Source organism: Caproicibacter fermentans (assembly GCF_014303955.1).
Classification (GTDB): Bacteria; Bacillota; Clostridia; order Oscillospirales; family Acutalibacteraceae; genus Caproicibacter; species Caproicibacter fermentans.
Window position 1 is genome coordinate 3,496,426 of the sequence record NZ_CP060286.1, and the last position, 114,974, is coordinate 3,611,399.

General features: G+C 51.4%; 114 protein-coding genes, 5 tRNA genes and 4 pseudogenes (1 of these 123 running past the window's edge). 84 read left to right on the forward strand and 39 right to left on the reverse strand.

Going from position 1 to position 114,974, the window contains the following annotated elements:
* Positions 1-192, forward strand: the 3' portion of a protein-coding gene (gene wecB / locus HCR03_RS17330; protein ID WP_066645295.1) for a non-hydrolyzing UDP-N-acetylglucosamine 2-epimerase. It extends 900 nt beyond the left edge of the window; the window shows 192 of its 1,092 coding nt (coding positions 901-1,092); the start codon falls outside the window, past its left edge; it ends in the stop codon at positions 190-192.
* Entirely contained in the window at positions 189-1,433 is a 1,245-nt protein-coding gene (locus HCR03_RS17335) for a glycosyltransferase family 4 protein (protein ID WP_066645296.1), read from the forward strand. Before wecB ends, HCR03_RS17335 begins: the two co-directional genes overlap by 4 nt.
* Before the next feature lie 43 nt (positions 1,434-1,476).
* Here the strand turns inward: HCR03_RS17335 and HCR03_RS17340 are convergent, their stop codons facing one another.
* The 3 genes from HCR03_RS17340 to HCR03_RS17350 all read right to left on the reverse strand — a co-directional run bounded on the left by HCR03_RS17340 (position 1,477) and on the right by HCR03_RS17350 (position 4,298).
* The gene (locus tag HCR03_RS17340) at positions 1,477-2,757 is read right to left on the reverse strand and encodes a LysM peptidoglycan-binding domain-containing protein (RefSeq protein WP_066645297.1); all 1,281 of its coding nucleotides are present in this window, start codon (positions 2,755-2,757) and stop codon (positions 1,477-1,479) included.
* A gap of 144 nt (positions 2,758-2,901) precedes the next feature.
* Positions 2,902-3,345 carry an adenine nucleotide alpha hydrolase family protein gene (locus HCR03_RS17345; RefSeq protein ID WP_066645298.1) on the reverse strand — a complete coding sequence of 148 codons (444 nt, stop codon included), beginning with the start codon at positions 3,343-3,345 and terminating at the stop codon, positions 2,902-2,904.
* Positions 3,346-3,563: 218 nt separating this feature from the next.
* Entirely contained in the window at positions 3,564-4,298 is a 735-nt protein-coding gene (locus tag HCR03_RS17350) for a M23 family metallopeptidase (protein WP_066646475.1), read from the reverse strand.
* Between the two features lie 389 nt (positions 4,299-4,687).
* On the opposite strand from HCR03_RS17350, the gene HCR03_RS17355 reads away from it, so the two are divergent.
* From HCR03_RS17355 to lexA, 3 genes are all read left to right on the forward strand, one after another.
* Positions 4,688-5,029 carry a cupin domain-containing protein gene (locus tag HCR03_RS17355; protein ID WP_156990020.1) on the forward strand — a complete coding sequence of 114 codons (342 nt, stop codon included), beginning with the start codon at positions 4,688-4,690 and terminating at the stop codon, positions 5,027-5,029.
* Between the two features lie 37 nt (positions 5,030-5,066).
* Entirely contained in the window at positions 5,067-5,255 is a 189-nt protein-coding gene (locus HCR03_RS17360; protein ID WP_066646463.1) for a ferredoxin, read from the forward strand.
* Between the two features lie 196 nt (positions 5,256-5,451).
* Positions 5,452-5,991: a transcriptional repressor LexA gene (lexA, locus tag HCR03_RS17365; protein WP_066646488.1), complete on the forward strand. Its 540-nt coding sequence runs from the start codon at positions 5,452-5,454 to the stop codon at positions 5,989-5,991.
* A 3-nt stretch (positions 5,992-5,994) separates the two neighbouring features.
* Here lexA and HCR03_RS17370 read toward each other — a convergent pair whose 3' ends face one another.
* Genes HCR03_RS17370 through pap form a run of 3 tightly spaced genes read right to left on the reverse strand, consistent with a single transcriptional unit; the run spans position 5,995 to position 8,845 of the window.
* Positions 5,995-6,573 carry a cyclase family protein gene (locus HCR03_RS17370; protein ID WP_156990019.1) on the reverse strand — a complete coding sequence of 193 codons (579 nt, stop codon included), beginning with the start codon at positions 6,571-6,573 and terminating at the stop codon, positions 5,995-5,997.
* A 12-nt stretch (positions 6,574-6,585) separates the two neighbouring features.
* Positions 6,586-7,278, reverse strand: a complete 693-nt coding sequence (locus tag HCR03_RS17375) for a 5'-methylthioadenosine/adenosylhomocysteine nucleosidase (protein ID WP_066646458.1) — start codon at positions 7,276-7,278, stop codon at positions 6,586-6,588.
* 52 nt (positions 7,279-7,330) lie between these two features.
* A complete protein-coding gene (gene pap / locus HCR03_RS17380) occupies positions 7,331-8,845 on the reverse strand; it encodes a polyphosphate:AMP phosphotransferase (protein WP_066646456.1) in 1,515 nt (504 codons plus the stop codon).
* Positions 8,846-8,996: 151 nt separating this feature from the next.
* Between pap and ruvC the strand changes: the two genes are divergently transcribed.
* The 20 genes from ruvC to HCR03_RS20685 all read left to right on the forward strand — a co-directional run bounded on the left by ruvC (position 8,997) and on the right by HCR03_RS20685 (position 23,732).
* Positions 8,997-9,524, forward strand: coding sequence for a crossover junction endodeoxyribonuclease RuvC (gene ruvC, locus HCR03_RS17385; RefSeq protein WP_066646452.1), 528 nt, complete (start codon positions 8,997-8,999; stop codon positions 9,522-9,524).
* A gap of 13 nt (positions 9,525-9,537) precedes the next feature.
* Positions 9,538-10,149 carry a Holliday junction branch migration protein RuvA gene (gene ruvA, locus HCR03_RS17390; protein ID WP_066646448.1) on the forward strand — a complete coding sequence of 204 codons (612 nt, stop codon included), beginning with the start codon at positions 9,538-9,540 and terminating at the stop codon, positions 10,147-10,149.
* A 28-nt stretch (positions 10,150-10,177) separates the two neighbouring features.
* Positions 10,178-11,251 (forward strand): Holliday junction branch migration DNA helicase RuvB, encoded by a 1,074-nt coding sequence (gene ruvB, locus HCR03_RS17395; protein ID WP_228725009.1) that lies wholly within the window; start codon positions 10,178-10,180, stop codon positions 11,249-11,251.
* 204 nt (positions 11,252-11,455) lie between these two features.
* The gene (gene glmM, locus HCR03_RS17400) at positions 11,456-12,805 is read left to right on the forward strand and encodes a phosphoglucosamine mutase (protein WP_066646442.1); all 1,350 of its coding nucleotides are present in this window, start codon (positions 11,456-11,458) and stop codon (positions 12,803-12,805) included.
* 36 nt (positions 12,806-12,841) lie between these two features.
* On the forward strand, positions 12,842-13,705 hold the full coding sequence (locus tag HCR03_RS17405; protein ID WP_066646439.1) for a class I SAM-dependent methyltransferase: 864 nt from the start codon (positions 12,842-12,844) through the stop codon (positions 13,703-13,705).
* A gap of 21 nt (positions 13,706-13,726) precedes the next feature.
* Complete coding sequence (locus tag HCR03_RS17410) at positions 13,727-14,134, forward strand: hypothetical protein (protein WP_187035628.1); 408 nt, start codon at positions 13,727-13,729, stop codon at positions 14,132-14,134.
* Complete coding sequence (locus tag HCR03_RS17415; RefSeq protein ID WP_228725010.1) at positions 14,134-15,024, forward strand: energy-coupling factor transporter ATPase; 891 nt, start codon at positions 14,134-14,136, stop codon at positions 15,022-15,024. Before HCR03_RS17410 ends, HCR03_RS17415 begins: the two co-directional genes overlap by 1 nt.
* A gap of 9 nt (positions 15,025-15,033) precedes the next feature.
* Positions 15,034-15,900, forward strand: coding sequence for an energy-coupling factor transporter ATPase (locus tag HCR03_RS17420; RefSeq protein ID WP_187035630.1), 867 nt, complete (start codon positions 15,034-15,036; stop codon positions 15,898-15,900).
* Positions 15,893-16,720: an energy-coupling factor transporter transmembrane component T family protein gene (locus HCR03_RS17425; protein ID WP_187035633.1), complete on the forward strand. Its 828-nt coding sequence runs from the start codon at positions 15,893-15,895 to the stop codon at positions 16,718-16,720. Before HCR03_RS17420 ends, HCR03_RS17425 begins: the two co-directional genes overlap by 8 nt.
* 11 nt (positions 16,721-16,731) lie before the next feature.
* On the forward strand, positions 16,732-17,481 hold the full coding sequence (truA, locus tag HCR03_RS17430; RefSeq protein ID WP_066646434.1) for a tRNA pseudouridine(38-40) synthase TruA: 750 nt from the start codon (positions 16,732-16,734) through the stop codon (positions 17,479-17,481).
* A gap of 82 nt (positions 17,482-17,563) precedes the next feature.
* Positions 17,564-18,796 carry a DUF5711 family protein gene (locus tag HCR03_RS17435; RefSeq protein WP_187035635.1) on the forward strand — a complete coding sequence of 411 codons (1,233 nt, stop codon included), beginning with the start codon at positions 17,564-17,566 and terminating at the stop codon, positions 18,794-18,796.
* A 76-nt stretch (positions 18,797-18,872) separates the two neighbouring features.
* Positions 18,873-19,427 carry a CvpA family protein gene (locus HCR03_RS17440; protein WP_187035637.1) on the forward strand — a complete coding sequence of 185 codons (555 nt, stop codon included), beginning with the start codon at positions 18,873-18,875 and terminating at the stop codon, positions 19,425-19,427.
* Complete coding sequence (locus HCR03_RS17445) at positions 19,402-20,013, forward strand: CDP-alcohol phosphatidyltransferase family protein (RefSeq protein WP_066646428.1); 612 nt, start codon at positions 19,402-19,404, stop codon at positions 20,011-20,013. Before HCR03_RS17440 ends, HCR03_RS17445 begins: the two co-directional genes overlap by 26 nt.
* Positions 20,014-20,076: 63 nt before the next feature.
* Positions 20,077-22,374, forward strand: coding sequence for an ATP-dependent Clp protease ATP-binding subunit (locus tag HCR03_RS17450; protein ID WP_156990047.1), 2,298 nt, complete (start codon positions 20,077-20,079; stop codon positions 22,372-22,374).
* 89 nt (positions 22,375-22,463) lie between these two features.
* Positions 22,464-22,537 (forward strand) — tRNA-Gly (locus tag HCR03_RS17455).
* A gap of 10 nt (positions 22,538-22,547) precedes the next feature.
* A tRNA-Arg gene (locus HCR03_RS17460) sits at positions 22,548-22,624 on the forward strand.
* Positions 22,625-22,636: 12 nt separating this feature from the next.
* Positions 22,637-22,713 (forward strand) — tRNA-His (locus HCR03_RS17465).
* A 46-nt stretch (positions 22,714-22,759) separates the two neighbouring features.
* A tRNA-Gln gene (locus tag HCR03_RS17470) sits at positions 22,760-22,835 on the forward strand.
* A 45-nt stretch (positions 22,836-22,880) separates the two neighbouring features.
* A tRNA-Lys gene (locus HCR03_RS17475) sits at positions 22,881-22,956 on the forward strand.
* Positions 22,957-23,645: 689 nt separating this feature from the next.
* On the forward strand, positions 23,646-23,732 hold the full coding sequence (locus tag HCR03_RS20685) for a hypothetical protein (RefSeq protein WP_407926880.1): 87 nt from the start codon (positions 23,646-23,648) through the stop codon (positions 23,730-23,732).
* A gap of 671 nt (positions 23,733-24,403) precedes the next feature.
* Here HCR03_RS20685 and HCR03_RS17485 read toward each other — a convergent pair.
* From HCR03_RS17485 to HCR03_RS17535, 11 genes are all read right to left on the reverse strand, one after another.
* Positions 24,404-25,084, reverse strand: coding sequence for a hypothetical protein (locus tag HCR03_RS17485; RefSeq protein ID WP_187035639.1), 681 nt, complete (start codon positions 25,082-25,084; stop codon positions 24,404-24,406).
* 267 nt (positions 25,085-25,351) lie between these two features.
* A complete protein-coding gene (locus HCR03_RS17490; RefSeq protein WP_187035641.1) occupies positions 25,352-25,654 on the reverse strand; it encodes an ATP-binding protein in 303 nt (100 codons plus the stop codon).
* Complete coding sequence (locus HCR03_RS20690; RefSeq protein WP_407926819.1) at positions 25,644-26,264, reverse strand: Mu transposase domain-containing protein; 621 nt, start codon at positions 26,262-26,264, stop codon at positions 25,644-25,646. The genes HCR03_RS17490 and HCR03_RS20690 overlap by 11 nt, the downstream gene beginning before the upstream one ends.
* On the reverse strand, positions 26,264-26,998 hold the full coding sequence (locus tag HCR03_RS17500; protein ID WP_187035645.1) for a Fic/DOC family protein: 735 nt from the start codon (positions 26,996-26,998) through the stop codon (positions 26,264-26,266). The genes HCR03_RS20690 and HCR03_RS17500 overlap by 1 nt, the downstream gene beginning before the upstream one ends.
* Before the next feature lie 4 nt (positions 26,999-27,002).
* Positions 27,003-27,176 (reverse strand): antitoxin VbhA family protein, encoded by a 174-nt coding sequence (locus HCR03_RS17505; RefSeq protein ID WP_175391647.1) that lies wholly within the window; start codon positions 27,174-27,176, stop codon positions 27,003-27,005.
* Between the two features lie 125 nt (positions 27,177-27,301).
* Complete coding sequence (locus HCR03_RS17510; protein ID WP_187038161.1) at positions 27,302-27,694, reverse strand: M23 family metallopeptidase; 393 nt, start codon at positions 27,692-27,694, stop codon at positions 27,302-27,304.
* A gap of 132 nt (positions 27,695-27,826) precedes the next feature.
* A complete protein-coding gene (locus tag HCR03_RS17515; protein WP_187035648.1) occupies positions 27,827-28,117 on the reverse strand; it encodes a nucleotidyltransferase family protein in 291 nt (96 codons plus the stop codon).
* 54 nt (positions 28,118-28,171) lie between these two features.
* Complete coding sequence (locus tag HCR03_RS17520; protein WP_187035650.1) at positions 28,172-28,738, reverse strand: hypothetical protein; 567 nt, start codon at positions 28,736-28,738, stop codon at positions 28,172-28,174.
* 137 nt (positions 28,739-28,875) lie between these two features.
* Positions 28,876-29,052 (reverse strand): hypothetical protein, encoded by a 177-nt coding sequence (locus HCR03_RS17525; protein ID WP_175391645.1) that lies wholly within the window; start codon positions 29,050-29,052, stop codon positions 28,876-28,878.
* Positions 29,053-29,337: 285 nt separating this feature from the next.
* Positions 29,338-29,553 (reverse strand): hypothetical protein, encoded by a 216-nt coding sequence (locus HCR03_RS17530; RefSeq protein ID WP_066643800.1) that lies wholly within the window; start codon positions 29,551-29,553, stop codon positions 29,338-29,340.
* A 1-nt stretch (position 29,554) separates the two neighbouring features.
* On the reverse strand, positions 29,555-29,908 hold the full coding sequence (locus HCR03_RS17535) for a hypothetical protein (protein WP_066643799.1): 354 nt from the start codon (positions 29,906-29,908) through the stop codon (positions 29,555-29,557).
* Between HCR03_RS17535 and HCR03_RS17540 the strand changes: the two are divergent.
* From HCR03_RS17540 to HCR03_RS20695, 3 genes and pseudogenes are all read left to right on the forward strand, one after another.
* Positions 29,861-30,190 (forward strand): annotated as a pseudogene (locus HCR03_RS17540) (DNA polymerase Y family protein); the annotation flags it as partial. The gene HCR03_RS17535 and the pseudogene HCR03_RS17540 overlap by 48 nt on opposite strands.
* A 95-nt stretch (positions 30,191-30,285) precedes the next feature.
* Positions 30,286-30,732 carry a hypothetical protein gene (locus HCR03_RS20365; RefSeq protein ID WP_330601045.1) on the forward strand — a complete coding sequence of 149 codons (447 nt, stop codon included), beginning with the start codon at positions 30,286-30,288 and terminating at the stop codon, positions 30,730-30,732.
* A pseudogene (locus HCR03_RS20695) lies at positions 30,726-30,785 on the forward strand (hypothetical protein); the annotation flags it as partial. The gene HCR03_RS20365 and the pseudogene HCR03_RS20695, both read left to right, overlap by 7 nt.
* A 244-nt stretch (positions 30,786-31,029) precedes the next feature.
* On the opposite strand, the gene HCR03_RS17555 reads toward HCR03_RS20695, so the two are convergent.
* Positions 31,030-32,097, reverse strand: coding sequence for a LacI family DNA-binding transcriptional regulator (locus tag HCR03_RS17555; protein ID WP_066643795.1), 1,068 nt, complete (start codon positions 32,095-32,097; stop codon positions 31,030-31,032).
* A gap of 193 nt (positions 32,098-32,290) precedes the next feature.
* Here HCR03_RS17555 and HCR03_RS17560 point away from each other — a divergent pair, with 193 nt between their 5' ends.
* The 13 genes from HCR03_RS17560 to HCR03_RS17615 all read left to right on the forward strand — a co-directional run bounded on the left by HCR03_RS17560 (position 32,291) and on the right by HCR03_RS17615 (position 48,223).
* Positions 32,291-32,497: a hypothetical protein gene (locus HCR03_RS17560; protein ID WP_187035652.1), complete on the forward strand. Its 207-nt coding sequence runs from the start codon at positions 32,291-32,293 to the stop codon at positions 32,495-32,497.
* A gap of 2 nt (positions 32,498-32,499) precedes the next feature.
* Complete coding sequence (locus HCR03_RS17565) at positions 32,500-33,120, forward strand: sugar phosphate isomerase/epimerase family protein (protein WP_267459252.1); 621 nt, start codon at positions 32,500-32,502, stop codon at positions 33,118-33,120.
* An 85-nt stretch (positions 33,121-33,205) separates the two neighbouring features.
* On the forward strand, positions 33,206-34,540 hold the full coding sequence (locus HCR03_RS17570; protein ID WP_066643793.1) for an ABC transporter substrate-binding protein: 1,335 nt from the start codon (positions 33,206-33,208) through the stop codon (positions 34,538-34,540).
* A gap of 88 nt (positions 34,541-34,628) precedes the next feature.
* The gene (locus tag HCR03_RS17575) at positions 34,629-35,615 is read left to right on the forward strand and encodes a carbohydrate ABC transporter permease (RefSeq protein ID WP_187035654.1); all 987 of its coding nucleotides are present in this window, start codon (positions 34,629-34,631) and stop codon (positions 35,613-35,615) included.
* Between the two features lie 11 nt (positions 35,616-35,626).
* The gene (locus tag HCR03_RS17580; protein ID WP_207727256.1) at positions 35,627-36,448 is read left to right on the forward strand and encodes a carbohydrate ABC transporter permease; all 822 of its coding nucleotides are present in this window, start codon (positions 35,627-35,629) and stop codon (positions 36,446-36,448) included.
* Between the two features lie 108 nt (positions 36,449-36,556).
* Entirely contained in the window at positions 36,557-37,315 is a 759-nt protein-coding gene (locus tag HCR03_RS17585; protein WP_066643791.1) for a hypothetical protein, read from the forward strand.
* 904 nt (positions 37,316-38,219) lie between these two features.
* Complete coding sequence (locus HCR03_RS17590) at positions 38,220-38,447, forward strand: hypothetical protein (protein ID WP_187035656.1); 228 nt, start codon at positions 38,220-38,222, stop codon at positions 38,445-38,447.
* A 197-nt stretch (positions 38,448-38,644) separates the two neighbouring features.
* Positions 38,645-38,830, forward strand: coding sequence for a helix-turn-helix domain-containing protein (locus tag HCR03_RS19905; RefSeq protein ID WP_228725011.1), 186 nt, complete (start codon positions 38,645-38,647; stop codon positions 38,828-38,830).
* Complete coding sequence (vanR, locus tag HCR03_RS17595) at positions 38,823-39,515, forward strand: VanR-ABDEGLN family response regulator transcription factor (protein ID WP_187035658.1); 693 nt, start codon at positions 38,823-38,825, stop codon at positions 39,513-39,515. The genes HCR03_RS19905 and vanR overlap by 8 nt, the downstream gene beginning before the upstream one ends.
* On the forward strand, positions 39,451-40,614 hold the full coding sequence (locus HCR03_RS17600; RefSeq protein WP_187035660.1) for a sensor histidine kinase: 1,164 nt from the start codon (positions 39,451-39,453) through the stop codon (positions 40,612-40,614). Before vanR ends, HCR03_RS17600 begins: the two co-directional genes overlap by 65 nt.
* A 117-nt stretch (positions 40,615-40,731) precedes the next feature.
* Positions 40,732-41,664: a VanZ family protein gene (locus HCR03_RS17605; protein ID WP_187035663.1), complete on the forward strand. Its 933-nt coding sequence runs from the start codon at positions 40,732-40,734 to the stop codon at positions 41,662-41,664.
* Between the two features lie 481 nt (positions 41,665-42,145).
* Positions 42,146-42,370, forward strand: a complete 225-nt coding sequence (locus HCR03_RS17610; RefSeq protein WP_066643785.1) for a hypothetical protein — start codon at positions 42,146-42,148, stop codon at positions 42,368-42,370.
* A 1,074-nt stretch (positions 42,371-43,444) separates the two neighbouring features.
* Complete coding sequence (locus HCR03_RS17615; protein WP_187035665.1) at positions 43,445-48,223, forward strand: alpha-amylase family glycosyl hydrolase; 4,779 nt, start codon at positions 43,445-43,447, stop codon at positions 48,221-48,223.
* Between the two features lie 375 nt (positions 48,224-48,598).
* Here the strand turns inward: HCR03_RS17615 and HCR03_RS17620 are convergent, their stop codons facing one another.
* The 10 genes and pseudogenes from HCR03_RS17620 to pseB form a co-directional block, all read right to left on the reverse strand.
* Positions 48,599-48,958 (reverse strand): DUF4183 domain-containing protein, encoded by a 360-nt coding sequence (locus HCR03_RS17620; protein ID WP_066643783.1) that lies wholly within the window; start codon positions 48,956-48,958, stop codon positions 48,599-48,601.
* Between the two features lie 187 nt (positions 48,959-49,145).
* The gene (locus HCR03_RS17625) at positions 49,146-50,117 is read right to left on the reverse strand and encodes a glycosyltransferase (protein WP_066643782.1); all 972 of its coding nucleotides are present in this window, start codon (positions 50,115-50,117) and stop codon (positions 49,146-49,148) included.
* A gap of 3 nt (positions 50,118-50,120) precedes the next feature.
* Complete coding sequence (locus HCR03_RS17630) at positions 50,121-52,046, reverse strand: motility associated factor glycosyltransferase family protein (protein WP_187035667.1); 1,926 nt, start codon at positions 52,044-52,046, stop codon at positions 50,121-50,123.
* On the reverse strand, positions 52,043-52,378 hold the full coding sequence (locus tag HCR03_RS17635) for a hypothetical protein (RefSeq protein ID WP_139104012.1): 336 nt from the start codon (positions 52,376-52,378) through the stop codon (positions 52,043-52,045). The genes HCR03_RS17630 and HCR03_RS17635 overlap by 4 nt, the downstream gene beginning before the upstream one ends.
* Entirely contained in the window at positions 52,332-52,598 is a 267-nt protein-coding gene (locus tag HCR03_RS17640; RefSeq protein WP_066643779.1) for a hypothetical protein, read from the reverse strand. The genes HCR03_RS17635 and HCR03_RS17640 overlap by 47 nt, the downstream gene beginning before the upstream one ends.
* A gap of 240 nt (positions 52,599-52,838) precedes the next feature.
* Complete coding sequence (locus HCR03_RS17645) at positions 52,839-53,366, reverse strand: GNAT family N-acetyltransferase (RefSeq protein ID WP_187035669.1); 528 nt, start codon at positions 53,364-53,366, stop codon at positions 52,839-52,841.
* Positions 53,338-53,610: an SAF domain-containing protein gene (locus HCR03_RS20700; RefSeq protein WP_407926881.1), complete on the reverse strand. Its 273-nt coding sequence runs from the start codon at positions 53,608-53,610 to the stop codon at positions 53,338-53,340. The genes HCR03_RS17645 and HCR03_RS20700 overlap by 29 nt, the downstream gene beginning before the upstream one ends.
* A gap of 15 nt (positions 53,611-53,625) precedes the next feature.
* A pseudogene (gene pseI / locus HCR03_RS20705) lies at positions 53,626-54,470 on the reverse strand (pseudaminic acid synthase); the annotation flags it as partial.
* Positions 54,425-55,639: a UDP-4-amino-4,6-dideoxy-N-acetyl-beta-L-altrosamine transaminase gene (gene pseC / locus HCR03_RS17655; protein ID WP_187035671.1), complete on the reverse strand. Its 1,215-nt coding sequence runs from the start codon at positions 55,637-55,639 to the stop codon at positions 54,425-54,427. The pseudogene pseI and the gene pseC, both read right to left, overlap by 46 nt.
* A 42-nt stretch (positions 55,640-55,681) precedes the next feature.
* Positions 55,682-56,696 (reverse strand): annotated as a pseudogene (gene pseB / locus HCR03_RS17660) (UDP-N-acetylglucosamine 4,6-dehydratase (inverting)).
* Positions 56,697-56,911: 215 nt separating this feature from the next.
* On the opposite strand from pseB, the gene HCR03_RS17665 reads away from it, so the two are divergent.
* The 9 genes from HCR03_RS17665 to HCR03_RS17700 all read left to right on the forward strand — a co-directional run bounded on the left by HCR03_RS17665 (position 56,912) and on the right by HCR03_RS17700 (position 71,608).
* A complete protein-coding gene (locus HCR03_RS17665) occupies positions 56,912-57,802 on the forward strand; it encodes an aldo/keto reductase (RefSeq protein ID WP_187035673.1) in 891 nt (296 codons plus the stop codon).
* A gap of 4 nt (positions 57,803-57,806) precedes the next feature.
* A complete protein-coding gene (locus HCR03_RS17670; RefSeq protein WP_066643773.1) occupies positions 57,807-58,484 on the forward strand; it encodes a cytidylyltransferase domain-containing protein in 678 nt (225 codons plus the stop codon).
* 47 nt (positions 58,485-58,531) lie between these two features.
* Complete coding sequence (locus tag HCR03_RS17675) at positions 58,532-59,320, forward strand: SDR family oxidoreductase (protein WP_156989647.1); 789 nt, start codon at positions 58,532-58,534, stop codon at positions 59,318-59,320.
* Positions 59,321-59,416: 96 nt separating this feature from the next.
* Positions 59,417-60,835 (forward strand): DUF4183 domain-containing protein, encoded by a 1,419-nt coding sequence (locus HCR03_RS17680; RefSeq protein ID WP_187035675.1) that lies wholly within the window; start codon positions 59,417-59,419, stop codon positions 60,833-60,835.
* A 240-nt stretch (positions 60,836-61,075) separates the two neighbouring features.
* A complete protein-coding gene (locus HCR03_RS17685; protein ID WP_066643770.1) occupies positions 61,076-61,324 on the forward strand; it encodes a DUF2442 domain-containing protein in 249 nt (82 codons plus the stop codon).
* Positions 61,325-61,667: 343 nt separating this feature from the next.
* Positions 61,668-65,954, forward strand: coding sequence for a beta strand repeat-containing protein (locus HCR03_RS17690; RefSeq protein WP_187035677.1), 4,287 nt, complete (start codon positions 61,668-61,670; stop codon positions 65,952-65,954).
* Between the two features lie 139 nt (positions 65,955-66,093).
* Positions 66,094-68,868, forward strand: a complete 2,775-nt coding sequence (locus HCR03_RS17695) for a cadherin-like beta sandwich domain-containing protein (protein ID WP_187035679.1) — start codon at positions 66,094-66,096, stop codon at positions 68,866-68,868.
* A gap of 427 nt (positions 68,869-69,295) precedes the next feature.
* The gene (locus HCR03_RS20375) at positions 69,296-69,571 is read left to right on the forward strand and encodes a hypothetical protein (protein ID WP_330601193.1); all 276 of its coding nucleotides are present in this window, start codon (positions 69,296-69,298) and stop codon (positions 69,569-69,571) included.
* Positions 69,572-69,634: 63 nt separating this feature from the next.
* On the forward strand, positions 69,635-71,608 hold the full coding sequence (locus HCR03_RS17700) for a hypothetical protein (protein WP_187035681.1): 1,974 nt from the start codon (positions 69,635-69,637) through the stop codon (positions 71,606-71,608).
* A 37-nt stretch (positions 71,609-71,645) separates the two neighbouring features.
* Here HCR03_RS17700 and HCR03_RS17705 read toward each other — a convergent pair whose 3' ends face one another.
* The gene (locus tag HCR03_RS17705) at positions 71,646-73,616 is read right to left on the reverse strand and encodes an ATP-binding protein (protein WP_187035684.1); all 1,971 of its coding nucleotides are present in this window, start codon (positions 73,614-73,616) and stop codon (positions 71,646-71,648) included.
* Positions 73,617-73,739: 123 nt separating this feature from the next.
* Here HCR03_RS17705 and HCR03_RS17710 point away from each other — a divergent pair, with 123 nt between their 5' ends.
* The 5 genes from HCR03_RS17710 (at position 73,740) to HCR03_RS17730 (ending at position 78,074) form a co-directional block, all read left to right on the forward strand.
* The gene (locus HCR03_RS17710) at positions 73,740-74,960 is read left to right on the forward strand and encodes a hypothetical protein (protein WP_187035687.1); all 1,221 of its coding nucleotides are present in this window, start codon (positions 73,740-73,742) and stop codon (positions 74,958-74,960) included.
* Positions 74,957-76,489 carry an MORN repeat-containing protein gene (locus HCR03_RS17715; RefSeq protein ID WP_187035689.1) on the forward strand — a complete coding sequence of 511 codons (1,533 nt, stop codon included), beginning with the start codon at positions 74,957-74,959 and terminating at the stop codon, positions 76,487-76,489. The genes HCR03_RS17710 and HCR03_RS17715 overlap by 4 nt, the downstream gene beginning before the upstream one ends.
* A 12-nt stretch (positions 76,490-76,501) precedes the next feature.
* The gene (locus tag HCR03_RS17720; RefSeq protein ID WP_066643764.1) at positions 76,502-77,074 is read left to right on the forward strand and encodes a Pvc16 family protein; all 573 of its coding nucleotides are present in this window, start codon (positions 76,502-76,504) and stop codon (positions 77,072-77,074) included.
* Between the two features lie 123 nt (positions 77,075-77,197).
* The gene (locus HCR03_RS17725; RefSeq protein WP_187035691.1) at positions 77,198-77,686 is read left to right on the forward strand and encodes a hypothetical protein; all 489 of its coding nucleotides are present in this window, start codon (positions 77,198-77,200) and stop codon (positions 77,684-77,686) included.
* A 1-nt stretch (position 77,687) separates the two neighbouring features.
* Entirely contained in the window at positions 77,688-78,074 is a 387-nt protein-coding gene (locus HCR03_RS17730; protein WP_187035692.1) for a DUF4280 domain-containing protein, read from the forward strand.
* Between the two features lie 146 nt (positions 78,075-78,220).
* Here the strand turns inward: HCR03_RS17730 and HCR03_RS17735 are convergent, their stop codons facing one another.
* Positions 78,221-79,207 carry an IS5 family transposase gene (locus HCR03_RS17735; protein WP_187035694.1) on the reverse strand — a complete coding sequence of 329 codons (987 nt, stop codon included), beginning with the start codon at positions 79,205-79,207 and terminating at the stop codon, positions 78,221-78,223.
* A gap of 149 nt (positions 79,208-79,356) precedes the next feature.
* On the opposite strand from HCR03_RS17735, the gene HCR03_RS17740 reads away from it, so the two are divergent.
* From HCR03_RS17740 to HCR03_RS17825, 19 genes are all read left to right on the forward strand, one after another.
* Positions 79,357-80,886 (forward strand): phage tail sheath family protein, encoded by a 1,530-nt coding sequence (locus tag HCR03_RS17740; protein WP_156989431.1) that lies wholly within the window; start codon positions 79,357-79,359, stop codon positions 80,884-80,886.
* Positions 80,887-80,900: 14 nt separating this feature from the next.
* Complete coding sequence (locus tag HCR03_RS17745) at positions 80,901-81,329, forward strand: phage tail protein (RefSeq protein WP_066643760.1); 429 nt, start codon at positions 80,901-80,903, stop codon at positions 81,327-81,329.
* 13 nt (positions 81,330-81,342) lie between these two features.
* A complete protein-coding gene (locus HCR03_RS17750) occupies positions 81,343-81,711 on the forward strand; it encodes a phage tail assembly protein (protein WP_187035696.1) in 369 nt (122 codons plus the stop codon).
* Between the two features lie 41 nt (positions 81,712-81,752).
* A complete protein-coding gene (locus tag HCR03_RS20710; RefSeq protein WP_407926882.1) occupies positions 81,753-81,890 on the forward strand; it encodes a DUF6760 family protein in 138 nt (45 codons plus the stop codon).
* A 17-nt stretch (positions 81,891-81,907) separates the two neighbouring features.
* A complete protein-coding gene (locus HCR03_RS17755) occupies positions 81,908-82,348 on the forward strand; it encodes a phage tail protein (RefSeq protein ID WP_156989433.1) in 441 nt (146 codons plus the stop codon).
* A complete protein-coding gene (locus tag HCR03_RS17760) occupies positions 82,345-83,037 on the forward strand; it encodes a hypothetical protein (RefSeq protein WP_156989434.1) in 693 nt (230 codons plus the stop codon). The genes HCR03_RS17755 and HCR03_RS17760 overlap by 4 nt, the downstream gene beginning before the upstream one ends.
* Before the next feature lie 38 nt (positions 83,038-83,075).
* Positions 83,076-83,735 carry a CIS tube protein gene (locus tag HCR03_RS17765; protein ID WP_187035698.1) on the forward strand — a complete coding sequence of 220 codons (660 nt, stop codon included), beginning with the start codon at positions 83,076-83,078 and terminating at the stop codon, positions 83,733-83,735.
* 4 nt (positions 83,736-83,739) lie between these two features.
* Positions 83,740-84,837, forward strand: coding sequence for a phage late control D family protein (locus HCR03_RS17770; RefSeq protein WP_156989436.1), 1,098 nt, complete (start codon positions 83,740-83,742; stop codon positions 84,835-84,837).
* 2 nt (positions 84,838-84,839) lie between these two features.
* Positions 84,840-85,577, forward strand: a complete 738-nt coding sequence (locus tag HCR03_RS17775) for a phage baseplate assembly protein V (protein WP_156989437.1) — start codon at positions 84,840-84,842, stop codon at positions 85,575-85,577.
* 18 nt (positions 85,578-85,595) lie between these two features.
* A complete protein-coding gene (locus HCR03_RS17780; RefSeq protein WP_066643752.1) occupies positions 85,596-85,994 on the forward strand; it encodes a GPW/gp25 family protein in 399 nt (132 codons plus the stop codon).
* Positions 85,991-88,489, forward strand: coding sequence for a baseplate J/gp47 family protein (locus HCR03_RS17785; protein WP_187035701.1), 2,499 nt, complete (start codon positions 85,991-85,993; stop codon positions 88,487-88,489). The genes HCR03_RS17780 and HCR03_RS17785 overlap by 4 nt, the downstream gene beginning before the upstream one ends.
* Entirely contained in the window at positions 88,474-88,785 is a 312-nt protein-coding gene (locus HCR03_RS17790; RefSeq protein WP_187035703.1) for a hypothetical protein, read from the forward strand. Before HCR03_RS17785 ends, HCR03_RS17790 begins: the two co-directional genes overlap by 16 nt.
* Positions 88,782-89,564, forward strand: a complete 783-nt coding sequence (locus HCR03_RS17795; protein WP_187035705.1) for a hypothetical protein — start codon at positions 88,782-88,784, stop codon at positions 89,562-89,564. Before HCR03_RS17790 ends, HCR03_RS17795 begins: the two co-directional genes overlap by 4 nt.
* A gap of 15 nt (positions 89,565-89,579) precedes the next feature.
* On the forward strand, positions 89,580-90,188 hold the full coding sequence (locus tag HCR03_RS17800; protein ID WP_066643749.1) for a phage tail protein: 609 nt from the start codon (positions 89,580-89,582) through the stop codon (positions 90,186-90,188).
* Between the two features lie 344 nt (positions 90,189-90,532).
* Positions 90,533-91,669: an ROK family transcriptional regulator gene (locus tag HCR03_RS17805; protein ID WP_066643748.1), complete on the forward strand. Its 1,137-nt coding sequence runs from the start codon at positions 90,533-90,535 to the stop codon at positions 91,667-91,669.
* A gap of 373 nt (positions 91,670-92,042) precedes the next feature.
* The gene (locus HCR03_RS17810) at positions 92,043-93,245 is read left to right on the forward strand and encodes a substrate-binding domain-containing protein (RefSeq protein WP_066643747.1); all 1,203 of its coding nucleotides are present in this window, start codon (positions 92,043-92,045) and stop codon (positions 93,243-93,245) included.
* A gap of 63 nt (positions 93,246-93,308) precedes the next feature.
* On the forward strand, positions 93,309-94,904 hold the full coding sequence (locus HCR03_RS17815) for an ATP-binding cassette domain-containing protein (RefSeq protein ID WP_407926820.1): 1,596 nt from the start codon (positions 93,309-93,311) through the stop codon (positions 94,902-94,904).
* Between the two features lie 11 nt (positions 94,905-94,915).
* On the forward strand, positions 94,916-96,079 hold the full coding sequence (locus HCR03_RS17820) for an ABC transporter permease subunit (protein WP_187035707.1): 1,164 nt from the start codon (positions 94,916-94,918) through the stop codon (positions 96,077-96,079).
* 212 nt (positions 96,080-96,291) lie between these two features.
* Positions 96,292-96,606 carry a hypothetical protein gene (locus HCR03_RS17825; RefSeq protein ID WP_066643744.1) on the forward strand — a complete coding sequence of 105 codons (315 nt, stop codon included), beginning with the start codon at positions 96,292-96,294 and terminating at the stop codon, positions 96,604-96,606.
* A gap of 57 nt (positions 96,607-96,663) precedes the next feature.
* On the opposite strand, the gene HCR03_RS17830 is transcribed toward HCR03_RS17825, so the two are convergent.
* Positions 96,664-97,773, reverse strand: coding sequence for an ROK family transcriptional regulator (locus tag HCR03_RS17830; protein WP_066643743.1), 1,110 nt, complete (start codon positions 97,771-97,773; stop codon positions 96,664-96,666).
* A 273-nt stretch (positions 97,774-98,046) separates the two neighbouring features.
* Here HCR03_RS17830 and HCR03_RS17835 point away from each other — a divergent pair, with 273 nt between their 5' ends.
* From HCR03_RS17835 to HCR03_RS17850, 4 genes are read left to right on the forward strand one after another with little or no spacing between them, the layout of a single operon-like run.
* Positions 98,047-98,670 carry a DUF4867 family protein gene (locus HCR03_RS17835; protein ID WP_066643811.1) on the forward strand — a complete coding sequence of 208 codons (624 nt, stop codon included), beginning with the start codon at positions 98,047-98,049 and terminating at the stop codon, positions 98,668-98,670.
* Between the two features lie 13 nt (positions 98,671-98,683).
* Complete coding sequence (locus tag HCR03_RS17840; protein ID WP_187035709.1) at positions 98,684-99,550, forward strand: FGGY family carbohydrate kinase; 867 nt, start codon at positions 98,684-98,686, stop codon at positions 99,548-99,550.
* Entirely contained in the window at positions 99,459-100,190 is a 732-nt protein-coding gene (locus tag HCR03_RS17845) for an FGGY-family carbohydrate kinase (RefSeq protein ID WP_187035711.1), read from the forward strand. Before HCR03_RS17840 ends, HCR03_RS17845 begins: the two co-directional genes overlap by 92 nt.
* Before the next feature lie 18 nt (positions 100,191-100,208).
* On the forward strand, positions 100,209-101,696 hold the full coding sequence (locus tag HCR03_RS17850; protein ID WP_187035713.1) for an L-fucose/L-arabinose isomerase family protein: 1,488 nt from the start codon (positions 100,209-100,211) through the stop codon (positions 101,694-101,696).
* A gap of 394 nt (positions 101,697-102,090) precedes the next feature.
* On the opposite strand, the gene HCR03_RS17855 is transcribed toward HCR03_RS17850, so the two are convergent.
* Positions 102,091-102,993: a LysR family transcriptional regulator gene (locus tag HCR03_RS17855; RefSeq protein ID WP_187035716.1), complete on the reverse strand. Its 903-nt coding sequence runs from the start codon at positions 102,991-102,993 to the stop codon at positions 102,091-102,093.
* Between the two features lie 136 nt (positions 102,994-103,129).
* On the opposite strand from HCR03_RS17855, the gene HCR03_RS17860 reads away from it, so the two are divergent.
* From HCR03_RS17860 to HCR03_RS17870, 3 genes are all read left to right on the forward strand, one after another.
* Complete coding sequence (locus tag HCR03_RS17860; RefSeq protein ID WP_187035718.1) at positions 103,130-103,468, forward strand: hypothetical protein; 339 nt, start codon at positions 103,130-103,132, stop codon at positions 103,466-103,468.
* 56 nt (positions 103,469-103,524) lie between these two features.
* Positions 103,525-104,151: a cytidylate kinase-like family protein gene (locus HCR03_RS17865; RefSeq protein ID WP_066643738.1), complete on the forward strand. Its 627-nt coding sequence runs from the start codon at positions 103,525-103,527 to the stop codon at positions 104,149-104,151.
* Between the two features lie 563 nt (positions 104,152-104,714).
* A complete protein-coding gene (locus tag HCR03_RS17870) occupies positions 104,715-105,152 on the forward strand; it encodes a Fur family transcriptional regulator (protein ID WP_066643736.1) in 438 nt (145 codons plus the stop codon).
* A 48-nt stretch (positions 105,153-105,200) separates the two neighbouring features.
* Here HCR03_RS17870 and HCR03_RS17875 read toward each other — a convergent pair whose 3' ends face one another.
* On the reverse strand, positions 105,201-106,013 hold the full coding sequence (locus HCR03_RS17875) for a metal ABC transporter permease (protein WP_066643734.1): 813 nt from the start codon (positions 106,011-106,013) through the stop codon (positions 105,201-105,203).
* Positions 106,014-106,028: 15 nt separating this feature from the next.
* Positions 106,029-106,697 (reverse strand): metal ABC transporter ATP-binding protein, encoded by a 669-nt coding sequence (locus HCR03_RS17880; RefSeq protein WP_228725012.1) that lies wholly within the window; start codon positions 106,695-106,697, stop codon positions 106,029-106,031.
* A gap of 108 nt (positions 106,698-106,805) precedes the next feature.
* Between HCR03_RS17880 and HCR03_RS17885 the strand changes: the two genes are divergently transcribed.
* On the forward strand, positions 106,806-107,762 hold the full coding sequence (locus HCR03_RS17885; protein WP_066643732.1) for a metal ABC transporter substrate-binding protein: 957 nt from the start codon (positions 106,806-106,808) through the stop codon (positions 107,760-107,762).
* 154 nt (positions 107,763-107,916) lie between these two features.
* The gene (locus tag HCR03_RS17890; RefSeq protein WP_187035721.1) at positions 107,917-109,152 is read left to right on the forward strand and encodes a YibE/F family protein; all 1,236 of its coding nucleotides are present in this window, start codon (positions 107,917-107,919) and stop codon (positions 109,150-109,152) included.
* Here the strand turns inward: HCR03_RS17890 and HCR03_RS17895 are convergent.
* From HCR03_RS17895 to HCR03_RS17905, 3 genes are read right to left on the reverse strand one after another with little or no spacing between them, the layout of a single operon-like run.
* The gene (locus HCR03_RS17895; protein ID WP_066643730.1) at positions 109,149-109,955 is read right to left on the reverse strand and encodes a TIGR03943 family putative permease subunit; all 807 of its coding nucleotides are present in this window, start codon (positions 109,953-109,955) and stop codon (positions 109,149-109,151) included. The genes HCR03_RS17890 and HCR03_RS17895 overlap by 4 nt on opposite strands.
* On the reverse strand, positions 109,952-111,535 hold the full coding sequence (locus HCR03_RS17900; RefSeq protein ID WP_187035723.1) for a permease: 1,584 nt from the start codon (positions 111,533-111,535) through the stop codon (positions 109,952-109,954). Before HCR03_RS17900 ends, HCR03_RS17895 begins: the two co-directional genes overlap by 4 nt.
* Positions 111,536-111,538: 3 nt before the next feature.
* On the reverse strand, positions 111,539-112,453 hold the full coding sequence (locus HCR03_RS17905; protein ID WP_187035726.1) for a CobW family GTP-binding protein: 915 nt from the start codon (positions 112,451-112,453) through the stop codon (positions 111,539-111,541).
* 384 nt (positions 112,454-112,837) lie between these two features.
* Between HCR03_RS17905 and HCR03_RS17910 the strand changes: the two genes are divergently transcribed.
* Positions 112,838-113,230 (forward strand): TRAG family protein, encoded by a 393-nt coding sequence (locus tag HCR03_RS17910; protein WP_228725013.1) that lies wholly within the window; start codon positions 112,838-112,840, stop codon positions 113,228-113,230.
* On the opposite strand, the gene HCR03_RS17915 is transcribed toward HCR03_RS17910, so the two are convergent.
* Positions 113,227-113,508, reverse strand: coding sequence for a GIY-YIG nuclease family protein (locus HCR03_RS17915; RefSeq protein WP_187035729.1), 282 nt, complete (start codon positions 113,506-113,508; stop codon positions 113,227-113,229). The two genes, HCR03_RS17910 and HCR03_RS17915, sit on opposite strands and share 4 nt — an antisense overlap.
* A 452-nt stretch (positions 113,509-113,960) precedes the next feature.
* Positions 113,961-114,899: a hypothetical protein gene (locus HCR03_RS17920; protein ID WP_187035730.1), complete on the reverse strand. Its 939-nt coding sequence runs from the start codon at positions 114,897-114,899 to the stop codon at positions 113,961-113,963.
* Positions 114,900-114,974: the final 75 nt, after the last annotated feature.

The window sequence follows — 114,974 nt, forward strand, 5'->3', positions numbered from 1 at the left end:
GAAACCGAGTGGGTGGAGACGCTTGCCGGCAACTGGAATGTACTGTCCGCCCTGGAAACCGACGAAATTTACGACAAGGCGGTCAACACGAAAGTCGACCCCGCCGCGCGTTCCCAAATGCCGTTCGGCGACGGAAACGCCTCCGGCAAGATTGCGGCTGCACTGTTGCAAATGGGGGAGAACGTGAAGTGAATATCCTTTACATCAATCACTATGCCGGTTCCCGCCTGCACGGAATGGAGTTCCGCCCGTGGTTTATGGCAAAACGCTGGGTACAGGCGGGGCATACCGTTACCATTGCTGCCAGCTCCTATTCTCATCTGCGCACGAAGAATCCGGATCTGATGGCGAAAAAGTTTGAGGAGCAGACGCTCGATGGAATTCGCTATTTTTGGATTTCCGGCCCGGAATATCACGGAAACGGGATGGGCCGAATTAAAAATATGCTTTCGTTTCTCAGTGGACTATACCGCTACGGCTCAGAAATTGCCAAAACGGGCGCGCCGGATGCGGTGATCGCCTCTTCCACTTATCCACTTGATATATACCCTGCGTATCATATTGCTAAAAAATACGGAGCGTCATTAATTTATGAGGTGCACGATCTCTGGCCGCTCAGCCCGATCGAACTCGGCGGCATCAGCCCGAAGCATCCCTATATCCGGGTGATGCAGGCGGCGGAGAACTTTTGCTACCGGCACAGCGATCGTGTTGTCTCGTTGCTTCCGAACGCGAAGGAACACATGGTGGAGCATGGGATGGCTCCTGAAAAGTTTGTCTATGTTCCGAACGGCATTGAGAAAGCGGACTGGGAAAAGCCGTTTGGGAATCCGCCGGTTTACAGCGAACAGCTTTCCAAATTCCATGAACAGGGAGAATTTTTGATCGGTTACGCCGGCGCTCACGGAATCGCGAACGCGCTTGACAGTTTTGTGGAAGCGGGGGAACGTCTGCACGGCAAAAAAATCAGGCTTCTCCCGGTGGGGCCAGGCCCGGAGCGGGAACGCTTGATTCAGAAAGCGAAGGATAAAAATCTGGAGGACGTGGTTACGTTCCTGCCGCCGGTCGGGCGCGGCCAGATTCCGGAGCTTTTAAGCCAGATGGACGCGCTTTATATCGGACTGCAGCGCCAGCCGCTGTTCCGGTTCGGCGTAAGCCCGAATAAGCTGATGGATTATATGATGGCGGGGAAGCCGGTCATCTTTGCAATCGACGCGCCGAACGACATGGTCGCCGAAGCCGGATGCGGTATTTCAATCCCGCCGGAAGACAGCGCGGCCATTGCAGAGGCCGCGGAGAAGTTGGCCTCCTGTTCCAAAGAGGATCTTGAAAAGATGGGGGAGCGCGGCCGGGAGTATATTCTGCGAAATAATGAATACGACGTTTTGTCTAAAAAATTTTTAGACGCGCTGCGGTGCGGCAAGAAAAAGTGAAAACAGTTCGATCCGCCCGGCATCGGCCGGGCGGATCGAACTGTTACAGAACCTTTTTGACGTCAAACAGAGAAGACAGTACCAGCCAGTTTTGGGAAAAATAGCTGTTGGCGGTCCAATAGCTGACACCAGCCAAACCGTACCGGTGCGCAAGCTCCAGTTTCGCGCGGATGCTTCTCGCGTCCTCGAACCAAACGGTGTGTTTTTTGCCGTCCGAAGAAAAATAGTCGAAATGAGGCGACTGGGCCTCCTCGTCAAAGAGGATACGCGCGCCGACCTGCGCGGCGAGCTCTACCGCGCCGGGATTTGTCAGCGAACGGGCTGACGAGCCGCGGACAAAGGGCAAAGTCCAGTCGTAACCGTAATTTGGGATGCCCATCAGGATTTTATTCGGAGGAATGACGGTCACGGCGTAGCGGATGACTTCCTCCACAAGATTCAGAGGCGCGACCGGCCTGGCCGGTCCATACGTATATCCCCATTCGTAAGTCATCAGGATGACATAATCCACCGCTTCCCCGTGGGCGGGGTAGTCGTGCGCCTCATAAAGAAGCCCCTGTTGGCCGGCGCTGGTTTTCGGGGCGAGAGAGGTCGTGACAATGTAGCCGAGCGAATGCATTCTAGCCACTACTTTGCGGAGGAAATTGTTGTAGTTTTCTCGGTCCCGCGGATAGATATACTCAAAGTCGATATTTAATCCATAATAGTTTTTCTGTTTCATCGTCGCGGTGATGTTTTCCAGAAGAGTATCCTGAACCTGCTGGCCGGACAGGACCGCATTGGCAACTTCGCTGCTGAACCCCCCTTCGGGGCGCATGTTGGTGACGACCATCAGCGGGGCGGTGTTCTGCGCACGGGCCGCCGTGATCACCGCTTCGTCCTCAATCGGAGCAAGAGCGCCGTCGGCCCCCGCCATATAGCTGAAGATGCTGACAAAGCTGAGATAGGGCAGCGTGCGGTTGAGCGTGTTCCGGTTCACAGACGGATAAACGTAACCGTTGACCAATATGGACCCGAGCTTTTGCGAGGTGACCGGAATGGTCAGAACCTGACCGGCCTGAATACGCGAGGGGTCTGTGATCTGCGGATTGGCTTCCAGCAGCTGATCGACCGAAATTCCGTACAACGCGGCGATGGAATAGAGTGACTGGCCGGATCCGACCGTGTGCTTTACACTGTCCGTCATCAGAACCAGAGCCTGACCGACCACAAGCTGCTGCGGGTCGCGGATCTGATTGTCTTCCATAATCTGCTGCTCGGGTATGCCGTAGAGCCGGGATAATCGATAGATGTTATCCCCCGGCCTTACCCTGTAAATTACCATTCCGATTCCACCTTTTTGAGCATTTTGGCTTTTCTTTATCTATATGAACGGGCCGATGGAAGAAACACTGTTTTTGCAAAAAAATGCGAAAAAAACCGCCGCGCTCTTGTCCTGGGCGCGGCGATTCCATTTATTAATACTCCGTTAATTCTGAAGAATCAGTTTTTTTGCTTTGCGGTCATTTTTCGCGACGGGGCAAATGTTATAAACCGTTCCATCCTTTGCAACCATGGAAATCGGGATCTTCGGCAACAGTTTATGTATGATTTCCACAAATCCGTTTACAGGTGCTTCCGCCATCCCGGTAACGATGTGTGTCGCATGAACACTTTTCGCATATCCGACAGCCATCAGCGGCGCATCGTCATGAAAATAGACGGACATTTCGGCATCCGCATTCTTTGCGGTTTGGCGAAGGTACTCCAGCTCTTCACAGTCCGCGTCAAACCCGGAAGAAGTCGGCTGAACACACAGCACCTGCAGAGGGATGAACCGACTGTCGGAGATTTTTTTTCCCGCGCGGATCAAACGGTCGCAGTCGCGCTGGCCGGTTACGCAAACAAGGACGGTTGCCTTGCCTTTTTTCAAATTTCTGCCTCCTTATTTAGCAGCATTCACAATACCATTATATCAGAATTGTTACTGTTTATGAGAACAGATTCTGCATAAAATTTGAACATATTGTGAACAAATTTTATGGTGATTTTTGTTTGAATTCACTTACACGCACATTATAGCATAAATTGACTTTCGATTCAAATCATTTGCAAAAAAATGCCGGCATCCGTGTGGATGCCGGTTTGCCATTACTTCAGCAGAGTGAGGGGATCGACATATTCTCCGTTTACCTTGGTGACAAAGTGCAGATGGGATTCTTCCTCCTGCTCAATCGGAACCTTGCCGACCGTTCCGATTTCCTGCCCGGATTCAACGGTGTCTCCGGCTTTCACTTTCATCTGGTCCAGACCGCAGTACCAGGCTTCAACGTTGCCGTGCGTAATAATGACCGTGTTTCCGTATTTGTCATCCTGATAGGCTTTGGTAACCGTCCCGTTCGCAATCGCCTTGACAGTTTCACCCTGTTTGGCGCTCAGGTCGATTCCGGTATGCGCGCGCCAGTCAAGAGTGGTTTTGCAGTAGACCGGGTCCGTGCTGAATTTTTGAACGACCGTTTTTCCAACGGGATAGGAGTAGCGCGTCACCTCGGCTGCAGCTGCCTTCACCGGCTTTGAAACAGACGCTTCCGGTTTAGACTCGGGTTTGGACGCAACGGTCTCGGAACTGGATGAAGCCTTGGAAGACGACGCTTCGGTCCGGGAAGAGGATTCCGGTTCCGCGTACACCCCGCTGACCGTATTGTTGGCGGGCGCCGTGCTTTGAACGGTTTCGCTCTGCGATTTGTCATCAGGCGCCGCGTAGTTCACCACGCTGTCATAAGTCGTCCAGGCTGCCACTCCAACGGCAATCAGGCAGACCCCAAGCGCAATATAAAAACCTTTTGAAGATCCTTTTCCGCCATTTTTTTGTATGTGTAAATTCATTCTGCCACCTCCGCAAGTATTTTGACCACATAAACGGTTCGCTATACGGAAAAGGCAGGCGGAGGCAATATTTTTTTTGAGGATTATTTTCAAAAGGAAAGGGACCCGGTCGTTTCCGACCGGGTCCGATTTCATTAGCTTGAGGGGTATATTGAGGAGGGTAGAACATGAATCAAAGAGCGGTGCGGCTCCAACTCCCTGATTACGCTTTTATTATATCGTCCATGCACAAAAAAGTTGTGAATGAGTTGTGAATACCTTATGAATTTTTTCCAAAAGAATTCACGGGGGCTGTACGAGGGAGAAGGGAGCGGCTGTATCGCTCTAGGAAAGGAACGAATTGATTCCGGCGAACTGGGGATAATGGTGTTGTAACGGAGGAAGAAATCATGAACAGTCACTATTTAAAGAATATAGATTTTGAAAAAGAACTGGATCTGACCAAACTTGTTGAGTATCAGGACGGTCAGGTCGTCAGCCGGACCCTCGCGCAGAATCAGGCGGTGAGCATTACGCTGTTCGCGTTTGACCAAAATGAAGAGATCAGCTCACACAGCTCCGGCGGGGATGCAATGGTCATGATTCTGGAGGGGACGGCGCTGATTACGATCGGAGAGAAGAAAATACATCTCGATTCGGGGAAAACCATAATAATGCCCGCGGGGATTCCGCATGCCGTTGCCTCGGAGAGCCGTTTTAAGATGCTTCTTGTCGTCGTATTCCCGCGGTAGCTTAATATCACAAAAATAAATTGAAAAGGAGTATGTTATGAAAGCCAGTCTTGACAGAAGCGGTTGTATCTCCTGCGGGCTTTGCCCGCAGACCTGTCCTGAAGTTTTCCGCATGGGGGACGACGGGGTAGCCGAGGTTTATCAGGAAGACGTTCCGAAAGATGCGCAGGAGAAAGCGGTCGAAGCGCAGGAAGGCTGTCCCGTATCAGTCATCACCGTGGAATAAATGCTCAGAGGGCAGCCGAAACCGGCTGCCCTCTGATTTTTGCCTCTTTTTGGGATGAGTTTTTCACCTGGAATTATTGCAAACATTTGTTTTCATTTTCCGACTGTTATGGTATAATAATGCTATCAATCAGGGAAGGTGATTCGGGGTGCTGACAAAAAGCCAACAAAAAGTCTACGATTACTTAAAAGGCAGAATGGAAAACGGACTGCCGCCGACCGTTCGGGAAATCTGCCGCGCCACAGGGCTGAAATCCACTTCCAGTGTTCACGCGCATTTAAGGGCGCTGGAGGAAAAGGGGCTGATCACACGCGACCGCGGTCTGAACCGCGCCATTCACCTGGCCGGGGAGCAGACCACGGTCCAGGTTCCGATTCTGGGGCAGGTGGCTGCGGGCAATCCGATTCTCGCAGTGGAGGAAATCGAGGGATATCTTCCGTTTTCGCCCGCAAGACGCGTCGGAGACGAGGAATACTTCGCGCTGAACGTCAAGGGGGAAAGCATGAAGAACGCCGGAATTTTAAGCGGCGACATCGTTGTCGCGCAGAAAACCGGCTCGGCGCTCGACGGGGAAATCGTCGTTGCGCTGATCGGGGACGAAGCGACGGTCAAGCGCCTGTTCCGCGAAAAGGACCGCGTCAGGCTGCAGCCGGAAAACCCGGCGTTTGAACCGATCTATTCCCGGGACGCGCAGATTCTGGGAAAGGTCGTCGCGGTCTACCGGTTTTACCGGTAGACCTCAGTCCCGGATCAAAACGGCGCGCACGGGGGAAGCCTCCGCTCCCGACATCAGAAGCGGGAACGCGATGAGCCGGTAGCCGCCCGGTTCCGCAAGGGTAAGATTCAGCCCTTCCAGAATCGGAATACCGGCGCCCAACAGCTCTTTGTGGGGGGCTTCTTCATCGTTCGGCGCGCCGATGCTCTGCGCGTCCGTTCCGATCAGAACAATGCCGGACTGCGCGAGCGCGAACGCCGCGCTTTGCGTTAAATACGCCTCTCCGCCGCCTTTCAGCAGCAGTCTGCCGCCCTGCGGCGGCGCGAGACGGTCAATGTCCGCGCCGGTCAGAATTCCCTCGGCGGCAATGACCGTGCAGGGACCGATGCAGAGGGAAAGATCTATTTGATCAACGGAATCCCCGTCCGGGATGAAATGAAGCGGCGCGTCCAGATGGGTTGCGCTGTGGCAGCAGGCGTAAAATCCGGAAAGGTTGCAGGCGTCGCCGAGGTCCATGCGGCGGACGATATCCCGGCGCGGCACCGGGTCGCCCGGATAGGGCTGCGAGGAAAACAGCTCTCTGGTAACGTCGATCAATTCCATTGCAATCCCCCCTTAAATCCGGGGAAGAAGGTTTTTGACCAGCTCGGTCAGTTCACGCGCGGAGCGGCCGGCGAATTCCGTGAAATCGACCGCGGCCTGTTCGTTCGCGTTATCCGAAATCGCCCTGATGACAACAAATTCGGTTCCGTTCAGGTAACAGACCTGCGCGATGCTTCCGCCCTCCATCTCACACGCGGAGGCGCCGAATTCATCCGCGATTCGGCCGAGCCGTTCGGAATCGCCGATGAACTGATCGCCCGTGGCGATGACGCCCGTATGTATTTTTTCCGGTTGATACACGGATTTCGAAGCGGCGACAGCCTGATCCGCCAGACGGCGGGAAGCGGGGATATGAATGATATTCGGTCCGCTTAAAAATCCTTTTTCATCCCCGAGAGCGCTCGTATCCATATCGTGCTGGACCAGTGAGCTGGAAATGACAATGTCGCCGATTTTTACCCCCGCGCCGGTTCCGCCGGCTACCCCGACGTTCAGCAGCGCCGCCGGATGGTAACGCAGAATCATGGTTTGGGCACAGACTGCGGCGGCGACTTTTCCAATCCCGCAGCGGGCGACCACGCATTCGATTCCCTCAACGGCCCCCCTGTGGTAAATGATTCCGCTGACGGTTTCCGAAACCCGTTCCGGCATCAGGCCGATCAGATCCTGTACCTCAACGTCCATTGCGCCGATGATTCCAATCATTTCGAAACACCTCCTGATATTTCTTTGATCATACGTTTTTTCCGCGGGAAAATCAATCCTCTTTTTTCCCGTGGGGATGCTTTTCTCCGCATTTGTCAAGAATCGCGTCGGTAATCAGCTCAAGGGTTTGAATCCGCCCGAATTTTTTGTCCTGTGATTCGATGATATGCCAAGGCGCGTACCGGGTGGAAGTGTATTTCAGCATGTCGTTCACACAGGCTTCGTATTGATCCCATTTGCTTCGGTTGCGCCAGTCCTCATCGGTGATTTTCCAGCTTTTTTCCGGGTTGTTCTGCCGGGACTGAAAGCGGCGAAGCTGCTCTTCCTGATCAATTTGAAGCCAGAATTTCAGAATCACGGCGCCCCAGTCCGCAAGCTCCCGCTCAAATTCGTTGATTTCGCGGTAGGCACGGCTCCACTCTGCTTCCGTGCAGAAGTTTTCCACGCGCTCCACCAGAACGCGGCCGTACCATGTTCGGTCAAAGATGGCGATATGCCCGTCGCGGGGAAGGTTTTTCCAAAAACGCCACAGGTACTGCCGGGCTTTTTCGTCCGGGGTCGGCGAGGCGATTGGAACCACCTGATAGCCGCGCGGGTCCAGCGCTTTGGCAACGCGGCGGATGGTGCCGCCCTTGCCGGCGGCATCCCAGCCCTCAAACGCGAGAATGACGGGGATCTTTTTCAGGTACAGCTCGCTGTGCAGCTCCCGCAGCTGTTTCTGTTCCTCTTCCAGCTTTTTCTGGTATTCGTCCCGGTCCATGGTCCGGTTAAGCGGAACTTCGGAAAGCTTGGGCATCGGCAGAAAGGGGTAGGCTCCGGGCTGAATGAGCTCCTGTGCCGGCAGCCGGGCCTGATGCTCTTGGTTTAAAGCTTCCGTGACCCGTGCGATGACCGCGCTGATTACGTCCAGAGCGGCGGCCCTGCGGTCGGTTCCGGAAATCAGATGCCAAGGCGCCGCGGTGGTGTTTGTGTAGCCGATTGCTTCCTCAAACGATTCGCAGTATTTTTCGTACTGCCGGTTCCGCTTCCAGTCCTGCTCTGTCACGCGCCACTGTGTATTGCGGTCTTTCGCCAGCTTTTCAAAGCGCTCTTTCTGCTCTTTTTTGCTGATGTGAACGAAGAATTTTATGATGAGGTAGCCCGCGTCGGTCAGCTCGCGCTCAAACGTGTTGATGCTGTTCAGGCGGCGGGTCAGTTCCTTGGCGCTCACGTCTTCTTCCAGCCGCGCGGTGGTAACGTCCAGATACCAGCTGCGGTCCAAAACGGAAAAATTTCCGGCTTTCGGTACGAAATTCCAGTACCGCCACAGCACGGGCTTGCGCCGTTCCAATTCCGTCGGGCGCGTGACGGAGTGAACCTTGCACCAGCGCGGATCAAGGTTGAGGATCAGGTCGGAGATCAGTTCGCCTTTCCCGGAAGCGCCCCATCCTTCGAAGAGAATGATGACGGGCAGTTTTTGTTTCAGCACTTGCTGCTGAAGAGAGGAGAGCTGCTCCCGCAGCTTTTTGGAGGCGGACTTGAACTCTTCTTTTGTAATATTTTTTTTCAAATCGATTTTTTCAAGCATGGCGCGCACCGTCCTTTTTCATCTATTATACGCGCAAAAGGACGTTTTTAAAAGGAAAGAAGTACATCGGTTCAAATTCAACCCGCGGTATTCCCTAGGCACCGCATTTGTGATATAATAAAACGAATATTTTCCGGGAAGGAGCGGCGCGATGATTATTCTGGGGATCGACCCCGGCTATGCGATTGTGGGGTACGGCCTGATTCGGTCGCAGGGCGGAAAATTTATTCCGCTGGAGCACGGCTCCATCGAAACCCGTGCCGGCGAAGATTTCTGTCTGCGGCTGGAAGCGATTTATAACGGTCTGCGCGCCGTGATGGCAAAATGGAAGCCGGAGGCGGTGTCGATCGAAAAGCTGTATTTTCAGAACAACCAGAAAACGGCGATCGGTGTTGCGGAAGCGAGGGGAGTAATTCTCCTGGCGGCACAGCAGTCCGGCGCGCGCGTCTTTGAATATACCCCGCTTCAGGTCAAACTGTCGGTCACCGGGTACGGGCAGGCGAAAAAACCGCAGGTGATGGAAATGACCCGCCGCCTTCTGTGCCTGAAAGAGGTGCCGAAACCGGACGATACCGCGGACGCGCTCGCAATGGCGGTCTGCCACGGCCAGGCAGCCGGATCGGTGACGAAACGGGCGATGCTTTCGGAAAGGCTCCAGCTTCGGAGCGGGAACCGATGATAACGGAGGAACCATGATTTACAGTGTGAAAGGAACCCTGTGCCATATGGAGCCGGGACTTGCCGTGATTGAATGCGGAGGTGTGGGGTTTAAATGCTTTACTTCGATGAATACACAGCGGACTCTGCCGCAGATCGGCGAACAGGCGAAGCTGTTCACCGTGCTGAATGTACGGGAGGACGCGCTTGATCTGTTTGGCTTTTCAACCCAGACGGAGCTGAGCTGTTATAAAATGCTGACGGGCGTCTCCGGAGTGGGGCCGAAGGTCGGCCTTGCCATTCTGTCGGAGCTGACGCCGGAGCAGGTCGCGGCGGCTGTTGCCACAGGCGACAGCAAAACGCTGACCCGCGCGAGCGGCGTCGGGCCAAAGCTGGCGCAGCGCATCTGCCTGGAGCTCAGGGACCGTGTCCGCGATCTCGGCGCGCCCGCAAGCGCGGCGGTACCGGCAGCGGGCGTTATATCGGCTTCCTCCCATGCCGCCGCGGCGGTCGAGGCGCTTTCCGTGCTGGGGTACTCGCCGTCGGACGCGGCCGCTCTGGTCGCGCAGTTTGACAGCGCCCTGCCGGTGGAGGAGCTGATCCGTCGCTCGCTGCGCACGATCGACACCGGAAAGCTGGGCGGCTGACGGGGAGGCCGATGGAAGGGGCTGAAGAATGGAACAGATGGATAACGAGCAGAATAACGGAAACGAATACGATTTTGAAAACCGGGTCGTCGCACCGGACTACGCGCCGGAGGACGCGGAGGTCGAAAATCCCCTGCGCCCCAGAACGCTGGGGGAATATATCGGTCAGGAAAAGGTCAAGGAAAATCTCTCTGTGTTTATTGAAGCCGCGAAACAGAGAAAGGAGAGCCTTGACCATGTTCTCCTTTACGGCCCGCCCGGCCTTGGAAAAACGACGCTGGCCGGAATTGTGGCCAATGAACTCGGCGTCAATCTGCGCATTACGTCCGGCCCGGCGATTGAAAAACCGGGGGATCTCGCGGCGATCCTGACGAACCTGAATCCGGGCGACGTTCTGTTCATCGACGAAGTCCACCGGCTTTCCCGCAGCGTGGAGGAGATTCTTTATCCGGCGATGGAGGATTTCGCGCTGGATATTATTACGGGAAAAGGACAGATGGCGGCGTCCTACCACCTTCCGCTGCCGAAATTCACGCTGGTCGGCGCGACGACCCGCGCCGGGCAGCTCAGCGCCCCGCTGCGCGACCGGTTCGGCGTTGTTCTTCGGCTGGAACTGTACACGGCGCAGGAGCTTGCGCGGATTGTCACCCGGAGCGCCAGAATTCTGGAAATCCCGATCGAGGCGGACGGCGCGCTGGAAATCGCCTCGCGGTCGCGCGGGACGCCCCGCATCGCGAACCGGCTGTTAAAGCGGGTGCGCGATTTCGCTCAGGTGATTACGGGGGGAACCATTACGCGGGAATCCGCCCGGATCGGGCTGGACCGGCTGGAAATCGATTCGATCGGCCTGGACGCGAACGACAGGCGGATGCTCCGGGCGCTGATTCAGTTTTACAAGGGCGGCCCGGTGGGGCTGGAAACCCTCGCGGCGGCCATCGGGGAGGAAGCCGTGACGATTGAAGATATCTATGAGCCGTATCTGATGCAGATCGGTTTTTTGAATCGCACGCCGCGCGGACGCTGCGCGACCGCGGCGGCCTATGAGCATTTGGGGCTGGAATTTTCCGGAATCGGTGATTCCGGCCAGCAGAAGCTGTTTTAGATTCCTGCTTGAAAAACGGCTGGCGGATGTCGCCTTACGGAACGGGGTGGGGCCCAAAACCATGAAGAAATGGAAAGAATATTTTAAGAGGAAAGATCTGTTTGAAGCCCGAATACATAAAGTGATTTATGAGGTGCTTCCGGGCGTTTTGGAAAATACATTTGGCATATCCCAAAATAATTAGGTAGGAGTGTAGTGGTACTTATGGGAAGATTATTTGGAACGGATGGCGTGCGCGGGGTCGCGAACAGCGAGCTGACCTGCGAGCTTGCCATGAACATAGGAAGAGCCGCCGCCACGGTGCTGACGGACAGCTCCCACCGCCACCCGAAAATATTGATCGGAAAAGATACGCGGCTGTCGTCCGATATGCTGGAGGCGGCCATCACGGCGGGCCTGTGCAGCGTGGGCGCAAACGTTGTGCGGCTGGGCGTTGTTCCAACCCCGGCGGTGGCGTTTCTGGTCGGTAAATACAAGGCGGACGCCGGCGTAATGCTGACGGCCTCCCATAACCCCTGCGAATTCAACGGAATCAAGATTTTCAGCGGGGATGGCTACAAGCTGCCCGACGCGCTGGAGGAACAGATCGAGGCGATCGTTCTGGATCACGCGCAGGAACCCGCGTGCCCGGTCGGCGGCGCGGTGGGCAGCGTGTCGGAAGCCCCGAATACCGTGCGCGACTATGTGGACCATATTAAAAGCACCGTTCCGTTCGCGCTGACCGGCATGAAAATTGCCGTCGACTGTGCAAACGGTTCCGCCAGCCGCACGGCGGAGCTGCTGTTTTCCGAGCTTGGGGCCGAATGCCACATGCTTTCGGACCATCCGAACGGGATCAATGTCAACGACGCGTGCGGCTCCACGCATATGGAAAACCTGATGCGCTTTGTCGGTGAAAATGACATGGACGCGGGCGTGGCGTTTGATGGGGACGCGGACCGCTGCCTTGCCGTGGATGAAAACGGCCGCCTGGTGGACGGGGATTTCCTCATGGCGATCTGCGCGGCCGATTTAAAGTCGCGCGGAAAACTGGAGAAGAACACCGTCGTAGGCACCATTATGACGAACATGGGCTTTAACCGGTTCTGCGAGGACGACGGCATCAAGTTTGAATCGACAAAGGTCGGCGACCGCTATGTGCTCGAGGAAATGCTGCTGGAGGGCTACAATTTCGGCGGCGAACAGAGCGGGCATATCATCTTTCACGATTTTGCAACCACGGGAGACGGCCAGCTGACGGCCGCTCAGCTGCTCAGCATTTTGAAACGAAGGGAAGCGAAGCTTTCCAGCCTTGCGACGCTGATGACGCGGTATCCGCAGGTGCTGGTCAACGTGGATGTCAAACCGGACGGAAAGCTGCGTTTTTACACCGATCCGCAGGTCAAAGAAGCGGTTGATGGCGCGAAGAAACAACTGGGGAACCGGGGCCGCGTCGTGGTTCGCCCGTCCGGTACGGAACCTTTGCTGCGCGTGATGGTCGAGGGGGAAGACGAAACGGAAATCGCAGAGGCCGCGAATGTTGTTGCGGGCGTAATCAGAGATCGGCTCGCCTGAGGGAAGCAGGACAGCAAGGAAGGCAAGGAAGACGAATTGAGAATTTCAAACTGGAAGGACTACGAGCTGATCGACACTTCCGCCGGGGAACGGCTGGAGCGTTGGGGAAAAGTGATTCTGATCCGGCCCGACCCGCAGATTCTGTGGGATACGCCGAAGAAGAATCCCCTGTGGGAAAAGGCCGACGCCCGTTACCGGCGCTCTTCCACCGGCGGCGGCAGCTGGCAGGAGCTGGGCAGCGTGCCGCCCGTCTGGAGCGTGCGGTATGGGAACCTGAAGTTTCGCTTGAAAACGATGGGCTTTAAGCACACCGGGATTTTTCCGGAACAGGCGGTCAACTGGGATCTTGTCATGGGGCTGATTCAAAAAGCGAACCGCCCCGTGCGGGTGCTGAACCTGTTCGGCTACACGGGCGCGGCGACACTGGCCTGCCTGAAGGCCGGCGCGGAGGTTTGCCATGTCGACGCGTCGAAAGGCATGGTTGCCTGGGCCAGAGAGAACGCGGCCGAATCCGGCCTTTCGGACCGGCCCGTGAGGTGGCTCGTGGACGACTGCAGGAAATTTGTCCTCCGGGAGCAGCGGCGGGGAAACAATTACGACGGCATTATTATGGACCCGCCTTCCTACGGCCGCGGGCCGGGTGGGGAGGTCTGGAAGCTGGAAGAACAGATTTACACGCTCATCAGTGAGTGCGTTCCTCTGCTTTCCCGGAATCCGCTGTTTTTTCTGGTCAATTCTTATACGGCGGGACTGTCCCCGGCGGTGATGGAATATCTGCTTGGGGTCCTGGTTGCAAAGAGATTCGGAGGAAAGCTTTCCTCCGGCGAAATCGGCCTTCCCGTCACGCAGAGCGGACTGGTTCTGCCATGCGGCGGAACGGCGGTCTGGCAGGCGGAATAAAGCGGAGAAGGGGTGACTCAGGTGGAAAAAAAGAAAGGAAAAAGCGGCGCCGGCGCGGCTTTAGTCCTGCTGGCCGCAGTGGTCAAGCTGGTTCAGGATTCGGGGCGTTCCGACTTCTCGATCAGTCTGCTTTACCTGCTTGCAATTGCCGTAATCGCTTATGGAGCCTATTGGTTGTTTAAAAGATTTGGAAATCGGCCGGGTGACAAACTCGCCGGGCCGGCGGGGCGGTTCCCGGAACAGAGAAGCGTTTCCGGTTCTTCCCGCCCCCGGCGGACGGCGGAACCGGAAAGGACCCGGCCCGCAGCCTCCCCTCCGCCGGACGGCGCAGCGCGCAGCGCGGAGCAGTGGAAAAGTCTGTACGACGGGGGGTTGATTACGAAAGAGGAATACAGGGAAAAACTGGGCCGGATTTCCAGGCGCGGGTGATGATGGGATCATTAAAGGACGGAACAGGATACATGAAGGATTACATGAATGCGGAAAACGTTACGTTTTCCTATGAGGCTCAGGAAGAAGAAGAAACGGTCGAAGTACTTCACGGCGTGTCGCTTGGAATCCGAAAGGGTGAGTTTGTCGCCTTGCTGGGGCACAACGGCTCCGGGAAATCCACCATGGCGAAGCAGTTCAACGCCATGCTGCTGCCAAGCGGAGGAAAAGTCTATGTGGACGGTCTCGATACGCTCGATGAAGACCTGAAGATAGAAATTCGCCGGCGGGTCGGGCTGGTTCTGCAGAATCCGGACAACCAGCTTGTCGCCAGCATTGTGGAGGAAGACGTGGCTTTCGGCCCGGAAAACCTGGGTGTTGCGCCGCCGGAAATCCGCAAACGGGTGGACGAAGCGCTCAAAGCGGTCGAAATGTACGATTACCGGCTACATGCGCCGTACAAGCTTTCCGGCGGACAGAAGCAGCGCATCGCCATCGCGGGGATTATCGCCATGCAGCCGGATTGTATTGTGCTGGACGAGCCGACGGCCATGCTGGACCCGCGCGGCCGGGACGAGGTGCTGGAAACCATTCACCGGCTGAACCGCGAAAAGGGAATCACCGTCGTGCTGATTACCCACTATATGGATGAAGCGGTCGGCGCGGACCGCGTGATCGTGATGGATGACGGCAGAATCCTGACGCAGGGAACTCCAAGGGAGGTTTTTTCCCAGGTGGAACTGCTCAAAGCGCATCAGCTTGATGTTCCCCAGGCCACAGAGCTGATTTACCGCCTGAAGGCCGCGGGAATTCCGCTGCCGGACGGCGTGCTGACCATAGAGGAATGCGTCGCGGCCCTGGAACCTCAGATGAACCGGACAGAGAGATAGGAGAAGCAAATGCCTGTCATAGAAACGAACGAACTTACTTTTCTTTACGGCGAGGGGACCCCGTTTTGTAAAACCGCCGTCGATCACGTCAGCATCTCGATTGAACAGGGGGAGTTTCTCGGTCTGATCGGACATACCGGTTCCGGCAAATCCACACTGATTCAGCAGTTCAACGGGCTTTTACGGCCGACCTCCGGCCGGGTGCTTCTTAACGGAAAAGACATCTGGGCCGAACCGAAAAAGATCCGTTCCGTCCGCTTTCAGGTCGGAATGGTTTTTCAGTATCCCGAGCATCAGCTTTTTGAGGAAACCGTCCTGAAAGACATTTGCTTCGGTCCGCAGAACATGGGCCTGCCGCAGGCCGAGGCGGCGGAGCGCGCCAGAGAAGCGGCGCGGTTTGTCGGCCTGCCGGACGAGCTGCTGGGGAAAAGCCCGTTTGAGCTTTCCGGCGGAGAGAAGCGGCGCGCGGCGATTGCGGGGGTAATCGCGATGGATCCCGATGTACTGATCCTTGACGAGCCTACGGCCGGGCTGGATCCGCGCGGAAGGGACATGCTGCTGACACAGATCAGCGCGTACCACCGCGATCGGAACAACACGGTGATTCTGGTGTCTCACAGCATGGAGGATATTGCCCGCGTGGCGGACCGCGTGCTGGTGATGAACGGCGGGAAGGCCGTCATGCTGGACCGGACCGAAAAGATCTTTGCACGGGGCAGGGAACTGGAGTCGCTGGGCCTGCGCGTGCCGGAAGTCACCAAGATTCTACTGACTTTGCGGGAGCACGGCTATCCGGTCGAAGCCTCCCTGACCGTCGATCAGGCGGTCGAGCAGCTGCTGCCGCTGCTGGAGAAAGGGGGCGCCTTCCGTGGTTAGGGATATTACTCTGGGACAGTATTTTCCCGGAAACTCGCTGATTCACCGGCTGGATCCGCGGATGAAAATTCTGCTGACCCTTGCTTTTATTGTGTTTATCTTTGTCGCAACGAATTTTCAGGGTCTTGCCCTGATGCTGGCGATGATGCTTTTGGTCCTCCTGCTATCGGGGGTCCCGCTGAGCCAGTACTTGAAAAGCCTGAAGGCCGTCATCTTTATTGTGGCGTTCACCTTTGTGCTGAACCTTTTCTACGGGGGCGGAGACACCGTTTGGAGCCAGCATTTTCCGGGGTTTACCATGCGGATCACAAACGGGGGGATCAGCAACGCCGTTTTCGTCGCCGTGCGGATATTCAGCCTGATTTTATTCAGCTCGGTGCTGACGTTCACAACCTCCCCGACCCAGCTGACCGATGCGCTGGAGCGGCTGATGAAACCGCTTAAGGTTTTGCATGTCAAGGTGCACGAGATCGCCATGATGATGACCATTGCGCTGCGGTTTGTGCCGACGCTGCTGGAGGAGACCGACAAGATTATGAACGCGCAGAAAGCCAGGGGAGCGGACCTGGAAAGAGGCGGATTCATGCAGCGAATCAAATCGCTGATTCCGATTCTGATTCCGCTGTTCGTTTCTTCCTTTCGCAGGGCCTACGACCTCGCGATGGCGATGGAGTGCCGCTGCTACCACGGCGGGGAGGGGCGCACAAAGATGAAGCAGCTTCACATGTCCGGGCTGGACGCCGCCGCGGCCGTATGCTCCGCCCTGTTCTGCGCGGCGGTTCTGTACTGTGCCCTGCGGTTCCCTGCCGCGCTGCGATAGGAAGGAAGCTTATGAGAAATCTTCTGCTTACCATTTGCTTTGACGGAGCAAACTACCACGGCTGGCAGATCCAGCAGAACGCCGTTTCGGTTCAGCAGGTTTTCCAGCGGGCGTTGGAACGAATCCTGGGCGGGCAGCCGGACATCAAGGCCTGCAGCCGGACCGATTCGTTTGTGCATGCGCGCGAGTTCTGCATCAGCTTCCATACGGAACATTCGATTCCCTGCGAACGTCTGGCCGGCGCAATGAATCACTTCCTGCCCAAAGACATTGCGGTGCTTTCCTGCCGGGAGGTGCCGGATGAATTTCACGCGCGTTATTCCTGCCTTGGAAAGGAATACGAATATTGCATCTGGAACAAGCGGGTCAGAAATCCATTTTTGTCCGGCAGGGCGCTTCATTACTGGGCTCCGCTGGACCTTGACCGCCTGAACCGGGCGGCGGCGTGTCTGGTCGGCTCCCATGATTTTACCTCTTTCTGCGCGGTTGACGCGCGGGAAAGAGACAATATGACGCGCACGGTGACCGAAGCACGGTGGGAACGGCAAGGCGGCGCCGTCAGTTTTTTTGTCTCAGCGGATGGATATCTTTACCATATGGTGCGCATCATGGTCGGAACAATGCTCCGCGTCGCGGAAGGCAAACTGGAACCGGAAGCGATGGAGAGGATTCTGACGGCCTGCGACCGCAGAGCCGCGGGTCCGACGGCTCCGCCGCAGGGGTTATATCTGAACAGGGTTTTCTATCCTGTCAATCCTTAAAAAGCAGGAGGAATCCCTTATGAAGTCCGTCGCGATTTCAAACGATATAATGGGATTGGCAGAGGAAGGGACGTGAGGCTCGATGGCTGAAAACGGGCGTCGTTTCGATACGGCTGAATTTGATCCGGCCGGGCAAGTTCCCCGCCGGCAGAGAAAGGAACCGCGTGTTTTCGGGGAGCATGCGGTCCCGCGCTGGGTTTACAGGATTGTTCTGATCCTGATTCTATGTGTTGCGGGAACTCTTGGATGGATGAACCGGGATAATCTTACTCCGGCGAATGCCTTGGAATGGATTCAGGCACGCGTTGTCGGGATGGGCGTGGGAGACGGTTATCCCCACTCTATCGCGGGCACGTCCGTTCTGCCGAAAAATTTTGTTTCCGCCGACAAAAACGTCTATTTTGCAAGCGACACTTCTTTGACGGTGATGAATTCAACCGCGAAGGAGCTTGTTTCCCGTCAGCACAGCTTCAGCGACCCCGTCCTCCGGCTGGGCGGGAACAGAATGCTTCTTTACAATCTCGGCGGCAGAGGCTGCCAGCTGGAAAGCATGAATCGTACGGTTAAAAAGATCAGTGTGGATCAAAATATTATAGCCGGGGCGCTTGCCCGGCAGGGCGAATATGCGCTGCTGACGGAAGCGGACGGCTACTGCGGGGAACTGACCGTCTATACGGCGGACGGACGCGAGCAGTTCCATTATTGGTTTTCCGATTATTATCCGACCGCGGTTGCCCTGGATCCGGATGGAACCAGGGCGGCGGTAACAGGCGTCAACGTGGCGAACGGGGTGATGAAATCAGCCGTTTACCTGCTGGACCTGAGCAGCGCGAAGGCGCAGCCGCCGCTCGCGGTTTATGACGGCAATATGATTTTTGACGTTTCGTGGAACGGTGACAGCGCGGTCACCGCGTTTGGAGACCAGGCTGCAGTGATCGTCAATGCGGACAGCAAGGCGAAAACAGAATACGGTTATGGAGCGATGCAGCTGACGGCTTACTGTTCCTGCGAAAGCATGACGGCGCTGGGATTTTCTTCCTATTCCGGCTCTTCGGATTCCGCTTTTGTAGTTCTGGACCGCTCCGGGAAAAAAGTACTGTCCCAGCAGCTTCAAGGGGCAATCCGTTCCGTATCGATGTATGGTTCCGCCGCCGCCGCGCTGTGCGGCTCTAAAGTTTCGTTTTACACGACGTCGCCCGTCGGAGCCGCCGGAACCTGCGACGCGGGGAACGACGCGAAAGCGGTTGCGATGAAGGACGAGACGTCCGCCTATGTGCTTGGAGTATCGGAGATCCGTTTGGTATCGGTCCGGTAAACGGCTTGTGCAAATGGCTGTTTTGTGATATATTGCTTGTGTATGCGGATTTATTTTTCTATTATGGAGGCATAAAGTGGGAACATTTTATGATCTTGCGCTGCTTGGCGTTCTTCTGATTTTTGTCATTTCAGGCCTGCACCGGGGAATTGTCAGGACTGTCATAGAGCTGGCGGGCTTTATCGCGTCCCTCGTTCTTTCCGCGCGTCTGTCGGCTCGTTTTGCCGCTGCCGCCGGTCCGTATCTTGCGAAGGCGGCGCCTTCTCTTCAGCTCAGCCAGACGCTGAGCCGGATCCTCGCCGCGGCGGTTTTATTTATCGGCCTTGAAATTTTGGTACATCTGATTGCTTCCTCCGCCGACCATTTGTTTCGGCTGCCGGTTTTGCGTCAGGTCAACGCGCTTTTGGGCGGGGTTTTTGGCCTGGTAAAAGGCGTGGCCGTGCTTCTTGTCATCTGCGCCTTAACGCAGCTTGCGGTTCCGTCGGGGCAGGGTGCGAAATCCGTATGGAAGGAAATTGGAGATTCGCAAATTCTCCAGTTTACGAAGAAGAAAAATCCGGTTGATACGTTATTACAGGCAGATCTTTGGAATGGAGTAAACTGGGATGCAAAACAGAAACAAAAACTTTAATATCCCCAATACGCTGACGATTCTCAGAATTCTGCTGATTATCCCGTTTGTCATCTACTATGCGGGAGACCAGATTCTGAAAGCCGCAGCCGTTTTGATTTTATCCGGTCTGACCGATATGTTTGACGGAATGATCGCCCGCAAGTATCATCAGACGACGGAGCTGGGGCAGATGCTGGACCCTCTTTCCGACAAGCTGACACAGGGCGCGGTAGCAATCTGCCTCGCGGTGAAGCAGCCGATTCTGATTCCGTTTCTCGCCGTTTTTGTAATCAAAGAGGCTTTAATGGTTTCCGCGGGAATCTTTCTGATCGGAAAAAAGAAAAAGCGCCCGGGCGGTTCCATGTGGTTTGGAAAAATTGCCACCGTCCTTTTTTATATCTCTTTCGGAACCATTGTTATTCTGAAAGGATTTTGGGGAATTGAGAATCTTTATGTCTCGGTCACACTGCTGTCTATTACGGCGGCTTTCATGATTTACGCGTTTATTCGGTATGCACAGATCTATTTTGACATCGTACATTCCGACGATCCAAAGTACAAGATTGACATTCAGGAAGTTATGGATAAAAAGAGACGCGGATAAAAACTTGTAAATCCGTTTTTTTATGGTATCATATAATGAATAGAAAAGAAGTGAGCTGAAATGATGATGTGTTCCAAATGCCACAAAAGACCTGCGGTCGTTTTTCTTACTCCGTCGGCCGATGCCGGGGAGAGCCGCGGGCTTTGCCTGATTTGTGCGAAGGAACTTGGAATAAAGCCGGTGAACGATCTGCTTGAACAGATGGGGATCACCGATGAACAGATGGAAGCGATGGAGTCGGAGTTGAGCGATATGCTGGAAGAGAATCAGGTGGACTCCGGTGAAAACGAGAACAGCTCCGAAAGCGCTCTGAGCGGCTTTGTGCCCGGGGGTGCTGCGACGTTTCCGTTTATTCAGAATATTTTTCCCGGCGGCAACAGTCAGGAGCATGTGCAGAACGGGGAGTCCGCAAAGAAGGCTCCCAAAGAAAAACATAAAACAAAGCGCAAGCACCTGGACGCGTACTGCACGAATCTGACCGCTCGGGCCAGATCGCAGCAGATCGACGCCGTCATCGGCCGCGAAAAGGAAATAGCCCGGGTGATCCAGATTTTAAGCCGCAGAACGAAGAACAATCCCTGTCTGATCGGCGAACCCGGCGTCGGCAAGACGGCGGTGGCGGAGGGTCTGGCGCTGCGCATTGCCGGCGGAAACGTGCCCGCCGCACTGCGCAAAAAAGAGATTCATTTACTGGACCTGACGGCGCTGGTCGCGGGAACACAGTTTCGCGGGCAGTTCGAAAGCAGAATCAAGGGCCTTTTGGAAGAAGTTAAAACAGAAGGGAATATCATTCTGTTTATCGATGAGGTTCACAACCTGGTGGGTACGGGCGACGCGGAAGGCTCCATGAACGCCGCAAACATTCTGAAACCGGCCCTTTCCCGCGGCGAAATTCAGGTGATCGGCGCGACAACCTTCAGCGAATACCGCCGGTATATTGAAAAGGATGCCGCCCTGGAGCGGCGCTTCCAGCCGGTCACGATTGCGGAACCGTCCATTCAGGATACGGTTGACGTCCTTAACGGCATTAAATCCTATTATGAGAATTTTCACCGCGTGCGCGTTCCGGAACAGATTGTCAGGAAAATCGTCACGCTGTCGGAGCGGTATATCAACGACCGTTTCCTGCCGGATAAAGCGATTGATCTTCTGGACGAAGCGTGCTCGTGCGCCGCTCTCAGAAACGCGTCCATGGAGCAGTACGACAAGAACGCGGAACAGCTGGAGGCTTTGCATGCGCAGGAAGAAGAGCTGACGGCGGACAGCGCGGAGCCGGATTATCAAAAGCTGGCTGAGATCCGAATGAATATTTCGCGGCTGGAGCTGAGGGAAAAAGAGCTTGCGCCGGCGGCGCTGGGTTCCGAAGTCGAGGAGAGAGACGTCGCCCGGGTAATCGAATTGTGGACGGGGATCCCCGCCAGCCGAATTCAGGAAAATGAACTTAAAAAGCTTGCCGGACTGGAACCGCTTCTTAACAGCAGAATCGTCGGTCAGCAGGAAGCGGTAGCCGCCGTTTCGGCGGCGATTCGTCGCAGCAGGGTCCAGATCAGCCCGCGGCGCAGACCTGCCTCGTTTATCTTTGTGGGCCCTACGGGCGTCGGCAAGACGGAACTGGTCAAGGTCCTTTCGAGGGAATTGTTCGACACTCCGGAAACGCTGATCCGGCTTGATATGTCGGAGTTTATGGAGAAGCACTCGGTTTCCCGCATCATCGGGTCGCCTCCGGGATATGTGGGCTACGACGAGGCAGGGCAGGTAACGGAAAAGGTACGCCGCCGCCCGTATTCCGTCATCCTTTTCGATGAAATCGAAAAGGCGCATCCGGATGTGATGAATATTCTTCTGCAGATTCTTGACGAGGGGCGTATTACGGATGCGCACGGCAGAAATGTCAATTTTGAGAACACGGTGCTTGTAATGACCTCAAACGCGGGCAGCGAGAAAAAAGAAGGAACCCTTGGGTTCGCCCGCAGCGACGCGGACGTGAGCCGTGAGAGGGCCCTGAAGGCGCTTTCCGACTTTCTGAGGCCGGAGTTTATCAGCCGCGTGGACGAGATCATCGTATTCCGGCAGCTGAAGGAAGACGATTTTGAAAAAATCGCGCACTTGATGCTGGAAGAATATGTTGCCACGCTTAAGGATCGCGGGATTCGTTTTGCTTATGACGAGAAGGCGACCGGATGGCTTGCGCAGCATGCGATCGGCGGAAAAAGCGGCGCAAGGGATCTGAGAAATTTGATCCGCCGCAAAGTGGAGGATCAAATTGCTTCTCTCTTGGTGGAAAACAGCGACGGGTCTATTGCGGGGATTGCGGTGACCGCGGACGACGCGGAGGGAATTCAGCTGCAGGTTCTGCAATAAGACGACGAAAAATAAAGGCCGGAGAAAAATCAAAATTGTTATTGACAACTGCTGCTGAACGGTGCTATAATAAGAGCCGTCGCTGAAACGCGAGTGTAGTTCAGTGGCAGAACTCCAGCCTTCCAAGCTGGTCGCGTGGGTTCGATTCCCATCACTCGCTCCATATTTTTTTTGCGCCAATAGCTCAGTTGGATAGAGCAACTGCCTTCTAAGCAGTAGGCCAGGGGTTCGAATCCCTTTTGGCGCGCCACTTTTTGACATGGTGGATGTAGCTTAGCTGGTTAAAGCGCCAGTTTGTGGCACTGGAGACCGTGGGTTCGAATCCCATCTTCCACCCCATTTTTTAGATCATACGGTTGTGGGCAAGGCGCCGTACTTGATAGATTGGGCTGTAGCCAAGGGGTAAGGCAACGGACTTTGACTCCGTCATTTCGTAGGTTCAAATCCTGCCAGCCCAGCCACGGGTCCGCCCCGGCGGGCTTTGCGCGTAGGGCGGCCCAAAATATGAATCATTAGCTCAGTTGGTAGAGCACTTGACTTTTAATCAAGGTGTCCGGGGTTCGAATCCCCGATGGTTCACCAAAATGTTATTGATAATAAAGGGCAAAGCGGACATGCTTTTGCCCTTGTTATCATAAAATCAAGTGTTTAAGTTTTAAGCATTTGATTTTATGATAAGTCCCCCGAAGGAATTTGTCGCAACGGGGGTTACCAAAAAGTATATATTACAAAGTTACATTGGAGATTGCTTTTCTCCAGCCTTTCATTCGTCGAGGCCTGCCCAATGCGGTGAGGCGTTCAAGGCAGAAGTATCATTATCACTTGCCGGGATCATCGCGCGACATGCAGTTGATCGCAACAGCGACTGTGTCGGCTTTGCGTTTTCTGGTGTTTCCGCCCCCAGCAAGAAACGTTTTTGTAATTTCCCCAATCGGTGTGAACGATTGGTAGAAATATTTTCAAAGTGCGCCAACCTCGCGCATCGGTTGCGGAGCAGTCGAAAGAAGAGTTACACAGTGCCTATCACTGTGGATGGTTTGTTGTGGAAAAGAAGAGTCTGCACCCTCGTTGCCACATAAGGGTACAGACTCTTGACATGTATCCGAAATGCGTGTTACAATGAACAGCGCATAAACGGCGTTCACAAGTCATATGGGGCCTCGTAACCCTTATGGCGCATGGGTTCCAATCGTTTTCCGGACGGTTGGTTCCCTGTGGAGGCTTTTTTGTTATCCACGAGGAACATTATAAACTAACGTGAAAAGAATATTATTGATGATAGAGTTGCATTTATTGGTTCCTTAAATTTTACAGAAAATGGATGCTATAATAATCTTGAAATGAGTTTAAGAAATTGATAATCCTGAGGTTATTAAGAACCTAATCCAATATTTTGATACGCTTTTGAGTGATGAATCAATTCCATATTATAGTCCACAAGAAATTAAGCATATCTATTTTCAAGAACCTTAACTTTCACTTGATCAGAGACGGGGAACGAATGTAATGGGATATTGATTACTCAAGAGAGGTTTAAGTGTTCCGACTATATAGTCATTCAAATTCTGTCCCAACTGGGACAAATAAAACGGGGTGTTGCAAAATGAAAATTTTGCAACACCCCCGTTTATGTTGAAAAGTGATCTAAATACGAAGCTTTTGTTGAAAACTTTGCGAGACAAATCGTCGAAATAGGAATAGCAATGCTAAGCTCCGCGCCAATGGAGTTCCATGCGCAGTACGCAAAAGCTGCTGCCCGTCGATTCCGGCGGGCAGCAGTCCAAAAAATTTTTTTATTTTTTCATTGTCCGCTTGACGGGGTGCACACCAAACGGCCCCCCGGCATTATTTTTTACGAACTGTATGAGCTGTTTTATAAATGCCTAAAACAGCCAAAAAACAACCAAATGATCCAATTATGATTCTCCATGCTACTCCAGAAATTGCTAACATCGTCGGCAGTGGTAAGATTATAACAAATACAAGTAAAAGCAGCCCTACGATTACCAAAACAACATTCTTTATCATATCAATCAATATTCATAGTAATTGTAGGAGAGTTCAACGTTTCATCAAAAGAAGTACCAACGGGGATACCAAATACATCAAGACCAATGAACCACGTTCCTGTTACAGAATACTTTGCGTCCATTCCTCCCAATGCTGTAGCACTACCACGTCTGTGTGTCCATGTAGCACCAACAATTCCCGTCATATAAGAATCATTAACGGTAATATTCGACATTGTACCGGAGCCATTGTAATAGAAGTTAATCTCAGCATTTGTTTCAGACAGCAAGCTGGTGTTTCCACCACCCCACCACCATACAACACCATCGTACCATCCAGCACCACTATTTGCGAGAGCGTTTGTATCCCTCTGTTGTATAATACTGTTTTGCATAGAAGACTCGGAAGGCATTGCAAGTTTGCTTGACTCCGCTATGAATTTTTTCAGATACGCTTCCGCATCCTCAACAGAGTCAAATTTCAACATCTTTTGGTCACTTAATGTTGACTGAGGTAACGCTGTAAATGTAACATCTTTGCCAAAATCAATAGAATTCAGCTGATCTATCAATTCATCCTCTGTGATTGTTTCTTTGCCTTCCTTCTCAGAAACTACCGACGTATCAGCAGCAAAAGCCGTCGTTCCCATTCCCAAAATCATACTCACTGAAAGTAACATTGCCAATAACTTTTTGAACATAATTTCGACCTCTCCATTTCTGTGTTCACGTGTTTGATTTTGTACGTCTTTATTGTATTCCTACGTGGACAAATGCGCAATAGGAAATGGAAATATTTGTAAATCACTTTGGCTTACCCCAAAATGTTTTTGAAAACCAACTTCGTGCTAAAAACTTACCGGTTATCGCGTATAATGTAAGCTGTGATCCTGATTTACCTAAAGAAATTAGATGGCCATATGGGTTTTGCCGCGGCCGGGATTGCCGATCATGACCACATTCTTTTTCTAAGAGATGAACTTGCAGCTGGCAAGCTCGTTTAAAAACAGTTCGGAAAGATTTCCGTCATAGCGGGACAGGTCCAGCTCGTCCAAGGTTTTTGTGTAGGGAAAGCCCGCGGTTCTCAGCCGTTTCCGGTTCTGGTTTTCCTGACGCTGCGCGGTTTCCGCTTTCATGAGTTCCAACAGCAATTCCTCAAAGCGGGCATCCGGGCGTGCTTTCCGCAGAATATCCGGGTACCTGACAAAAGTAGGAAGCCTCAACTGTTTCGCATACAGCCGGATCTGCTCCTGTACCGGATCAACGGACATGAGCAATCACCGCCTTCCCGCCGGTAAGCGCGTCATATCTTTTGAGGTCCACCGGACGTACCAAGACCACGTCCGTGATGGCAGGCGCCTTCGGCTCCGGATTTCCGCAATACTGCCTCAAAATACGGATCCGTTCTTTGGGGTCGCATGTTCTGATCTGTTCCAGAATTTCTTCCGGCAGATTCTGCCGCACGGGAGCTGCGTTAAGAATTGCCCGTCCGCGCTGTTCAAGCAGCGGCAGGTAATGCTCCAGCCTGTATACGGACTGATGTTTTCCAAAGCAGCGTGCGTGTAAGGCGATCCGTTTCCCTTCTGCGTATACTTCCACCTTTTCCGCAAAACCCTTTACGCCGACAGTACGTCCCGCATATTCGACAGGAACGGAATAATTATTTGTCTCAAAACAGACGGTAGAAAATGCGTTTACCCGGACGCTCCTGCATTTGGCCGTCTCAAAGGGATACAACGGAAGAGGCCGGAGGGCGGCTTGTTCCTTCCGGAATCGTAGAAGGGTGTGCCTAAAGCAGAGAAAAAACAATGCTGTCTTTCTTTGTCCGGGCAGCAAAAAACCACCGGATTTTTTGTATCCGGTGGCACTGATCGAAATCATTAAAATGTCATATTGATTGTTTCATCTTCATTCTGGGCTTCTTCCGGCCCGGTCATCCGCTGAACCGCACTTAGAACCGGGCTGCTTCTTTCTGAAATTTGCTTTATGAACTGCTCCTGCTCCTGAACTGGGATCGGCGTCGTGATTTTATGAAACAGCTCTGTCATTTTACGGTAATCGCAGTCAAACGCCATTGCACTCGCTTCGATCATCTCCGGCCCGGTGACGTTTGTAAAGTCCACGTGATACCCGGCAACATGAGCAAGATATTGAATGAAGACACGCTGCGCCCGTCCGTTGCCCTCTCGGAATGGATGAATTACATTGATCTCTCCGAGGTAATACGTCAGTTTTTCCGGTATCAGATCTGTAGGAGTACCAATCAGGAAATGATCCTCCTGCCGGAGCTTGTCAAACGTCGGTTTGGATCCGGATTCGAGATACATGCAGTTGCAGAACTGATTCCCCTTTGCGATATTCACGGTTCGCAGTTTCCCGGCCCAGGAGTAGACGTCCTGAAAAATAAACCTGTGAATTGCCTGAAGGTGCTTCAAATCGAAGATCCCTTTACAGGGGTTTTCAAGAATTTGTGAGACGCGAATCGTTGTAATTTCACGTTCAGCAATCTCCAGAGCATTGCTGTCCTTGATACCCAGTTTGTTCATAAGGGTAAAAGAATTGGGATAACAGTAGTTGCTATCCCATTCGTAGTTGTATTCGTAATCCTGTTTCATTTTATTACCTGTCCGGCCGGACTGTGTGCTTCTTCACAAGCCGTTTCACCATCTCGTCGTAAGAGGTCTTTCCGGTAATGCACTCGCGCAGCCTTGCCTTGTCCTGCTCCGTCAGGGGCATTCCTTCTATCGCCATTGTGCCGTTGATTTCGCCGATCAGTTTCTCCACACGGTCCATCGGATTCCCCTCCCTTATTAATATTATTATAGCATTATCAGAAGAAAATATCAAAGAAAATTGGGGCTGAAAGCGCCTAAAGCAGAGAAAAAACAACACTTTTTCTTTTTCCCTTGCGTTGCTTCTTACAGGTAGGACAGGGGGTTCACGCTGGAGCCGTTGAGCCGGATCTCAAAGTGGCAATGGTTCCCTGTGGAACTGCCCGTGCTGCCGACCTTTGCGATGACATCCCCCTGTTGGACCGTCTGGCCGACGGAGACAAGCAGCTCCGAACAATGTCCGTACATGCTTACCAGCGATGATGAATTCCGGATAATCACGAGGTTGCCGTATCCGGAATAGGGATGGGAAGCAAACTGAGCATAGATGACCGTTCCGGCTGCGCTGGCATGGATCGGCGTACCCTTTGGGGCCGCAAGATCGATTCCTTTGTGAAACTCCGTCCCGCCGGTGATCGGGTCCGTCCGTTGCCCGAAGCCCGAGGAAATCGTAAACTTTCCCTTCTGAACGGGGTAGATGAAAGTGCCGTCGCCGGTGGTTGTATCATATCACCTTCAAAGGTTGGGTAGTCCTTACCGAAACGTTGCACGGTTAATTCTATCTGATCGCAATAGTTTACTATATGCTTCAAAACATCCGCGTTGCGGTTGTTATTCTGCATAGAGAAGGACCTCCTCGTTTTTTATTCTGTTTAGAAAATCCTCATCCAGACTTCCCGTTGTCAACAGATCAACTTTCATGCGCAGAGCGTCTTCCAACTCCGTGTATAATCCGCATAAAGCGAACATGCCGCGCAAAGAGCCCTTGTCAACGCGCAGGTCAACATCGCTGTGTTCGGTCGTGTCGCCGCGGGCATAAGAGCCAAACAGATAAACGCGTTTCACGCCGTATTTTTTGGCGATCGGCTGAACGGTTTTTTTAATTTCTTCCACGGTCATCATGCAGCGGCCTCCTTGCGGTTTCTTCATTTTATTCATCTGCTTTTTTGCTGGGTTTTATTCCATTGAAAGCTCGGGTGACTGATCTTGATCATGTCCTTGATCCAAGGCCTGAAGATGTTCTCTTAAAAACTTGTTTTCTGTTGACAGTTCCAAATTCCTCTGTCTCAATTGAGTGCATTCGGTTTGAAGTTTTATCATTTGTTCATTCAGCAGCGTGACAGCGTGAATTTGTCGAGTAATATCCAACTGCTCTTTTGTCAGGTTTTTTTCCATGTTTTCGCGCCGCACAGCTTCGACTGCCAGATGTTTATCAATAGATGTAACGGATTCCTGCAGTTTGACCGCTTTTGATTCTATTCCGGAGGCTTTCTCAAGAATGGTGTTGTGTTCGTCTCGCAGGACTTCCTTAATGCTTTCATGTTCACCTTGCAGGACATCTTTTATACTTTTATGTTCGCCTTGCAGGACTTCCTTGATGCTTTTATGCTCACCCTGCAAAACGTCCTTGTTGCCTTTAGAAGCGTATATGTCTTTGATCACAGCGGCCAGGATTGCCAATACGCCAAGAATTAAAGTGATGATTTGTGCCAAATCCATAAGATAGCCCCAATCTGTTTCCATCCTTTTCCTCCATTCTATCACAGGTTTTGATAAAAGAAAATAAGAAAAGCGCCCAAACGGAGCGCTCAGTTTCAGTAAAATCTAAAAGTACTGTCTCAAGTGAAAAGGAGCGCCGCGGCGCTCCTTAACAGATTCAACTAGTCGGAAAATTCTTTTCTCCGTTCCTCCGCTTCTTCCCGGTCAACCTCAGCTTCGCGTTCTTCCTGTGTCATGCCGCCGAACACTTCCCAGTCGGATTCCAAACCGGTTGGCTCATATTCCGGAACAATTGCACCGATCTGGTCGACCCCATACGGGCCAGGTTCTTTTTTCACAATAAGCACCTTCTTTCTATTCATTATATCACGAAATATCACAAAATTCAGACATGCCGGATTAAGAAATGGATAAATTTTCTTGCAAGTCATACCGGATGCAGCGATTGAAAGGGCGGTATGGAAACCAGCAGCCGCCCACTTGCTCATAAACCGTCCATCCCCGAATGTTTGAATGCTGTTTTGAGAATCGCCGGGCCTTTTGCATCATCTGGCTGATTTCTGAATTCTGGAAAGGCCCGATTTGATCCGTGTATTTATTTTGCAGATTATAGAATCGAATCATCAGCAAGATAATCCACCAGCCTTGTTTGGGAAAATGATCTTGCCGTCCAGTGATTCAAAAATCCGATAGTCATCTGAATTACAAATGACAACACGATGTTGTAGTGGAACCTGCATGGCAAGATAGGACTTTACCGCGAAAATGCCTTTCAAATGAACAGGGGAGGAATAAGTTTCATCCTCCATAAAGCAATATCCTAAGAATTCTTCTTCCATTTTATTGCCCTCCTGACAGTTTCCAGTTTTTCAGAAGTTTCAGTATTACATCTTCCATTTGAGCGGGTGTGTAATCGACAGGAAAGTATTGCTTCAGCTTTTTTCCCGGCAGCGTAACTTTTATCGGATCGGCCTTACCCTCTGTCATAACGACGTTTATGGCGCTCAGGTCAAGACTGCCGGATTGGCTCAACTCCTTTAGACGCTTAGCCTGGTTGATGGACGGCGCACAGCTATTTTTCTGCATAAACTCAAGTAATTGACTCTGTTGCTCGCGTTCAAGATATGAAATCTCAACGGCGGGATTAGGCACGGCATTATCCTGACGAAAAATCAGATCGCGAAACGGTATCATATCAAGACCGGAGAAGCCCTCTGGCAGGCAAGGCTGAAATGCCCTGATCTTGTCATCGTTCCGCCGAATTATGAGTTATACATGCGCTTTTCACAAATGACCCGCCGGATTTACCGGGAATATACCAACCTCGTCGAGCCGTTCGGTTTGGACGAGGCCTGGCTGGATGTGACCGCTGATTCCCGGGGCCGCGACGGGATGACGATTGCGGAAGAAATCCGCGGCCGGATGAAATATGAGCTGGGGATCACCGTGAGCATCGGGGTATCGTATAACAAAATCTCGCGGTTCTGCTGACGGACCGGCAGCTCTCCGGCTTTGATCCGAAGAAGGACCACACGATTCATCCGGTCGGTTACTTTTAAGGGGGGATCTGAATGTCCTGTAAACGATATGTCGATGTGATCGCGCGCTTTTATGAGGACGGACGGCTGCTCCCCCTCGCGATCTGGTGGGCGGACGGAGTGATGTATGAAATCGACCGGGTGCTGGATGTGCGGCCCGCCGCGTCGCTCAAGGCCGGGGGCGCGGGAATCCGCTACACCTGCCGGATTCAGGGCCGGGGAAAGTACCTCTGGCGGGAGCAGGACCGGTGGTTTGTCGAATCAAAACAAAACGCGGGGGTGAAAAAACATGTGCAATTATACCGCCAGGTTATTGAGCAACTTCAAGTGAACAACACCATAATCTTCAACGATCAAAAGCCAAAATACGCAGAATCCGTGACTATGCACAGGCTGGGGCAGGGTACTTTTAGAGTAATAGTTACAAGGCATATCAGCGCAGATGTGCGTTTACTGGTGAAAGAACGCTTCCTGTTCTAGAAGCGGCTCATATTAAGCCATATTCTGAAAACGGTATTAACAAATGCGGCTAAAACCCGTCTCAATTTAGACAAAGTCCCTCTGCAGGATATAACGCTTGGCAAATTACTCAAAAATATGGAACTTGCTACGTTGCTCAAGTCATAAAAGGGCTTCGGGAGTAAAACGAAAGCACTACGGCCAAACGCGCTCACAGCTTGTAAGTGCGTTTTGCTATAGCGCCCACGTTTTTACTTCCTCGTATTATAACCTAACCCTCCAAACAAGCACACAACAGTTTTCCCTCCCAATGATTTTTCAGGTAGCCCTCGGCTTTGCAGTCGATTTCCGCACGATCAGACGTGGCTGGTACTCGATTCTGGTAATGCTTTCCGTTTGAACCTTACAGGAGCGGATCCGCCCCTCGAGAATATTCATGGCGTTGCACCCCTTTTCCCGAATGAAATGTTCAACGGAGGTCAGCATGATCTGCGGGAACTGAGACGAAAAGATGTTGTCAAACCCACAGACACTGTAATCCTTGGGAATCGAAAAACCCGCTTCCAAAACTGCGGCCATCGCACCGTAGGCCACCATATCGTTCACCGCCACAATGGCGGTGATTTTTTTATGCTCTAAAATTTTGCCGGCAAGCTGAAATCCTACGTTCTGCTCAATGAGCGGGTCCCGCAGGTCCTCTTCAGACGTAACGTTTCTGGAAGAAACTGTCACGCTGCCCTGCGGGCATAATTTTCGGTAAATTTGACGGATTCCCTCCAGACGGTTCAGGCGCACGGCATTTTGCTCGTTGAGCGTAGTGGAAAGAAAGGCAATATCGGTATGCCCCAGCTTCAGTAAATGTTCCCCCACCAGTGTTCCGGAGCGGATGCTGTCGATTTCAACCGTATCAACGTTAATTGAGGTGTTTCGGTCGCCGATGACCACCACTGGAACAGTTTGATTCATTTCCTCAACCAGCGCGCACGACTGCGGTACAAACGTAAAGATGATTCCGCACAGGCCGCTTTCCGAAAACTGCGCCAGGATTCTTTGTTCTCTGCGGATGTCCCGGTACGTATTGCAGACCACCGTCGAATACCCCTTTGCGCTCGCTTCCTGCTCAATAGACTGAGCCAGAGCGGAGTAGTATGGATTTGAAATGACCGGGCATAAAATCAAAATCGTCTCCTTTTGAAGGGAAAACGATGATTGATTCACACGTGCACGCTTTTTATAGCCTAATTCTTCCGCGGTAGCCAGAACTCTTTGAATCGTATCGGGTAAAAAATGTGCCTGGTCCGGATGATTCAAAATCATGGAAACCGCGGACTGAGAAACACCAGCCAGACGGGCAATGTCAAATGTCGTAGGATGCCGTTCACTCATAGGAATTCTCCATTTACTAGGTATTAATAATTATTAGTATACAATATTTGTGTTAAATTTCAAGATGTAGTTCAATTTTTAACAAAAACATAATGTTGCTTTTACGCCAATTTACTTTATTCTTTTTAATTTGTATTTTATAATTCTAATTAAATTAGATATTATTACTAATTATTAGTTTGGGAGTTGTTCCATGAACATTTATTATTCAAGCTTGAATCAAATCGGTATCCCTGTTCAAGAGAGCCTTAAAAACATAATTCAATCCGGCGGCACAGCCGTTGAACTGCTACTAGACGGCGCCGAGTGGAATGAATTCAATCTGCGCACGCGGGAGTTTGGCGCCTGCTTTCCGGCCTGCCGCTTCAGTATTCCGTTCATACCCCAGTCTGGGACATAAACCTGACCAGCGAAAACGCGCAGGCCAGGCAGGCCGCGATAGACGCTTACCGGTCTTCCATTGTTTTCGCGGCCGCCGTTCATGCAGAGCATGTGGTCATTCACCCGGGTTTCTGTTATGCCTCGGTTTTCAGAAAAGAAACAGCGCGCAAACGAGCGGCTCAGGCCATCGAGGAACTGTGCAGGTTCAATGCCCCCTACCGCGTTCCTTTGCTCGTGGAAAACGTCGGAACCGCGAAAACCTCGATTTTCACACAGGAAGAATACATTGGTTTCATCGAGGGGTTCGGCGGCAGAATCGGAAGCCTGCTCGACGTGGGGCACGCGCATTTGTGCGGGTGGGATCTCCCACAGACCATTGGCCGCCTAAACCCGTATTTATTTGCTGTCCATTTCCATGACAACAACGGTGACGAAGATTTCCACCTGCCCATTGGAGAGGGCAGTATCCCATGGCCGTCCGTGTACCGTTCCCTGCGGGAATGCCGGCCGGAACTTCGTCTGGTTTTGGAATATGAGATCGGCACTCCCATGAAGAAACTGATAGAGGGCTCGGCGCTCTTGGCGCGGGCCTTTCCAAACGAGTTTGGTCTGCCCCGTCCCGCTTCGGGGTTTGGTTCCTGACTAACGCGTTCCTGCCGCAAGGCAGTAAATGATAGATTAAAAAAACAAATGGTAAGGTCTGCAATTGAAAGGAGTTTCGAATGGAATGAAACTAAAAAAATTATTCACCGCCGCAATCGCACTCGGCGTGGCCTGCACTTCGCTGACGGCATGTTCCTCTCCGGTGGGCGTCCCGGCACAAAACGGTAAAAGCGCCTCTACCGGCGCTTCCTCAAACGTGAGCCTGAACTTCTATTACCCCGTTTCCGTCGGCGGGCCCCTCACCAAGATTATCGACCAGCTTTGCGTTGATTTTACAAAAGAGCATCCCGACGTTAAGGTGAATCCCGTTTACACCGGCAGTTACGCCGATACCCGCACAAAGGTGCAAACTGGACTAAAAAGCGGAAACGGCCCCGATGTTGCCATCATGTTTTCCACCGATTTGTTTTCACTTTTGGACATGAACGCGATTGTAGATGTTGACACCGTCGCGAAAAACGACAGCAAAGAAGACACCAAAAAACTCATCGACGATTTTTACCCCGGTTTTATGCTGAATACGCAGACGCAGGGAAAAACCTGGGGAATCCCGTTCCAACGCAGCACCATTGTCCTTTATTACAACAAAGACGCGTTTCAGGAAGCCGGACTGGACCCGGAAAAAGCGCCTTCCTCTTGGGACGAGCTGGTGAGCGACGCGAAGAAGCTCACAAAGCCGGGCCGCTACGGCATTGAAATCCCCTCCACTGGCTACGCTTACTGGATGCTGCAGACCTTTACACTCCAGCAGAACGGCAAAAACCTGATGAACAGCGACGGCAATCAAGTGTTTTTCAACGCGCCGGAAACCGTCAAGGGGTTAACGTTCTGGAAAAGCCTTGCCGACAACGGCGTGATGCCCAAGGGAACCATCGAATGGGCGACCACACCAACCGACTTTTTGCAGGGAAAAACGGCCATGATGTATCACACTACCGGGAACCTGACCAACGTGAAGAAAAACGCCAAATTCAAGTTCGGCGTCGCCATGCTTCCAAAGAAAGACACATACGGTTCTCCAACCGGCGGCGGCAATTTTTACATCTTCAAAGACAAACCGCAAGCAAACCAGCAGGCCGCATGGGAATTTGTCAAGTGGATGACTACGCCGGAGCGAATTGCGCAGTGGAGCATTAACACCGGCTATGTCGCGCCCAGAAAGTCCGCCTATGAAACAGATGAAATGAAGAAGTACACTAAGGATTTTCCGTATGCCACGGTGGCAAGGGATCAGCTGGAATACGCGGCCGCGGAGCTTTCTACCCATGAAAACGGAAAAGTGACAAAGGCAATCGAGGACAATATTCAGAACGTCCTGACCGGCTCCAAAAGCGTTCAGCAGTCGCTGGACGACGCTCAGAACAAAGCGGAAGGATATCTAAAGCCCTATCAGAAATAATTCTTCCCGCCGCAGTTCAACAGGAAAACAGGACAAGCCTTCGGAGGAATTCACCCGAAGGCTTTTGCCTAGAAACGGAACGATGCGCATGAATCAAGAAGTTACAAAATTGTCCCGGCCCGGCAAGGAACGGACGCTTTCAAGCGCCGCGCCGCAGGCGGGGCAGCAACACAAAAGCGGACTGCGCCTGCGGAAAAAAGCACGCGCTGCCAGCAGAAAAAAGGCCGTTGTCACCTATACCGCGTGGGCCTTGATTCTGCCGTCCTTACTCTTTTTATGTGTTTTCACTCTCTATCCCATTTTACAGACTTTGTTCGGCAGCTTATTCAGTGAAAATCTTTCACAGGTTCAAGCCGTGTTTATCGGAATTCAAAATTATATTGATTTATTTCATGACAATGTGTTCCGCCGGTCTTTTTGGAACAACCTGATTGTCGCCGCCGTGACGATTCCGGCTGATATTATCATCGCACTGGCAATGGCGCTGTTTGCAAACACCGTGCGGCACGCCAGGTGGCTGGTACGGGCTGCATTTTTCTATCCGGTCATCCTCCCAATGATCGCGTGCGCCAATATCTGGCTATTTATCTACACGCCGCAGTACGGATTGATCGGGCTGATCAATAGCACCTGCAATCTTCTGGGGACCCCCTCCACGGTCCTGCCGGCCTTACTGATCATGCTCATCTGGAAGCAGTCCGGATATTTTATGATTTTTTACCTTTCCGGCTTGCAAAATATTTCAAGCGACGTTTATGAGGCGGCACAGATCGACGGTGCGGGTTCTTTTCGCATCTTCCGCTGCGTCACTTGGCCCCTGCTCAAACCCATCACTCTGTTCGCGGGCATCATCGCCCTGACGGATTCGTATAAAATCGTGGACTATCTGTATTTGATGACCGACGGTGGGCCCAACAATTCCAGCAACATGCTCCTTTACTACGTGTATCAGACCGGGTTTAATTTTTGGGATATCGGAAAAGCATCCGCTATCACCAGCATGCTGGCGATCTTCCTGCTGCTGATTTCCGCGTTCAGCTTTTTTCGTCAGGACAAAAAGATTTTCTACAGTTAGGAGGATGCTTTGTGAAAGAAAAAATTTCAGCGGCGTCCGCTGTGTTTCACGTCGTCATGTACCTGATGGCGCTTGTTTGGCTGATTCCGCTTCTCTGGATGGTCCGCACCGCGTTCCTGCCCCAGTCCGTCGCGATTGGCCTGTCCGCAACCGCAGCCCCCACTCTGGAGAATTTTCAGGATGTGCTTAGTGCCGCGCCGTTTAACACCTATTACCTGAACACCATTCTGATCGTGGTGGGGACCCTCGCTGTCCAAATTTTTTTCATTACGCTTGCCGGGTACGCATTTGCACGCCTGGATTTCTTCGGAAAAAATGTTTTGTTTACGCTATTCATGGCGCAGCTGATGATCACGCCGGATGTGCTGATTTTTCCGATGTATCAGCTCATGACGGATTTCGGTTTGGTCAACACCCTGCCCGGCATCATGCTTCCCTTTTTCGCCTCCGCCATGGGAATTTTCCTTATGCGGCAAAATCTGCGGACGCTTCCGGCGGAGTTGGAGGAAGCGGCAAAAATGGAGGGCTGCTCTACCTGGAAGATCATTTGGTCCGTCTACGCCCCGCTGCTGAAGCCGACTTACGCCGCATTCGGGTTAATTTCCGTTTCGTACCACTGGAATGATTTCCTGTGGCCCCTCGTCATGATCAACGATGTGAACAAGCGTCCCCTGACGCTGGGCCTCGCGGTTTTTGCACAGGCTTACGAAACGGGAGCTCAGTGGGGCGACATCTGCGCCGCCACCTGTCTGGTCGTTGCCCCACTGCTGCTCATCTTTCTGTTTTTTCAGCGGCAGTTTATCGAAAGCTTTGCAAAATCCGGCATGAAATAATCTGTTTTTTTGTCTCTCTCGCACGCCGCGCCGCAGGGCATTGCCGATTAAAGCTGAGGTACCATGCGGGATGAAGGTCTCGCCATCAACAATAAGGAACGATGAAACATGAAAGAATTCAGCGGAAAAGGAAGCCGAGTCCGCAAGCCGTTCCAAACGGCGGCCGCCTTTGTGGTCATACTTGCGCTTTTCCTCACCAGCAGTGTCGGTGCTTTTGCCGCCGCCAGCGAGCAGTCGCCGCTGCCGAACGGGCTTCTTGTGGGCAAATGGATGCTGCAGTCTGATGGACAGACGGTTGCCGATTACCTGGGACAGACCTATTCGAAGTACGGCGACAAAAAGGTGCAGGAAATGATTAACTTTATTTATGTGGACCCGTATGCAACCTCTTCAGAAAACGCCAATGACCGATTCTTTGCCGCCATTTCCAATTCAGACCCGTCTTTCAGCAAAAGTTCTATGCATTCCGGCGGATACACCGGCTATCTGCAGAACCGCCTGTTCCGGCAGAAGCCGGACGGCGAATTTACCGCCTACGTTGATAAAGGCTTTCTGCATCAGAATATCCATCATTTTCGAACCTTTGGCGCTACCTTCTACCAAAAAGCCTGGTACATTACTGCGGCAGCCTCCACTGAAGACTACAACTGGCTGAAATTTACGCACACCTTTGATTCGTTCAACACGGCGCGCGATGTTCTTGCGAATGCGCTGCTCCGCTCTCAGGCAAACCCCGGTTTTCGCAGGCTGCCGGACGTCGACCTGCACAACAAAATTTTGCAGGATGACGCAAACCTGACGACCGCGGATTTCGACGGCGTCACCGTCTGTGTTCAGGCCTCGGAAAAGATTCACCCGAATAGCTGAACCAAAACCTGATTTATATTTCCAGTGAAAAGGCCTGCCTGTCTTCTGGACAGGCAGGCCTTCAACCGTTAGATAAAAGGGTCGAAACGCCTCTAGAATCATGGTATAAGTAGGGTCCACTGAATGGGAAAAAAGTGCAGAAGATGCGGGAAATTATGCGTTATAATGATATAATAGTGCAAAAGGAAGCTTTCACGGCGAGCAAATAACTTTGCAGGTAGGATGTAGATGTATCGTCAGGAATGTTTTGAACAGCTAAAATTGGATCTTCCGTTTGGAATAGCCCTGAATAAGAAAAATCACTGGGTAAAGTTGGCGGGCTATTTCCATGGAGCGAAGAGACCTATGAATGAAGAGAACGCAGAGGAGCCGATTCCCGAAAGCAGCAATCGCGGGACGGCTTACTGAACAGATGATCACCTGTACAATACCGTGAAATGCAGTTATGGAAAGCCGACAAATAAATCAAGATTTATGTGACCGTTTCTTGATTTATGGATAGGTTCTAAGTCTTGGAAATTTTCCTGCTATTGGTTTATCATGAATATTACATGAAATAAATTAAGTAGGGGGTAAATACTACGAAAGAATATATATTAAAATATAATCAGTATAATATGACGGTTTATGAAAGCGGTATGGGAAATATCCCAATTGTGTCGACCCATTTCCCGTGATCAACCCATTTACCTGCGGAGGCGATTATTATTCTGCCGCCCAAACGGAGCGCTCAGTTTCAGTAGAATCTAAAAGTACTGTCTCAAGTGAAAAGGAGCGCCGCGGCGCTCCTTAACAGATTCAATCAAAAAATTCTTTTTAAAGATATGACGATGTGGCTTCTCCAGAGGCAGTCGAGTTTTACTTTAGCCGGTTTTATGCCTATACGCTTGACAGCAGAAAGTCGATGGATTTCAAAACGGCGTTCTCCCCCGCTTCCTGCGGAATTGACGGATTTGGGTTCAATTACGCCCGATATGCCGGGGATTTTCGCCTGATTGACGAAAACACGCAGCCGCTCGTGATCGTTACCGAAGAAAACAGAGAGACGGTTATGCCGCTGCTGGAAGCAGCCGCCTACGGCGGGATGGCTGCCATGAGGCTGGTCGCACCTCTCACGGGGTGCGTGGATTAAAATTCAAGCGGAATGCCTCTAATTACTGAAAGACTCTAAAAGAATCTTTTGGAAAAGACCGGAGGAGTTGTTGCTACATTACTTTCTTAGATATGATTACATATATGAGACTGAATCATATTTATTCAGTTAATATCTTACTATTGTTCGGTTGTCCGTATATACTATTATTATTGACTTGGAAAGGACGGGTGAATATGGATTATATTTCTGCCCCGGAAGCAGCGAAAAAATGGGGCATTTCGGAACGGAGGGTGCAAAGGCTTTGCGAGGAAAGCCGTATACCCGGTGTGATGCGATTTAGCCGTATGTGGATGATACCAAAAGATACAGAAAAGCCCGCAGATAAAAGATATAAGGTAAGGGGCGTATATAATGAATGAGAAAATACTAGTTATTGATGATGAAAAAGAAATTACTGATTTAATAGAAGTGTTCTTACAAAATGAAAATTTTCAAGTGTTTAAGTGCTATTCTTCACGGGACGCACTTATGCTTATAAAAAACGAGAGTTTTGATTTGGCAATTATAGATGTGATGTTACCAGATGGAAATGGATTTGAATTGTGTAAATCAATCCGAGAAAAATATACTTATCCTATCATTATACTTACTTCCAAAACAGAAGGGATGGATCGTGTTACAGGACTATCTTTGGGAGCAGATGATTACGTTACAAAACCTTTTTTGCCACTTGAATTAGTAGCACGGGTAAAGGCTCAATTAAGACGAGTGCAGCATTATGACGGAAAAGAAAACAATACGTCGGAAACACTTATGGTAATGGGGCTTTTTCTTAATAAAACTTCTCATGAATGTAATTTAAACGGTAAAACAATTAAGTTCACACCCACAGAATTTTCAATATTATGGCTTTTGTGCAAAAACAGAGGGAAGGTTTTTAGCGCAGACGAACTCTTTCAACAGGTATGGGGTGAGAAATATTTTAAAAACAGTAGGAATACAGTAATGGTTCAAATTAGGCATATAAGAGAAAAATTATATGATACTGGAGATAAACCCAAATTTATTAAAACTATATGGGGAGTGGGGTATATCATTGAATAAGAAATTTTCAGGAAAATATAAAAAAACAACTTTATTTCGGCATTTAGTAGGGGCAATTGCCATATTAGTTATTTTTGCTATTTGCTATTTTGTGATAATGGTAGCATATCCGAATAATTTTTATATAATACTTGAAAGAATGATTGGCTATGATTTAGCTTATTTAATTCATGGCTATGAACCGGCAGTTATTCTCTTTATTATTGTAACATCACAATTTCTGGTATGGATTGGAGTTGAATGGAATTCCTCACGAAAGATTATGAAAATCATGGACAGTCTGGACTCTGTTTTAGATAATTCCGCAGACGATATCGGATTGCCCGCAGAATTTTCGGATTTGCAAAATTGGCTAAATCTTTTAAAAACTCAAAATAGGGAACAACAGCATTTAAAGGAAATAGAAATTCAGAAAAAATCTGATACCCTTACCTATCTTGCTCATGATATAAGAACTCCCCTTGCTTCCGTTATCGGATATTTAAGCCTTTTATGTGAAGCGCCGGATATGCCGGAGGAACAAAGAAATAAATTTATCAGAACAGCTTTTGAAAAAGCTTTAAAGTTTGAAAATTTAATAGATGAATTTTTTGATATTACACGTTACAGCCTATCAGACAAAGCGTTAGTAAAAAAAGAAACTGATTTGTGCTTTTTAATTGAACAAATAGCAGATGAATTTTATCCGCTTCTACAACAAAAAGGGCTATGCTTAAATTTAGACCTTGCCGACGATTTATTTATTTTTGTTGATGCGGAAAAAATTGCGAGGGTTTTTAACAATGTCATAAAAAATGCAATTACATTTAGTTACCCGCAAAGTGTTATTGAAGTCTCGGCAAAGAAATCAAACAAATATATAATTGCAAAAATTAAAAATCATGGTGAAACAATACCGAATGATAAATTAGAACGTATATTTGATAAATTTTATCGTGCAGATGAATTCGGAGATTCTGATCTAGGCGGTACAGGACTTGGGTTAGCAATCGCAAAGGAGATTATGAGAATGCACAATGGAACAATCACCGCAGAAAGTTTTGAAGAAAATACCGTGTTTACGATTACCTTGCCTATCGGTAATAATATGCAGGAATGATAAGAAAAAAATAAGATTTTCTCAAGAAATAAAAAATCAACGGTTTGCTTTTATTTGGTACAATCATACTGAATAAAGCGAACCGTTTTTATACGTCAACTTACAGGAGAGAGAGTTATGGATAATAAGATTGGTAAAAAAGAAAGAATATTGAGTTGTTGCATATATGCATTCTTTATACTTTATATCGTTTTTTTGCTTCGCATTACACTTTTTAAGCAAGCACCCATGTATAACTTGTTCGCTGCCATTGGCGCAAGCGAGCGGACAATAAGCATCATTCCTTTCAAGTCAATTTTTGATATGATTAGTACTGACGTTTCATTAATGCGAATCTTGGAAAATGTTTTTGGGAATATTATTATTTTCATTCCTTTTGGCTTACTACTGCCAATGATCTTGAAAAAGGAAAATAAGAATATTATTTTGAACGGTGTTATTTTTAGTGCATTTATCGAAATAATACAGTTTATTTTGGGATTGGGAAGCACTGATATTGATGATTTAATATTTAACACAATAGGAGTTATCACCGGATATCTGTTATTCACAACAATAAAGAAACAATCGAAATCAAATTTATCATTTCTTGTTTCCGTGACAGCGTTGGTATTGATATCGGGGAGTATTGCCTTTGGCATTATGTTTGTGAACAATACGGATTTGTTTTTAATATCTCCAACGAAAATTACTGTAGAAAACAGAGAACTTGTTGAAGATTTTATCGAAACGCAAAATTATCTTAGCGGAAAGTTTGTTGAAGTAAAGGATTCCATACTGACGGTTGAAAAAAGGGTACACAATGCTTCGGAAAAGAAGGAACTCCTGAACGTTAAAATAACGCCCGACAGTCGAATATATATTTGCTATGTTAAAATAGACTACTTTTTCAGTACAGTTTCCGGTGAACATCAACGTTATGAACAAATATTGTATTCTGATTTTATTTCAAATGAAAGCGAAGTAATCAAAAAAGGCAACAATGTTAGTATTTGGAGTTCAGATGGGAAAAAAATTGACAGCTTAGTTGTATTTCTGAATGTTTTGTAGTATTTCGTTACGCTTTTGGAAAGAATGTAGGGCATTTTCGACCGGATGGTATCCGAGCAGGCTGATATGGAACGAAGTGCCGTAGCGCTTCAATTTGGGAGAGCATTTCGAACAATCCTTGCTTCTTTTTCTGAAGCCGTCCATACTCTATTCACAGAAAGTATTCAGAATTTTCAAAAGACTTTCATTGCCCTGTCATAATTTCCCCGTATTCTATAATTGTTCCAAGTGAAAAGAAGTACGCTGCATTAGGCCGGTGGCAAGGACGGAATACCGGACCGCAGGCCCGCAGACTAATTACAAGCGCCTCACGTTGAGGTCTTTATATATACTTTTTCATAACACTTCCTCCCCTCTAAAATGCCGCCTTGTCAGGGCGGCATTTTTATCGAAAAATGTCCTACGATTTATTAACTGAATCATTGCATTTATCGCTCACGGTGATATACTGGAAGAAATAGAAAAAGGGAGGCGTTCGCCAATGCCGCGTGGAAAAAAGAAAACAGCTCTTGAAACTTTCAATGAACAAATTGAAAAGATTGATGCTCAAATATCAACTCATCAGGATAAGCTGAATGAACTCAAGGCTCAGAAAAAAGACCTGTTGGAGCAGAGAAAGAAATCTGAGGTTGAAATGCTCTATCAAAAGATTCAGGAAAGCGGAAAGTCTATTGACGAAGTTTTTGAGATGTTCAAGCAGGAATAACAGTGGCCGTCCCGTTTGGGACGGCCATTTTATTGTAGTGCGAAAACTCCCGGCGATGCCGGGAGTTCAAAAAAGCTTTAGCGGTGAGTAAAAATGCAAGCTAAACTTTACCCACAATCCTTCCGTTTCGGTGTCAAAGCAAAAACAGGCAGCTTCCATGAAACGAGAAGGGCTTTGGCAGGGAGGGGCGCAGCCCCCTCCCGTATCGGTCCCCTTCCGCACCAAATGTGCTTTCGATTTTCGTTTTGTCTTGTTTGCGGGAGGGGGTGAGAAGCTTCGTTGCAAGCGTAAGAAAACTCCGAGCGCCTTGAGGCGCTGCCAGTAAAACAGGGCTTTGCCCGCATAGGAAGACCCCCCGGCTGTGCCGGGGGTGACTATTTTAGAAAGAGACCCTTGCTTAGATGTTTCTATCCTGCTTTATTTCCATTTGCAACGATTTACACTAATTTGTAATAAAATGTAACCGTAACCAAAGCTGAAAAAACGCAGGAAAACCTCTTTTTAATATGATTGGTAGAACGCTTCACCATATAGGCCCAACCAGTCCGAACAATTTGGGAACTGGCGAAAAGTGATGATGCTTGAGTCCTTCAGCTTTATGCTACAAACAACGACTAATATGGCCCGGATATCGAGAATAGAGATTTCTATACCTTTGTTAAAATTTTTCTCGAATAATGCGAGAATTTTCGAAAATACTCCGAGCAATATTTAAAGACAGCCCCAGACCTATCAGGTGCGACTGCTTATTTACTGAAAATTTTTAATAGTTATAAAAATTATTATTGACATTTGCAATTATAGATGTTATATTTTTTTAAAAGCAAAAACAAGGTGCTCGAAAAAAATTTCTAAATTTTCGAATATTTTTAAACTTTTTAGGGCGGCGATTTTCTTAAAAAAGTCCCGCAGAATGAGAGCCTTCCTAACTGCGCCGCTCCCGGTGTCGGCCGACTTTGCAGCGAGGTTTTTTTACTGCGTGACTGGAGATTTCAGAGGGGATCCGGTGAAACTGTTCCTCCGGAATTCGGCGAACAGTGTGAAAATCATAATCGAAAGGAAAGCGGGGAGAAAATGTTAAACGTAAAGAAATGTACAATGCAGATGCTGAGCCTGTGCCTGGCACTGGCGGTCTTAATGTCCAACGCCTTGATTCTGAGGACGCCGGCGGCCGCCGCCGAGCCGCCGGCGCAGACGCTTATCGTCGACAGCGGGTCGCCAAGCGCCATGGATGTTTACACCAACGGTGTGTATGAGGCCGCGGTGGAACTTGAGGCCGGAGAGCATAATTACCAGATTCTTGGGACCCATAAATCGGTGACGGTTCCGGAGAGCGGGACAGTTTACATCCGATACAGTCAAAAGGGTCTGCAGGATTCCGTCAATAATCCGGATGCGTTTCCAAAATCAGCAACCTGGGTCGGCGGCATTGACGCCATCGGCGCTCTGGGAACTGACGGGAAGGTTTTGGGCAAGTGGAAGCAGGATGACCCGAATGCGCATCTGGTCTACATAGGCGGCGGCATTTTCACACGGACCTTCAAACTTCAGGAGCCATTAAAGCAGGATACGCCGCTCGAGTATAAGGTCGCTTTTAACGACAGCTGGGACTGGGCCGTCGGGGCTGACGGAAGCTCCGCATCCGGTGCCGGAAATGTTAAAATCACGGTGCCGAAAGGAACGGAAGAGATCAGCATCTTCGCGGATTATACGGACCATTCCGACGGAAAAGGCATTTTGACGGATTCCATAGCGACTCCTGGATTTTTCGTCAAGAGCGGCGGCGACAATATCCATGAACAACCGTTTTCCGCAAAAGTTCAGCTAATCGGTACGGTACGCGGCAGCAAAGACGATAATTGGAATGAAAAGTTGGAAAAAGGCTGGGAGTTCAAACCGATCGGCCCGCAATTATATGCATATACCCAGTATTTTGACTCGGGCGATTACGAATACAAGGTTGTATTTGAAAGTCGGTACTGGATCGAAAGTACGCCGTTCGCTTCAAACAAGAAGTTTTCCGTTGATAAAAAAACAGCGGTCACTTTTCTGCTGGACACTTCCAATGCGACGGCGGAAAAGGACGCGGCAAATCTTGACGTCCTCGACACGATTAATAATGCGGACGACGTCGCAAAAATTTTAAGCGGCTCGGAGCCGTCGCCGGAACCTGTGCCGAACGGAGCGGTTCTGAATAAAAACGGCACGGTGTCCTTCCATATGCCGCTGTCCGGGGACACCGTGCCGGCGAAGGCGGACGTGAAATATTACAAGGACTCCGCCGTGGAATACGCCAAGACCGCTGCACTTAGCTATAATGAAAAAGACAGGAGCTTTTCGTCTTCCGAACTGTGGTTTGGCGACGGTGCGGCACAGATAAACTACGTTTTTCAGATAGACGGAAAGGATGTGCTTCCGGATGAATCCGATAAAACAGGCGACGGCAAATATGCCGTTTTTGATAAGCCGGAATTTAACGGCCGCAGCGTCTATATCCCGGGCGAGTGGTATGCCGATACCTCTACAACGAAAAACTGGGCGCCGACACAGGATAGGATGACGTATCAGGGCGATGGACTATACATTTATCATATGGAGGGTCTCAGCGCGAAGCAGTACCCATACAAAATATGCATGGATGAACACTGGAACGAAAATTACGGAACGAACGGTGAACCGGGCGGAAGCAACATAGTTCTGAACGTACCTCAGGGGACGGCGGCAGTCGATCTGTATTACAGTGATTTCAGCCACCAGTCCGCGAACTCGCTTACTTATTCACGCAAGACGATCGAGTTAAGCGGCGGCGGTGATAAGACTCAAATGAAAGACCTTGGTCTGAACGGAGTCTTTACCGCGTCGCTGAAGCTGCCGAAAGGCACGCACGGGCCCTATACGATTTCCGCAGACGAAGCAAATCAAATCGGTTCTTTTGAACTGAGCAGCCCGAAGGAAGTCACTTTTTACTATGACGGCAATACCGGGCTTTCCTATTGCGATTCGTCCGACGCGGACATTGACGGTACGAAAGTCTACTATAATACGCAGGACGAAAAGTGCAAAAGCGTATACGGCGCGGTAAAGACGGATCAGAGCGTAACCTTCAGCATTCAAACGGGTACGGATAGTACCGGCGTGGATCTGATGATAAACGGGCCTGGCTCTGAAAAAAACGTGATTTCAATGTCTCTTGCAGTTTCCGGCGACAGCGCCGTAAAATGTTGGACGGTTAGCAAGAGCTGGAGCAGTACCGGCCAGTATACCTATTACTTCGTTTTACATTATGGAACAAATATCCGACTGTACAATGATGACGACGGGTTTTACGGCAAAGGGCAGGTATCCAATTTTGGCGAGGGGAAACCTTATGATCTCGTGATTTATGATAAGAATTTCAAAACGCCGGACTGGATGAAGGGCGCGGTAATTTATCAGATATTCCCGGACCGCTTCAATAACGCGGATCAGTCCAACGACCACGCGCAAACGCATGCGCGCGGGAGCGCGAACTATGAGTTTGTTGAAGACATGCAGGGCTGCGACTGGTATAGTTATCCGGAAAATCCGGACCGTGAAAAAGACCCAAATTATCCCGCTCAGGCGATTCAGGGCAACGGGACCTTCGGCGATGAAATTTACGGGGGCGATCTGGAAGGGATTATTCAGCGCATCGGCTATCTAAAGGCGCTCGGCGTCAATGCCATTTACATCAATCCGATTCAGAACTCGATTTCCAGCCATCGGTACGATACCTCCGACTACAGTAAAATCGATCCGATCCTCGGTACGGAAGGCGATTTTTCCAGACTTGTTCAATCCGCAGAACAAAACGGGATAAAAATCATTCTGGACGGCGTTTACAATCATGTTGCCGACGACTCGGTGTATTTCGACCGCTATTACCGCAATTTTGGAAAGAGCGATAAGATTGGGGCATATCCTTACTGGGCGTATGTTTATGATCAGATGAATGAAAAGCATTTAAGTCAGGAGCAGGCGGAAACCGCGGCGAAAGCATACTTTGGCAAATTGGGAGTAAGGGATTACACTTATACTCAATGGTTCAACATCCAAAACGATTATTTTTCATGGAGCGTAGACCCGAACGGCAACGTACTGGTCAGCGATAAGATGGGAGAACGCCAGAACAAGGGTGTTTACAAATATGACTGCTGGGCCGGCTACGACAGCATGCCTGAAATTAAATCTACGAATAATTCCGAATACCAGACTCCCGGCTGGGCGGGCAAAATCATTGAAGGGCCGGACAGCGTGGCGAACTACTGGATTTCCAAGGGAAGCAACGGCTGGCGCCTCGACGTCGCCGACGGTGTGTCCGACGAAACCTGGCAGCATCTGCGCACCTCCGTCAAAGCCCTGAATTCCGATAATGTCATTATCGGCGAGCTGTGGGGTGATTCCACGAAATATTTGCTAGGCGATATGTATGATTCCGCCATGAATTATGTGTACCGCAATGCGATACTGAACTATGCCCGTGGAACCGAGACCTCTGCGGCTGCCATGAAAAGGCTTGAAAAGATGCGCGAGAGATATCCGCGCGAAGCGTTCCAGTCCATGATGAACCTGGTCGGTTCCCACGATACGCCGAGGCTGGTATCAGCGCTTGACGGAATCGCGGAAGACAGGCAGGACGGTTCCGATATCAAAAAAGCATTCCCGACTGTCGAAAGCACCTCATATGAGGCAAAACAGCTTCAGTACATGGTATCGTTGCTGCAAATGACTTATCCGGGAGCGCCGACGATTTATTACGGTGATGAACTGCAGATGGCCGGTGCAGACGACCCCGATTGCCGCCGCGCCATGGCGTGGGGCGAAGGCGACAAGGATGTTGTGGAATGGTATGCTAAGTTAGCGGCGATCCGTCATCTGTACGGCGCCCTGCAGCGAGGAAAGATCGAACCTTTAAACGCAGATGACGACGACGTTATTTCCTATGCCCGCATGGACGGAGGCGATCAGCTGATTATTGCGGCCAACCGGACGGAGACGGACAAAGAGATCACCTTAAATGTGTCTTCCGCGGTGAAAGACGGAGAATACACGGACCTGTTGACAGGCAATCCGTATACGGTCAGCAACGGAGACGTGAGAATCACCGTTCCCGCATACAGAGGCGTTATTCTGGCAGACCATTATAAAAGTCCTCTTTTTGACTCCGCTGCGTTACGGCCCGCGTATGACCCTGCTTACAAGGTAAACTACAGCACATCCCCGACAGATAATAACAACGGCGGAAGCAGTCACAATTCATCCGGCACAACGTCAACACCTCAAAAAAGTATTAATACTCCAACCTCCAGCCTCAGCGGCGAAAATATTCCGCTGGCTGCCGGCAGCATTCGGGTCTTTACTGTCACTTGTGACGAAAAACCGATCGTCGGCCCGGGCAACGGCGCAATCGCCGCCGTCAATCTGGTCAAAGACTGGGATCCGGTCACAAGGCAAATCGTGTTGCAGGTTTGCGGCGTAGCCGGCTCACAGGGCGGTGCGACCGGTATCTACGCAACTGTAAATGGTAGGGTAACTTTACTGTTCACAGTTGAACTCGGTCCGTGTCCGATCAAGAGCGATACCACTTCAAATGTGACAAAAAAAGCCGGCGATATTTATTGGGCTAAAGTGAGCGTACCGCATAATGCGCGAATGATCTACTGCGCAGGCAACAGCTCCGTTGTTTCCACCCGACTCAAAAAGCTTGCCGGCGGCGGGAACGATACCGATACCTATCTGCTTGGATTCAAAGCGGTAACGAATGGCGCCACCAGTTTGTATGTCACCTTGGACGGCGTACTGTTCAAACTCTATATGGTCATTATTCACGAGTAAACGGTTCCATAGGGAGCCCGGAATAAGCCGGCGTCCCGCTAAACTCCCGAGAGGTTTTCCCATCAAACAATACACGTGTTATTGCGCCTTGATATGGCTGAAAGGCCGTTCAGGGCGCACTTTCAATTCCTTTCCGCGTTCTTCTTCCCGGTCGGCTTCCGCTTCGACTTCGTCCTGCGTCTTACCGCAGAGACTTCCAGCCGCTGTCTTCTCCTTCAATGAGTATAAAAAAAGCAGGGCATTCGCCCCGTAATTTCCAACCGAAAATTATGAATTTTCAGATGCCCAATTTTTCTACAAATTTGGCGGGGGCCTTCCGGGGAAAAACCGGAAGGCCCTTTTACTGAATCAGTCAGGTGCTTTTTACGGCAGAGGTTACGGCACAACCACTTTCCCTGTAGAGCCGAGTTTTCCAAGGGTGAGAGTGATGGGCGTACCGGATGCGATTGTATAGGTAGCGGTACCGTTGTTTACAAAGTGGACACTTGAATCGGTAACGACCGTGACGTTGGTACTTTGCTGCAATACGCCGTTGATAAACATCTGGTATTTACCGTCAACTCCCGGCGAAGCAAATCCAGTTGCAGTTGCGCCGCTGCCCGTGGACCATCTTGCGGCCGACCATGTTGCCGAGGCGTTTACCGCGATAGGCGTAGACGCGGTTACCGTAGTAAAGTAGTTGGTATCCAGAATGGACGAGGATGTGGATGCCAGTTGAAATAATTTGATTGCCATACTATTTTCTCCTTTCCGTATGAATCCTAATACGGAAGGACCGACTCTGATTTCAATCAGCAAGATTATTGACGCGGCTTGCGGCCACCCGATTCGTCAGGAGCAGCGCATCCGTATTAAGCTACTTTATTTTATGTCGGTTATCTCTTCCCGGTGACACAGGGTAGGACGACTTTAACGCTAAGTGTTAGCAGATTTTGATTTTTTCCATCATTTCCCGAATGACGGAAGTCTCGATTTCCGGCCCGGGTATGCGGGCATCCGCTTCTTTCCTGAGAGCGAGACAGATTTTCAAGTCCTCCAGCGCTTCCCGGTTCCGGCCAAGCCGGCGGTACAGTTCCGCGCGCAGAATCAGCAGATCGCTGTAAAAGAAATAAAGCCGGAGACCTTCGCCAAGGATTTCCTCGGCCTCCTCATACCGTCCGAGGGACAGCAGGGAAACCCCCAGGCATTTGTACAGCTGCGGACCGTAAAAGCGCCCGCAGCCGATCGTTTGGCGCGCCTGTTCCAAAGAGGCGGCGCTTTCCCGGCAATTTTCGCGATTCAGGAATTCGATCCCTTCCAGATACCTCACGTAGCTGTCCTGCGGGTGTTCCTCCAGATCTTTTTCCAGAAGGCGTTTCCGTTCCTCCAACTGCCATCCCACTGCTTTTTCTCCGCGGTGCGCAATGCAAAGACGGGAATCACAGATGGAGAAAAGGACTTCATCCGGAATCCATTCAAAGGAGCGGCAGCAAAAGCGATATTCTTCCCGGTTACGGATCAGCCGGAGAAACTGTGTGTGGGTAGTGATATTGCGTTCTTTCGGGTCGCAGCCAATAGAAAAGAGATAGCCTTCCGCATTGGGGTTCTTCAGAAGAAACTTCAGCTTTTTACGGCCATCCTCAGAAATTTCCTCGTCTGCCTGTAGGAACAGCACCCATTTTCCGGCTGCGTGCTCCATGCAGAAATTCTTGATTTTACTGAAATCGTCTTCCCACACGGGCCGGTATACTTTTGCTCCCGCCCGTTCCGCCAGCTCGACCGTTCGGTCGACGGAGCCGAGGTCGGCCACAAGAATTTCGTCGGCGGTTTCCTGCATGTCGTTCAGACAAACGGGAAGAAACGCCTCATCATTTTTCGTAATGACGCACAGACTGAGCTGCTTTTCTTTAGCCATAGCTCACACCGCCTTTTCCCGCGGCTCTTCCGAAAGAGCACGGAGGGAATCCGCCGCTTCTGCCAAAGTGACGGAAAGGCTCTGACAGACCACACGCAGATCATTGTAAAACCGGCTCTGAAGGCTAAATGCCTGCGCCGTTTTTTCCGGCGTATCGACCGTCCCCAACCGGTCCAGCAGGTGAAAATAAGCGCATTTCAACTGTTGAAAAAAGGTGCGGCACAAGACGTTTTCCGCAAATTGATGAAACGCGTCGATATTTTCCTGATAGGCTTCCTCCAGTGTCCGGCGGTCTTGTTCTTTCTCCCTGCTGCACAGCAGCAGCATCTTGTCGCATTTCAGCTTTTTTAAATTCATTTCCTTAGCAAGATTGCGGAATAAAACGGCGTAGCGTTCCACGTCGGTGATGAAACCGCCGAGCCGCGTCCTGCGCTCCGCGATGGAGATGTTCGCCTTGTATTCCGAAATCAGTTCGCCGACCCGGGACGGGATCGGCTCGACGCAGTATTGCCGGATCAGTTCGCCGAGCTCCGCCCGGTCGGCTCCGTGGATTCTTGCGCCGCCGTCCGTGGCGTTATAGAAACGATGCTCCGGATGGTCCTCGATGATGTGCTCCAGGCCCAGCCGGAAATCCGCCCAAAGCCGGTTGGAGGGAATCATAGTTCCGCTGTTTCCTTCCACATAGACCGTGGGAATGGCATGAATCCGTTCTCTTGCCTGCTTTCCGGTTTCCTGTGAAATGACCGCGTCTTTGCTGTGCGTGAGGCCGTCCGGTCCGTAGGCGAAATCCTGCCCCACAAATATGATGGGATCGGCGCCGAGGTACATTGCTATGCACGCCGCAAAATGTGATACGTTTGCACCCGCGTCCAACTCGCTCCCGTCGCCCAGGTTTTGGTTGAACCAGCGGTTCAAGTCTTCCCCCTTGCGGAGGATGGGGATTTTTTCTCCGGCAAAGGAGCGAAAGACTCTCGGGTCAGTTACCGCGAGCGCAAGGAGGGCAATGTCGGGGGAATAATTCCGGTCTTTAAAATGGTACAGATAGGTGTATTTTGTCCGTTCGACGATTGCCAGAATATCCGGAGTGATTCCGCTTTTGGTGAGCGGAACAATGGCCGACTCCACGCAGAGGATCAGGGCCTTGCCGTGAATCCCTTTGAGCTTCTGGATGCTTCGGTCCAGCGACGGGCCGTTGGAAATGATGAATGCCGGAACGTTCCTGTATTTTTCCTTCAGGCAGCTCGGGTACGGGTTTTCCAGAATCTCCCGGACGTTGGCCAGCATGTTCCTCAGGCCGGTCATGTTGTCCTGATGACTGTTTCCGAGCAGGGATGACAGAAAACACAGATCCCGAAAAAGATACCGGTGGATTTCAAGATACTCCGTTTTAAAGTTCCGCACGGCGGGTAAGGAAAGCACAACGGCCGGATGCGTGACGCCGAAAAAGAGCATATTGTAGAATAGCTCCTGAAACGCCTCTCTAAAGTAAGAGCTGTCCCCGATGAGAAATACGATCTTGTTTTCCTGAATCAGTTGAGACAGGTCGAAATAATACAGCATAGCCTTGAACAAATAGCGGTCCTGTTCAAACACGACCACAAGCGTGTGGGGCTCTTTGTGGGCGAACAGCTCGAAAAGCGCATACCCAAATCCGGTCCCGTAAAGGAACACCTCGGCCGGTCCTCCTGGCGCAATCGATTGATACCAGGTTTTCGCTTCCCGGATCGGATGTTCGCTCGTAATATGGAAGCTGACGTCCCCTTGCCGGTAACGGCAGACGGGGTACCCCTCCTCATTGTAGGTGACTTCTATTTTTTCCCGGAGCTCACTGTCAGAAATTTCAGACATGGAGGCTTTCAGCCATGGCGACAGCAGCGCAAGGTTTTTTTCATACATCTCTTTTGTCTCGTCCGGTTTGGCTGTTTTCATATTTCGCCGCCCCCCTTCCGCCATTCATTGGTCAAGGGAATGAGTGTGTCCTCCAGCAGATCGGTAAGACCGGTAATATCCCGATTCCGCATGGAAAGATACAGCCTTTGAAGGGGGAGCAGCAGGCGGTTCAGGTCAATCTGCGGCTCCCGCGAAAGCCGGTCGGTTTCGACCGCGTGCTCCAGCTCCTCCATGGCGTTCAAAAAGCTGTCCATGCCCTCGTTGTCCTCTCCGACCCGGAAATGCCCGACCGCCGCTTCCAAAAATTTCAGCAGACGCTTCTTTTCAGGCTTTGGCTGCATTGGGTCCGTTTCCGCCGTCGTCTTCTCCATCGACTAATTCCCTCCATCCGTTTAGCTGATAGGCCTTTAAATGTTCCAGCGTTCCGAAAACCTGGATTTGGACCGCGTTGTCAAAATCACTGAGGATTTTGTTTTCCTCATCCTCTTCCGCCTTCGATAAGATCACATCCTTCAGCGGACCGGCTTCCTCCCGTATAGCAGCGATTAGGCTGCGGAATTCCGGAATTTTCGCTTCTTCGCTCCGTTCCATCTGAGTTCCTCCCATTCGGCACAGTTTCTTTATGAAAATTCTGCTTCGTTACTGCATTCTATTCGGCCGACGGCGCAAGGTGTTACGTTCTCAGCCGGAATCATGGCACGTTACCTTCATCTTTATAATCAGAGCAAAAGGGTCCGGGTCGGCCGGATCATGACAATGCTATTGCCGATGGAAGAAAGTCCTGCCGCGCTGGAAAGGAATCAATTCGCATGTCGCGTGCCGATTGCCGGGTCAGCGCCCGCACGAATCACGATCATTAATCTTCCTCGGCTTTTCCAACCGGTAGGTTTGGCTGTAAAGAAGAAATCCTGCCTGTTCCGCGGCCTTTTGCGAAGCGCAATTCCCTGTAAGAATTACGGCTTCGAGCTTTTTCAGCTTGAAATGTTCAAAAGCATAGGCGCTTATCGCCCGGATTGCCTCGGTGCCGAAGCCCCTGCCCTGCGATAGAGGATCGATGAAATAGGAAACGTCGGCCGATTCTCCGCACAGATTCTGCAGGCCGGCAATCCCGGTTTTTCGACCGCTTGCTTTTTCGGTAACCATGAAATCAAACCTTGTCGCGTCGTCCCGGTATTTTTCAAACCACGCCAAGTGCGTTTCCATCGTGAGTGGAATTTTCGACCGAAAGAAGCGGATGATTTGCCCGTTGCTGCGCCATGCCACGATCTGGGCGGCGTCTTCCCAGGTAATGCCGCGGTAAAGCAGCCGGTCCGATTCGAAGCAGGCGTTTTTATCCCGGCTCAAAGAGTCCGAATTCAATCGGCTCACCCCTTTCAATGTCCCGCAGCGCACGTTTCCCAAGAGCATGGGAATAATATTTGGGCTTCATGCCGCAGCCGGGACGGATCACGCGGATATTCTCCTCGGTGAGAAGCTCACCGGCCCTGATGCTTTTCACGGCGAACACGGAGCGCCGGAGCGGCATGCTTTCCTTTTCGAGGGTGGACGTTCCGCCCGCCTTCCCGCCGATGATCTCCGCCGCCGTCCTCACGTCTTTCACCATTTTGCGGAATTCGCCGGGTTCCAGGGAAAAGGCTTTGTCCGCACTGTCGATACCGCGGCTCAGGCACAGATGCTTTTCGATCGCGCAGGCGCCCAGCGAAACGGCGACAACGTCTGCAATGCTTCCCGGCGTATGGTCCGAAAAGCCGACGGGAAGCGAAAAGGTTTTTCTCAGTTCGGGGATGGCCGCAAGGTTCATATCGCCGTATCTCGCCGGATATTCGCTGCAGCATTTCAGCAGCACGACCTCACGGTTGCCGCGCCCGTACGCCGCCCGCTGTGCCTCGCCGATTTCTTCTGAGGAGGCCATGCCGCACGACAGCAGGAGCGGCTTTCCCTTTGAGGCGGCATACTCGATCAGCGGCAGATCCACCAGTTCAAACGACGCGATTTTAAAGCATGGAACATTCAGCGCATCCAAAAAATCCACGGCGCTGCGGTCGTAGGGCGTAGAAAAAAGTCCAGCCCAAGTTTCATGCATTCGTCCCGGATCACGCCATGCCATTCCCACGGGGTACTGGCCTCCTTGTAAAGCTCGTAAAGCAGCCTGCCGTCCCAAAGACCGCCTTTGATTCGAAAGCAGTCGCGGCTGCAGTTAATCGTCATGGTGTCGGCCGTGTAGGTTTGCAGTTTCAGCCCGTCCGCCCCCGCTTCTTTGGCCGCCTGAACGATTTTCAGGGCGTTTTCAAGGCTTCCCGCGTGGTTCGAGGACATTTCCGCAATGATGTAAGGTCCGCGGCCGCAGAGTTTCTCATAGAAAGTCATACTGTCTTCTCCTGCCAATCTCACGAAAGTCGGTGGGGAAGGGAATCCCGCTATCCCGGTTTTCTGTAAAAGCCGATTACTTTTTTTACGGCGCATACCACGTCGGCAGCATCCTGGTCCGTCATGGAGTAAAAAAGAGGGAGGGTCAGCGAGGCCCTGTAGTGTTCCTCCGCATTCGGACAGAGTCCCTCCCGATAGCCAAGCCGTTGGTAATACGGCATCAGATAGACCGGGATATAATGGATGGCCGCGCCGATATTTTCGGCACGAAGCGCCTTGAGTACGGCGTCCCTGTCGGCTGTCAGCTTTTCCGTGTCGAGGCGGACGACATAAAGATGCCGGACCGTGTCCGATAAAGGGATTTCTTTCGGAAGAATGATTTCCGGCATCGGGGAGAATTCTTTGTTGTAAAAAGCAGTTAGTTCTTTTCTCCTTTTTGAAAACCGCTCCAGTTTATCCAGTTGACTGCAGAGAAGCGCCGCCTGCAGATCGGTGATGCGATAGTTGTAACCCAAAGCCTGCTGCTCGTAATAACATTCGTTTTCATTTCTGCGGATCCATTTTTCTCTTTCGCGCGTGATGCCGTGTTTCCCGTAAAGCCGGGCCTTTTCGCAGAGTGAATCGTCGTTGGTCGTGACGGCTCCGCCCTCCCCGGCGGTCACGGTTTTGACCGGGTGAAAGCTGAAAGCGGTCAGGTCGGCGATGCTGCCCACCGTTCGGTTGTCATACCGCGTGCCCATGGAATGCGCCGCGTCTTCGATCAGAATCAGATTGTGCTTTCGGCACAAGTCGCCAAGGGCGTAGAGGTCCGCCGCTTGACCCATGTAGTCCACTGCGATGATTGCCTTGGTGCGGTCCGTAATCTTTTGCTCCGCCGCCTCCGGCGAAAGATTCCAGGAATGGGGGTCGATGTCGGCAAACACGGGAATTCCTCCGCAATACAGCACGCAATTCGCGCTGGCGGCAAACGTCATCGGGGGAACGATGACTTCATCTCCGGCTTCAATGCCGGCCGCGAGACATGCCGTGTGCAGGGCCGCCGTGCCGCTTGACACCGCCACGCAGCAGGCGGCCCCCGTCACCTTGCATAACTTTTGCTCGGCCTTCTCGATCATGGGGCCGCAGGTTAGAAAATCGCTTTTCAGCACCCGCGTTACGGCGGCGATATCGTCCCCGTCAATATACTGCCTGCCATAGCTCAGAAAAGTATCGCGCACCGGTTTGCCTCCGTTCACGGCAAGCGGCGCAGCCGCATTTTTTTCCATTTAAGTATCAGAACCTCCCCATACAACAGCCGATTCCGAAAATCAATCGGCAGAATGGCCGTTTTCAGACGGGATCCTTGTCAGCAAGGACTGGAGCCGGCTTACATTCAGCCACTGCGTATTCGTGCCGGAACAATACTCAAACCGATACGGGACCTTTTTGGCGCCGTCCAGATTGTACTTGCCGGGGTCGCACCAGTCCATGCGCGGATAGATGACGTAATGCTTTTCGTATTCGTAGGTGGTAAGAGAATCCTCTTTCGTAATCATGACCTCGTGCAGCTTTTCGCCTTCCCGGATGCCGACTTCCGGCATTTCGCAGCCGGGGCAGATCGCCTGAGCAAGGTCCGTAACCTTGAAGGAGGGGATTTTTGAAATATAGGTTTCTCCTCCATAGGACTCGCTCAGCGCCTTCAGGACAAGGTCGACGCCTTCCTCGAGCGTGATCCAAAACCGTGTCATGCTGTGGTCCGTTATTGGCAGAGAAGTCGAGCCCTTTGCGACAAGGGAGCGGAAATAAGGAATAATGGACCCCCTGCTTCCGGCGACATTGCCGTAGCGCACAATGGAAAAAACCGTTTTTTTCGCGCCCGCGTAAGCGTTGGCGGAAATAAACAGTTTGTCGGAAACCAGCTTGGTGCCGCCGTAAAGGTTTACCGGGTTGACCGCCTTATCGGTGGACAGGGCGACGACCTTTTTAACATTCGAGTCGATCGCGGCGTCGATCACGTTGTAAGCCCCGAGAACATTGGTCTTTACTGCTTCAAACGGATTGTATTCGCATGCGGGAACCTGTTTCATCGCCGCCGCGTGCACCACGTAGTCCACCCCCGTCAAAAGCCCGGTAAAGCCGTTCCTTATCCCTGACGTCGCCGATGAAAAAGCGCATTTTATCAAGGTGCTTTGCAAACGTCATTTTCATCTGCCACTGCTTGAACTCGTCGCGTGAAAAAATAATCACCTTTTTAGGGTCGTAGTTTTCTAATACGCGCTTGGAAAACGCCTTCCCAAAGGATCCGGTTCCGCCGGTGATCAGCACCGTTTTTCCATTCAGCATACTACACCTGCTTTTCCCTTTGCTTCGCCGCAGCAACAGCGAAGTTTTATTTTATCCTTTCTCAATTTATGTTTCTATGGAAAAAATGTGCGCCGTAATGACTCGGGAGGATCGGGTTTCGCATATATTTGGGGCGAAAAAAATATATTGTAGGAAGATGGGACGGCTCATCGGGCGGACGGGAAATGACAGGGATCACGAGAGGATGACGCAAGATGAAACTGGCGCTGGGCACGGCGCAGCTCGGAACCGATTATGGCATTCAGGGAAACGGCAAACCTGATCCGAAAGAGGCGAGAAAGCTGCTGGACGCCGCTCTGGAGTTGGGGATTTCCCTGTTCGATACGGCGGCGGACTATGGCGACGCCGAGGTTCTTCTGGGAGATTATCTTGCAAAAAGCGGCGCGCGGGATTCCGCCCGGGTCGTAACCAAGCTGAGGCAGGGGGTCCTGGACGGCGTTCCCGAAAAGAAATACGAAGCCGTCCTGGAACAGAACATCGAACAAAGTATGCACAGGCTGAAGAGCGATCGTCTGGACGGCCTTTTGTTTCATAACGCGGAATATGTTTTCCGCACGCCCGCCGTGGAAGCGTTGATCGGGGAAAAATACCGAGGGGCCGTGAACAGAGTCGGGGTGTCGGTATATGCCCCCGCGGAAGCGGAGGAAGCCCTTGCCTATGACGGCCTTGACGTGATTGAGGTGCCGTACAACGTTCTGGACCGGCGACTCGACCGGAGCGGATTTTTTCGAAGGGCCAGGGAGCGCGGAATGACGATTTTCGCGCGCAGTTCGCTGCTGCAGGGCCTTTTGACGATGCCGCCCGAACGGCTCCCCGATTTCATGGGCTTTGCGGCGCCTTATGTCGCGCAGTTTCAGGAGCTGTGCGGGGAAGTGTCTCTTTCGCCGCTGGAGTGCGCGGCGGGCTTTGCCGCCGCGCACCCATACATCGATTACCTGATTTTCGGCGCGGACAGCGTGAAGCAGCTTGAGGAATATGCCCGCGCCGCCCGAAAGGGGATGGACCCGGAGGCATATCGGCTGATCTTTTCAGAATTTCAGGATGTTCCCGAACGGGTGGTCACCCCGTTCCTTTGGAGAAAGTGAGGGGATGCCAGTGCTGCCGTATCTGGCGATCGTACAGGCGCGGATGGGTTCGTCCCGGCTGCCGGGAAAGGTCATGGCCGATCTGTGCTCCAAACCGATCGTCTGGCATGTAATCGAAAGGCTCAGGCTGTCGGAAAGGGTGGGGGGGATCGTCGTGGCGATTCCTACGGGCGCGAGGGACGACGTCCTGTCCGCTTATCTGCATGAAATCGGCGCGGAGGTTTTCCGCGGGAGCGAGACCGACGTCCTGAGCCGTTTCTGTCAGGCTTCCCGGGCGCACCCGTCCCATGCGATCGTGCGTGTTACCGCGGACAATCCGCTTTTTGATCCAAAGGTGCTCGACGAAACCGTCAAATATTTTGAAAAGGGCGGGTACCGCTATGCCCGTACCGAGGGGTTCCCGCTTGGCGTCGGCGCGGAGGTGTTTACGGCTTCGCTGCTGGAGGAAGCGAACGGCAGGGCCATCACGCCCTATGAGCGCGAGCATGTCACCCCGTATATGTATACTTCGCAGGAAAGCCGCGGCGCTTATAACTGCGGGAAAAACCGCAGCCGTATCCGGTTTACGGTGGACACGGAAGAGGATCTCCTTTTCATGCGGAAAATTTACGGGCATTTTTTCAGGGGAGTTCACAATTTTTTTCTTGATGACATCCTTGCTTATCTTGGGGAAGAAATCTGACCTTCTCCGGGACGGACGGGATAAAACGGACGCGGAGGCGAATTGTTTTGAACAGTCTTTTTGATCTGACGGGCAGGACGATTGTTGTCGTCGGCGGGGCCGGCTACCTGGGCGGGCCGCTCTGCGAGGCTTTCGCGCAATACGGCGCCTCGCTGGTCGTCGCTTCGAGGAATGTCGCGCGCTGCCGGGCGCTGGCGGAGGAATTATCCGCGAAATACAAGATCGCAGCGCTGGGGGAACGCGTCGATATTCTGGATACCGACAGCATCCGGCTTTTGTTCCGCACTGCCAGCGAGCGGTTCGGAAAAATTGACGCCTTGGTCAACAATGCGTATTCGTCCGTTTTCGGCTCTGTCGAAACGATGACCGACGAACTGTGGGATCGGGGAATTCAGGGGACGGCCGGCGGGGCTTTCCGCTGTGTCCGTGAGGTTCTGCCGTACATGCTGAACCGGCAATACGGGAAAATTATCAATATTGCGTCCATGTACGGCGTGATGGCGCCGAATCCCGAACTATACGGCGGCGACAGCAGAATCGGCAGCCCTGCTTGTTACGGCGCCGGAAAGGCCGCTGTGATTCAGCTGACAAAATACATTGCCGCCTATTACGGCAGGCGGGGTATCCTGGCAAACTGCATCTCCCCCGGCCCGTTTCCTCATCAGAATGTTCAGGAGAACCGGGATTTCATGACCGCGCTCGGAGAAAAAACCATGCTGGGGCGTTTCGGCCGCCCGGAGGAACTCATGGGAGCCGCCGTGTTTCTGGCCAGCGATGCGTCCAGTTACATCACGGGGCAAAACCTCTGCGTTGACGGCGGAGCGACCTCCTGGTGAATATCCGCTGAGCGGCACGAGAATGTGTCACAGAATGCGTCTGGGGAATAATATAAAAGGGATCGCGGCTAAGAATTATTGCCCGGGGTGAACGCCATGTCAAATCTTTGTCCTTTCATTACCTGCCGGTTGACCGACCGATACGGAACTGTCGTCAGTCCATACGATCCGGGCGTCATTCTCTATACGGTGCTGCCTCTTTCGGGGAATAAGGTAAAACAAAAGAACCTGTCGGTCGCAATAGAAGGTTATGTATCAGTCTTTTTGGATGAAAAAAGAATTTCCGTCCCGATTCCGTTTTATATCGTTCAGTCCGTCCAGATTTCTGCCCCCAAAAGGAGTTCTTTCACCTTTCAGCTGCAGAGCTTTCATTGCTGGGCGCTTCCCTGCGGCTGCAGGGAAAATCCCGGATTTGAGCGAGTCAAGCTGCTGATTCGCATGGAAACGGTCGTTTTCGCCAAGAAAGACTGCAGCCTGCTCGTCCCCCGGATAGATTCCCGTCTGCGGGAAATCGACCGTGTTTGCATCTGTGCGAACAGGGTTTTTGACAGTGTCCGCTTTTGCAGCGGATGCTGTATCTGTTATAAAAATGTCGAGCTCCGCGCGGAGCTCTCCCAATACAACGCCGTTTCCGACGGCGTCAGGCGGACTTACCGCGACTGCGACGAACTGAAAAAATACGGCGGGAAGGGAATCCTCTCCCCGGAAGAAGTTTCCTATTACGATGTATTCGTAAACGGCGTACTGCAGCCGAAACCAACCTATCTTTTGAAAAGGGGAGAACTGACGTTTAAAACGCAGGACGTTCCTGCCAAAGGGGCGCCCGTCATTATTTTATTTACCACATGGAGAAATGTGGACTGCCAAATCATGGAGGTTTCCGATTGGCAGTACAACGCCGTTTCCGACGGAGTGAAAAAGAAATACACCGATGAAGACGAAATAAAAGAGTATGGAGCCCAGGGGATTCCCTCTCCCTGTGAGGTGTCCTATTTCAATCTCTTTATCAACGGCGTCCTTCAGCCGAAAGTAAACTACCGGGTTCGAAAGGGCCTTTTGGAACTGACCACATCGGACGCCCCCTCGAAAGGAGCTCCCGTCATTCTGGAATCCATCGCCATTCGTGATTCGGAAGGCCGCCTTTTCCACGCGGAGGCCTTCCACTACAACGCATACTCCTGCGGTGGGAAAATTTATACAAACCGGGATGAGATCCGCATGTACGGGGAAAATGGAATTCCGAATCCGAATTCGGTTTTTTATCAGAATTTGTTTATTAACGCCGTCCTGCAGCCGCATGTGAACTACATCGTGCAGCAGGGCTGCCTTTTGCTTGAAACAAGGGACTGTCCGACCGTCGCGGCCCCCATTACGCTGCAGTCCGTCAGCGGCGGCTGCGAACTGCCGCACTGTGAAACACAGATGTCCGACGCGGCGCTTGCACAGTGGAAAAGGGAGTATTCCTGTGGAGAGAATCCCGGCTTATCCCCCGATATTGTGCCGGGCGGGGACTAATGGCGAAAGGCCCCCGCCCGGCGGCAACAGAAGGATCACCTCGATATTGCTTTTGATGATCGATTCTGTCGGTTCATAAGCCCCTCTCAATCAAATAGCTTACGCAGCAAGTCCGGAACCTTTTCGGGCTTGCTGTTTTACTGTTTTAAAATACCCCATTTGGGGTATTTGCTATGCCGGCTTCCGATTGTATGATATACGGGATACCGGTATTAGAATTTGACGGAAAGGGACGGTAAAATGAGCAGGATCATCGGAGTCATCCCGCATGACGATTATACCTTAACCATCGCTCTGAGCAATGGGGATAAAATTATTTTAGATATGAGGAAAAAAGTCGACACGATTTTTTTTCAGAGCCTGAAATCTCCGGAAAAATTCAGAAACGTGCATTTCGAGGACAAACGGATTTTTTGGGACGGAGGCACGCCTAATCTTCCGCTGGGTTTCACGCTGGACAACATCCTGTTCGACATGCGGGATGAATAAACCCCTGAAAAGTCTAATTGCGACCGGGTAGAAAAGCATGAAACAAACCTGATAAGGTAAGCGGCAAGACCGCAACCGGAAAGGCGTCGGCACGGCCTGTATTATGTTCGACGTATTCGCACAATAAAAACATCTGCTGACCCACGCGTCCGTAAGAATCGATGTGAAAACCGGCATAAGGCCCAGAGGGGATTCGACGAGGCAGATCGGGGTGTTTTAGCGATAACCGCGCCGAATCTTGTTGGAATCCTGTTGAAGGCGCCTGCCATTCATGATAGGAAACAAGAAGATTTTTCGCGGGACAGCGAAGCGGTTCCACTTTAAATACAAGGAGAGAAAAAGAATGAACAGTAACTCAATCAGTCAAAAAGCGCTTTCTTTCTTATTATGTTTCACGATGATCCTGAGCGTTTTCGGGGTGGACACGGCGGGTGCGTTCGCCGCGGTAAACGACAGCGGGACAATGCGGAACGGCGCTCCCGTCACGCTGTACCTTGACAGCGGCGATATTGTCATTACAGAGAACGGGTACTCCGTGGGCGGCGGGGATGAGGTTCTCTGCACCGGCGGCTACGTGATTGCGCAGAACGGCAGCGGTGATGTCAGCCACACGATCACTGTCAAGAGCGGCACGCAGGACATTACGCTTCAAGACGTGCACGCAAAATCTGCCCACGGCGCGGCCTTTGAAATAGAAAGCGGCGCGGAAGCCGACATTACGCTCGTTGGCAGCAATTCGCTGGATTCAAGCGGCAGCAGCGACTTCTGCGCCGGGCTTTCGGTCAACGCAGACAGCGCGGTGCGTATCTCGGGAACCGGTTCTCTGACGGCTTACGGCCAACTATTATACGCCGCTGGCATCGGCGGAAATTATAACCAAAGCTGCGGCACGGTCGAAATTTCCGGCGGCACGGTTGAGGCGCACAGCGGCACCAACGCCGCGGGCATCGGCGGCGGCTATAGCGGCTCTGGCGGCACCATCAAGATCACCGGCGGCACGGTCACGGCGTACGGAGGCACCAACGGCGTGGGCATCGGCGGCGGAATGGACGGCTCCGGCGGCACCATCACGATCAGCGGCGGCACGGTCACGGCAAAAGCAGATCCGAACGGAGACGCGGATATCGGCAATGGCCACAACGGCGGCAAAAACTGCTCTCTGGCCGTTTCAGGCGGCGCCACTGTGACCATGCAAAGCGGTTTGGGGACGGACGCATCGCCTTTTACCCACAAGGACTGCACAATCATCATCGGCGGCACCACAACAAAATATGATGCTGACGGACATGCAATCGAGATTAGGACGTTGTACCTTGACAATGGCGACATCGTCATTACAAAGAACGGGTACTCCGTGGGCGGCGGGAATGAGGTTGCCTACAGAGGCCGTTACAAGATTACGCACAGCGATGCTGTCAAGGACAGCGATAAGGTCAAGCACAGTATCACTGTTGAGAGCGGCACACAGGACATTACCCTGCAAGACGCGCACGCCAAACCTACCCACGGCGCGGCCTTTGAAATAGAAAGCGGCGCGGAAGCCGACATTACGCTTGCAGGCAGCAATTCGCTCGACACAAGCGAGAGCAGCAGCAAACGCGCCGGGCTTGCGGTCAACGACGGCGGCACGGTGTGCATCTCGGGAACCGGTTTTCTGACGGCAACCGGCAAGATGAATAGTGCGGGCATCGGCGGAAATGGTGAGAATAGCTGCGGTACGGTTACAGTCTCCGGCGGCACGGTCACGGCGACCGGCGGCAGCGACGGCGCGGGCATCGGCGGGGGACTGAACGGCTCCGGCGGCACCGTTACGGTCAGCGGCGGCACGGTCACGGCAAACGGAGGTTATAACGGCGCGGGGATCGGCGGCGGCTACAACGGCAAAGGCGGCACCGTTACGGTCAGCGGCGGCACGGTTACGGCGACCGGCGGCAGCGGCGGCGCGGGCATCGGCGGCGGAAAGTACTTTACCAACGGCGGCGCGGGCGGTACTGTTACCATTTCCGGTGCGGACACGCAGGTGACTGCCAAAGGGCAGGACGGAGAAGACATCGGGTCCGGCGAGAAGAATGATAGCGGCGGCAGCCTGACCGTGGGCGACGTCAGTACAGTCGACGGCCCGGCGGTGAAACTGCTTTCGGCGGGAACGAACGCGTCAAACCCGGATGACAGCCGTCCTCAGTTCATGAACTGCGTAATTCATGGCGCGGGCGCTAAGGACGCAAGCGGAAATGACCTTAGCGGCTGTTACGATGCGAACGGCAAAATCAGGCTGGAAGTGACCATTCCGACACTCGCTTCCGCAAAGATAGGCGAAACGGTCACGCTGAGCGCGAGCGTCACAAAACACAATCCGGATGTTCAAAAATATCAATTCAATTCCGCGTCCCTTCCCGGAACGGTTCAGTTCACCGGGAACGGCACCTCACTCGGTTCTCCCGCGGGGGTGACAAACGGCACGGCGCAGATCAGTTGGACGCCGGCGAACGGAAACAAAGTCTCGCTGAAAGCGGCCTATGTTCCGGCGACAGATGACCGTTACGCTCCGGCGGAATCCGCGCCTATCGATTATACGCCGGGGAAAATAACGCCGGCTATCCAGACGGCCCCGACGGCCTCGCCGGTCAAAGCGGGCGAGAAGCTATCCGCGTCCGTATTGACGGGAGGCGTCGCGGCGGCGAACGGCAAGCAAATATCCGGCACATTCGCGTGGGCGCATCCGGATACGGCGGTTGCCGGCTCCGGAAATTACGAGGTGATTTTCACGCCGACGGATACGGCGGATTACAATACGGTCGGCGGCATTCCGGTGGCGGTGACGGTATCCGGGGGAAAAATAACGCCGGCTATCCAGACGGCCCCGACGGCCTCGCCGGTCAAAGCGGGCGAGAAGCTATCCGCGTCCGTATTGACGGGAGGCGTCGCGGCGGCGAACGGCAAGCAAATATCCGGCACATTCGCGTGGGCGCATCCGGATACGGCGGTTGCCGGCTCCGGAAATTACGAGGTGATTTTCACGCCGACGGATACGGCGGATTACAATACGGTCGGCGGCATTCCGGTGGCGGTGACGGTATCCGGGGGAAAAATAACGCCGGCTATCCAGACGGCCCCGACGGCCTCGCCGGTCAAAGCGGGCGAGAAGCTATCCGCGTCCGTATTGACGGGAGGCGTCGCGGCGGCGAACGGCAAGCAAATATCCGGCACATTCGCGTGGGCGCATCCGGATACGGCGGTTACGGCCTCCGGAAGCTACGAGGTGATTTTCACGCCGACGGATACGGCAACTTACAATACGGTCGGCGGCATTCCGGTGGCGGTGACGGTATCCGGGGGAAAAATAACGCCGGCTATCCAGACGGCCCCGACGGCCTCGCCGGTCAAAGCGGGCGAGAAGCTATCCGCGTCCGTATTGACGGGAGGCGCCGCGGCGGCGAACGGCAAGCAAATTTCCGGCACATTCGCGTGGGCGCATCCGGATATGACGGTAACGGCCTCCGGAAGCTACGAGGTGATTTTCACGCCGACGGATACGGCAACTTACAATACGGTCGGCGGCATTTTGGTAGAGGTGACGGTATCCGGGGAAAAAATAACGCCGGTTATCGGGACGGCCCCGACGGCCTCGCCGGTCAAAGCGGGCGAGAAGCTATCCGCGTCCGTATTGACGGGAGGCGTCGCGGCGGCGAACGGCAAGCAAATATCCGGCACATTCGCGTGGGCGCATCCGGATATGACGGTTACGGCCTCCGGAAGCTACGAGGTGATTTTCACGCCGACGGATACGGCGGATTACAATACGGTCGGCGGCATTCCGGTGGCGGTGACGGTCGCGGCGGCACCGTCGTCCGGAAGCCATTCCTCAAGTACTTCCGCTCCTTCTCTTCCCTCTTCGCTGACGGACGCTACGACGCATATCACCGTTGACCTTTCGGGCGTAACCTTCCCGTCGTGGGTGACGGGCGTTTCGCTTTCCGTTACCCCGGAAACCGCCTCCGGCGCTCCGACGGGGACGACGGGAGGCGCGGCCGACCCGCAGGGCGCGGCGGCATACCGTTATGCCGTATCTGATCAGGCGCTGAGCGTCATTGGAACGCCGCTTCTCTTGAACATCAGGCTGCTGGACCGGAGCGGAAACCCTGTTTCCTTTACCGGCAGCGCCACGGTCAGGATTCCGCTTCCCGCGGACCTGCGCGGCACGCCGCGCGTATTCCGGTACGAATCAAACGGTACGCTGACAGACATGAACGCGGCCGTGGAAAACGGCTTCCTCGTATTCCAGACCACCCATTTCAGCGATTACGTCGTCGCGGGCACGGGCGATTCGATCACGCTGGACACAAAGGATTATTCGATGCCCGTCGGCGGCAAGTACCAAATCGGCGTGAAGCTGACCGGTACGAAAGCCGCGGCGGTAAAATTCCACTCGACAAACGATAAAGTCGCAACCGTTGCAAAGCTGAAAAACGGCAATTATCAAGTCACCGGAAACGGCCTTGGCACGGCATATATCATGTTCGACGTGTACGACAATAAAAACAAACTCCTGACCCACGCGTCCGTAAGGGTGGACGTGAAAACGGGAATCCGGCCGAGGGGCGATTCCACCAGGCAGATCGGCGTGTTTTAGCCGGAAGGCGAACAAAATCCCTTTATTAATGGCGGCATCTTGTTAGAATCCTGTCAGAGGTGTCCGCTATCATATGAAACAAGGAAATTATCAGGGCAGCAAACCTGTTCCACTTGAAATGCGAGGAGAGAAGAACAACATGAGCAGAAATACGGTCAGTCAAAAAGCGCTTTCTATCTTGCTGTGTTTTGCGCTGGTATGCGGCATTTTTTCGCTGGATACCGTAGGCGTTTACGCAGATCAGCCGACTATGGACGAATCCCATCTTCACGACAGCCAGATTGTTCTGGACCTTGACAGCGGCAGCATCATGTTTACTGCATACGGTTATAATGCATATACGTTTGGTGATGGCATTTATCATTGTTTTGATTCGAATGCTACCATTATCATTCGTCAGAGCAGCACAAACTCTACCACGAATACGATTATGGACGTTGGTACCCCGTATCCCGTAAACCTTACGCTGGACGGCGTAAACATTGATGTTTCCAATGTAACGGACCCTCTTTCGAAGACCAACGACATCTCCAACACAGCGAAGCACTGCGCGCTCTGCCTGTCGGATCTTACTGTCGGCAATGATTATCCTGCGGTGAATCTGACACTGAAAGACAGCAACTACCTGAAAAGCGGCAGCTGTTTTGCCGGGTTGCAGGTAGACGGCAAACAGACGCTGAAGATTGACGGCAGCGGCAGCCTGACCGCGACCGGCGGTTTGGGCGGGGCGGGAATCGGCGGCGGTGCACACGTTGATACTGTATTTCAAGATTATGGTTTTGGGTGTGGTACCATTGGGATTCGCGGCGGCACGGTGACGGCGGTCGGCGGTGATACGGGTACCGTGAATCAGGTTACAGTATACGGCGGCGCGGGAATCGGCGGCGGCGGAATTCATGTAGGAAATGGCGGCGATGGCGAAAGCGGCGGTAACCTTACTGTTTCCGGCGGGGCGGTAACAGCGAACGGGAACGGCGGCTCCGCTGGGATCGGCGGCGGCGCGGGCTTCCAGGGCGGCTCCAACGGAACCGTTTCCATCACCGGCGGAACGGTCACGGCGAACGGAAGCACCGCTTTAGTCAATTATGATGGACTCTACACCTTACTCCGCAGTGCGGGAATCGGCGGCGCCGGAGGAAAAGACACAGGCGGAAGCGGCGGCACAATCACCATTTCCGGCGGCACTGTGACCGCGAAAAGCTCCGGCGCAGCGATGGTAAAGCTGCCCAACGCCCCGGAGAATGATAATGTTGGCAATTATGTCCTTCAGTACGGCGGCTCGATTTCTCAGGGCGGGCAAACTTACCACATCTATTACAAATATATTAACGGTTTCGGCTATTTGTATCATGCCACTTGGGAAAACGGCAGTATGGACCATATTTTACAAGTTCCGACCGACGGGGCGGCCATCGGCAGCGGAGGAATTTGTCAAAACAATATGCTCAATAGTGAACATTCTTCTCATAGCGACAGCGGGGACGGCGGCACAATCGAAATATCCGGCGGCACGGTAACGGCGGAAAGCACCGAAACAACTGACAGCATTCTAGGCGGCGCAGACATCGGAAACAGCGAAGCATCTTATTACTATAAAACGGGCTGTTCACATTATACCCTTATGGGAAGTTGCCGTTTCACCGGCGGCTCCATTAATACCCACCTGACGGGTAACTTCGCGGCAAGCCCGGCCCCTACGGACGGCAACGGCAACCCGGTTTACAAAACGACTGCGACATTGCCGGATATTCACACGCCGACGACGGTGACCGTTAAGCTGGCGAGCGGCGGCTTTTCGGCACAGACTGACGAGAAAGGCGGCCTGTATCTCTGGCTGCCGGAAACAGGCAGCAGCGATACCGTTCAGTACAATGTTACAATTAATGGGGCGGATATCTCCTATGAACTGAAAGGAACCGTAAAAACGGACGGCTCGAGTCAGCTTACCCCATACCGCACGGACGCTTCGCTTGAGAATCTGAGCTTCGGCGGTCAGCAGGCCTCGCCGACTTCAACGCCTGGCACCTATCAGGTAAACGTCGGCAGCAGCACGAAGATTATAACCATTCAGGAACTAACAACAAGTGATCTGTATTCCTTCTCGGTCAACGGTATGGTAGGCAGTGCAACAAGGTCTGTCGTGGTAGCGGTTCAAGAGCTTGAAACCGATCTGTCCGTCTTAGTTTCGCCAAAGGGCGACGCGGAGAAACATTATACCGTCCGCGTAATGCGCGCGGCAAGAAACAATACGGCACTGACCGGCCTTGCCATCAACGATAGGGCGTGGATTCCGGACGCGGACGGCGCATACCGGTTTATCGTCGAAAATTCCATGACTGCCGCAAAGGTGCGTGCCGTCCCGTTAGACCCGAACGCTTCCTATACGATTCAGGCAAACGGTAAAACGCTGACTCCGGGCGCCGACGGCGCGGAAGTAGCGCTGGGCGATATGGGAAGCACGACGGACATTTCCATTGTGGTGCGCGCGGAGGACGGAACAACTCAAAAAACCTACCATCTGTTCCTGTTCCGGTCAGGGTCGAGACTGAGTGACCTCATTTCGGTTTTGTCTCCGTCAGGCGCGGCCATCTGCGGCTTTAACATTACGGCTTCGGTCGGCAGCGGTACGGCCAGTATTCCCGTGGACGTGACGGTCAGCAAGGGCGCGGTGTGGGGGGATTTACAGCGATCCGGCCTGTACACAGGTCATCGCAAACAACACCATGACGCTTGGGGCCGGGGCAAATACGGCGTATTTGAAAATTCTGTCGCAGGATGGCGTGGGTCTGTCAATCTATACTCTGACCGTAACCCGCGCGTCAAATCCGAGTTCTTCGCACGGTTCTTCTCACGGAACTTCCGCGCCGTCCCTGCCCTCTTCGCTGACGGACGCCACGACGCATATCACCGCTGACCTTTCGGGCGTAACCTTCCCGTCGTGGGTGACTGGTATTTCACTTGCCGTCATGCCGGAAATGGCAAACGGCGTTCCGACGGGGACGACGGGAGGCGCGGCCGACCCGCAGGGCGCGGCGGCCTGCAGCCTTGCCGTATCCGATCAGGCGCTGAGCGTCATTGGAACGCCGCTTCTCTTGAACATCAGGCTGCTGGACCGGAGCGGAAACCCTGTTTCCTTTACCGGCAGTGTCACGGTCAGGATTCCGCTTCCCGCGGGGCTGCGAGGCACGCCGCGCGTATTCCGGTACGAATCAGACGGTACGCTGACAGACATGAACGCGGCCGTGGAAAACGGCTTCCTCGTATTCCAGACCACCCATTTCAGCGATTACGTCGTCGCGGGCACGGGCGATTCGATCACGCTGGACACAAAGGATTATTCGATGCCCGTCGGCGGAAGCTATCAAATTGGCGTGAAGCTGACCGGTACGAAAGCCGCGGCGGTAAAATTTCACTCGACAAACGATAAAGTCGCAACTGTTGCAAAGCTGAAAAACGGCAATTATCAAGTCACCGGAAACGGCCTTGGCACGGTGTACATCATGTTCGACGTGTACGACAATAAAAACAAACTCCTGACCCACGCGTCGGTAAGGGTCGATGTAAAAACCGGAATCAGGCCGAGGGGCGATTCCACCAGACAGATCGGCGTATTTTAGAAGTTGAGTGCAAGGCGCGAAAGCACCTTGCACATACCTAAGTTCAAGGTGCGGAGGATAAAAATGGGACTCTTTGACATCCTTAAATGTTGTATCCCCATATTTAAATCGAGAAAAAATGCAAGAAAGAAACGCTCAAGATCCAGCGCTGCATCGATTCCGGGCCGATCGTATTCAGGCGCAGGGATTAAGAAGGAACCTCTTTTGTCTTTGCCACCAATACCACAAGAGATGCGTGAAGATCAGGATTCGATCCCTCAGGAAGAGGCTCCAAAAGAAGAAATAGTACAAACAGCGCCCCAGCAACGGTCGGTTAGTGCAGCGCAAGACACTGAACCTCAGGCGGCAGGTCAAGAAGCGATAACAGTGCTGCCACAACCCCATCAACCAATTAGCTTTCGGTGTGACGACAGTGGAAAGCCCCAAAAAGAAATTAAAAGACCTGAAACAAAGGTTCAATATTTAATTTTTGAAAACCCCAAGCCAACGGAAGAGTCAAAAGCCGTAGTTTTGGCTTTTGGTAATATTGAAGGAGGGAGAGAAAAAGCGGCTGAGCTAATTAGAAATGCAATTAAAGCTAATGGAGATCAGAACGTTAAGGAACTATTAGATGGGTTGGAGCAATGTGGCGGCAGTTGTTATATCTCCTCAGTTAACGCACTTTTATTTTTTGAGCACGCCGTTCAACGTGCCTTTGAACATGAAATAGGACATTCAAAACAGTCAGAGCAATTGGGTGTTGATATGGCTAAATCTTTGGATGAATTGAATAGTAATGGAATCCGTGCGATGGATTTGCATAATATTCTCTTCAATGAAAACAAATGTATCCAACTAGAACCTCCGGAAGAATTGCGAAAATGCTACTTAAAAATCACGCTAACAGGGGGAGAACCTTTCTATATTAGAGTTGAATATGTGTCAGAAGCTCTAAATGGAGTTCAAAAACAGTTGACAGATCAACAAGCAAGAGCTGTTCCAAAGTCGCTAAAAGCCAAAAAAAATATTGTTGGTCTCGAAGCGAATAAAGATGCAGTTTTTTATCAACAAATTTTTACTGGCATACAGAAAACAATCGAAGATTTAGAAAAAAATCAAATAGAAGAAGTTGAATTTTTTCATGATGGTAATTGGACATCGATATTTAGTAAAAAGCCTTTTTCGGATAATAGTGATGTAAAGGTTTTTTTAATCAAAGAAGTTCTGGATTGTCAGCTTCAATTTATTGATGAAATTCTAAACGACATTTTTAAAAACGTTAGTGTTACTAGTCCTTTTAATATTCAATCCTTAAAACGTGATGTGGAATACTTGCAATCAACGAAGCAAAAGCTATCGAAAAGAATCAAAAAACTTGAAGGTGATGTGGAACGCTTGCAATCAACGAAGAAAAGTCTATCGGAAAAACTTGATGTGGAACGCTTGCAATCGGAAGAAAAGAAAATGGACAAACAACTTTTTGATTTAGAATTTAAATTAAAAATGCTCAACCAAAGATTAAGTCAGGTGAGACAAAATCTGAAAACAAAGAAAAGTGAATATAAGTCCAAGAAGAAAAAACTAGAGGAAAACGAAAGTGTTAAGTGTGCACTCAAATTACAAGGATCATGGCATAAAATAAAAGACGAACTAGATCAAGCCGACCAAATCACAGGCCCCGCTTCCCCTCTTTCTCCGTCCCTTCCTCCAACGTCGCTGTCAGGCAAAGACGTCGCAGACATGGCTCCTCAGCAAAATCTGCCGGAACCGCCGCAATCCCCCTCGCCGCCTTCAATGGCTCATACAGGAGGTAATGAGCACGGTCATTTTCAGCCATTGTGGCTATTAGAACCAACTTCCGTAGCACCTCAGCAAGATGGTGGCACAGATGTGATGGGTCCAGATGCAAGGTCAATCACAGATATGGATTTAGGTGAGAAATCTGATATGCGTGAGATGGATAAATCTCCTGAAACAGTATTATCGACAGCGAGTGAGGAACCCGATAAGCCAAAGTACGGCGAAGAGGACTCAGTCACAGATACGGAAGATTTGTAGAGCCTCAAGGGTAAAAGCACTCACCAATTTGGTTAGGTTATAAGACCTGGAAAAGTAAGGAATCATTTGCCGGCCCCGTTTTTCCTTCTTTTTCCGCCTCATTCCTGAGCGCTTCCATCATCAGCTCGTTCGTAACCCGCCCGCCCCGCGCCTTCGCGGCCATGCGGGTTAACCGTGCGGCGGCGTGGATCGTCGCCGGGGAAAGCTCCAGCTCCCGCGCGTATGTCTTCAGGTCTAAATCGGGGCAATCCCCCGGGAACGCCTGTTTCCACAGCAGAATCCGCTGTGCCTCGTCCGGCATGGAAAAGCGCGCCAGAACCGTAATGCGGCGCAGGAACGCCTCGTCGAAGTTTTTGAACAGATTCGTGGCCAAGAGAACCGTCCCGCCGTACTGCTCGATGCTTTGCAGCAGGTAAGACGTTTCCACGTTCGCGTAGCGGTCGTTGGAGGAGCTTACCTCCGTGCGGCGGGAAAACAGCGCGTCGGCCTCGTCGAAAAACAGGATGCAGCTCCGCTCCTTCGCCGCCTCAAAGATTTCCGCCAGGCGCTTTTCCGTTTCGCCGATGTATTTGTCCAGCACGCGGGAAAGGTCGATTTTCAGCAGTTCCAGCCCCAGTTTATTTGCGATGGCGGAGGCGGCCATCGTCTTTCCGGTTCCGGATGGGCCGTAAAGCAGGCCGATTACGCCCCTGTTTTCGCCGGAATCCCCCCGCTTTTCCGCTTCGCGGTTGGATTCGATGCAGCCGCAGAGCAGCTCCAGCCGATTCCTCGTTTCGTCCGTGACAATCAGGTCGTCCATTTTCGCGCCGCTTTCCACATTCAGGGCGCCGGAAATCTCTTTTTCCTGCGCGCGCACCGCAAAAGCAAAGTCCCCGCCGCCGATCTTCCCACGTCCCTGCCGACGGCAATGCTCTTCGGCGGCAAGCCACGCGGTTTCGATCTGCCGGAAGGTCATCCGGAAGTAATCCGGCGCTTCCGACGGTTCGATTCCGTACTTCCCGCAGAAATAACTTTGCGCGGTTTCATAATCTTTTCCGTTCAGAAAGCCGGTGGTCAGATGCAAAACCGTTTTTCCCTCAATTTCCGGCGCGGGGCAGTCTTCCCGGTCGCTGAGGACCAGGCACGGAATTCCCCGGTCCGGGAGCTGCCGGAACAGAGCTTGCGCTTCTTTCGCGCAATCCGGACCATATCCGCATACGCACAGCACGCTGTTGGAAAGCACCGCGTCCAGCGCGCATTCACAGGAACGCGCGAAAAGCTCCGCTTCGTCCGGCTCTCCTCCGCATTGGTAAAACAGGCACGGGCGCTCCGTTCTTGCGGCGGCGCGGCGGGCAAGAATCCGTTTTCCGCTTCCCGCGCGGCCGGTTACATAGAGAAGAATATTTTCCCCGCGCATCATTTTTCGAAGCGCGTTTTCGGCGGATTCCAGCAATTCATTCCGAACCGGCAGAAAATCGTCGGCATGATCTTGAAACAGGCGGCGGTTCCGGCCATCCTGCACGTTCCCGTTCAGCAAAAACCGAAGCACGTTCCTTCGCAGCAGCAGCGGGGTGAACAGAAGCGGCTGAACCGCGTCGCTTCCCTTTTCCAGGCAGAACAGGTAACGCAGGACGGAGTGTTCCGCATCGGCGGCGTTCAGACCCTCGTCGATCCTGCCTTCCGAAGAAAATTGGGAATAGATGCCGCAGGCAAAGTCGAAATTCGGCACGGGAGTTCCCGTCAGGCTCTGGACGCTGTTGCGCAGGCCGCCGTCCAGTTCGCAGCACAGGGCAAGGACGACACAGAACCACCCGCATCCCTCCAGCGCAAGCGCTTCCCTCAGCGCGGGCAAGGTCAGATACGGCTCCGAAGACTGTTCACGTTCCCTGATTTCACGGACCGCTTCGGCGATCCGGCTCCGAACCGGTTCCGGATTGTCGGAATCCATCAGAGACACGCATTGCTTGCATATCCCGATGGCATCCATAAGGTTCTGCCAGTTAGAATGGTACCCGTCCCGTGCCGCCATAAAAAAATCCCCCTTTTGGTTTGGCTCGATCTTTGCTTTCATTATAGAAGATTCATCCTGCTATTTCAATCGACAGCTTTCCGTAAAATGCTGTTATAAAACGTAAATTTCACGAGGTAACCTATGGAGAACGAATTTTTTCTGCGAAACAGATATGAAAAGGGCATGCTTCTGACCGCCGAGGATCAGGAGCAGCAGCAGGCGTACCATGTGGAAAAGCGCAGGCTGCTGAACCGCTTGGCCATAGGGTCCGGAATCGTAAACGGCTTTTCGCTGGGAACGGACGAAGACGGAACGGTGCTGACGATCGGCGCCGGCCTCGCGCTGGATTTCGCCGGGCGTGAAATTTACCTTCCGCGGACAGTCCGAATAAAAGCGGAGGAATTACTTCCGTCAACAGATCATCTGGAAGGGTGGCTCCGTATTTATGTCCGGTACGACGAATCGGCCGTGGGCGAAGCGGCTGTTTTACCCCTGCCGGACGGAGGCCACCCCGTCATTCCGAACCGGATTCAGGAATCCCTGCAAATAGCCGCCGCGCTCGAAGTTCCGGCTGACGGCGTTGAGCTTGCGGAAGTGCGGATTGCGCCGCGGGACGGGCTGCCCGTGATCGCGGACCTGAATCCTTGCAGCCGCACGTTCCGGTCCGCTCTGTTTTCCGTGAAGGACGAAACGAAGACAGCGGCGAGCGGGGTACTGTCGGTCAACCTTGACCGCATTCCGGACTATGAAGGTGCTTTTTATTCCCGGGAGGTATCCCACGGCTTAGGGCCGGGCGCGAATATCTCCGTCATAACAGCCGTGTTGGACGGCGACGGGGATTCCGGCTGCGTAATCAGCGGGAATTCGGAGCTGTTCGGCTGCCCCCTGCGAACGGCGGTCAAACTGTTCCCGGAGCGCGGAAGCTTCATTGCCGCGGTGCGGCCGCATTCCGTTCAGAACGGGCTGCTGCGTCTGCGTTGGTACGCGCGGAAAATGGAGGACGGGGGAGAGACGCCTGAGGAAGAAGAACCGATCCCAAACGAAAAAAGCAAGCCCGAAAATCAGGAAGCGGAGCCGGCTGAATCCGCTTTTCCCGAAAGCGCGGAGTTCCTTTTGAATCCATCGGTCGCGTTTCTGCGCAGAGGGCAGACCGTAAAATATACGCCGATTTTTCACAACGGTATTTCCGGGAGGGACTGCCGGTTCCGGGTTGCGGATCCTGACGGAGGAACCATCGACGCGGACGGAATCTATACGGCGCCCGACCGGGCCGGCGTTTTTGAAATCGCCGCGAGCATCGACGGCCTGCCGGAAATTTCGGCAAACGCCCTTGCCTGTGTCCTCTCGGAGGAAGAGACATGAAAAAACTGCTGAAAGCGCTCTGGAAAAAAATTGTTGCGTACCCGACCTCGTGGAAGGATTATGTCACCGTCGGAAGATGGATGATTTATAAAAAGCTGCTGATCATCGTTTCCGTTCTGATCCCGGTTTTGGCAGTGGCGCTGATTTGCTTTTTCAGCCGCCAGCCGGCCGGCGCGGTACCGGTTTTCCGTGAATCGGATGCGAAGCTGAAGCTCTATTCGGGGCAGGCGGTCGTACTGATGAATCAGGGAAATCAAAAAATCTATGCGGGGCAGGTTGCCTGCGGAAAATATTCCGGCAGCGGGCAGCTTTATTCCCCGTCGGACGGGACGCTGATTTATTCCGGCGATTTTTCCGAAGGGAAATACTCCGGCCAGGGAAGCCTGTACATCGGAAAACAGCTCCTATATGCAGGCGGTTTTCTGAACGGCTTATATAACGGAAACGGCACTTTATATTCCGGAAGCAATGTCCTTTATTCCGGTCAGTTTGCGAATGGCGCTTACGATGGAACCGGAACGCTGTACGAAGGAAAAAACATTTTGTATTCCGGACAGTTTGCGGGCGGGGCTTACAGCGGGAAAGGAACTCTGTACGCGAACAGTGTCAAAGTATATGAGGGCGGATTTGAAAACGGCCTCTACAGCGGTCAGGGTTCCCTTTACACGCAGGGCAAGCTGATTTATACCGGCGGCTTTGCGCAGGGGAAACGGGACGGGCAGGGAATTCAGACCACGCCGGATGGCGTTAAGATTTATGAAGGCGCCTTCCGTAACGACTGTTACGACGGAGAGGGAAAATTATATTCCGGCGGCGGCGCCCGCCTTCAGTTCGAGGGCAATTTCATTCAGGGAAAGCCCGGCCCCAGCGGTTCCATTTACAATGCGAGGGGCCAGCTCCTGTACAGCGGCGCCGTATATGAAGGCTCCGTGGATTATCTGAGCCTGTTGGGAATTCCGGTTTCCACGCTGCGGACGGAAGTAAAAGAAGTGCCCGATATTTATTATGGTTCCGGTTTCGTCGGGTATCTCTATCAGGAACTGGGCTTTGCGTTTATTACAAAGTACGATTACTCAACGGATTCTTCGCAATCCGGACCAGCAATGAAAAACACATTATCCATTTCTACGTCTTCTGAAATAGTAAGCGAAGCAGACAGCAGTTTGTTCGCTAAGCCGGAGGATAATCTGGTAGTTAATACCCTGCTGGTTGAAGAGCGGTTCTTTTCTTTGCAAATGCCGGAAAACGAATCTCCGTCCGCTGTGAAAAACAATATTACCGGGTTCGAGGAACTGATGGAATCCCGGCTTGCCCGTATTCCGCATTCTTCCTTCCGGCAAAGCTATCAGCCCAGGACCACCATCCGGGGAGACCATCTTTTTGAAGCGTTGAATCTTCCAGAAGCTGCCCAATTCACTGGAAAAAGCTTTGACAAGGACGGAGTCACCTATTTTTATCGAACAAGCGACTGCACAAAAGACGGCGTACCGTGGGTCATCTTCTGTGAAAAAGACAAGAAAAACGAATAGGAGGAGAGCGATATGGCCGGATACGGCATTATTGCGGACATAAGCAAATATCTGCTGGACACCGTGCGAAATTCTGTCTGCCCGAATCTGATTCAAAGCCGGGAACAGATCTCCTTTGGGTCGCCGAATTCGGAAAACCAGACGGCGCTGCTTTGCGTTTATCTGTACGGGATTCAGGATCATTACGATTATTTCCCGCGGGACGCGGCGTCTCTGCTGCAGTCCTCGTCCCGGAAAACGGCAAAAGCACTTTCCCTTCAGTACATCCTGTTTTTCAGCCGACACGCGCAGATGCCGCTGGACGCTCTGACCGGGCAGCGGGTGCTCGGCAGGCTGATCCAACAATTCTCTGTCGGCCCGACGATCGACATCGCAGGGATCCACGCGGAAGCGGACAGAGAGGATCTTCCGGCAGAGATTGCGTTTTCCAAATTGGACTCACACCAACGTCAGGAGCTTTGGAACGGCTTTTCCGAGCCGCTGCGCCCCGCAATCTATCTGCAAATCGGACCAGTCCTTCTGGCGGGAGAATCGGAAAGCCTGAACCGCGTCGGCGAGTTTAGCGGAGAAGTGGAAAACGTATGAAACTTGTATTTTCCTGTGCGCTCGTGCTGCACCGTCCGTTCGATTCCGCCCCTCCGGAATCAGAGCCGGAATTTCGGATGGATGGGCGCGTTCTGAATCCGTTTCCGAAACCGGGCGGAATTTATGTTTTCGTCGATCTGCCGCCCGGTGCGGTATCTATCCGATGCCCCGGATACCAAAATGCAGCGGCGGATGTTGAGACCGGACAGGTCAGGCACATCTGCCTTTATCCGGACAGCCGGTACAACCCCGCCTGTGGGGTGGCAGATTGTAACCGCAAAAGCCAAGCCCGGAGGCATCAGCTGGATTCGGGACAATTCCTGCGAGATACGGCTGCTTACAAATGAACGAGAAAAGCAAACGATATGCTTATATGCCCGCCCTGGATTTATCGGGGGAAGTCTTCTCTTCTCCCGTGATAACGTGCGGGAGCAGGCCTTAATCTTAGAAAAGCAGCCGCCCAATCGCTATTTTCTCAGCGAGCTGAAGGGAGACTACACCGGCGGGACGGCCTGCAGGATTTATCCCGGAAGAGGGGACGACAGCGGGAACTGCCGCCTGATTATTCCCCAAAACATGGATTTTTCCAGTTTGATTGTAGAGGAGGGGTAATGTGGAACAGGGGGGCGTAAACGGCGCGCTGCTGCAATGCACGTTCGGCATGGTACCGTCCGTACTGACGGTTTTGCCGGGAAGCCGTGTTTTTTGCGGCGGCATGCCCGCGGCAAATATCATGGATAATAAACCGCTTATCAACATCTGCCCGTTCGGGATGTGCACCTGCCCCTCCAACCCGACGGTGGCCGCGGCGACGGCAGCGGCTTTGGGGGTCCCGACTCCGGCTCCGTGCATACCGGTTACCATTTCACCCTGGGTGCCCGGTAATCCAACTCTTTTGTTTGGCGGGTTTCCGGCACTGACGCAGGAAAGCAAACTGATTTGTTCCTACGGTGGAATCATCACCATCAGTACGGCGGGTCAATCTTCCGTCGAATATTAAGGAACCTCTGAACAAATGGCGCAGGAAGAGGAATTCAGCGAAAAGGGATTCAAGAGGCGTTCCAAACTGAATGATTACGTCGAATTTCAACGCTATACTCCTGAATTTATTTCCACTTTTGCGGAAATGGGCGCACTTCTCCCTTGTCAGGTCTCACTGAAACTTCGACCTGCCACTGCCAGCATATAGAGATTTGCGCACGCGAACATGGCATACAGCCGGTTCTCGTTTTTCATTAAGCCTCTGTACCGGGTTTTCGTGTAGCCAAATTGGCATTTGATGATGCGAAAAACGTGCTCCACTTTGCATCGCACAGAGGATTTGCGATGTTCGATGAGACGCTCCCAATCAATGGAATTGTCGGAAACCCTGGGCAGACTGTGCGGACGGCGGTTGATACGGTAGTCGATCTTGGATAAATGCGCGTCATTCCGAACCTCCGGGCGCTTTTGAATACCAAGATAACCGGAATCACCATAGACCACCTCGTCATCCTTACGGATGAGTTTCGCCGCTGCGGTCACATCATGTTCGTTGGCGGCAGTTACCTCTATCGTGTGAACCAGCCCGCTGCCGGCGTCAACGCCGGCGTGACACTTCATGCCGAAACGCCATTCATTGCCCTTTTTTGTTTGATGCATCTCCGGGTCGCGTGCTTTCTCCGCATTTTTTGTAGAGCTGGGTGCGTTGATGATGGTAGCGTCTACAATTGTGCCGCCTTTCATCATGTGGCCGGTAGCTACCATGACGCGGTTAATGGCGTCAAAAAACAGTTTGTTTAGCCCGTCTTTTTCCAGCAGGTGCCGAAACTTGCAAAGCGTCGTCTCATCCGGAACATTCTCCGTCATGAAATCGATGCCGGTAAACTTACGCATGGCATAGCTGTCATAGATTGCGTCCTCGGTGGCCGGGTCGGAAAGGTTGAACCAGATCTGCAGCAGATACATCCGCAGCATCCGCTCAATGCCCATGGGCGGACGGCCCCGTTTGCCGCGGGGATAATACGGCGCAATGATACCGACCCACTCTTCCCACGGGATAATCTCGTCCATGGTTTCCAGAAACTCTTCCCGCCGTGTTTTCTTCTTTCTGCAGCTATATTCGATATCCGCAAAAGTTTGTTGCTTTTTCATTTTTCCGCACCGCCTGTGTCTTGATACTTCTATTTTACCAGAGTTCTCCTCTCTTCGGTAGAGGGGCAGATTAAATCAGAGGTTCCTTAATTTCAAAAATTGAAAGGAGAGAGCTTTGCGGGAAGTGACCCCGTTAAAGACGAGGAATAATGGCTGAATATTTATCACCGGGAGTCTATGTGGAAGAATTCGATTCGGGGATCAAACCGATGGACGGGGTCAGCACCAGTACGGTGGGTTTCGTGGGCATGACCGCCAGAGGACCGCTGACCGGCGTTCCGCAGTTTGTGGGTAGCTTCGCGGAATTCCAGCGCATTTTCGGCGGATACCTGCCGAAGGGAATCTATGGGCAGCGCCGTTTCCTGCCGATGGCGGTGGAGCAGTTTTTCGCCAACGGCGGCTCGCGGTGCTTTGTGATGCGCCTTTTGGATGGAACCGGCGCGCAGGCTTCCGCGGCCGATCTCGGTACCCTGAAAATCACGGCGTCCAGCGTAGGGGCCTGGGGTGATTCCATTCGGGTATCGTGCAAAAGAAGTCCTGTCAACGACAAACTCTGCAATTTGCTCGTATCCAGCCCCGAATTTGAAGAATCCTACGAAAATGTCTCAATGGACCCGAAATCGGACGGCTATCTTGTCCGCCTTTTGGAAAAATCGCTTCTCGTTAGGGCGGAATACACCCCAGCGGAAGAGGTGCCGGATTTGTATTCTCTCTTTCCGGACAGTGAAGAAGACAAGAAAAACGGGAATTGGGTTACCGTACCTTTGACCGGCGGGTGCGACTGCGCAAAGGGAGAAAATCCCGCTGACAAGATCAACGCGGCTGTTCTGAAGGGGACGGATGACGGCCCGAACCGACGCAGCGGACTCTGTGCCATGAAAGATGTTGCGGAGGTCAGCATTTTGGTCTGCCCGGGAGCAACCGACCCGGCGGAGGTACAGGAGATCGTAACGCACTGCGCGGAAATGGAAAACCGCGTCTGTATTCTGGATATGCCGTCCGGTATGAATCAAGTGACCGACCTGCAACAGTACCGCGCACAGTTTGACAGTTCCTTTGCAGCGATGTACCACCCTTGGGTTCAGGTCTTTGAAACGCTGGAAAAGAAATCGGTCTATATGCCGCCCTCCGGGACCATGGCGGGCGTTTACGCGCGCACCGATACGGAGCGCGGGGTTCATAAAGCGCCGGCTAATGAGGTCCTTCGGAACTGCACCGGGCTGGAAACCGTATTCGGAAAACCGGAGCAGGACATGCTGAATCCGGTCGGGGTCAACCTGATCAGGAATATTCAGGGCCTTGGCATCCGTGTATGGGGTGCGCGCACCTGCTCCAGCGATCCAAGCTGGAAATACGTCAACGTGCGCAGACTGTTTATCTATATTGAGGAGACGATACGCCGGAATACAGGCTGGGCCGTGTTTGAACCGAACGATCAGCTTCTTTGGACTAAAGTGCGCGGCAGCATCGCCTCATTTCTCGGCACACTCTGGCGAAACGGCGCGCTGATGGGGGCGACGGAAGCGGAGGCCTACTTTGTCAATATCGGAAAAGGCAGCACCATGACTCAGGACGATATTCTGAACGGCCGACTGGTCTGTGTAATCGGCGTGGCGCCTGTGCGCCCGGCTGAATTTGTCATCTTCCGAATCACTCAGATTATGGAACAGAATGGTTAAAGGGGGAATGAAGAATGGCATATCCGTTTAAAAAATACAATTACGCCGTGCTGATCGACGGCTTTAAGCAGGCCGGTTTTTCCGAAGTCAGCGCCGCGGATGTCGAGGTACAGCATATCGAGTACCGGGAGGGAAACCAGAAAACCATGTCGTTGCAGATGATTCCCGGTATGGTGAAGTACTCCAATGTAACACTGAAATGGGGTTCTTCGGACAGCAAGGAATTTTCCGACTGGATCGCAAAGACAGCGGGCGGCGACGTAACGCAGAAAAAGGTTACCATACAACTGATGGACGAAAAGAACTCCACGGTTAAAGCGGAGTGGACGCTTGAGAACGCCTGGCCGACCAAATACACGGCGCCGGATTTCAAGGCGTCGCAAAATGAAAACGCATATGAAAGTGTTGAGCTCTGTCATGAAGGGCTGAGCCGCACAAAGTAAGGAGTGACTGAATATGCCTCTTATGACGGAATACGAATTTACGCTGCCGAATGGATATGTGGATGAGTCCGGAACCCTTCACCGGGACGGCGTGATGCGCCTTGCCACGGCGGCGGACGAAATTCTGCCCATGAAGGATTACCGCGTGCAGCAGAACCCGTCTTACCTGACCATTCTGATCCTCAGCAGGGTTATTGTCCGGCTGGGTACCCTGAAGGAGGTCGGCACCGACGTGGTGGAGCGCCTTTTCGCGCGGGACCTAGCCTTCCTGAACGATATGTATCAGCGCCTGAACGGGCTGGAAGACCGGACGGTTTCTGCGGTATGCCCGCAGTGCGGAGAAAAGTTTGAGATACCGCTAAATTTTACACGGGAGGAATAAGCGTTTACCCGGAACGGGAGCTATACCGGGAAATTACGTTTATTGCCTACTACCTTCACTGGACGGCCGACGAAATTCTGGTTCTGCCCCACGAGGAACGGCGCCGCTTCTGCCGCGAGATCTCCGACCTTCACGACAGTATGGCGGGACGCCCGAAAAATCCCTTTGAAGTCAACTGAATGGAGTGGAGGAAACGATGGGAAAAACATTGACCGACCGACTTTTACTCGGCTTTAATTTTATCGTAGACACGGAATCAGGAGTTTTTCGCGCATCCAAAGTCAGCAGCATTGAGCAATCGCTCAATCTGGAGGCTTTTCCGGAAGGCGGCGTGAACGGCTATGCCCACGCGCTGATCCGGCCTCAAAGCGAACTGAAAAAGCTGATCTTTGAAAGGGGCTGCTGCGAAGAATACCTGGACCGAAAAATGAGCCGCCTGCTTGGCGTAAGGCAGCAGCAGCTCATGACCATCTGTATCTACGACCGCTCTCAGACCAAAATTCTCAAGACATACCGTGTGAACGGGTGGATGGTCAGCAAATGGAAGGTTTCCGACCTTGACGCGGCTGGCGGCGGCATCCTTCTGGAAACGGTCGAAGTGGTTTATGATACGCTCACGTGTGAGGATTCTGAATGAAACCGAATATTCTGGTGATCAGGTCGGGCACGATTGCCCTGAAGCCGCTGATTCAGCCGCTTTTCTGCCGCGTGGGGAAAAATTTCAGCGGAGCCCGTATGTCCTTGCTAAATCCAGCGCGGGGACCCGAATCCCATATCAAAAGAGTTACATCCAATATTACGAATAACCTGAAAACCGTCAATCATATTTCCGTCAGGGTAATGATCCGGCAAAATGCCCGGATGAAAGAAAACCGGGCGGGCGCAGTTTGGGGCAGCGTCGGTGCCGCGGCCCAAGCGATCATCGACGGAGAATTGCAGCGAGAAATCGACCGGGAGCTCACGCTGATGGAACGCGGGGAAAACATCGGTTCCAACCAGAGGCGGCTGAATCGGATGAGGGCATATCTGAATGCGAAACCGTACCATGTGATCCGGAGCTTTTACGCCGTTCACATGCACAATCCGACCCGTGCGGAATCGGCTTCGGAAACTGCGGGGGAACCGTTTTATACGGATATCGTCCGGGAAAAATCCGTTCGGGATACCCGTTCGGTCAGTGAGATCCATCTGGACGCGGAAAGCGCTGCGCAGCCGCAGCCGGACGACTGCCGGGGTGTGGACGCGAAAAAAATTGCCGGGCAGGTTCTGGAGCAGGTGGAAAAGCGTATGCGGCTGGATCAGGAACGAAGGGGTATTTGGCTCTAGATCGGAAAAATGGAACTTAGGAAAAAGGGGGCGCTGCCGTGGAGAAGGCCGTTATCGCGGCGTATGACCCGAAGAGCAGAAAAGTTCAAGGCGATTTTCTAAACGTGCAATTCAATCCAAATACTTATTCCGTTTCGCAGACAAATACGTTTCAGAAGAACTCAAGGCTAACTTCCGGGCAGATGGCCGACGACGCATTCCTGCAAAGCGGGCCTGCGACTCTGTCAGTCGAGCTGTTGTTTGACACGTTCGTATATGGAGCGGCGGAATCTTCACAGAAAGACGTTCGCGACCAATATCGGCTTTTGCACGGCTTTACTAAGATTGAACCCGATTTGCATTCGCCCCCTCACGTTCGTTTCTCATGGGGGAAGGTTTCCTTTGTCGGCGACATTTTGTCAATACAGGAAACATTTACCATGTTTGCCGAAAACGGAACTCCGGTTCGCGCGAAAGTTGCGCTCAGTATCCAGGGCTGCAACGACGAAGACCTCGTCGCCGGTTTCAACAACTCCCCGGACAGAACGAGGGCAAAGGTTGTCTGTCAGGGCGATACCCTGTGGTCGCTTTCGAATCAGGCCTACGGTTCGCCGGAGCTTTGGAGAACCATCGCAAAGGCCAACGGCATCGAGAATCCGAGAAAACTTTCCCCCGCCGTTACCCTGACCATCCCCGCCATGCCCGGCGGAAAGGAATGAATCCATGGCGCAGTATACATACGAACAGCTGGAAGCCAAATACAACGGCTGGCGGGCCCCGACCGCTAAGGTTTCCATGAACGGGAGTCCGCTTTCCGCCGCAGCCTGGCGGATCGAATCGGTGGAGTGCGTCACGGGGACCGAGCTTTCCGCCGGAATCTGTTCCGTGACGCTCGGCGGAGTTTACGACCGCAAAAACTCACGGTTCCTGTGCGAAGACGAATGGCCCCTCGGCTCCATCGTGGAAGTGGAACTCGGCTACATTGTAACCGAATCGGTTTTCAAGGGTTACCTTTACCGGCTGGAATACGAGCTTGGAGAAGAAGACCCGCCGCGGATGATCCTGCTGTGTATGGATGTCAAAGGGGCCATGATGGGAAACGGCCGACTTGGTTTAACGGGGGGGCTGACCTACCGGCAGGCGATCCGGAGCTTTTTTTCAGGAGAAAACGCCCGCGGCTACAATGTGCTCTGCGGTTCCCCGGAAACGGACGGCCTTCCTGAACTGGACAATCCTATCCCGTTTTCTCCGGCGCAGACGGACGATTACCGCTTTCTGTGCGGCACGGCCCAAAGGTTCGGTCTGGAGTTCTTCGTCTGCAAGGGAAAGCTGCTCTTACGAAAAAAGCCCGACTCCGCCCCGGTTCTTCTGGAGCTTTCTTCCGACCGGGGAATCAAACGGTTCCACGCCGCCCTGAGTTCCGCCGGATATATCAAATCGGTTACGGTACGGGGCGGCTCCGACGACGAAAGGGACGGCGAGAAAAAACGCGCGCTGGGCAAGGCGGAGAACACGCAGTCGATTGCTGCGGAGAGCAGCGACGCCGGCCGCCTGATCGGGCAGCGTTCCGCGGAGTTTTTTTCCTCTGCCGGCGATGACAAAGCGGCGCAGGAACTGGCCGAGGCGCAAATGAGGCGAAGGCGTGAAATGGCAAGCGAAATATCCGTCCGTTTGACCGGCCTGCCCGAACTTCTGCCGGGTTTTTCCGTCAGCCTGACCCGGTTCAGCCCAAAACTGGACGGGAACCTGTATCTGACCTCGGTGATTCATCGTATGGACGAAACGCAGTTCACGACAACGATTACGGGAAGGATGGAATAAAAATGGACCCGTTTGCTCCGGAAAGCGAAAAAATTTACGAATTTTTGCCGGCGACCGTTCTGGCGAACAATGACGAAGACCATAAGGGGCTGCTCAAGGTGGAACTCATTTGCGAGGGAACCGGCAGGGCCGTTCTGGACGGGGTTAAAGTCGTCGTTCCGTTTTCGGGCGACGCTTACGGGATCTGCGCGCTGCCGGAAATCGGCGAACAGGTGGTGGTCGGCTTTCTGAACGGTTCCTTCGACAGGCCTTTCGTGCTGGGAAGCCTCTGTACGGTAAAGGACCGCATGCTTTCAGATTCGTATCACGAAACCAACGCGTACAAGCGGATCGTAACCGCCGGAGGAAACTTAATTGAAATCTCCGACGAAAAGGGCGAAGAGAGCATTTCGGTAAAAACGCCGAAAAAAATCTCGATGATCTTTTCGGAGAAGGATGGAACCGCCGCAATTTCAGCGGGTGAAAATCAGGTAAAAATCAGCGACGCGGACGGTACGGCGGAAATCAGTGCAAAAGAAAAGATTTTACTGAAAACCGGCGGTTCGTCCGTGATGATGGGTTCGGATGGAGGAATTACCGTAAACGGTGAGAATCTGCAGTGGAAGGCAAGCGCCATTTCGGCTAAAAGCAGCGGGGAACTGACGGTTCAGGGGACGAAAACGTCGCTTTCCGGTTCCATGGTGGAAATCAGTTCGCAGGGAATTATGACCATCAAGGGCAGCATAACCAAGATCAATTAATCGGTGAAAGGCATTTCTATGGAGAATGGATTTTTAGGCAGAGGCTTCCCGTTTCCGCTTCGAATAGCCGACGGGGAAATCGAGCCGGAAAATGGGGAAGCAAAGATCAGGCAGGCAATCTATGTGATTCTGATGACGCGTCAGGGGGAGCGGCCGATGCTACCGGAATTCGGAAGCCGCCTGTGGGATTATGTGTTCGATCTGCCCGGCGAAACCTGCCGCCATCTACTTTGCAGCGAGATCGTCCAGGCAGTCTGCCGCTGGGAGCATCGGGTGGATCATGTGAGCGCGGCTGTCGACGATTCTGAGCTTTCGAGGGGAAAGGTTATTCTCACGGTTTCCTATACCGTACGCGCCACCAACCGTCCGGACAATCTCGTCTTTCCATTTTATCTGGAAGAGGGGGGTGGAAGATGAAAGAGAAGGGGGAAATGCCTCTTATCGTTTCAGAATCGCGTGAAGAGCTTTTGGCCGAAGTGAAAAAATCCGCCGGGGATTCGGGGATCACGTTTTCCGACCCAAAGGGCCTCGCCAATACGCTTTTTACGCTTTATTCGTATTTTTGGTCAGAAACGGCGGAACGCCTGAACCGGACCCCGGAAAAGCACCGCATCGCCTTTCTGAATTGTCTTCAGGCCGCTCATTTTCCCGCGCAGGTGGCCAATACTTTTGTCGTTTTTCAGGTGGTGAAAGGATATGGCTGCCCAGTCAAAATTCCGGAAGGGACCGTGCTGACCGCTGTGCCCGAGGACGGCGGGGAATCGGTAGGATTCCGAACCAAATGGAATTTCTGGGTTGTGCCGTCGTCGATCCGGGATATCCTTTGGGCTGATTGTGCTGCCGATACGGCTTGCCGCGTGTATTCGGACGTGCGGGACCCGTCGCCCGAAGCGTTCGAGCCATGGTGCGGGGCAAAACCGGACGGGCGCCACCGGTTCGACATGGCCTTTCGCAACGTATTGGGCGGCAAAGGGAAAAATCTGGACGTCACTCTTTCTATGAATGTCCGCCTGCAGGATACACCTTTGCCCGCCGGGGCGCTCGCCGACCCTGCGCGGTTCCGCTGGAGCCTGACGGATTGGTCCCCGGAGCCGGACGGCGCTTTGGGGAAATCCGTGCGCGTGACGCCGAAAGAAAACAGCGGGCTGGCCCTTTCCGCGGATGGGTTCCGCAGCAAAGAGCCGCTGGCCTGCTTAAGTCTGGAGCTGCTGGACGGAGCCGCCCGCGATTTGTCCTTTGAACAGATCGAGATATGCGCGGAAAAGAGCGGACTGAGTCCGGACGCCGTGGTGATGGGAGACTGTGAATTGGACGGGAACCGGTTTTATCCGTTTCGGCCGATTCTTCATCCGTTCGAAGAATGCGGTGTGTTCTGCGGCGAGGCGCTTTCCAAACACGGCGCGGAAATCACCCTGAGTTTCCGGCTGTCCGTTGAAACGATGGAGGAGTTCCCGCCGCAGAGGGAAGAAGCGGTCAACTATAAATGGATCATGCGAAAGCCGCTACCGAAGCCGAAAGAAGAAGTTCAGGAAGCTTTCGCATCCTCGGTGAAATGGGAGTACTGGAACGGAAAATCCTTCCGCGCCGTATCCGGGAAATGCGGGCCGGCGGACGACTTTTCAAAAGACGGGGAGCTGCGGCTCGTTTTCGACTGCCCGGATGATATCAGCTTGGGGGAGTATGGAGGCAGGAAGGGATATTTCCTGCGCCTGAGCTGCGGGGAATGCAGGGAGCTGTATCGGCTGCCGCGCCGCGTCCATACGCCGTGTATTCAGAACGCGCGGTTTTCTTATCGCTTTTTAAGCCCGCTGCGTCCGGAACGTTTTCGCACCGTTAATTTCGGCGACCGGGCCGAGCTGCCCGCGGATTTTCCGGTTCGGCCTTTTTCCGCGCCGCCCTGCCGGTCGAAATCCCTGTTCCTCGGACTGGACTGGCTTTCCGGCAATCTTCGTGTTCAGATGTGCGCGGCATTGGACGAGCCGCAGGAGGCGGACGAAAAGCTGACGATGGAAATCCTCGGCGAAACCGGATGGGTCAAAATGGCCGTCGACGACGAAACGGGCGGACTGCGGCGCAGCGGGCTGATTTCTTTCCTTACCCCTCCATCGGTTCAAAAAAGATCTCTGTTCGGCGCGGAGCGATACTGGATCCGGATGACTCCACCGGCGAATTCCGAGGGGCTGAAGATCAAAGGATTTTATCTGAACGCACAACGGGTCGAAAACAGGGTCCGGCACCGCAGGGGTGTCCCGCTCCAAAACCTGCCGAAAAGCGGAATTCTTCAGCTCCCCCACGGCAATCTGATCAAAACGTGGGTGTTTGTGAAATCCGCCGACGACGGGAAATGGGAGCTTTGGAAAGAATTCCTGCCGGGCTGTGAATTCCGGCAGGGCCTGTACAAAATCGACCACAGCAGCGGAAGAATCTATTTTCCTCCGCAGATATTTTATCGGGCTTCGACGCCGGACGACGTGATCTTCATCGTTTACGACACGGGAGACGGGAAACGGGCCAACGTCGCAGCTGGTGCAATCAATAAAATGAGGAAGGAAATTCCCTACATTGCATCCATACGGAATCCATTTCCAGTGCTGGATGGTTACGACAGCGAAAAAGACGAAGAACTGGCGTCCCGCGCTGAAAATCTGCTTTACACCCACGGCCATGCGGTTACGGAGAAGGATTACGAGCTTATGGCCCTCGACCTTTGCCCTGAAATATACCGGGCGCGCTGCATCGGCGGAACGCCGGTCCGGCTGGCGGTACTGCTGGATGTTCCGGACAGCCGTGTCGTTTTTCCGAGAATCTGCCGCACGCTGCTCCCTTTTTTAGAGCCTGCGGAGCTGCGCGGACGGCCGGAACGCAAATCGAAATTTTGCGGGCTGTTTCGGTACCGATGGTGTGCAGCCTGAACGTTCGCGCAAAGGATCAGCCGATCGGCGAAGAAATTGAAACGCTGGAAGAAAAGCTTACCGCCTTTTTCGATCCAATCGGCGGCGGCTTGCGCGGCGACGGCTGGGAAATCGGACGTCTTCCGACCTTCGACCAGATCCTGTCGTTTCTGGAGGAAGGTTTCCCTAGGCTGCAGATTTCGGACCTGTCGGCGGCCGTTTTAAAAAACGGCCGTACCACCGATCTTCAAGAAATCACGCCGGGTCCGTTTGACGTTCCCGGCCCCGTCAAAATAAAGGTGGAGATTTCAGCATGATGGAACTTCCTGTTTTGGATGATAAAAAATACCGCAGGCTTTTTGAGGAGGCCGTCGCCCGAATTCCTCTCCTGACGGACAAGTGGACGGATTTCAATCCGCAGGACACCGGAATCATGCTTTTAGAGCTGCTGGCCGCAATGACGGAAATTCAGATCTATTATCTTGATCAGACCGGAGACCGCTTTCTGAACGCCTACTTCGATTTAGTCGCCCCGGGCACCAAAGGAAAACCGGTTCCGCAGCGCAGTGCGGAATTTGTGCGGGAATTCCAGCAGGTAAAAAGCGCAGTGACTTTCCGGGATTATGAAATGCTGGCCCTGAGTTCTTCGCCGCGGCCCGAAAAGGCACGCGCGGAACAGACCGGCGGCATGCTGCGCCTGACCGTCTTTCGGAAAGGACGACTGACATCGGAAGAACTCGGCCGGATCTATCAGGAAATCAAGCCTCACTGCCTTCTGACGACGCGCCTGGAAATCCGGCAGGCGCTGTTGGCGCCATTAAATGTTTCCTGCATGGTTCGGCTTGACGCTGACACGGGGCGTTCACAAGCCTGCCGGGCAAAAATAATAGACATTTTCACCGGTGCCGCCGAGAGAAAAAGGATCGGCGAACGCCCGGACATCGGCGGAATCCGCATGGAAATACTGTCCGTTCCGGCGGTCAGGGAAATTGAACGCCTGTCGATTCAATACAAAGGAACGGATCTGGATAAAATCAGGGAAACAAAGAATCTTTGTTTTGAAATCGAATCGATAAGGCTTGAGCTTTTTACTTAACGGAGGACAATCGGTATGTACAATATAGAAGAACGTCCTTTTTTTGACCATCTGCCGGATCTTTACAAGGACGATCCGCTGCTGGACCGCCTAACGGCTGTTTTTGAGGAGCCTTATCTGAAGCTGGAGAAAATCATTGACCGACTTCCGGAAATGCTGTACGACCCGGATCAAACACCGGAGCCGTTTCTGAATTTTGTGGGAGAGCTCGTCGGACTTCGAAATGGATACGGTCAGTTTTCCCCGGAACAGATGCGGGAATTGATTCCCGTTGCGTGCTGGCTCCAGGGCTGGAAGGGAACCCGGACAGCCATGGAGATGCTTTTGCGAATTTATTTGAAGAATTTTTGCGGAGATCCCGTTCCCTTTCGAATCGTTGAATATGAAAACTGGAACGGCGATCATTCCAAAGAAGTTTTGGTTCGTTATTCCGGTCTGTACGGCGGCGAGCATGACGTAACCGTATTGTTTTTGCCCGAACCGGCTTTGCAGTCCGCGGAAGTACAAAACCGCCTGATTATGCTGCTGAAAGACTATACACCTGCCGCTGCCCGCTTAAACGCGGTATTTATCGAAACGAAAATGGCGCTGGACACTTCTTATCTTGGATATAACGTTCTTTAAATTTGATTCTCAATGCGATACCGGACCGTAGAGCGTGGATGAGTTCAGTGTATAGCCGCAGCTGAGAACGAATACCTCTTCGACCAACAAGATAAAATCCGCGTTTCCCGGCCGACTTCGCTATTTTCCATGAATAATAGGAAATGATTTTTAGGAAAAGGATTAAGAGGAAAAGAAAAGCAACGAGCGGAAATTACGATCAGTCAAAAAATCGATTCCTTTATTGTTCTGTGATGGGAGGTTTACGGATTGCTCCATTCGAGCAAGGGATTGCAAAAGGGGAAAAAATTTATTATAATATATAAAATACTTTTGCAAAAGTAACTTAAATATGGAGAACAGCTATGAAGGAATTAAAAGTACCTGTAACCGAAAGGCGCAGGCTGACCAGAAACAGTATTTACAGTTTCATCTATGAATCCGAGTCCCCTCCGTCAAAGCATGAAATCGCGCAAAAACTCGGGCTGAGTCTGCCGACCGTGCACCAGAATATCACGGAACTGTTAAACGCCGGACTCATTCAGGTCGGAAAGGTGCAGAAATCGACGGGCGGCAGGAGAGCAATCGGCTATTCCATCGTCAGCGATATCAAATTTGCAGTGGGGATCTCCATTACAGCGGATAAAGTGCATTTTCTGGCCTCCGATCTGAAGCAAAGCGAGCTTGCCTATAAACAAATTGCGATCGGTTCCCTGAAAATGAATGAAATTGGAGCGCGGGTCGCAGGGGATTTGGAGACCTTTCTGAACGAGAACAGGCTGGACCGCAGCCGGATGTTGGGCGTAGGCATTACGCTTCCGGCTGTTTTGGACGAAGAAAAGGACGAGGTAAAGTTGTCGCCCACCATGCAGATGCGGAATATCAGCCTGAGCACAATCCGTGAGCCGATCCCTTACACCACCTATATTGAAAACGACGGGACCAGCGGCGGATTTGCGGAGTGGTTCGGGTCGCGGAACACGGTGGGCAACAATATCGCCTACCTTTATCTGGAGAACGGGGTCGGCGGCGCGGTGTTAATCAACGGTGCGCAGTATTACGGGAAAAACAGAAGAAGCGGCGAATTCGGCCACATGTGTGTGGAGCCGGGCGGACTGCTGTGCAGCTGCGGAAAACGGGGATGCCTGGAGGCCTACTGCTCCGCCCTTCGCATCAGCACGAAAATAGGTGTTTCGATTGAGGAGTTTTTCGACGGGCTCAAACAGGGAAACCGGGAATACCGGCTTTTATGGGAAGATCTTTTGGAACATCTGGCGATCGGGATCAACAATATTCATATGATGCTGGACTGCGACGTCGTTCTGGGCGGATTCCTTTCCCAGTACCTGGAACCCTACCTGCCGGAACTGAAACGCATGGTGGAGCAAAAGGATACCTTTGAGGATGGCTCGGAGTATTTACGGCTCGGCCGGTACCCGCGAAAGGCAAATATGATGGGTGTTGCATGGTGCTATATCAAGAAATATATCGAGAGTGTCTGACTTGTATTTGTCCCAAATCAGCAAAATAAACATTGGGGATAATGACTAAAAATAGAAAACTGCACAGAAATATATTGACTTTACCGCCTGATTGTTATATGATTTAGACACTTAAATAAATATCATTTATAAAAGTAAGTAAATTACTTTATTTGGAAAATCCGGTCCGCTCTTTCACGGAAGGCCGGCGCAGGGCAGGCCCTTAATCCCTTTCATTCTTTTCACTTGATTTTTTCTTCGCCGTTATGTTTATGTTTTTAATCTGACGCGTAATAGGAGGGTATCCAGCAGGTTCAGGACTCAGACGAGGTGTTTTGCCTCTTCGGGCTTTTGTAATCAATGAATCAGGAAAAATGTAAGGAGGAAAGTATTGATGAAAAAACTAATTGCAGCTGTATTGGCCTGTATGATGACGGCATCGATGGTGGCCTGCAGCAATGGATCCGCCGGGGGCCAAAGTTCGGCGGCGGCACCAAGTTCCGAAGCCGCTCAAGACGCGGCGGGCTCGGCGGCGTCCGCCCCGGCGGCCGGCGGAAAGAAAGTCGGTATTTCCATGCCGACAAAATCTCTGGAGCGCTGGAACCGCGACGGTTCTTACCTGGAAGACCAGTTCGAGGGAAAGGGCTGCAGCGTGGAGCTTACCTATTCCGACAACAAAATCGACCAGCAGGTAAAGGATATCGAGAATCTGATTGCCGATAAAGTTGACCTTCTTGTTGTGGCGGCCATCGACGGCGATTCCCTCTCCAATGTTCTGAATACCGCCAAGAGCGCGAATATCCCGGTCATTTCCTACGACCGTCTGATCATGAACACCGACGCGATCAGTTACTATGTGTCGTTCGACAACTTCAAGGTTGGTCAGCTGCAGGGGCAGTTCGTGGTCGACCAGCTGGGCCTGAAGCCGGACGACAAGTCCAAGAGCTACAACATCGAATTCACCGCGGGCGATCCGGCCGACAACAACGCGACCTACTTCTTTAACGGCGCCATGGATCTCCTGAAGCCGTACATAGACGCCGGAATTCTGAAGATTCCTTCCGGCCAGAAAACGTTCCAGCAGGTTGCGACGCAGTCCTGGGATACCAAGAACGCGATGAACCGCATGCAGAACATTCTGGGTTCCTATTATTCCAACGGCAAGACCACGCTGGATGTTGCTCTTTGCTCCAATGACTCCACCGCGCTGGGCGTCACGCAGGCAATCGGCTCCGACTATATGGGCAGCAACACCCCGATCATCACCGGCCAGGACGGCGACGAAGCAAACCTTGCGAATATCATTGACGGCAAACAGTCCATGACGGTCTACAAGGCTGTTGCGAACGAAGCGGTTGCCACGCTTGATATCGGCATGGCGATGCTGAACGGCCAAAAGCCGGACGAAAGCCTGATTAAGTCCTCGGGCTGGAAGTTCGACTGCTCCTATGACACGAAGTCCTACGACAACAAAAAAGGCATTATTCCTTCCTATCTGCTTGTCCCGACTGTCGTTACCAAAGACAACATCCAGAAAGAGCTTGTCGACACCGGTTACTACACGATGGATGGCAAATATCCGAAGGCAAAGAAATAATACGAACGGCTTGTACGGGCGGGGTTATTCAGCCCCGCCCGCTCTTCATTTATAAAAGCAGAGATGAAAATACACAGTCAGGGGGGCATTGACTTGCCAGACAATATTTTAGTTATGCAGAGCATCACAAAATTGTATCCCGGTGTCAAGGCATTGGATAATGTGAATCTGGAAGTGCAGCGCGGTGAGATTCATGCACTGGTCGGAGAAAACGGCGCCGGCAAATCAACCCTGATGAATGTTTTAAGCGGAACCATTCCATTCGGCGAATATGAGGGGAAAATTCTCTTTAATGGGTCGGAGTGCCAGTTTAAACGCATTCATGACAGTGAAAAGCTTGGCATCGTTATCATCCATCAGGAATTGGCTTTGATCCCGGAGCTTTCCATTGGCGAGAATATGTTTCTCGGAAATGAGCGCAACGGAAAGCTCGGTATCGATTGGAACGAGACATACAGTCAGGCGACGAAACATCTGGAAGAGGTGGGACTGAAAGACAAGGCCACAACCCTGATTAAAGACATTGGGACCGGAAAACAGCAGTTGGTTGAAATTGCGAAGGCGCTTTCCAAAAACGTAAAGCTGCTGATTTTGGATGAGCCGACTTCCTCCCTGAATGAAGAAGACTCAAAAATGCTTTTGGATATGCTGTTGCAGTTTAAAAAGCAGGGCATGACTTCCATTATCATCTCACATAAACTGTCCGAAGTTGCTTATGTGGCCGACCGGATTACCGTGCTCCGCGACGGAGCGACGATTGAGACCATCGACAATGAGGACCGTACCATTGATGAGGACCGGATTATTAAAGGAATGGTCGGACGCGAGCTGACAAACCGGTTCCCCGCCAGAGAGCACAAGGTCAGCGAGGAAATCGGACTGGAAGTAAAGAACTGGGTCGTTCATCATCCGATTTATACGGAGAAGCAGGTGGTAAACGGCGTCAGCTTCCATGTACATAAGGGCGAGATCGTCGGGTTTTCCGGATTGCAGGGCGCTGGCCGTACCGAGCTTGCCATGTCGCTGTTCGGCAAGAGCTATGGCAGCGGCATTTCTGGCCGGGAATATCTGAACGGCAAAGAGGTGCACCTGAAAACCGAGGAGGACGCCATCGAGCACGGCCTCGCGTACGTAACCGAGGACCGGAAGACCAACGGGCTGGTTTTAATCGACACGATTGCGAAGAACACCACAATGGCGCGGCTCAAAAAGGTGTGTGACAAACACGGCGTTATTGATGTCGGCATGGAGAACCATGTTGCGGAAAAGTATGTAAAAGTAATGAATATAAAGACACCGACCGTGCAGCAGCTGGTCGGGAATCTGTCGGGCGGAAATCAGCAAAAGGTATTGCTTTCCAAGTGGATGTTTGCGGACCCGGATGTTCTGATTCTGGATGAACCGACCCGCGGCATCGATGTCGGCGCAAAGTACGAGATTTACTGTATCATGAACGATATGGTTGCGCAGGGAAAATCGGTAGTAATGATTTCCTCTGAACTGCCGGAACTTCTGGGGATGTGCGACAGAATTTACGTGATGAACGAAGGCTCCCTGGTTGCCGAAATGAGCCGCGATGAAGCGACGCAGGAAAAGATCATGGGAGCCATTCTCCACTCCGATAAAAAGGGCATTTCAGAGGAACAAAAGGAAGCGTAGGAGGCAGAAGCATGACAAAGGCATCTTCAATTATTAAAAAGTACACGATGACCATCGCTCTGGTTGTGGTCTTCATTTTCTTCACGGTATTAACGAACGGCAGACTGGTCTACGCCCAGAATATTTCCAATCTGCTTCTGCAGAACGCTTATGTTCTGGTTATGGCATGCGGCATGCTGCTGTGCATTCTGACCGGCGGAAACGTTGATCTTTCGGTCGGCGCCACGCTTTGCCTTGTGGGCGCCGTCGCGGCGCAGATGATGGACCAAAACTCCATGGGAGCGCTGCCAACGATTCTGATTGCCATGCTGATTGCGGCTGTGATCGGCATCTGGCAGGGCTTCTGGATCGGTTATATCCACATCCCCCCGTTTATTGCGACTCTGGCGGGTATGTTCCTGTTCCGCGGGCTCGGCCGTGTCGTCCTGGCCTCCAAAACCGTCAACATTCAGAATGAAGCGTTCCTCAATACCTTTATTTCCTATATTGACGTTCCCGGTATGGACACCAAGTCTTTTCATGTTTCGGCGTTGATTGTCGGCGTGGCGGTAGCGGTCCTGCTGACCGTGCTGATGCTTTCCGGCCGGGCCAAAAAGGTAAAAAAGAACTATGCGGCTGATTCTCTGGTCACCACGCTGGTCAAGGTCATCATTATCGATGCCCTGATTATCGCATACTGCTGGAAGCTCGCCAACTATAAAGGCATTCCGGTTATGCTTCTCTGGATTCTTCTGGTGGTTCTGATCTTTGCGTTCATTACGATGAAAACCGCTTTCGGCCGTTATTTCTACGCGGTGGGCGGCAATGAAAAGGCCGCAAAACTGTCCGGTATTGACCCGAGGCGCGTCTATTTCTGGGCTTACTTCCTCATGAGCGTATTGGCGGGCTTTTCCGGCTTGCTGGTGGCGGCCCGCATCGGTTCCGTCGACGGCAACATGGGCAACTCTTACGAAATGGACGCAATCGCGGCCTGCTTTATCGGCGGAGCATCTGCTTACGGCGGTTCCGGTACTGTTTCCGGCATTATGATCGGTGCGATTCTGCTCGGCGTTATGAATCAGGGCATGTCGATCTACGGACTTCCGGACGAATGGCAGTATGTTGTGAAAGGCGCTGTTCTTCTTGCGGCCGTTATCTTCGATGTCGTTTCGAACCATAAGGTAGGGAAGCAGTAAGGCTGATTGCGTTTCGCGATTCGGCGGGGAAATCCGTCAGAGGGATTCGCTGCGGGCGCGCCGCACTGCGGGCGGTTTTCATAAAAGAAATTGTTGGAAACAGCACCCGAAGCGCGGCGCGCACCGTCCGCTGAAGGCGGTTCCCGTTTCGGAATGCGAAAATGGAATTTCATCGCCCGCTCGGGGTCGAGTGAAAAGCGGGAGGAAAACAAATGCAGGTTCAATCAGAGGAACTTCGTACAAAGAAAAAGAATGCCGGAATCAAGCTGACTCTTCGCATTCTGGTTGCGCTCTATATTCTGTATCTGACGAAAGGAATCGTCTTTGCGCAGGTGAAGCACACAAGCTCCCTGCCGCTCTTGGTTACCGTGCTTGCGAGTGTTGTTTTCTTTCTGGCTGCCATTGCGTTCGGACTCTATGCATGGCGGGAATATAAAAATTCGCTTACCGTGCGGGGAAGCGGACAGGGACCAGGGTCCCCGGGGGACGGCGGCAAGAATCTTTCCGACTCGATTGACCGGAAGTAAATTGTGTTTTGTGAACGCCGATCCTATGCCCGGAAGGGCTTGATCGGCGTATTCTTTCTAATCGTTCAGAAAGGAGTCGATCTGCTGAAGCGCGGCCCCGACCGCGCTCGCTTTGTCTTTGAATTTACTGAAATGAAGATAGTCAGGCTCGCCGCAGAAGGAATGAAGCGCTTGAAGTTTTTCCATAAGTATGCCGGAGTATTTTTCCAGATAGCGGTCAATTTCGCCGCCGATAATAATTTCGGCATCGAAAATGGTGCGGATGTTGTTGATCCCCGTGGCGAGATAGTCCAGATAAATATCCCATTTCTGCTTGCAGTACTGGTTTCCCGTTTCAAGCGCCGCGAAGAAATCATCCACGTCTTCAAAATTCGGTTCCGTTAAAACCTTTGTGGAACAGTACGCCTCCAGACAACCATTTTTCCCGCAGTTACAGGGCAGCCCGTTCTGCACAATCGTCATATGGCCGAATTCTCCGGAGTAGCCGTTGATGCCGTTATAAAGCTTGTTGTCAATGATAATGGCCCCGCCGACGCCTTTGTTGACGGAAAGGAAGACGGCGCTTTCCACTTCATCCATTTGCCAGATTTCGGCGAGACCGGCCAGATTTGCTTCATTGTTGACCATGACGGGAAAGGGGATTTGCTTTTTCAGACTGTCGATCGGAAGGTCCTTTACGTGCAGAGTGGGACTGTATTCCAGAAGATCGGCTTTCGAATTTACCAGCCCGGGCACGGCAATGCCGACCCCGAGGAGCTTGTTGAGATCCACGTGATTTTCCCGCAGAAAGAGGTCTAGCTCTTCGGCCATGGCCCTGAAATATTTCTCGTCATTCCGGAACGGTTCACGGATTTTTTTATAGAACAGGATACTCTCTCCGAGGTCAATTACCACAAAGCGGAGATGGTTCTGCGTGACTTCGATCCCGCAGGAGAGCCGCGCGCCGTAGTCCAGTGAGTTGACGAACGGTTTTCTTCCGCCGGAAGATTTCAGTGTTCCTGATTTCGTGACCAGGCCGCGTTTTTCCAGGTCCTTCAGAATGAGGGATACCGTCGGCATGCTCAAGCTGAGAGAATCGGCGATGTTTTGCTTGGTTGCCCCGTTGTTGGAGTAGAGAAAATTCATGATTCTGTTCTTGTTTACATCTCTTACCTGAAGATTATTCAAACTTAACACACCTTTTTCCAAAGTTTGCTGGAAACCTTACTGCGTTTTCCGATAGAATTCTTTTGTAAAAATCATAACACGTATCTTTTTTATATTTTATATCCGGACGAATTTTTACAGGTTTTATATAAGTCTTTTATTTTAGTGAGGGTTTTATTCTTTCATGTAGTAGACAGGGTGAAAATAGAATGTTATCATACTTTATGAAAAGTATTTTTTAAAAGTTGTAATTAAATTTAATATTTAAGGATAGTGAAAATCATGAGTGACACAATCGCGGTTCAATCCATCCGGGACGATGCCTTTCGAAAATACGGCAGAGTCGTTTCCGGGCTCAACTGCGCCCAGCTTCTGAGCAGGCTGAAGAAGACCCCTTGCCCGCCGGATGCAACGGTTTATGTGGCTTCCGACCCGGAACTGGAAAAGCTGGATATTTTTGGTGAGCTTCAGAACCGGGAATTCGGCGGACTTCCGATCGAGCTGGGCTATTGCAACGGCAGCAATGATAAGCTCAACGCTCTGGAATATCATCGGAGTTCCGAGATCAATATCGCGGGAACGGAGCTCATCCTTCTGCTTGGCTGTCTGCAGGATGTAAGCACGGCGTTTACCTATGATACCGGACGGGTGGAAGCGTTCCTCGTTCCGGCTGGAACCGCGGTTGAATTGTATGCGACGACGCTGCACTTTGCCCCGTGCAGCACATCACCGGAGGGCTTCCGGGACGCGATCATTCTTCCGCGTGGCACGAACCTTCCGCTGGAAGCAAAACCGGCGGCACAGGGAGAGGACGCACTGCTGTTTGCCAAAAACAAGTGGATGATTGCACATCCGGAGTCCGGTCTGCAGGCGGACGGAGCTTTCGTGGGCCTTCAGGGCAAAAATACTAGGGTGTAACGGGGGAAATACGATGTCTGAAAAATGTGTCCTTGGAATCGACGTTGGAACTTCCGGATGCAAAATCCTTGCTCTGGACGATTGCGGAGTGATTCTGGGTTCCGTCACGGAGGAGTACCCCTGCTATGCGCCTCAGCAGGGATGGTCGGAACAGGACCCTGAGGATTGGTGGAACGGTACTGCGGCGGGAATCCGCAAAATCATTCCGCGGCTGAACGGGAAAACGGTCTGTGCCGTGGGCCTTTCGGGGCAGATGCACGGCATGGTGGCGCTGGACCATGAAAATCATGCGGTTCGGCGAGCAATTCTGTGGAACGATCAGCGAACCGAAAAGCAGTGCGACGAGATCACGAAACTGGCGGGGGGACCGGATGCTCTTCTGGCCGAGACCAATAACAGGATGCTTACGGGGTACACCGGCGGGAAAATCCTATGGATGAAGGAAAACGAGCCCGAGAACTATCAAAAGACCGTACATATCGTTAACCCGAAGGACTATATTCGGCTGAAGCTGACGGGGGAGCTTAAAACGGATGTTTCCGATGCTTCCGGTACGGGTTTCTTCTGTGTGAGGGAGCGCCGGTGGTCCGACGATCTGATCCGGAAAACAGGCCTTGATCCGACAATGTTCGTGGAGGCGGTGGAATCGACGGCTGTTTCCGGCTATGTAACGAAAGGCGCTGCGGATGTCACCGGCCTGTCTGCCGGAATTCCCGTCGGGGGAGGCGGCGGCGACGCCGTTATCTCAACAACCGGCCTTGGCCTCGCAAAATCCGGCCGGGTCGGGGGTGACGGTCGGAACCTCCGGCGTCGTCGCCATGGGGCTTGCTTCGTTTCTTCCGAATCCCAACGGGATGCTTCAGGTTTTCTGCGGGAATGAACCCGGATCGTTCAGTGCGATGGGTGTGACCCTTGCGGCGGCCGGTTCCTACCAGTGGTTCCGGAATTCTCTTGGTCAGGATGAAATACGGAGGGAGAAAGAGGAGGGCAAAAGCGCGTTCGCTCTGCTGGATGGCGAGGCGGCTTCCGTTCCTCCGTGCAGTGAAGGAATGTTTTTCCTGCCGTACCTTTCCGGTGAGCGCGCGCCTCTGAACGACCCTTTCGCCCGCGGCGCGTTCCTCGGTGTAACCTCCCGCCACGGCAAAGGCCATTTTGCCCGCGCGGTTCTGGAGGGCGTCGCGTTTTCGCTGCGTCAGGTCTACGAACTGATGAGTGCGAAAGACGCAAGCGAGATTGTCATCGCCGGGGGCGGTGGGGCAAGTCCGCTCTGGCGTCAGATTTTCGCGGATGTTTTTCATCTTCCCGTGAGAACCGTGTACGGCAGCGCGGAGGGCGGCTCTTTCGGCGCCGCTCTGGCGGCCGGCGTAACCGCCGGTATCTGGGGAAGCCTGGAGGAAACCGTGCCTCTGATCCGTTCGGAAAGCATGACGGCGCCGATTTCCGCAAATGTCGCATGCTATGAGGAACATTATGCGAAGTACGTCAAATTCTATGATGCTCTGAAATGGAGCTTTCATTAACAAAGGAGTGTTTTTGAAATGACGAATATCCCTGAAGTAAAGCTTGGAATTATCGCAGTCAGCCGCGACTGCTTTATCATCTCGCTTTCCGAAAAGAGAAGAAAAGCGATTGTGGATTCCTATACGGCGAACTACGGCGCCATTTACGAAGCGAAAACAACAGTGGAAAACGAGCGGGATATGCTGAAAGCCGTTGAGGAAGTCAAGGCGGCCGGCTGCAATGCCCTGGTGGTGTTTTTAGGCAATTTCGGCCCCGAAACGCCCGAAACCCTGATCGCCAAATACTTTGACGGTCCGGTCATGTACGTTGCTGCCGCGGAAGAAACGGGAAAAGACCTGATTAACGGCAGAGGCGACGCCTATTGCGGCATGCTCAACTGTTCCTATAACCTCGGCCTGCGCCACCTTACGGCGGTTATTCCGGAGTACCCGGTCGGTACGGCGGATGATCTAGCGGGGAGCATTGCGAAATTTGTCCCGGCGGCTCGCGCGCTGATCGGCGTAAAGTCGCTCAAAATTATCACGTTCGGTCCCCGTCCGCAGGATTTCTTTGCCTGCAACGCGCCGATTCAGCCGCTTTACGACCTCGGCGTTGAAGTACAGGAAAATTCGGAGCTCGATCTTCTGGTTGCCTACCGCGCTCACAAGGACGATTCCCGCATCCCCGGAGTTGTGGCTGATATGGCCGCGGAGCTCGGCGTGGACGGGAACCATTACCCGGATCTTCTGCCGCGCATGGCGCAGTTTGAACTCACCCTGCTCGACTGGGCGAAGGATAATTTGGGCTCGAGAAAATATGTGGCCTTCGCGGACAAATGCTGGCCGGCTTTCCCGAAAGAATTCGGGTTTGAGCCCTGCTACGTGAACAGCCGTCTGACCTCCCGCGGAATTCCTGTGGCCTGTGAAGTGGATCTCTACGGCGCTTTGAGCGAATACATCGGAGCCTGCGTGACGGAAGACGCCGTCACTCTGCTGGATATCAACAACAGCGTGCCAAATGACCTTTATGAATCCGATGTCGCCGGGAAGTATCCCTATACGCTGAAGGATACCTTCATGGGCTTCCACTGCGGCAACACTCCGTTCTGCAAGCTTTCCAAAGGCGCGGCGGTCAAATATCAGCTGATTCAGAACCGTCTGCTTGAAAACGGCGGAACACCCGATTTCACCCGCGGTACGCTGGAGGGCGACATCGCCCCCGGAAAGATCACGTTCTTCCGCCTGCAGGGCAGCGCGGAAGGCAAGCTGACCTCGTACATCGCGCAGGGAGAGGTTCTTCCTGTTGCCACCCGCTCCTTCGGCGGAATCGGTATCTTCGCCATACCGGAAATGGGCCGCTTCTACCGCCATGTTCTGATTGAACGGCATTTCCCGCATCACGGCGCCGTGGCCTTTGCCCACGCGGGCAGCGCGCTGTTTACGGTGTTCCGCGCGCTCGGCGTCCCGGAGATCGCTTTCAATCAGCCGAAGGGATTGCTTTATAAAACCGAAAATCCGTTTGAATAAAAAGGCTGCCGCTCTGGTCTCCGCCTCGGGGACATGAACGGCGGAACCTGAGATTGCCCTATCGCTCATCAAAATAATGTTGCCCCTGATTGATCGGATGCGCTCTTTGCGTTCCGCCGAGTCGGGGACAACGGCTTTTTTGCCTTTCCGCGAGGGGGCTGCTGCGACACAGCCAAAGAGAAGCGTGAAAGAGCAGAAGTTCAAACCCGCAGGAATACCGGGCTGCTTTTCTACTGGCTCAGCTTTCGGGGTTCAGGTCAAAATACAAGCATAACACTGCTTACAGCAATTCCGCTTTAATTGCCAAGACGTATTCCTCCCCCGCCGAAGGCGGGGGAGGAATACAAACACAGTGCAAAATTAACTGGAAATGCTGTAGAAAGGCAAGTGAAAATTACTTCACTATTTCATTTTTATGATAAAGCGTTTCTTCAAACTTTCTTGCCGCGATGCTTAAAAAACGCCGGTCATCCCGCACCAGGCAGATGGCTCGTTTCGGAATTGTTTCCGCCAGGGAAATGCGGAAGATGTCGCCTCGTGCAAGCGAATCTTTTGCCAGATCTTCCGGTAAAAATCCGATTCCAAGGTTGTTCTTTATCAAGGGCAGCACCTGATCGGTTGTGGCCGCCTCGGTGTCGGGCTGAAGGGTTAATCCGTGTTCCAGAAACAATTGGTTATAGAACTCAAAAGTCATTGTATTCTTTTCCAGACAGATCAGCGGATATTTTTCCAATTCCCGCAAGTGAATGTTTTTTCCCGCGAGGAAAGCGAATTGAGGTCCTCCAACCAGAACTTCTTCAAAATATTTCAAAGGAATTTCCCGCAGTGTCCTGTCAACGCCGGTCGGCGTAGTTACCACAGCAAGATCGACAAGACCGTTTTTCAGCGCGGCCACGGCCTGAGGCGTGGACTGGTTCGAGATCCGGATCCGTATTCCGGGATACGATTGGTGAAAACTGCTCAACTTTTCCAGCAAAAGGCCATACAGGGCCGTTTCACTTGCGCCGATGGAAAGAATCCCGCTTTGCAGGTTTTTGTCACCCGCTAATTCTTCTTCCCCTGTTCGAATCTGTTCGTAGGCAATGGCGATATGCGCATACAGACGTTCTCCCTCTGGAGTCAGCGTCACGCCCCGATTTGTCCGAAAAAAAAGTTTGCATCCCAACTCACTTTCCAGATGGTTCATGCCGCGGGTGATGTTCGGCTGGCTGTTCAGCAAAATATTCGCGGCTTTTGTAAAGCTCTGGTATCGGGCGACGTAATAGAAAATCCGATAGTAGTCATAATTTGCACTCATCTTTCGCTCCTGATATATCAAATCATTATAGTCGGTATGTCGAATATACTTTTCACATTTTTTTGTGCTTCCAGTATAATGGAGTCGTTGCAAAAGTACAAGTAAATTTTTAAGAAGAGAATGGAGCAACGATGCAATGAATTTGTTGGAAGCACTCATGATCCTGTGTTTTGGGCTTTCATGGCTCATTTCCATCTACCGTTCCTATACAGCCAGAACCGCGAAAGGAAAAAGCCTTTTCTTTGAGGTCTTCTTATGGATCGGCTATGTATTTGGGATCATACGGGAATTTATGCAGTTCTCGTCAGGAGAAGGATTGGACTTCCTTTTCTATTTGGGCTGGATTTTCTATTTTCTTAATATCGCTGAAATTACGATTGATATGGTGCTGTATGTTCGCAATGTCAGGCTGGATAGGGAACGGGAAACAAAGCTGGAAAATGAAGTTGCAAAAGAAGAAAATGCGATAGACTAATCATTTTGGCGGAGGAGCCGCAAATATTGATCTTATGGTAAGGGAGCGCATCGATTGTGGGAAAACAACGCTATGTGGTAACGATCAGCCACCAGCTCGGATGTGGAGGAGCGTACATCGGGCAAAAACTTTCAGAAGAATTTAACATCCCATTTGTGGACCGCGACATTTTGAAACAGGTAGCCGATGAGCTTCATCTGGCGGAAGAGGATTTGGAGCACCGCGACGGACGACTGTCTTCCGTGTGGGAGAAGCTTACGCAACAGTTGTATACCGTACCGGCTGCAGGATGGATTCCGCAGTATCACCCAAGCGATAAGGAACTGTTCTACCTGGAGTCGGAATATATTCTCAAAATTGCCGAGAAGACTTCGGCGGTGATTTTAGGGCGGGCGGGTCGCTATGTTCTGAGAGAGAATCCGAGACATGTGAAGATTTTTGTTACGGCCGAATTGCCGGAACGCATTGAGCGCGTTGCTTCCCTGTTTCAGATTTCCAAAGAGGCGGCAAAAGAAAAGATCGAAGAGAACGATCGGCAGAGGATCGCTTACAATCGAGCGTTCACTAAGTCCGATCGCCTTGATGTCCGTCTTTATGATCTGGCAGTCAATACGTCATCTTTGGGACTGGACTGCGCCGCACATATGGCGTCAGAGTGCGTCCACGCCAAATTGGCTATATAGGATGCCCTCGGTCTGCCAATCCGGGCAACTCAGGAACTGCTATGCACATATGGAAAAGCGCGGTTCCCGGTATCTTCAATTCTCCAATTTCAACGCCGTCGAGTACGTCTGTCATGGAAATCCGGTTTTTGCCGCTCACCTCGCAATGAAACGTGCAAAATCCATGAGGCAAGAACTAAAACAGAATGAAGGTAGATACGCCTCTGATGTCATGCTGGCATCAGAGGCGACGCTGTTTTTAAGTAATTGTTGTTGCATTCAATACGAATAAAAATTCAAGGCAAGCGGCCTGAAAACACGTACGGCTACCTTCTGTTTGAATTGACAGTTTTTTCTTCCTGCTGTACAATTTAAGAAGAAAACACTGCCAATCAAGTCATGTAGGTTACGAACGGGATTATCCGCAGAATTGTGCAAAACGCGGCTCTATGAGGCGGAAGAATTTGACCTTGAAGAGGGGCATATTTTATTGCGCGGCGCCCAAGCTTTAGACAAGTCCATCACAAAAGGAATTAGATCTATTTAATATCAGTAATAATATTATTATATAAGAGGTGAAAAACTTGCCAAACCAAACGGAAATTGAAAAATTGTTGAAAAATAGAAATATAAAAAGGACAAGAACAAGAATTCTTGTCCTTGAAATTTTGAAAGATTCATCACCAAAAACAGTTGATGAAATTTTTTCTGCTTTATATCAAAATAATGCTAAACTCAGTTTATCTACTGTTTATCGGACTTGCGAAACGCTGACAGGAAAGGGCATCCTGTTAAAAATGAATTTAACGGATGACGGTGTGGCCAGATATGAGTACATGAAGTCTGAACACACCCATCATGCGATTTGCCTCGGCTGTAATAAAATCATGCCAATTGATGACTGTCCTTACGGTCAATTTGATCTGATCATGAAATCAAAATATGGATTCAACGTAAAAAGTCACCACATTGAGATCTATGGATATTGTAAGGAATGCAGTCAAAAGGATGAAAAAAAGTAATATATCGCTCATTTCCGCCTAAGACAGGCGAGGAAAACGCCGCATTTTTTACGATGTTTTAATTTTTACTTGTGATGCTATTCTTCTGACTAAAATGACAACCACAAGTACAACTACTGAAACAAGGGCTGTAAATCCCCCGGGCGCAACGTTTAAATCGTATGAAATAAATAGTCCGGATAAAATGTCTACAACGCTGAACACGATGGAAAAAGCAAGGGTCAATTTAAAACCTTTCCCGAGCTGCAGCGCAGTAGCCACCGGAAGAGCAATCATGGAACTTAAAACAAGGACGCCAACAATACGGATGGAGACTGAAATCGCCGATGCAACAAGGATTGAAAACACATAGTTAATCAATTTAACTTTTACACCCGCTATTTTAGCGGCTTCTTCATCATACGCAATATAGAGCATTTGATTGTAAAGAAAAATGAGTGTTAATACGGATATCATACTGAGAACAAGTACGGTGATCATGTCAAACTCAGTAACAGTCAGAACGCTTCCGAACAAAAAGGAATCCGCGTTGGCGTGAAGCTTTCCGGAACTGATGATTGTAATGGCAATGCCCACGCTGAGGGACAGCACGATCGTTAAAATCAAATCGGTATACTTTTTTAAATAAGTTCGCAGAAATTCAATCAAAGCGCCGCAGATCGAAGTAAAGATAAAAGCGCCCAGAACCGGGCTTTGATCACATAATAATCCGATTGTGATACCGGCAAGGGACGCATGCGATAAAGTATCTCCTATCATGGAATACCGCCGGAGTACCAGAAAAATTCCGATGCATGGACAAAGTATGGAAATGAAAACAGATACAAATAGAGCGTTTTGCATGAAACTATAGTTTAACATTCTAGAGAATCCTTCCTATTGTTCGTTCTTTAAGAATTCAGCCGTATATTTTTCGGGCGTGCAAAGGTGGCCTTTCCCGCCGCTCAGATGATAAATAAGCGTAGAATTTGAAATGGCAGCATCAAGATTGTGTTCGACTGAGACAATCGTGATGCCGTTTTTTTTATTGATTTCTTTCAGAAAACGATAGACTTCCTTTTGACTGCCGATGTCCACACCTGTAGACGGTTCATCTAAAATGAGCAGGTCCGGTTTTCCCATCAACGCCCGTGCAATAAATATTTTCTGGCATTGCCCTCCCGAAAGTGTTCCCATCAAAGAATCCATAAAGGGATTCATTCCGACTCTGTCTAAGACTTCAAGGATTGCCTCTTTATTTTTGATTTTTAAGAGTCTTCTGTAGGCATTGAGCATTTCATAAACCGTTATAGGAAAATTAGAGTTTGAAAAATCATTTTTTTGAGGCACATAACCAATATGGTCTGAATTTGTAACGATGGTGCCTTTTGTCGGTTTTAATAATTTCAAAATTAGTTTCATAAGTGTGCTTTTGCCGCAGCCGTTTTCACCTAATATCGAGATGTAGTCGCCATCTTTAATCTCAAAATCAATTCCATCCAGTATATAGGGCGCCGAAACGGTATAGGAAAAGTATAATCCTTTCGCCTGAATCGTTAAAAACACCGTCCTTTTAATTTAATGTAATTTTTTCCTTGACAAAGTAACTGTAATAAGATTATTATAAATGCAAATGATAATCATTTGCAAGTAAAACTTGGAGGTTGAGCAAAAATGTTAAAAAAAACTGTTGCCTTGTTATTAAGTTTGTTTATCATTCCGGCCTTTTCCGCCTGCGGCAGTACGAATAACAAGATCGCCGCAAGCAGTACCGCCGGTAGCAGTACAGCCGGTCAGGTAAGCACTGCTTTAAGCAAAAAGGTAAAAGTATCTGTAACGTTCAACGCAATGAAAGAATTTACAGAAGCTGTCGGTAAAGAGAAAGTGGAAATTTCGACCATTATACCGGACGGCACGGAACCGCACGATTTTGAGCCGAAAGCGAAGGATCTTACCGGGCTAAGCTCCGCGCAAGTTTTTGTATACAGCGGGTTTGGCATGGAATCTTGGGCGGATAAAGCAATTGAAGCGGCCGATAATAAAAATCTGGTTGCGGTGGAAGCTTCCAAAGGAGCGACACCGATCCAAAATACAGATACCGATGAAATCAAAGAGCACGGGCAATATGATCCCCATATTTGGATCAGTCTGAAAGGCGCTGAAACAGAGGCAAAGAACATCCGCGATGGATTAGTTAAGGCAGATCCGTCATCCGCAGACTACTTTAAGCAAAACTGTGACAGTTTCATTTCGCAGTTGGAAAGTTTGTATTCAGAATACAACACCAAATTTCACGACGCCAAAAACAGGAGCTTTGTGACCGGTCATGCCGCTTTTGCCTATTTATGCAGGGATTTTGGATTAAAGCAAAACAGCGTTGAAGACGTATTTGCAGAGGGGGAACCCAGTGCGCAGAAATTGGCTGGACTGGTGGATTACTGTAAGAAGAACAACGTAAAAACAATTTTTGTTGAGGATATGGTCAGTCCTGCCGTTTCTCAAACACTTGCCAATCAGATCGGCGCAAAGGTGGAACAGATTTATACCATTGAAAGCGGGGAAGATCATAAGACCTACCTGGAACGAATGAAGTCAAATCTGAATGAAATATATGACAGCCTCAGCCGGTAAAACAACCGACATTATCTTAAAAAATAGAAGAGTGCCGTAAGTGTGTGCTATGCTTTCGGTTCTCTTTTTGTATTTTCTGGCTTGATCATTCAGGCAGTGATCGTCATATCCTGTTTTAAGAGGACATAGATTATTGAAAAAGGATGTGACAAAAATGAAGATCAGTCAAGGGAAGGCTGCTTGGATCGTTCTATTGTTTTCCATTTTATTTCTATGGGTAGGCAATCGATATGCATCCGCACATGCGTTGCATATCACGATTTCCGGGTATGAGTCGGAGATGAACGATCAGCTTTTTGCAAAAGTCACGAGAATTGATTCCGTCACACCAAGCCAGACGGATTCCAGCACCAATGTTGTAAAATTCACTTGTATCATTACATCGGGCGATAAAAAAGGAACATCTGTTTATGCCACCCAATATGCATACAAAAATAATGCGGCTATGCCGCCGCAGGTCAGTCCAAACGATAAAGTCGTTCTTGGCAAGCTGTCCGATGGCAGTTCCACAGAATACACGTTTGAAAATTATGACAGAATCGAACAGGTCTTTTGGCTGTCGCTTGTCTTTGTCGGTCTGATTGTCGTTTTCGGCGGGAAGAGAGGATTGAAAACCGTTCTGTCGCTGGCACTGACTTGCTTCGCAATTTTCTTCGTGTTTGTTCCGTGTATCATGGCCGGATTCAACATCTTCGCTTCGACAGTTGTCATTTGTATCTATATCATAGCCGTATCCTATATTCTTACAGGCGGAATCAACCAAAAAAGTCTGTCGGCCGCAATCGGCTGTTCGGGCGGCGTTGCGTTTTCAGGAGCCGTTTACATCGTTATGGAACGGATTATGAAATTGACCGGTTATTATAATGATCAAACGTCCCTGTTGGAACAGACATTCACACAGTGTCCTTTGGACTTAAAAGCAATTGTTTTTGCGATGGTTACCATCGGCGCCTTGGGTGCAACCATGGACGTTGCAATGTCGATTGCGTCCTCGTTGGAAGAAATTCAAAAAAGCAAAAGCAACATGAGAAAAATCGAGATTATCCAGTCTGGATTCAATATCGGGAAAGACATCATGGGTACCATGACCAACACGCTGATCCTTGCCTATATCGGAAGCAGCCTGATCATGGTATTGATCTATGCCGCTTCTAACTACCCGATCCTTCAACTGCTCAACAAAGAGGAAATTATCGTTGAAATTCTTCAATCTTTGATAGGGAGCCTTGGCATGCTGTTCACGATTCCGTTTACCACAGTGATATCGGCCTGGTTAATCCGGAAATCCGTCGGTCAACGGCCTGAAGAAGCGAAAACGTTTCCCCATGTTTCCCAATCCCAGCAAAAAAAGAATCTAAGGATACACACCTTCAACGACGAAGGTCGTTAATAAGTGAAATAAATATAAGCCTTTTGTGCTTTTTCCGCTTTTTCTATTTTGGTAATATAGCATACGGGCATTCTCTGATTCATATAATTCTCAATTTTAATTTTACCTGTGACCCATACCCACTCGTTTTCCTTGTATTTTAAAACCCCGTCTCCCCTGCACAGAATACCGCATGGCTGCAAATCCGCGGTGCAGCAGACCATAGCATACCGTACAGGAACGATTTCGTTTTTCGCAAACTCTTTCATCCGAAAGACCTGCCCCTTGAATTTTAATGTTTTTCCGTTATATTTATCCATATCCTGATTGATATCCTGATACCAACGGGCAAATTGTTCGTCCTGCACCGTTATGACGCCGCTGCCGTCTTCCTTTGGAAGAGAAGGGGCGGAAGACGCTTCGGCCCCGATATCATCCGAAGAAGCACTGTCCGCAATAATGGTCCCTTTATCCTGTGACGAGGTTCCGGTCGAAATTGTCGCCGTCCCGGCGGCGGGCGCGTTCCCAAACGAAATTGCGCTGCTCTGAACGGCTCCCGCAGGAATCAGAAGGGCAAATAGAATCGGTATGAAAAACAGAAGGTATCTGCCGGGTTCCGGGTTATGTTTTGGGGTGAGCGCGGACGGCAGCAGCATGATAGAAATAATCAGCAAGGCGATTGCGGCAAACCAAAGATATCCATTGATGCGTGGATGCACATAATCGGTTGTTCTGCCGGAAATTAATGCGTAAAAAAACAGGATGGACAACAAAAAACAGAGGATCGTCTCCAAAAGTACTTCCGAATTTATTTTATGTTTCATAATGCCCTTCCTTTCTGCAGCAGGGAAAGAAGCAGAAAAATCAAAAGGCCGGTGACAAAAAGAGTTCCCGCAAGACGCGACACGAATTTCTTTTTAAAGCTGGCGCTCAGCATGAATAAATTGGACAAATCCAGCATAGGACCCATAACTATAAAAGCGAGCACGGCAACAGGCGGAAACACGTTCAAAAAGCTTCTGCCGATAAACGCATTTGAGGTAGAACAAACCGACATAAAAAATGCCGCTAAAAGCATCAGGAAAATCGGCACAATCATAACCCCGCCCGCACTCTGAAACAGGGAGGCCGGCAGTGCCTGCTGAAGGGTGGCGCATAAAAGGGAACCGATAATAATATAGCGGCCCATACCGAGAAACTCCTGCCCCGCGGTCATAAAAACGGCCTCCAGCTTGCCTGCTTTCCCGGAATGGCGGGGGACGCAGCCACCTGACCCGCAGGAACATGCCGCAGCAGATCCGCCGGACAGAACAAGTGACGCCTTCTGATGCGTCAAACCCAGAATTGAACCGGCAATCAGAGAAATGAGGATGCCGAAGCCGATTCTGCAGAGCACGTACTGCGGCTGACCGGGGAAAGCATATAGGGTGGATAAAATTGTAACGGGGTTTACCGCCGGAGCCGCAAGCATAAAGACCATCGCTTCCGGCAACGGCACGCCTTTTTGCGCCAGCCTCGATGCGATCGGCACGATGCCGCAATCGCAGACCGGAAAGAAAAATCCGAGAATTACCGCAAGAGGGAATCCAAGCCATTTGTGTGCGGCAAACAGCCTGACCAGTGTCTCATCGGGAATGAATACCTGCAGCAGGGCGGAGACGAATGCCCCGATCAGCAGGAACGGCACCGCTTGCATCAGAATGCCGATAAAAACCATATTAACGCTCTGGACCGACGCATAAAGCTGTGCCGGGTTAAAAATCACCGTCGTTAACAGCAGAAACATACAAACCAGCGAAGCGGAAGCAATCAGCAGAAAGATCCGGTGGTGAAGTCTGTCTTCTCTGAATGTTTCAGGGTCGAACAGCTTTTTGAAAAAAGAATCCGCCGGTTCCACGCTAAAGAAAATGGAAGCGGAACGGTTCAGGCTGCGAACCGTATTTCTCAGCGTTCCCTTACCTTCCGATACGCGGTTAAAAAAAACCGCGTCGGCATTGGCGAGCTGATTGGCCATTAGCCCGCCGGTGTTTTTCATATAAAAATCAAAAGTAGAAGCATCGGCGCAAAAAAAGATCCGGTCAATTTTGCAGTTTTTAGGCATTGATATGGTGAGCAGTGTCTCAATCGGCCAAGTTCCGTTATATTCAATCAGTACCAGATCGGGATTCAATTCCAGCTTGATTTTATAGAAGAGCTCATAGCATATTTTTTCTTTCCGGTCGATTTGATCCAACAGCACGTTTTTGTTCCGTATGGCTGGCGCGCGGAATTCGACTTCTCCGTCCTCACACTGCAAAATCAGGATTTTTTTGTAATTTTCGATGTACTCCTGCTCTAAAATATGCTGAATCAGGGTCGTTTTTCCGCTCTCTAAAAATCCGCAGAACACTTCAATCCTTGTCATAAATTATACCTGAAACAGTGCGGCGAGACCCGGTTTGTCCAGATTTTCCCCGATGACGCAAATCCGTCCGGTAAAATCCGGTTGTGCTCCCTGAACATTCCTTTCACTAGGGACATAATCGAACTGACGCCAGCCGCCCTCTTTCAGTGCAACCAGCCCTTTTGCACGAAGAATATTTCCATATTTGGGCAGCGACTCCAGTGCTGATTCCAGAAGGTCGCGGGAAAAAAGATTTGGCGTCTCCACACTCCAGACTTGAAAAGTCTCGTCTGCGTGATGATGATGTTCCGGCAGCTCATCATTCTTTATCAGCAGCGGAATGCCGTTTTCGGCAAGCTGCAGCATCCGGTCTGCAGAAATCTGTTTCCAAGGCGTTGTGAGAATCGCGGCTTTCGGATTGTGTTCGCGGATACTTTGCTCCACCTCCTGCAGCCGATCCAATTCGACATTCTGCGTTCGGCTCAGGAAAATTGTTTTTGCGTTTTCAATCTGGTCGAAAAAGAATTCGGAAAAATTTTTGGCATACATTTTGTATTTCAGAGCATTGACAACCGTGATGCAAAAACTGACTTCCCCTCTTTCTCTCAAAGCAATTCTGCGGCAGGCAGGGAGAATTTCCGATAGCTTCCCCACGCCGGAAGGCTCAATTAGAATTCTGTCCGGCTTATATTTGCGGATAACTTCTCTCAGTGCGTCACTGAAATCTCCCGCAAGGGTACAGCAGATGCAGCCGGAATTGATTTCCCGTACCCGAATCCCGGTCTGTTTGAAAAGCTTGCCGTCTATACCGACTTCACCGAATTCATTTTCTATCAGCACAACTTTTTCATTCGGTATGGTGCCTTTCAACAGTTTTTGTATTAAAGTGGTTTTGCCGGCTCCCAGAAATCCTGAGATGACGCCGATTTTTGTATCCATATGTCCCTCCAAGTCAATGATGGGCTTTTATGATCCGAGTTATATGCAAATGCAATTCATTGTCATCTAGTAAATTTAACACTTTTCCCTCTTGGTGTCAAACTATTGTTTCAATATGATATCAAGACAATTTTGTAAATTATTCGATGGATCAGATTGCAATGGTTTTCATTAAATACAATTTGCTTTCAGACATGCCAAACGATTATGGGAAAGATTGTGCTGAATGGTATAAAATTTTTAATCAATATAATAAATAAATCATGATATGACTTCTTTAGCACAAAACAGAACTCCACAAATTGATCTGCTTCCTGATTTTCTTTGTGGGGGGTATTTTCAATCTCTTTTTCTCCGCGACACTTCATGGACTGCTGACGAAAAATGACACGACTGGCAATCCTGCCGTTTGGCAACTGCATCGTTGGACTTTTTACCAGTCGTCAGCATTTGATGCTTTTTCTGTGTTTGCAGGAATTTATTCTGATTTTGGTACTCTTATTTTATCTTACAAATTTACGGCCTTATCAGTCAAATTTGGACACGATTACGCCGGATATCAAAACTCCGAAGGCGGTCGGGCAGTTCCAGCACGGCTCGGAGCGGTGGCTGACGGATAAGGAAAAGGACAAAGCCTTCGGCAGCTTTGTCCTTGACCCCGACAACCCGCAGATTAAAAAGCTGATTCGGACGGGATATGATAATCTGGAATTTTTGAAGGATAAAAGTGCAAAAAGCGAATCTGAGGATTCAGCCATCAGCAAAGAGCAGTCTTAGTCCAATTGCATTTTCGCTTTACCCTCTATCAACGCAATCTTTTCGGAATGGGACAACTTTTTTAAAGATACTTCCCGTTTGAGAGCTTCACTTTTTGTGGAAAATTTTTCCTGATAAACCAACGTAACCGGCAGGCGGGAGCGGGTATATTTCGCACCTTTCCCGCGATTATGTACGGCAGCGCGGCGGGGCGGATCCGTTGTATAGCCACTGTAGATCGTGCCGTCCGAACAGCGCAGCATATATGCGTAATATTTACTTGCTTTAACGCTTTTCATTTTGAATTTACGGTCCTCCGGACAAAACGTACTGTTGATATTTGCCGTCCGCCATTTTCAGATAAATGATGGGTGGCACTAATTCGTTTTTGGGCTCCGTGGCATATAATTTTTTATCTGTTTGGTTATCCGGAGCGCTAATCGAATATTTTCTTATCAATGGAACCCGATTAGGAATACTCAATGGATTCCATGCTCCGAAGGCGTATCGGTTTCTGACCAGAATGCCATAACAAGGATGAGAGCTAATAAAAAATCGGCAGAAACAGTTTTTTTAGATTTTTTTCATGATCCACCTCTTTATAGATTTCAATCAGTACAAATCTTCCACCGCGTAAATATAATTTTCAGATGAGTCTTAGATCAAGTAGATCGTATTAAGACTGTCTTTCTTATAAGAATAATATTTGTATTGTGTTTTGAAACCAGGCATGTCCTCTCCCACCTGGTTATTACGTAGTGACAATCAGACTTTCCAGTTCCACTTCCAATTTTCCAATACTGGAGTTTGTCTGGGATTCCATTGATTCAAGGCAATGTACGGCGTCATGAACCTGGCTTTGCACATGTGAAACGCTTTCCTGTGACTGGTTGATTTTCGATTGCATGAACCAGTCCGCAATCAGTCCGTCAAAGAAAAAATCTGCGAATTTAGCAAAGCCGTCCGTTTCAATGCGAATGTCGGAATTGATCCGGACATCGGCTAACTCAGCGTGAAATTGCCGCAGAAGCCGCTGCGCATTTTCAGTTTCCGTTTTGGCATCGTCAATATGCGAGTGCTTTGCAAGGTCCGAAATAAGCCCTCCGCCAAGGAGATCCCAAGTTCCCCACCCTTCGGCGCTGGAGAGACTGTTTTGAACCCGGTTAAGACTATCCAATGCATCACGACCGGCGGATATGGCTTCTTTGATTTCTTTCAGGTTTATTTTTTCACTGTCTATTTGGTTTGTCAGTTCCAGAATCCTCTGGGCGGCTTTACCGCCGTTTTTCATGATCTGTTCTTTCTTTTCGACATAAAGAGCGTCGAAATCGTGCTGGCAATTTATATAATTCTGCCGTTCCGCGGAGAGCTTCGAAATCTGACATTTGATATCTTCCAAATCTCTGACGGCCTGATCGTATTTTAATCTTGCAGAGAGAGCTTCTTTCCGTTCTTTTTCAACACGTTCTTCCAGCTTTCCAAACAGGGAATAAAAAATGGATGTAATACTTTTATCCTCAATTTTAGCAACATCATAGTTTTCTTTTCCCAAAACGGCTTTGAGCTCAGCAACTTTGTGGTTTATCTGAGATTGTTGTTTTTGCAGATTCTGAAGCATAGCATCAATCTTACGCAACCGTGCAATCCCTTGTTGGGCCAGCCGTATTTTATCGTTTATCACGGAATCCACTTTTTACACCTACTTCGTATCGTTCTTACCCAAACGGGTTCGGGCCAATATTAAAGCGATAAATCTATTTCATTT

Excerpts from the sequence above, each read along its gene's own strand:
- HCR03_RS17340 (WP_066645297.1), bottom strand. The coding sequence starts at position 2,757 with ATGGTAATTTACAGGGTAAGGCCGGGGGATAACATCTATCGATTATCC.
- HCR03_RS17350 (WP_066646475.1), bottom strand. The coding sequence starts at position 4,298 with ATGAATTTACACATACAAAAAAATGGCGGAAAAGGATCTTCAAAAGGT.
- HCR03_RS17355 (WP_156990020.1), top strand. The coding sequence starts at position 4,688 with ATGAACAGTCACTATTTAAAGAATATAGATTTTGAAAAAGAACTGGAT.
- HCR03_RS17360 (WP_066646463.1), top strand. The coding sequence starts at position 5,067 with ATGAAAGCCAGTCTTGACAGAAGCGGTTGTATCTCCTGCGGGCTTTGC.
- lexA (WP_066646488.1), top strand. The coding sequence starts at position 5,452 with ATGGAAAACGGACTGCCGCCGACCGTTCGGGAAATCTGCCGCGCCACA.
- HCR03_RS17370 (WP_156990019.1), bottom strand. The coding sequence starts at position 6,573 with ATGGAATTGATCGACGTTACCAGAGAGCTGTTTTCCTCGCAGCCCTAT.
- HCR03_RS17375 (WP_066646458.1), bottom strand. The coding sequence starts at position 7,278 with ATGATTGGAATCATCGGCGCAATGGACGTTGAGGTACAGGATCTGATC.
- pap (WP_066646456.1), bottom strand. The coding sequence starts at position 8,845 with ATGCTTGAAAAAATCGATTTGAAAAAAAATATTACAAAAGAAGAGTTC.
- ruvC (WP_066646452.1), top strand. The coding sequence starts at position 8,997 with ATGATTATTCTGGGGATCGACCCCGGCTATGCGATTGTGGGGTACGGC.
- ruvA (WP_066646448.1), top strand. The coding sequence starts at position 9,538 with ATGATTTACAGTGTGAAAGGAACCCTGTGCCATATGGAGCCGGGACTT.
- ruvB (WP_228725009.1), top strand. The coding sequence starts at position 10,178 with ATGGAACAGATGGATAACGAGCAGAATAACGGAAACGAATACGATTTT.
- glmM (WP_066646442.1), top strand. The coding sequence starts at position 11,456 with ATGGGAAGATTATTTGGAACGGATGGCGTGCGCGGGGTCGCGAACAGC.
- HCR03_RS17415 (WP_228725010.1), top strand. The coding sequence starts at position 14,134 with ATGATGGGATCATTAAAGGACGGAACAGGATACATGAAGGATTACATG.
- HCR03_RS17420 (WP_187035630.1), top strand. The coding sequence starts at position 15,034 with ATGCCTGTCATAGAAACGAACGAACTTACTTTTCTTTACGGCGAGGGG.
- truA (WP_066646434.1), top strand. The coding sequence starts at position 16,732 with ATGAGAAATCTTCTGCTTACCATTTGCTTTGACGGAGCAAACTACCAC.
- HCR03_RS17435 (WP_187035635.1), top strand. The coding sequence starts at position 17,564 with ATGGCTGAAAACGGGCGTCGTTTCGATACGGCTGAATTTGATCCGGCC.
- HCR03_RS17445 (WP_066646428.1), top strand. The coding sequence starts at position 19,402 with ATGCAAAACAGAAACAAAAACTTTAATATCCCCAATACGCTGACGATT.
- HCR03_RS17450 (WP_156990047.1), top strand. The coding sequence starts at position 20,077 with ATGATGTGTTCCAAATGCCACAAAAGACCTGCGGTCGTTTTTCTTACT.
- HCR03_RS17485 (WP_187035639.1), bottom strand. The coding sequence starts at position 25,084 with ATGTTCAAAAAGTTATTGGCAATGTTACTTTCAGTGAGTATGATTTTG.
- HCR03_RS17490 (WP_187035641.1), bottom strand. The coding sequence starts at position 25,654 with ATGTCCGTTGATCCGGTACAGGAGCAGATCCGGCTGTATGCGAAACAG.
- HCR03_RS20690 (WP_407926819.1), bottom strand. The coding sequence starts at position 26,264 with ATGATTTCGATCAGTGCCACCGGATACAAAAAATCCGGTGGTTTTTTG.
- HCR03_RS17500 (WP_187035645.1), bottom strand. The coding sequence starts at position 26,998 with ATGAAACAGGATTACGAATACAACTACGAATGGGATAGCAACTACTGT.
- HCR03_RS17505 (WP_175391647.1), bottom strand. The coding sequence starts at position 27,176 with ATGGACCGTGTGGAGAAACTGATCGGCGAAATCAACGGCACAATGGCG.
- HCR03_RS17515 (WP_187035648.1), bottom strand. The coding sequence starts at position 28,117 with ATGATGACCGTGGAAGAAATTAAAAAAACCGTTCAGCCGATCGCCAAA.
- HCR03_RS17520 (WP_187035650.1), bottom strand. The coding sequence starts at position 28,738 with ATGGAAACAGATTGGGGCTATCTTATGGATTTGGCACAAATCATCACT.
- HCR03_RS17530 (WP_066643800.1), bottom strand. The coding sequence starts at position 29,553 with ATGGAAGAAGAATTCTTAGGATATTGCTTTATGGAGGATGAAACTTAT.
- HCR03_RS17535 (WP_066643799.1), bottom strand. The coding sequence starts at position 29,908 with ATGATACCGTTTCGCGATCTGATTTTTCGTCAGGATAATGCCGTGCCT.
- HCR03_RS20365 (WP_330601045.1), top strand. The coding sequence starts at position 30,286 with ATGTCCTGTAAACGATATGTCGATGTGATCGCGCGCTTTTATGAGGAC.
- HCR03_RS17555 (WP_066643795.1), bottom strand. The coding sequence starts at position 32,097 with ATGAGTGAACGGCATCCTACGACATTTGACATTGCCCGTCTGGCTGGT.
- HCR03_RS17560 (WP_187035652.1), top strand. The coding sequence starts at position 32,291 with ATGAACATTTATTATTCAAGCTTGAATCAAATCGGTATCCCTGTTCAA.
- HCR03_RS17570 (WP_066643793.1), top strand. The coding sequence starts at position 33,206 with ATGAAACTAAAAAAATTATTCACCGCCGCAATCGCACTCGGCGTGGCC.
- HCR03_RS17575 (WP_187035654.1), top strand. The coding sequence starts at position 34,629 with ATGAATCAAGAAGTTACAAAATTGTCCCGGCCCGGCAAGGAACGGACG.
- HCR03_RS17585 (WP_066643791.1), top strand. The coding sequence starts at position 36,557 with ATGAAAGAATTCAGCGGAAAAGGAAGCCGAGTCCGCAAGCCGTTCCAA.
- HCR03_RS17590 (WP_187035656.1), top strand. The coding sequence starts at position 38,220 with ATGGATTTCAAAACGGCGTTCTCCCCCGCTTCCTGCGGAATTGACGGA.
- HCR03_RS19905 (WP_228725011.1), top strand. The coding sequence starts at position 38,645 with ATGGATTATATTTCTGCCCCGGAAGCAGCGAAAAAATGGGGCATTTCG.
- vanR (WP_187035658.1), top strand. The coding sequence starts at position 38,823 with ATGAATGAGAAAATACTAGTTATTGATGATGAAAAAGAAATTACTGAT.
- HCR03_RS17600 (WP_187035660.1), top strand. The coding sequence starts at position 39,451 with ATGATACTGGAGATAAACCCAAATTTATTAAAACTATATGGGGAGTGG.
- HCR03_RS17605 (WP_187035663.1), top strand. The coding sequence starts at position 40,732 with ATGGATAATAAGATTGGTAAAAAAGAAAGAATATTGAGTTGTTGCATA.
- HCR03_RS17610 (WP_066643785.1), top strand. The coding sequence starts at position 42,146 with ATGCCGCGTGGAAAAAAGAAAACAGCTCTTGAAACTTTCAATGAACAA.
- HCR03_RS17615 (WP_187035665.1), top strand. The coding sequence starts at position 43,445 with ATGTTAAACGTAAAGAAATGTACAATGCAGATGCTGAGCCTGTGCCTG.
- HCR03_RS17620 (WP_066643783.1), bottom strand. The coding sequence starts at position 48,958 with ATGGCAATCAAATTATTTCAACTGGCATCCACATCCTCGTCCATTCTG.
- HCR03_RS17625 (WP_066643782.1), bottom strand. The coding sequence starts at position 50,117 with ATGGCTAAAGAAAAGCAGCTCAGTCTGTGCGTCATTACGAAAAATGAT.
- HCR03_RS17630 (WP_187035667.1), bottom strand. The coding sequence starts at position 52,046 with ATGAAAACAGCCAAACCGGACGAGACAAAAGAGATGTATGAAAAAAAC.
- HCR03_RS17635 (WP_139104012.1), bottom strand. The coding sequence starts at position 52,378 with ATGGAGAAGACGACGGCGGAAACGGACCCAATGCAGCCAAAGCCTGAA.
- HCR03_RS17640 (WP_066643779.1), bottom strand. The coding sequence starts at position 52,598 with ATGGAACGGAGCGAAGAAGCGAAAATTCCGGAATTCCGCAGCCTAATC.
- HCR03_RS20700 (WP_407926881.1), bottom strand. The coding sequence starts at position 53,610 with ATGGTGAAAGACGTGAGGACGGCGGCGGAGATCATCGGCGGGAAGGCG.
- pseC (WP_187035671.1), bottom strand. The coding sequence starts at position 55,639 with ATGGAAAAAAATGCGGCTGCGCCGCTTGCCGTGAACGGAGGCAAACCG.
- HCR03_RS17665 (WP_187035673.1), top strand. The coding sequence starts at position 56,912 with ATGAAACTGGCGCTGGGCACGGCGCAGCTCGGAACCGATTATGGCATT.
- HCR03_RS17670 (WP_066643773.1), top strand. The coding sequence starts at position 57,807 with ATGCCAGTGCTGCCGTATCTGGCGATCGTACAGGCGCGGATGGGTTCG.
- HCR03_RS17680 (WP_187035675.1), top strand. The coding sequence starts at position 59,417 with ATGTCAAATCTTTGTCCTTTCATTACCTGCCGGTTGACCGACCGATAC.
- HCR03_RS17685 (WP_066643770.1), top strand. The coding sequence starts at position 61,076 with ATGAGCAGGATCATCGGAGTCATCCCGCATGACGATTATACCTTAACC.
- HCR03_RS17690 (WP_187035677.1), top strand. The coding sequence starts at position 61,668 with ATGAACAGTAACTCAATCAGTCAAAAAGCGCTTTCTTTCTTATTATGT.
- HCR03_RS17695 (WP_187035679.1), top strand. The coding sequence starts at position 66,094 with ATGAGCAGAAATACGGTCAGTCAAAAAGCGCTTTCTATCTTGCTGTGT.
- HCR03_RS20375 (WP_330601193.1), top strand. The coding sequence starts at position 69,296 with ATGCCCGTCGGCGGAAGCTATCAAATTGGCGTGAAGCTGACCGGTACG.
- HCR03_RS17700 (WP_187035681.1), top strand. The coding sequence starts at position 69,635 with ATGGGACTCTTTGACATCCTTAAATGTTGTATCCCCATATTTAAATCG.
- HCR03_RS17705 (WP_187035684.1), bottom strand. The coding sequence starts at position 73,616 with ATGGCGGCACGGGACGGGTACCATTCTAACTGGCAGAACCTTATGGAT.
- HCR03_RS17710 (WP_187035687.1), top strand. The coding sequence starts at position 73,740 with ATGGAGAACGAATTTTTTCTGCGAAACAGATATGAAAAGGGCATGCTT.
- HCR03_RS17715 (WP_187035689.1), top strand. The coding sequence starts at position 74,957 with ATGAAAAAACTGCTGAAAGCGCTCTGGAAAAAAATTGTTGCGTACCCG.
- HCR03_RS17720 (WP_066643764.1), top strand. The coding sequence starts at position 76,502 with ATGGCCGGATACGGCATTATTGCGGACATAAGCAAATATCTGCTGGAC.
- HCR03_RS17725 (WP_187035691.1), top strand. The coding sequence starts at position 77,198 with ATGTTTTCGTCGATCTGCCGCCCGGTGCGGTATCTATCCGATGCCCCG.
- HCR03_RS17735 (WP_187035694.1), bottom strand. The coding sequence starts at position 79,207 with ATGAAAAAGCAACAAACTTTTGCGGATATCGAATATAGCTGCAGAAAG.
- HCR03_RS17740 (WP_156989431.1), top strand. The coding sequence starts at position 79,357 with ATGGCTGAATATTTATCACCGGGAGTCTATGTGGAAGAATTCGATTCG.
- HCR03_RS17745 (WP_066643760.1), top strand. The coding sequence starts at position 80,901 with ATGGCATATCCGTTTAAAAAATACAATTACGCCGTGCTGATCGACGGC.
- HCR03_RS17750 (WP_187035696.1), top strand. The coding sequence starts at position 81,343 with ATGCCTCTTATGACGGAATACGAATTTACGCTGCCGAATGGATATGTG.
- HCR03_RS17755 (WP_156989433.1), top strand. The coding sequence starts at position 81,908 with ATGGGAAAAACATTGACCGACCGACTTTTACTCGGCTTTAATTTTATC.
- HCR03_RS17760 (WP_156989434.1), top strand. The coding sequence starts at position 82,345 with ATGAAACCGAATATTCTGGTGATCAGGTCGGGCACGATTGCCCTGAAG.
- HCR03_RS17770 (WP_156989436.1), top strand. The coding sequence starts at position 83,740 with ATGGCGCAGTATACATACGAACAGCTGGAAGCCAAATACAACGGCTGG.
- HCR03_RS17775 (WP_156989437.1), top strand. The coding sequence starts at position 84,840 with ATGGACCCGTTTGCTCCGGAAAGCGAAAAAATTTACGAATTTTTGCCG.
- HCR03_RS17780 (WP_066643752.1), top strand. The coding sequence starts at position 85,596 with ATGGAGAATGGATTTTTAGGCAGAGGCTTCCCGTTTCCGCTTCGAATA.
- HCR03_RS17785 (WP_187035701.1), top strand. The coding sequence starts at position 85,991 with ATGAAAGAGAAGGGGGAAATGCCTCTTATCGTTTCAGAATCGCGTGAA.
- HCR03_RS17790 (WP_187035703.1), top strand. The coding sequence starts at position 88,474 with ATGGTGTGCAGCCTGAACGTTCGCGCAAAGGATCAGCCGATCGGCGAA.
- HCR03_RS17795 (WP_187035705.1), top strand. The coding sequence starts at position 88,782 with ATGATGGAACTTCCTGTTTTGGATGATAAAAAATACCGCAGGCTTTTT.
- HCR03_RS17800 (WP_066643749.1), top strand. The coding sequence starts at position 89,580 with ATGTACAATATAGAAGAACGTCCTTTTTTTGACCATCTGCCGGATCTT.
- HCR03_RS17805 (WP_066643748.1), top strand. The coding sequence starts at position 90,533 with ATGAAGGAATTAAAAGTACCTGTAACCGAAAGGCGCAGGCTGACCAGA.
- HCR03_RS17810 (WP_066643747.1), top strand. The coding sequence starts at position 92,043 with ATGAAAAAACTAATTGCAGCTGTATTGGCCTGTATGATGACGGCATCG.
- HCR03_RS17815 (WP_407926820.1), top strand. The coding sequence starts at position 93,309 with ATGAAAATACACAGTCAGGGGGGCATTGACTTGCCAGACAATATTTTA.
- HCR03_RS17820 (WP_187035707.1), top strand. The coding sequence starts at position 94,916 with ATGACAAAGGCATCTTCAATTATTAAAAAGTACACGATGACCATCGCT.
- HCR03_RS17825 (WP_066643744.1), top strand. The coding sequence starts at position 96,292 with ATGCAGGTTCAATCAGAGGAACTTCGTACAAAGAAAAAGAATGCCGGA.
- HCR03_RS17840 (WP_187035709.1), top strand. The coding sequence starts at position 98,684 with ATGTCTGAAAAATGTGTCCTTGGAATCGACGTTGGAACTTCCGGATGC.
- HCR03_RS17850 (WP_187035713.1), top strand. The coding sequence starts at position 100,209 with ATGACGAATATCCCTGAAGTAAAGCTTGGAATTATCGCAGTCAGCCGC.
- HCR03_RS17855 (WP_187035716.1), bottom strand. The coding sequence starts at position 102,993 with ATGAGTGCAAATTATGACTACTATCGGATTTTCTATTACGTCGCCCGA.
- HCR03_RS17860 (WP_187035718.1), top strand. The coding sequence starts at position 103,130 with ATGAATTTGTTGGAAGCACTCATGATCCTGTGTTTTGGGCTTTCATGG.
- HCR03_RS17875 (WP_066643734.1), bottom strand. The coding sequence starts at position 106,013 with ATGTTAAACTATAGTTTCATGCAAAACGCTCTATTTGTATCTGTTTTC.
- HCR03_RS17885 (WP_066643732.1), top strand. The coding sequence starts at position 106,806 with ATGTTAAAAAAAACTGTTGCCTTGTTATTAAGTTTGTTTATCATTCCG.
- HCR03_RS17890 (WP_187035721.1), top strand. The coding sequence starts at position 107,917 with ATGAAGATCAGTCAAGGGAAGGCTGCTTGGATCGTTCTATTGTTTTCC.
- HCR03_RS17895 (WP_066643730.1), bottom strand. The coding sequence starts at position 109,955 with ATGAAACATAAAATAAATTCGGAAGTACTTTTGGAGACGATCCTCTGT.
- HCR03_RS17900 (WP_187035723.1), bottom strand. The coding sequence starts at position 111,535 with ATGACAAGGATTGAAGTGTTCTGCGGATTTTTAGAGAGCGGAAAAACG.
- HCR03_RS17905 (WP_187035726.1), bottom strand. The coding sequence starts at position 112,453 with ATGGATACAAAAATCGGCGTCATCTCAGGATTTCTGGGAGCCGGCAAA.
- HCR03_RS17910 (WP_228725013.1), top strand. The coding sequence starts at position 112,838 with ATGACACGACTGGCAATCCTGCCGTTTGGCAACTGCATCGTTGGACTT.
- HCR03_RS17915 (WP_187035729.1), bottom strand. The coding sequence starts at position 113,508 with ATGAAAAGCGTTAAAGCAAGTAAATATTACGCATATATGCTGCGCTGT.